The sequence below is a fragment of the Rahnella sp. ChDrAdgB13 genome (assembly GCF_017655185.1).
In the GTDB taxonomy this organism is placed as follows: Bacteria; Pseudomonadota; Gammaproteobacteria; order Enterobacterales; family Enterobacteriaceae; genus Rahnella; species Rahnella contaminans.
The window spans coordinates 1-95907 of sequence record NZ_JAEMGT010000018.1; the positions used below are offsets into that span (position 1 = coordinate 1).

The following is a 95907-nucleotide window of genomic DNA, read 5'->3' on the forward strand; positions in this document are numbered from 1 at the left end:
CGCTACAGGATCGGGAATGTGGTGATCTGATCCTGATTACGGCCAAAAGTTCGATTTATTCAACAAAGCCGCTTCAAGCTGGATGGTTGTTACCTGAAGAATAGATAGTTCGTTCTGTTCTTCCGGAGTTAAGCCGCCATTAACACGTGCCTTTTCTAATAACTCGTTTGCACGTTTGGCATATTCAGCCTGTATAAGGCCAACTTCGTTAGCCTTATCTACACAGTTCTTGGAGCCTTTACATTCAACAACACTTTCATGTTGTTCGGCATTAATTTTCTTGTACTTATCAATAACGCCGTTTTCACAAGCAGAACTACCCTGGCACTGCGCCATCTCCTGAGAACGTGACTTGTTTTCAGCAACACTCAGCGCATTATTCTCAACGTCACTTCTGACTTTCTCTTATTCGAACCGGGCGAACGTGAGCCTGAAGATGATATGAAGTTACGTTTTGAAGCGCTGGCGGCGATGTCTGTCGAAGACCAGGAAGTGGCTAAAGCGGTACTTGATGCGATGATTGTAAAAAGCCAGGTCACACAGACCGTGGCGCGCGTCAGCAAAGCGACGGCTAAAGGAAAGAACTAATGTAATTAGCGCGGTCAGTCAGTGTTACGAGCACTGACTGACCGCTCATCACCACCAACTATCGAGGAGTTGATCATGACTGAACGCGATTCTACGTCAGAACCCGCCACACCCCAAGCCCGTCAGAGTATTGTGGGTTATCGCCCTAACCACGGGCAACCCGATCCGTATCCGCAGATCACCCTCAAGGGCCGCTGGCTCGGGCAACTCGGTTTTACTACGGGGCAGAAGCTGGAGGTGATCACACAGCCGGGACAGCTGATCATCCGGCTGGCGACTGAAGCGTAATTAGCTGACGTATAACGTAAAATCCCGCCAACAAGGGCGGGATTTTAATGACTAATAGAAGTCTGGGTCTATTCGACCTTCCGCTTTCAGGATCTCAAGAAAGCGTTTGTAGGATACCTCATCCAATCCAAGTAAATCATCCAGCAGTTTCTCTTTGATCAGGGCCCAATGGTAAATTCCACATGCATTATTATGAAAATAAACCGCCTCAAAATTTAAGTCAGAATCAATTACAGTAACTTCTGACGCTTTATACGCTGCAAGCCCGCCATAGTTTCTTGGGAATCCCAAAAACACAGTTTCATTTCCAAACCAATAAATTGAGAATATATCGATTATCTCACCGTCTTTTTCTTGTAATTTCATTTAACTTTATCCTTTATTGAATCGATCACTTTAGACGGATCTGCCTGTATTCTTTGCGGTGTTGTAATTTTCATATCATAGGCTTGCCCAGTATTAGAGTTGTACTGGTAATGTATTGTTATTGTTGAGCCATCCGCGAGTTTTTGCTTTGCTTCCATCTTTTGGAATCCTGCTGACTGAGGGAAACGAGGATCATTATTCATTCCCTCCAATTTAACACCACCTGTAGGATTAGCCTTAACCCCATTCCACAAGACTTTCTCATTCAGATCTCTCGGGAACGGATTCTGTATCCCCTTAGCCGTCGTGATGTATTCTGCATTATTGATTAACTGCTGCTGCTCTTTTGTCAATGAAGACAAACCAGATGTTGAGTTGCTACTGAGCGGTTTATCGACTGTCAACGCTATGATAACTGAGGCAAGGATCCCTTTATTGAGATTGTTTTCATGCAGTTGCGTGTTATTCGCTATAGGTTCCAGTTCTGAGATGGAATAAGCTGCCAGTTCCTGACACTGCGCGGTACATTCTGGTGAAGCAGCAAGAGCTTTTAAATCTGCCAGTGCACCTTTCTGATCTGCTATTGATATTCCAGTAGATAACGCCTGTTTCTGATTCTCTGCATCCCGTTTTTTCAGGTCTGCCAGGACTTGTTCCTTCTCAGCATCAGTCTTCGCAGCGGCATAATTCTCAGTGAAGGTTTTGATGTCCTTATCACTCAGATAATTATTCTCAACCTCATTCTTCCCAGCCTTCGCCCCATCAATCGCCGAGCTAACATCTCCGCCAACAACGCCGCCTACGATCCCTGAAGCTAAGGTGGCCAGAGCCACAACACCTTGTTTTTCCTCATCTGTCAGGTCTTTGATGTCTTTGCCCGGATAGAGCTGGTCGGCGATGTATTTCGCGCCTGCGGCGGAAAGCCCCGCGCCCGCAGCCCCGGCTGCCGCATTTCCGCCCTGCATTTCGGCGACGATGGCGCCGGCGAGGGCGTGGCTGATGATGCGTTCGGCACCTTCGGCGGTGTTATTTTTGATGAACTCGGCCATGTACGGCGCGGCGGCTCCGGCGACGGCGGAACTCCAGTCGCCGCCCGTCAGGCCCTGTATGGCGGCAGTGATGGCCTGAATCGCCTGCTGTTTGTAGCTGCCGGTGCCGTATTCGTTCATCGCCGCTTTGTAGGCGTCGGTATTTTCCAGCGTTTCGTTGTAGGCGTCCCACTCGCTTTGCTCTGCGCCTTTGGTCGGCGTCGGCGGCAATTTGCCTTCTTTTGCCAGCTGCTCCTTGGCGGCTTCCTGCGCGGCGATTTTGCCTTCGGTGCGTACGATGTCCGCGACCTGCGAGCCGATCTGCGCGATGGCGCGGTTTTCGTCGATGTGCTGCTGTTCTTTTGCGGCGTCGAAAATCGGGGCGAGGGTGCTGTGCGCGTTGTCGGTGTCGCGGCTTAAGTTGGCGATATCCTGTTTTTGTGCGTTCGGGTCGCGGATAACAATCGTGCCACCGGCGATGGCGGAGCCGGTAGTGCTGGAGGCTGAACCGTCGCCGTTGAGCCCGGCGAGCATGGCGTTGGCCATGTTGCCCATGAACTGCGACGTTGAGTTGCCGCTTGAACTCATGCTGATACTGCTGCTGTCGACGCTGTAGCTCGCTTCGTTGTGGATGTCGTTCCAGCCGAGCGTGCCGGTGTCGAGGCGGTTTTTGTCGGCGCTGGCACCGGAGGCAATGACGCCGCCGTTGAGCTGGGTGTGATTGCCAGCGGTGATGTCGAACCCGCCGTTGCCCGCGAACATACCGCTCTGGTCGGTGACGCTGGCGTAGTCCGAGTTCATTTTGTCCTGCGACAGGCTGATGTAGCCGCTGCCGCCGCCGCCGCCCCAGGTAAAGCTGCCGCCCGCGGCGGCGCTTTGCTGCTTCGAATCGTAGTGGTCGGTATCCTGCAAACTCTCAATGATCAGGTTGTGGCCGATGTCGGCGGTGATTTGTTCACCGGACACCTGCGCGCCTTTAATGTTCAGGTCGTTACCGGCGCTGATGTTGAGGTTCCCGCCTGCGCCCACTTCTGAGTTAGTCCAGGTGGTGCCGTCACCGTGGTTTTTGCCAGCGGCGGCGTTGACGTCGGCGAAGACGCTGATCCCCGCCTTGTCATTACTGACGCCAAAACTGATGCCGATATCGCCACCGGCGCTGGAGTTTTTACCGGTGGTTTTTTGGGTGTTATCCGCAGCCAGCAGGTTGATGTCGTCGGTGGCGAACAGGTTCAGGTCACCGTCGGCTTTGACTTTGCTGCCAATGACGTTGAGATCGCCGTCCCGCGCTTCAATCGTGGCGTTGCCGCCTGCCATCACCGTGGAACCGGTGGCGGCATGCTGATCGGTGATCTGCTCGGAGCGGCTTTCCTGATGGCTGATGGACGCGGCAATGCCGATAAAGCTGTTATTGCCGCCGTTGTTGCCGTCGAGCTGCGTACCCTGATACGCCTGATAACCATTCAGCGCGGCTTTGATGCCGTCGAGTGCTGCCATGCGTCCGCTGTCGTCGTCACTGGCGCTTTGGGCGGCGGTGTAGCCGCTGTTTACGGCGCCACCGGCGCTACCGGCGAGGGTAATGTTCAGACCGGTAGTTTTTTGCTCGAAGGTTTCTTTGCGGTGAAGCGCGTCCTGACCGGGGTCGATCTGCACGTTTTTGCCGCTGATCAGCATGTCTTCGCTGGCGATAATGTCTGAACCGCTGACGTGGAGATTGTTGCCCGCCATCACCGTGACGTCGCCGCCAAGGCTGCCGACGGAGCTGGCGCTCTGGCTTTGCGTGGTGCCGTCTTCGTTGACGCGGTGGCTGGTTTCAGTGGTGCCGATGGTGAATCCCAGCCCGCCGCCGCTGAACAGGCCGCTCTTTTTCTTCTCGTCGAGACGATAGGACGACTGCTCTTCGGTGGACGCCAGAATGTTAATGTTGTTACCCGCCAGCAGGCTGACGTTGTGATCACCGATAATGCTTGAGCCGTTGACGTTGAGGTCATGGCCTGCGGTCATCGAAACGTTGTCGCCGCCAAGTTCCGAGCCTTTCTCGTGAGTGGCGTAATCCTCGCGCACCGTATGAGTGGTGGTTTTGGAGAACATTCCGCCCGAGGTTTTGGTCTGTTCGAAGAAGGAATAATCGCTTTCGGTGACGCTGTTCAGGGTGATGTCGCGCCCGGCGGTGACCGCCAGATTGCCCGTGGCATCGACCTGTGCGCCGTTAAAGGTCGCGTCCTGGCCCGCCTGAATATGGGTGTTTCCACCGCTTACCAGTTCGGTGCTTTGCTGGCGAATCGTCTCTTCGACCTGCTGCTTTTTGTTGCCGTGCGATTCGCTATAGCTGCTGATTTCTTCTGCGTTGAGATTGATATCGCGACCGGCGGCCAGCGTGGCGTCTTCCCCGGCTTTCATGCTGGCTGCCTGAGAATTGAGGTCACGCCCCGCGACCAACGCTAAATCGCCGCCCGCAGTAATCGTGGTGTTATCCACCAGATCGAGACGCTGTTCTGTCTTGTTGGTTTTGCTGTGTGCGTTCTGTTCCTGCGTTTGCAGGTTAATGTCGTTCCCGGCTTTGAGCGCCGCATCGCCTTCTGCGGTGACCTGGCTGGCACTGATATTCAGGTCATGACCGGCCTGCATCGCGAGATCGCCGCGGGAAGAAATCTGGCTGGCCTGCGTGTCGCTGCTTTCGGTCAGCGTATTTTTACCGCGTGAACTGTGCTGTTCGAGGTCACGGGTCTCAAGCGCGGCGATATTGATATCGCCCAGCGCCTGCAGGGTGAGATCGCCGCCTGAAGTGAGGTTTGCCCCGGTGATGTCGATGTTTTTACCGGCGTACATCGTCAGCGAGTCGCCTGCGGATATTGATGCAATATCGCCGATGTCGGTGTGCGAGAAGGCAAGGCTGTCGCGACCGGATTTTCCGCTAATGCTCCACTGGTTGGTCAGCGTCTGGTTAATGATGCTGCCGTCGTAGCTGATAAGTTGTACGCCCTGACCGCTGAGACTTGAGCCGATGTTGCTGATATCGCCCGTCGCAAACAGGCTGAGATCGCCACCGGCTTTCATCAGGCCCGCGTCGAGGTTATCGATCGTGCTCTGGCTGGAGACGTAAAGGCCGCTGTTGGCCTGCAGGGTTGAACCGCTGTTGGTGATGCTGCCACCGGCCAGCCCGACGTTGTTCCCGGCGATGACGCTGCCGCTGGCTGGCGCGACATCTTTCGGGGAAAGATACAGTCTTGGCACCAGCACGTTCTGGCCGTTTACGACGGCGTTTTCCCACCACAGGATACTTTTATCCAGCGAGGCGATTTGGTCGCGGGTCAGTGCGACGCCAAATGCCAGCCCGAGGGATTGCTGTGCGCTGGCGGCGTTGTCCATCAGGTATTGCATCTGCGCCAGATCGGATCCGAAACCGCTGATATAGCGGCTGCCGGTGGCGTTGATTAATGCGTTGCTGACGTAACGGGTATCAAAAGCCGCATCGCCCAGGAAACGATAATCGTAGTCCGGGTGAAGATTGAGGCGGTCGAGGAAATACGCCGAGCCGATAAAGCTGTTTTCATCGGTGTACTGGCGTCCCGTCTCGCGTGGGACAACCGGCGCCGTCATGCCCTGCATGGCATAGATTTCGTTGAACAGGTTGTTATCGAGTTGCCCGAGTCCGTCCAGTTTCGGGTTGGTGACGATCAGATACGGGCTTTTCGGATCGGCATTAATGACGAAATAACCGTTGCTGCTGGTGGGCAGCGGGTAATCACCGGTGTTGAGCGCTGTGCCGCCGCCCAGTGCCTGAATCGTATCTGCAACGTGGTCGCGCCACTGCGGAGAATTGATATCCGTGCCGGAGGTCTGCGGTAAATCCTGCATTTTTTCACCGGCAAATTCCGTCGGTGCGCTGAGGGTGCTGAGCGCCGGAGCCACCAGATGATGGCTGATGCTGCCCGCGCTGGCGGTGGTGGTGGTATTGCTGATATCGCTGAAGAAATTAGCAATCAGATTGCCACCGGCCTGAATAACGGCGCGGTAGGAATATCCGCCGTTGCTCGTTTCATAAACCGGTGCGCCCGAAAGCTCGAAACGCAGCGTGCCGGAAGAGGCGAACTGATTACCGTATTCCGAGGCTGAAATTCCCTCACGGCAGCCTGAAGCTTTCGTGCACGTATAGGAATAAGTCTGGTACTTCGAAACTGTGCCGGTCTCGAGAGAGTTGTTGTTCAGCTGGCCGCCGCTCAGCGACATGTTTCCGCCCGCAAGAATATCGCTGGCGTTGTTATCCAGCACGCTGGCCTGAACTGTGAGATCCCTGCCTGCCGCAATTCTGCCCGCGCTGCCATCAGCGTGAGCCGTGACCGATTCGTCACTGACTAATACTTTCTGGTTGGCCAGAGACGGGCTGACCACAACGTAATAATAGGTGGTGCAGTGGTCGTTCACGCCGCCGCCGCACAGGGTGCCCTTATCAAAACTCAGGGAATCCGGGTCGAGATCCCGCCATAACACATCGATATAAGCCTGATCGCCGGAAACATAGTCGTGGGTTTCTTTGGAGAAACTCAGCCCGTCCCGCTCATTAAGCAGATGCCCGGTGTAAATACTGATATCACCGTGAGTGGTCTCGATATTGCCTGAACGGTTTACGACTTCGGTATTCGCGCTGCCGCGGGCATCTTTCATCATCCACAGGCTGTTGCCCGCCAGAATGTCGCCTTTCAGGTTGCGGATGGCGTCCGCGAGTAGCGTCATGTCGCTGGCGGAATAGAGCAGGGCAGTGTTGGTCAGTGTGCTGGCGGCGCTGAGCAGCAGGTCGCCGGTGGTGCCGATAAAGCCGTTGTTGGCGATAGCGCCGCGGCTTGTCAGGCTGACGTCGCCGCCCGATTGCAGGCTGCCGTTATTGGCCTGAGTGATGCTGCCCGCATTCACGGTGAACGCGCCGTTGCCGCCGGTCAGGATGCCCTGATTGCTGAACATCCCGCTACTGCTCAGGGCAACACTTTGCCCCTGCAATGTACCGTTTTGCGTGAAATCGCCTTCCGTGCTGACGGAAAGATTATTTCCCGCCGCCAGCGTGCCGTTCTGAGCCAGCGCATCCAGCAAGGTGAGGGTGATGTTGCCCAGCGCGACAATCTGACCGGACTGGGTCAGGGCGCGGCTGTTAAGCGTGATATCACCGGCGCTGAACAGTTTGGCTGCGGCGCTGTTGCTGAGATTTTGCGACTGAATATTCAGGCTTTGTTTGGCGAAGAGTGTTCCGTGATTATCTATAACTGACTGATTCAGCGATAAATTTTCGGCCTGAACGAAGCCGGTGTTCGTCAGGTCCCCGCCGGTGAAGAGTGATTTTCCCTGAGCAATCAGGGTGCCGCTGTTGGTCAGTGTGTCCGCGACATTGATGTTCTGGCTGTCGCTTTGCAGCCATCCGCTGTTGCGAAATTGCGGGGCGCTGAGGGTGAGTACTCCGCCGGACAGCAGGCGTCCGAGGTTATTCCCGCTTTCGGACAGGTTGAACGTAGCGTCCGTTGTGCCTTGAGCGATACCGGCGTTCGTGAAGCTGGCTGCGCTCAGGTTCAGTGAGCCGTCACTGAGCATCAGGCCGCTGGCGCGGTTATGCGCCTGACCGGAAAGCACCAGACTGGCGGTTTCGCGGGCCTGAAGCGTGCCGTCGTTGGTGAGCGTACTCGCATGCAGCGCCAGCGTGCGGGTCTGCAATTGCCCGGCGTTATCCACGGTTGCGGCATCAATGCGGGTCAGCCCGTTGCTTTGCAGTTTGCCGGACGCCTGTTGCGTCAGGTTACTTTGCAGGGTGGCGGTCAGGCTGTCGACGCCGGTGATTTCACCGCTGTTCGTTAATGTTCCGGCGGTAAGCGTCAGGTTTCTGGCGATCCATTGCCCCTGATTACCCGCCGATAACGCCTGAATAGCCGCCGCGCCGTTCGCGATCAGTTTGCCGCTTGTGGTGTTGATGAAGGTATTGGCGAGGCTGAACGTCAGCGCATCGGCGCTTTGTACGGTGCCGGTATTAGTGAAGTCCTGCGCATTGAGCAGAACGTTTACTCCCTGCCAGACGCCGTCGTTACTGACGTTTCTGGCTGTCACGGACAGCGAGCCCTGCGACAATACCGAGCCTTGCGCGGTGTTGTTCAGATCCTGTAACAGGTTCATGGCCAGGGTTTTCAGCCCGATCAGCGTGCCACTATTGGTCACCGCGTCGCTGCGGATATCCAGCGCGCTGGCCTGTACGCTGCCCTGATTGCTGAACGCGTTGCTGTTCAGGGTGACGCTGTCGCCCTGAACAATACCATCATTGCTGAGCTGGCTGGTGTTTAGCGCCAGCGACTGGCCGCTGAGCAGTCGTCCGCTGTTCCGGTTACTGAGCGTCGTGGCGCTGATCGTCAGACCGCCGGTTCCCTGAATTGTGCCGGTATTTTCGAGGCGCTCCGTGCTCAGAATAAAATCATCCGCCAGCACCAGACCGGCGTTGGTGAACTGCGGCAGCGTCAGTTTCAGCAGGCCGCCGCTGACAATCTGCCCGTGGCTTAGGTTACTGATCGCGCCGGTATCAAATTGCAGCGCGCGGTTGCCCTGCAATATGCCGTTATTGATGAGGTTTTTCGCCGTCAGATGGATGTCATCGGCCACCACGTTGCCGTCGTTGCTGATCTGTTGCGCGTTCAGGGTGACGCTGTGTCCGGCGGTTTGACCGCTGTGCGTTAATGTTGCGGCGTGAACCGTAATATCGCCTTTGGCGGCCTCCGTGCCCTGTAAATCCGCCGATTGGGTTGCGGTCAGAGACAAGTCTTTTTGTGCCTGCAACTGCGCGGTTTTGCCGGTGATAACGCGGTTGCCAGCGCTGAGCGTCAGTGAGCCCAGTGCAGCGAGTTGTCCGTCGATTTGCGCGTCAGTCAGGGTCAGGGCGATGTCGCCGTCACTGGTGAGTAAGCTGCCGTTAGCGCTGGTAAAACGGTCGCCATTGAGTGAAACGTGCTGGCCGCCTTTTGCCATTCCCGCGAGTGCGAGCGAACCGGTGTTGAGAATAAGATTACGGCCTGCAAGAAGTTGCCCGGTGTTTGCCACCGTCAGCGCGTTGCCGGAAAACGTCAGATCCTGCTGTGCGCTGAGAATTCCGCCGAGCTGCACATCCCTCGCATTGAGCGCCAGAGAGCCGCCCGCCAGCGTATGTCCGCCATTATTGAAGGTGTCGAGATTCAGGGCCAGATCGCTTTGCGACTGCACACTTCCCAGGTTGTTAAACGCCGTTCCGCTCAGGGTTACGCTGCGGTTGGCGGCGATTTTGCCCTGATTCGTCAGCGTCGGGCTGCTGATGCGGACATCCTGCCCGGCGGTGAGCTGACCTTTCCAGTCGGTGTTTTTGCTCTGCGCCAGTTCGACGTCGCGCTGTGCATCAATTTTCGTTGCGGCATCGGTGGTCAGTTCGCTGCTGGCAAGGCGCACGTTCTGGCCCGCCGTCATCTGCACGCCGTTCGCCACTAACTTGCCGCCGCTGGTTAGGGTGAGATTTTCGTTGCCGGCAATCGTGGCGTTTTGCAGCTGAACGTCGCCTCGTCCGGTGAGCGCCACCGACTGTGCCTTATGGCTGCCGCTGAGCTGGATTTCCTGTGCGGTGGCAGTGAGATTGCCCGCCGCGGCGCTGTTGCTGAGCGTCAGTTTTCCGCTGGCATCCAGCAGCATATCGCCTTCGCGGGCGTTGATATTATTGAGGTTGACGCCCACGCCCGTTTCGCTGGAAACCAGCCGGATGCGGTTGGCGTACATTCCGCCGAGCGCGCCGGTATCGATGGCGACATGCGGGGCATTGCCCTGACCGGCAACTGGCGTGACGTTGCCGCGCGCATCGACGCGGTTGGCCCCGGCGATCACGGTCAGATCTTGGGCGCTGAGTTTGGCGTTAATTTCCGTGGCGCGGGAAATCAGCGAGAAATAGCCAGTCTGGCTGGCGTCGAGCCCTTTGCCTTCGACGGTGATTGCGCCCTGCGTGACGTCAATGGACTGAAGGTTGCCGTCGGCACCCATAACCGGTTTGCCGGTGGTCAGCGTGGCATTGGGCGTATTAATAAATCCGCAGCCGTTACAGGTGATCCCGTACGGGTTGGCGACCATCACGCTGGCGTTTTTGCCCGCGACTTCCATGTAGCCGTTGAGCTGCGAGCGGTTCGCCGAGGTGACTTCGTTGATGATGGCTTTGGCTTCGTTACCGGCTTTCAGGTTGGGATTGTTCTGAATCAAACCGCCGAGCTGGCTTTGGGTCAGGCGGTCCGTGCTGTTATTGAGAATTAACCCTTCGCTGCCCACGTTGAAATTCTGGTACTGGTTATGCGAAACGCCCGCCTGATTAGGCGTGGCGATGTTAACAACCGGCACGCTGTTGGCGGCCTGATCGACCTGCGTCGCCCCGGTTGCCGCCTGTACACCAGCGGCCAGCGCGGGCATTACCGGCTGGAAAACAAGCAGCGAACTGAGCGCATAAGTGGTCAGGCGACGCCACGCAGAAACGGGCGGTAACGTAGAGTTTTTCACGGTCGATATCCTTATCGGAGTTACAGCACGAAGTTCAGGCGGTAATAAACGGCAACGCGGTCAGGGGCTAAATCACCCGGATAACGCAGGGGCCAGCCGACGGTAAACTGGCTGGAAAAATAACGTGCGCTGCTGTTCAGCCCGACCGCACCACCCCACAGCGTGCCCGCTGCATTGATGTCGTGGTTATCGTGATGCAGGTAGCCGCCGTCAATGGCGGCCACGGCGGTGATTTGCCCGAACAGCGGCGCGGTGAACAGCGCGGTATTGAGTTCATTGCGCCAGTAACCGCCGTTATCGCCAGACAGGTATTGTTCTTTGAAGCCGCGCACCGAGCTTTCGCCGCCGAGGGTCAGCCGTTCGCTGCCGTACAGACGGTCGCCGGTCCACTGCCCGTAGGCGCTGGAAAGAAAGGTGATTTTCTGACTGACCGGCCGGTAGAAACTGCCGGAAACCGACCATTTGGAGAATTCTGCTTTGGGCGCATCCGCGGGTTTATGCTGATCGTCTTCCGCCCCTAACCACGGCACGCCGCGCGAGAAGGTCGGGTTGAGCGTCGACAGGCCGCCGAAAACTTTCTGGCTGTGATTAATCCCGACATTCACGTTGCTGAGTTTGCGGCTGCTGCTGGCAAGCGGTGCATCGTTAAGATAATTGCGCGCCATGTTGTTGCTGATGCCCAGCAAAACGCCGGTTTTGATATCGCTGTTACGAAACAGGACGCGGGAAAGATTCACCCGGTGCGTTTGCGAATCGCCGGAAGAGCGCCAGCCAAAGCCACGCGAACTGACCGTGCTGAGATAATCGCTGTAGCTGTAACTGTAATTGAGCAGCCAGTAGCCGTAAGGAACGCTCATTCCCGCCTGTACGCTGCGGGCATCGTGAGAGCTGGAAAAATCACTGCTGCGCGCACCGCTAACAAACCATTGATCCGCCAGACCTAACACATTGCTGGCCGTCAGCGAGCCGTTCATCTGGCCAGTTCCGGTACTTTTCTGGCCGCTGTTATCAAACCCTGCCCCGGCAGTGACTGGGAACTCCGGCGTTGCCGTCAGATTCACCACGGAAAAGCCCGGCTGCTCCGCCGGTAAGATTTCAATCTGCACCGGATTTTGCCGCAGCCGGTTGATTTGCTCCATTCCCTGTTCAATGTCGCGCAGATTAAGAATTTTGCCTTTCAGACTGGGAAATGCCATTGCCAGCATACGGTCATTGCGATGATCTAACTGAATATCCTGAAGCTTTCCTTCCATTACCCGGATATTTAACTGCCCCTGCGAGAGATCTTGCTCCGGCAGGTAGGCGCGGCTGGTGATATAACCCTTCCTGATATACTCATCAGATATTTCCTGCACCAGTTGGGTAATATTCTTAATGCCTAAACACTTTCCAATAAACGGCGCGGTCAGTGCCTCTTTTTCACGTGCAGGCAAATGTTCCGCCCCGGAAACGGTGATAGTAGAAACGGTAAAACAGTGAGCGTCGTTCAGTTCTGCGGGTTTCTGTACGGGCGCGGAGAGCGGCTGGCCCTGTTCGAGATCTTCACGTTGCAGCTGTTCCTGCTGGAGCCGCCCGCGTTGTTGCTGCTCAATCGAATCTCTGTCCGCCGGGCTGAGCGGAGCGGCATGCACAGAAAATCCGGCAAAAACTATTGCCAGAAATGAGAACTTAACATTCACTGTAAATATCCTTATTTACGAATTTATTATTTTAAATTATGAAATGAGATAACCAAACGGCTTTATATCAGGAAGTGATTAATTGTTCAAAGTTGTTTCTGAAAAAAACGCCTAAAAAAGTTTCTGACTGGAAAAGTCTTATTTACGATTCGGATTTTATTTAATGAGCGATATATTAATATTGATAAGTCAATTAAATAAGTTATCAGCATGAGATATTCCGAAATAAGGTGACGACTTTTCCGCACCGGCAGAACCGGCCTCTTTTGCTTTCAATCCTTTCCAAATCAACGCAAAATCTGTCTTCTTGAGCGGTGACAATAAGGGATGCGGGCGTGAATTCAGGTTTGATGGTGTTACACGGAAATCACTCAGAGGCGCTGAGGGATATTCTGGTGTCGTGGATGGCGGCGCATCCGCTGTCTCCGCTGGAAAACGAAGTGATTCTGGTGCAAAGCAACGGGATTAATCAGTGGCTGAAACTGGCGCTGGCGCGCGATGTGTCCGAAGGCGGCTGCGGGATCGCGGCTGCGCTGGATATCAAATTACCGGCGCGCTTTTTCTGGCAGGTTTACCGCGCGGTGCTGGGCAAAGATCAGGTGCCGGATTCGTCGCCGTTTGACCGCCCGCTGCTGACCTGGCGGCTGATCCGTCTGTTGCCGGAATTACTGCCTGAACCGGTTTTTGCTCCGCTGGCGCGTTTCTTAAAAGACGACGGTGATATGCGTAAGCTGCATCAGCTGGCGCAGCGTCTGGCGGATTTGTTCGATCAGTATCAGGTTTATCGCGCCGACTGGCTGGAAGACTGGGGCAACGGGCTGGACGTGCTGCGCACCAGCCGCAAAGGCAGTGAGCCGTTGCCGGAAAACCTGCTGTGGCAGCCGCAATTGTGGCGCGCTTTGCTGGCCGATGTGCCTGAAAGCGAACGGGGGACCAGCCGCGCCGCGCTGCATCAGCGTTTTCTGCAACATGCCCAAACCATTCCTGAAGACGAGCGTCCGGCCGGTCTGCCTGCGCGTCTGATTGTCTTCGGGATCTCTTCGCTGCCGCAGCAATCATTAGAAGTTCTGGCCGTGCTGGGCCGCTGGACGCACATCTTTATGTGTGTGCATAACCCGTGCGAACACGACTGGAGCGATATTATTGCCGATAAAGATCTGCTGCGCGCGGAACGTGCGCGTCAGCGACGTAAACCGGGCATGCCGCAGGTGATTGCCGAAGGCGATTTACACCAGCATGCACATCCGCTGCTGGCGGCGTGGGGCAAGCAGGGGCGCGATTACATCGGCCTGCTCAATGAATATGACAACCACGAATCCTACGCGTCCACGCTCGCGCCGGTGATCCCGCGCATTGACCTGTTCACCTCCAACGGCGAAGACACTTTATTGCATCAGTTGCAGGAAGATATTCTGCAACTGCGGCCGCTGGCGGAAACGCAGAAAAAATGGCCGGAGATTGATACGCTGAAAGACGAATCCCTGCGTTTTTCGATTACGCACAGTGCCCAGCGAGAAGTGGAAGTGTTGCACGACCGCCTGCTGGCCGCGCTGGCCGCCGATCCGACCCTGAAAGCGCGCGATATCATCGTGATGGTGCCGGACATTAATGGCTATGCGCCGCACATTCAGGCGGTGTTTGGCCTGATGGAACGCAGCGATCCGCGCTATATCCCGTTCACCGTGGCCGATCAGGGGCCGCGTCAGAATAACCCGCTGCTCGGTGCGCTCGAAAGCCTGCTGACGTTGCCGCAGTCGCGTTTTGCCGTCAGCGATTTACTGGATTTACTCGATGTGCCGTCGGTGCGTCAGCGATTTGGCATCGGCGAAGAACAGTTGCCGCTGCTCCACCGCTGGATAAGCGCCGCCAACGTACGCTGGGGGCTGCATGCGGAACAGCGTCAGAGTCTGGAACTGCCGCTATCGCCGGAGCAAAACAGCTGGTTCTTCGGTCTGCAACGAATGCTGCTCGGTTACGCCGTCGGCAGCGGTGACGCCTGGCAGGGCATTGAACCGCTGGACGAAATCGGCGGGCTGGAAGCGGCGCTGATTGGTCCGCTCTCGCATCTTTTAAATTGCCTGGATGAAACCTGGCGTCAGCTGTCTGAACCTGCGCCGCCGCAGGTGTGGGGCGAACGTTTGCAGGCGTTGCTGAGCGGTTATTTTGCCGAAGATGACGGCGACGACGGCTTTATTTTAGTGCGTCTGCATACCGAGCTGGAAACCTGGCTTCAGGCCTGTGAAAGCGTCAATCTTCAGGCCGAATTGCCGCTGTCTGTCGTGCGCGAACACTGGCTGGCGCAGTTCGACCAGTCCGGCCTGACGCAGCCATTCTTTGGCGGTGCCGTTACGTTTGCCACACTGATGCCGATGCGCGCTATTCCGTTCCGCCATGTCTACCTGCTGGGGATGAACGACGGTGATTACCCGCGCAACCGCGTGCCGATGGATTTTGACCTGATGGGGCGTGATTACCGGCCGGGAGACCGTTCGCGCCGTGAGGATGACCGTTATCTGTTCCTCGAAGCATTGCTGTCGGCGCGCGAACGCCTGCATATCAGCTGGGTCGGGCGCAGCATTCACGATAATACGGAACGTCCGCCGTCGGTGCTGGTGGCGCAACTGCGCGACCATCTGGCCGCGGGCTGGAAAGCACAGAACGACAGTGATCTGATTCATGCGCTCACCGCCGAACATCGCCTGCAACCCTTTAACCGCGATTACTTCAGCAAGGGCAGTGAGCTTTTCAGCTACGCCCACGAATGGCGCGCCGGAATGGACGCGGGTATCAGCGCAGATGCGCCGCAGCCATTGCCGCCGGTCGGGCAAGAAGGGGCGCTTACGCTGCGTCAGCTGGCGGATTTTCTGTCCGATCCGGTGCGCAGTTTCTTCCGCCAGCGGCTGAATATTTACTTCGAACTGGAAGATGCGGGAAGTGAAGATCAGGAGCCGTTTGATATCAATGCGCTGGAAAACTGGCGTTTGCAGGACGAACTAATCCGCGCGCAGAAATGGGCGCTGGAGGCCGGAGAGTCGCGTCAGGATATTTTGCGTCAGCAGCTTGAACGCATCGAACGGCGCGGTGAACTGGCACCGGGCGAATTCGCCGCCGTGCTGAGTGAAGATCTCGCCGAGCCGATGGAGACGCTGTTCGCCAGTTATCAGAGCGTGCTTGATGAATGGCCGCAGACGCTGGCGAATGAAGCGCTGAGCGCTGAAACCGCAGGCGTGATTGTCTCGGACTGGCTCGGGGATTTACGTGCGAACGCCAGCGGGGATCGCGCCCGCGTGGTGCTGGAAAGCATTGGCATCATCAAAGACCGCAATTACCGCCTTGACCGTTTGCTTCCTTATTGGGTCGCGCATCTGGCCGCACACCTCGGCGGACAGCCGATGCACAGCATTATTATCAGTAAAAACGGGACGGCAGAATTACCGCCGCTGGAGATTGCCGACGCGCAGGCGCTCTGGGAGCAACTGATCGAAACCTGGCAACAGGGACAATTAAGGCCGTTGCCGCTGGCGGTCAAAACGGCCTTTGTCTGGCTGAAAAAAGACGGCACCGCGCAAAGCCTGCCGGACAGCGATGCCGGGCTTGCGGCCCGCGACGCCTATGAAAATCACGATCCCGCCAATATGAAATTTGGTGAACGCGACAGCAATCCGTATCTGGCACGCGCGTGGCCGGATTTCGCCACGCTGTGGTCCGGCGGCGAATTCGCCGAACTCGCGGATAAACTGCTGGCACCGCTGAAAAATCATCTTTCCCGCAGCAGCAAAAAAGGAGCGAAAGAATGAAGGAACGCATTTTTCCCTCTGCGCTGAATGTACTGAATTTCCCGCTGACAGGCAGCCGCCTGATTGAGGCCAGCGCAGGGACGGGTAAGACCTTCACCATCGCCGCACTGTATGTGCGGCTGGTGCTTGGTCACGGTGGCGGGAACGCGTTCGGCCGCCCGCTGACACCGCCAGAAATTTTGGTGGTGACGTTTACTGATGCCGCGACCAAAGAGCTGCGCGACAGGATCCGCGAACGCTTGTCCAGAGCGGCGGCGTGCTTTCTGGAGGATCCGGACCAACCGTCGGCAGGCGACGAATTTTTGCTGAATCTGCGTGCGGAATATCCGCCGGAAGAGTGGGCGGGATGCGCGCGTAAGCTGCAACTGGCGGCGGAATGGATGGATGAATCAGCGGTCTCCACCATTCACGGCTGGTGTAACCGCATGCTCGGTGAACATGCTTTTGACAGCGACAGCCTGTTTACCCAGACGCTGGAAACTGACCAGACCGAACTGCTGATGAACGTGGTGCGCGATTACTGGCGCAGCTTCTATTTTTCCCTATCGGAACCTGACATCAGGACGCTGCGCGCGTGGTGGCGTTCGCCGGAAGACCTGCACAAGAATGTCTCTCCGCTGCTGGAATACGCTGAGATGCTGGGTACCGACGAAACCCCTGCTGTCATTTTTGAGACAGTGAAGCAGCAAAAAGCCGCAGAGCTGAGCGAGCTGAAAGCGGGCTGGGTGCAATGGATAAAGGAGTTGAAAATCCTCTTAGATGATGCGTCTGCTAAAAAATTGTTAAATGGGACCAAACTCCGGCCTGCCTATTATGATCCATGGTTCGACAAGCTCCATAGTTGGGCTACTTCAGATGAAATTAAACCTGAGTTAAATAGAGGCTGGGAGCGGTTAACTAATGCGGGTCTTAAAGATGCGTGGAAGGGCGAACCGCCTGCGCATCCGGCGCTGACGGCAATGGAAACGCTGAAAGCGCGTCTGGAAACGTTGCCCGATGCCCGCAGCGGCCTGCTGCAACATGCCTGCCGCTGGATTGAAAACCGTTTTGACGTCGAACAGAAAAAACGGGCGCAGATGGGCTTCAACGATTTGCTGACCCGCCTTGACGCCGCGCTGCGCAGCGATAACGGCGAACGGCTGGCGGAGATTATCCGCACGCAATTCCCGGTGGCGATGATCGACGAATTTCAGGATACCGATCCGCTGCAATACCGGATTTTCGACACCGTTTACCGTGTGGCCGAAAACGCGCCGGAGCAGGGGCTGATCCTGATCGGCGACCCGAAACAGGCGATTTATGCCTTCCGCGGTGCCGACATTTATACTTATCTGCGCGCCCGTCGTGACACCGGTGGACGTCACTACACGCTGGCGACTAACTTCCGTTCTACCCGTGCGATGGTGGCATCAGTTAACAGCGTATTTTCGCTGGCCGAAGACCGTACTGCCGGAGAAGGTGCATTCCTGTTCCGCCGTGGCGATGAAAATCAGGTGCCGTTCCTGCCGGTGGACGCTCAGGGACGCAAAGAAACCTGGGAGATTGACGGAAAAGAAGCCGCGGCCATGGCGTTGTGGTATCCGGAAAATCAGACCGACGCGCTGCCGAAAACGCAATACGCCCAGCTGATGGCCGAAGGCTGCGCGACGGAAATTGTCCGTTTGCTGCGCCTCGGGCAGCAGGGCGTGGCCGGTTTCAGCCAGCCGGAAAAACCGTTTAAACCGGTCGAGCCGGGAGACATTGCCGTGCTGGTGAATACCGGGCGGGAAGCGACGGCGATCCGCACGGCACTGTCCAAACGCGGCGTGCGCAGTGTGTACCTTTCTGACAAAGAATCCATTTTTCAAAGTGCGCAGGCGGGCGAATTGCAGTTCTGGCTGGCGGCCTGCGCCGCACCGGAAAACGATCGTCTTCTGCGCGCCGCGCTGGGCACGCCTTCGCTGCATTTGAGCTGGGAAGCGCTGGATCGCCTGAATCAGGATGAAAACGAGTGGGAACGCTACGTTCAGCAGTTCCAGCAACTGCGTCTGTGCTGGCGCAAACAGGGCATTTTGCCAATGCTGCGGCGTCTGATGTGGGAGTTTGACGTACCGCGTCATCTGCTCGCGCACGGCGACGAAAGGGCGCTGACCGATTTGCTGCACCTTTCCGAATTGCTGCAACAGGCCAGCGTGCAGCTTGATGGCGAACATGCACTGATCCGCTGGCTGGCGGAGCAGTGTCAGGATGAAAATCAGGGCGGCGATGCGCGCAAGCTGCGTCTGGAAAGTGACGCAGCGCTGGTGAAAGTGGTTACCGTACATAAATCCAAAGGGCTGGAATATCCGCTGGTGTTCCTGCCGTTTGCCTGCGCATTCCGTGCGGTGAAAAAACAGGATTCGCCGCTGAAATGGCATACGCCGGAAGGTGAACTTGAAATTGCGCTGAGCGCCACGGAAGAGCTGCGCGAGCTGGCAGACCGCGAACGTCTGGGCGAGGATCTGCGTAAATTCTACGTGGCGCTGACCCGCTCGCGTTTCGCGCTGTGGCTCGGCATGGCGCCGCTGAAAGAGTTTGAGAAAAGCGCGCCGGGTTACCTTTTTCACGGCGGCGAACCGGTTGAGGCTGAAGAGTTGCCCGCCTGTTTGCAGGCGCTGGAAACGGAAAATATTCAGGCGTGGCCGCTGCCGGTGCCGGTCGGCGTGGTGTACCGCAGCGAGCAGGCGTTGCCGGAGCTCGGGCCGCGTCCGCCGTTGCGCACGCACAAAGGCCCGCGCTGGTGGGTATCGAGTTTTTCTGGCCTGCAAATCGCGCCGGCCGGTACTTATATTGTGCCGGAAGCGCTGAACCGTGAACCGCCGGTTGAAATCGAAAGTGCCGCGCAGGACAGCTTTTTAGAAGATAAAAAGTCAGAGAACAAAGAGCCTGCCGACGGGCTTTTGCAGCCGATGACCGGTGAGAATTTATATGCTTTCCCGCGCGGGCCTGCGCCGGGTAATTTCCTGCACGGTTTGCTGGAATGGGCGGGCGATGAAGGTTTTGCCGCACTGGCGGAAAACCCGGAGCGAATCGCCGATCAGGTGGCGCGGCGCTGTAATACGCGTGGCTGGGAGCAGTGGATTGTTCCGCTGACCGGCTGGCTGACCGCGTTGCTGACACAGCCGCTGGCGTTGCCGGGCGGAGAGAGTTTCACGCTGGCCGCACTGCCGCCATATCAGGTGGAAATGGAGTTCTGGTTCTCGCTATCGCAGGTGTCCACGCGGCGTCTTGATACTGTCGTTCAGCACTTCACACTTGAGGGCGCAGAGCGCGCACCGCTGCTGGCGGAAGAGCTTAACGGCATGCTGAAAGGTTTTATCGATCTGGTATTTGAGCACAACGGGCGTTATTACGTGCTGGATTACAAATCCAACTGGCTTGGCGATGATGCCACCGGTTATGACCAGACGGCCATGACGCAGTCGATGCGGGATCACCGTTACGATTTGCAGTTCACGCTCTATTTGTTTGCGCTGCATCGTTTGCTGAAATCCCGTTTGCCGGATTACGACTACGATCGCCATATCGGCGGTGCGGTGTATTTATTCCTGCGCGGCAGCCACGCGCCGGGCAACGGGGTCTGCGTCCAGCGGCCGGATAAAGCATTAATGGAAGAACTCGACGTTCTTTTCAGCCGCACTGAGGAACGCGCATGAAAATCAACAGCCGTGAAGATATTTTAAAACTGCTGGCCAGCTGGGTTGAGTGCGGCTGGCTGCGTGAACTGGATCGCGCGCTGGTGACGTTTCTGGCAAAGGAAGTGCCGGATGCACACCCGCTTTTATTACTGGCGACGGCGCTGACCAGCTACCAGCTGGGGCGCGGCCATGTGTGTCTGGATTTACAGGCCACGCTGGCGGACAGCGCGTTTTCGCTCTCGCTTCCGCCCGATGGCGATCACTCCGATGGCGCGATTTCCCGTCCGTCGGCGGTGCTTGACGATCTGAGCCTGGAAGAGTGGATGGCGGCGCTGGTGAACCCGCAACTGGTGGGCAGCGGCGATGGCAATTCGCCGCTGGTGCTCGCCGGACATCGCCTGTATCTGCGGCGTTACTGGCAGTACGAGCAGAATGTGCGCGAGGCCGTTGAACAACGCCTGAGCTGCACACAGCTGAATGCGCTGCCTACTGAATCGCTGCGCATGTCACTCGATGCCCTGTTCCCGCAGGCCGGAAATGCAGGGCAGGTGAACTGGCAGAAACTGGCATGCGGGCTGGCGGCGGGGAGTGCGTTCAGCATTATTACCGGCGGCCCCGGCACCGGGAAAACCACCACGGTTGTGCGTCTGCTGGCGTTATTGCAGGCGCTGGCGCTGGAAGAGAACGGCCAGCCGCTGCGTATCCGGCTGGCTGCGCCGACCGGTAAAGCGGCGGCACGTCTGAACGAATCGGTGGCCGGCGCGGTTTCCCGGTTAGATCTGCACGCGCTGAACAACGGCGATGCGGTGCGCGACAGCATTAATACCGACGTGGTGACGCTTCACCGTCTGCTCGGCAGCAGACCGGATACCCGGCATTTCCGGCATCATGCGGGTAATCCGCTGATGCTCGACGTGCTGGTGGTGGACGAAGCGTCGATGGTCGATCTGGAAATGATGGCAGCACTGCTGGCCGCACTGCCGCAGAATGCGCGCCTGATCCTGCTCGGCGATAAAGATCAGCTGGCCTCGGTGGAAGCCGGTGCGCTGCTCAGCGAGTTATGTCAGCGCGCCGGCAGCGGGCACTATCTGCCACAAACTCGTGACTGGCTGCAAAGCGTGACGGGGGAAAAAATCCCGGATGCGCTGGTCGATCCGGCGGGAACGGCGATGGATCAGGCCGTGGTGATGCTGCGCCACAGCTACCGTTTTGATGCGCAAAGCGGCATCGGACAGCTGGCGGAAGCGGTCAACGACGGCGATGTCAAAGCGCTGAAACGGGTCTGGAAACAGGGCTATGCCGATCTTGCTCAGCTTACGCTTAACGCGGATGACGATACCGAACTGCGTGACTGGGTCATTAACGGCGCGGCGGGGAGGTTTCCGGCTGCACAAAGTCGCAAAGGCGTCGAGCCGCCAGTCGGTTATCGCCATTATCTGAACGTGATGACAGATGAACGTCCGGCCGATGATGCGCCGCCGGAAGCGTTCAGCGCCTGGGCGGCGAAAGTGCTGCTGGCGTACAGTCAGTTTCAGCTGTTGTGCGCTTTGCGTGGCGGACGCTGGGGCGTGGAAGGGCTGAACCTGCGGATCGCGGAAATTCTGTATAAAGACGGGCTGCTGAAAGCATCGGTCGGTTGGTTCCCGGGGCGTCCGGTGCTGGTGACGCGCAACGATTACAGCCAGCGGCTGATGAACGGCGATATCGGTATCACGCTGGAAATTCCTCACCGGCTGGTGGATGGTTCCGTGGTGCCGGTGCTGCGCGTGGCATTTTTGACCGGCGACGGCACTCAGGATATCCGCTGGGTGATGCCGGGGCGGTTGCAGGCAGTCGAAACGGTGTTTGCCATGACAGTGCATAAATCGCAGGGTTCTGAATTTACCCATACGGCGCTGCTGCTGCCGGACAATCTCAGCCCGATCCTGACACGCGAGCTGATTTACACCGGTATTACCCGTGCGCGTCATTGGTTCAGTCTGGGATGTGTGGGGGGAATTAACGCGGTGCTGCCGGAAGCCGTTCAGCGCAGGGTGCTGCGCGCCAGCGGGCTGATTAATTAAAACTCGTATTCGTGCATTTTTGCCGGTTTACGCAGCGGGCGGGCTTTCGGGCCCGCGACTTTCGTGGCTTTATGCGGATCGCCCGCAACAAACTCCAGCGTCGGCGAGTAGTAAAAAGGCAGCCAGCCGCCGTAGCCATTCTCCCACTCCCAGCGAACCGGGCAGGGCCACAGAATGTCTTCGAACATAATGTAATAGGTCCATCGCCCGTGCGGACGACGCGGTTTGCGGTTATTCATAAGCAGACGGTCAGGCTCTTAAACATCACGGGGTATATTTTCGCCTGCACGGCATCAGGTTTCAAGCCCGCTGGCCGATTTGTTGATTATTTAATCAGCAAGACGTGACCAACAGACGTTCAGTACCGCAGCGGTTAGCCTGAATCAGGGCAAGATATTTGGGCAGGAAGGGCGGAGTGAAAACTGAAATACGGAATAAAGTCAGGGGCGGCGCATTTCTTCCAGAAAGATGAAGAACTGGCTGATCCGCAGGCTGATACTGCCGATATCAAACAAAACCATTCCCCAGACGATCATGATCAGGACTAACAGAACTTCTGCCAGACGGAACATGCCGCGTTACCTCCTTGTATTCACACGGGAAATAACTTAACTCAAATTGATAGTGTGGACAACCCGTCCGGGGAGATTATCCCCAGATCATGGCGGCCCAGCGGAGGAGCATCAGCGCACCACAGATGCAAAGAAGCACCACCACCATTTTCCAGTGTTTGGCCATCATCCGTTTTGTCACCATTTTTCCTCCCTGTTTTGGGGGGCATTTAGCCCGCCATATGCTGATCGACATAGTGAACAACATGTTCTTTGAGTTCTGGCACCGTCTGATCGGCGAGCCATTCGAAGGCCATCAGCAGCAGGGCTGCTGTGGCCAGAACGGTTAAGAACAAACCCGCTTTTTTACGCGCTTCCATGGATCTCATTATTTCTAATTTGCCTGTTTTTTACTCTACCAGAACAGGCCGGGATCCGGGAAGAATTCAGGCGTCTGGTTCGGGAAAGGTTTAAGAAATTATACCTTTTGTGCCTTTCCGAAACTTTGATCCTGCGCCTGATGCGCGTGAGAATGCCGCGGGCCGGGCCTGAAGCCCTGTTTTCTGGCACACCAGGCAATCAGTAAACCGGCGACCAGCAGAATCTGCATTACCCACGGGAAGACACCAATCCCGGCGGTTTCCAGCAGTATTCCGCCGGACAAACTGCCGCCCGCAATGGCCAGATTCCAGGCCACCACGACCATCGATTGCGCCATGTCTGCGTGTTCACCTGTGGCATCGGCAATCGCTGTTTGCAGTAACGTCGCCGCGCCGCCGAACGTCAGCCCCCACACCGCAACACACAGCGTCACGATGAGCGCGGAGTGGCTGCTGAGCGCCAGCACCAGTGAGATCACCGCAAACAGCGCCAGGCTGGTGAGCAATGTCTGGCGCAGACGTTTATCCACCAGCATGCCGGTCAGCCCGATTCCCGCCAGTGCGCCAATGCCAAACACCAGCAGGATTTGATCCGCATGACCGGCCAGACCGGAGAGCCGAAGGAACGGCACGATGTAGGTATAAAGCAGGTTGTGGGTCAGCATCCACAGCAGGATCACCGCCAGAATGCTGCGCACGCCCGGCATCTGAATGACCTGTCGCAGCGACTGTCGCTCTCCGGCTTCCTGACCGGGATAATCCGGCACCTTGCGCAGCACCCAGACCACCAGCAGTAACGTCATCGCAGACATCACTCCGAAGGCCATCCGCCAGCCGAGCAGCGTACCCATCCAGGTTCCCAGCGGCACGCCAACCGACAGTGCCACCGGCGTGCCCACCATGGCGACTGACAGCGCGCGCCCCTGCTGATGTGCGGGTACCATGCGACGCGCGTAGCTGGCCAGTAATCCCCACGCCAGTCCGGCGGCGGCACCGGCCATCCAGCGGGCAAACAGCGTCAGGGCAAAATTCGTTGAGAACGTGGTCAGCGTGTTGAAAATCAGGAAACCGGCGATGGCCGTCAGCAGCGCCGTGCGGCGGTTCCAGCCCCGCGTCAGGGCAACCAGCGGCAGCACGGCCATCAGGGAACCGGCGGCATACGCGGTAATCATCTGACCTGCCATGGCCTGCGACACGTCAAGGCCATCGGCAATTTGCGGCAGTAATCCTGCGGGCAGCGTTTCCGTCATGATGGCAATAAAACCGGTCAGCGCCATCGCCAGCAAGGCGGAGAGCGGAAGCGGCGTCTTTTTCGGTGTCTGATTCATGACTTCACTCCATATACCGCATCGCGTAATTCATTTACAAAAGCACCCGACATCCCTTCGTACAATGTGTTGGTGAAGGCGACAACGCTCAGCCCGGCGGCGCGATCGACAAACCAGGAATGACCGTAAGCGCCGCCCCAGCGCCAGGTGCCGGAGGATTCCGGCGACGCAGCTGCCTGCGGATCGCGCAGGACGGAAAAGCCCAGTCCGAAACCGGTGCCCGGCATGTCCGGCAGTTCAAGGCCGCCGGTCTGGTCGCGACCCATTTCATCCACCTGCACCGGTGTCAGTAACGGGTATCCACCCTGACGAAGCATTTCCAGCATTTTCATCACGTCGTGCGCGCCGCTGATCATTCCGGCTCCGGCAGACGGGAAAGCCTTTGCATCCAGCGCCCTGAGAGGCGAATACGCGATGCCCACGGTGTCTTCGAAGGCGGCGACCTTTTCGCCTTCCTGCAAGCGGTGAGGCACGGGGGAATCGCTGACATACGGCGTCGCCAGTCGCGCCGGATTGGCGGTATAAAACGCGGTGTCGTTCATGTCCAGCGGGCCGGTCAGCAGGTTTTTCACCACGTCGCCGAGCGGTTGCTGACAAACCTGTTCAAGCATTGCACCAAGCACGTCTACAGCAAGGGAATATCCCCATGAGGTGCCCGGCGCATACAGTAAAGGGACAGCGGCCAGACGACGCAGGTTTTCCTCCAGCGAAATCCCGCTGTTATCCATGCCGTCAGAAACACCGGCAAGTGCATACGGACCCTGCTCATCAGGCTCGAAAAAGCGGTAACTCAGGCCGGCTGTATGGCTTAATAAATTTCGCACGGTGATCTGCGCGGGCTGGCCACCGGCAAGGGAAGGGGAAAATTCCGGCAGCCATGTCTGAATATTGTCATCGAGCGCCAGTTTACCTTGTGAAACTAAGATCATCGCGACGGTTGATACGATGGGTTTGCTGACTGACGCCAGACGGAACAGCGTATTTTCTGTCATTGGCCGCCCGGCCTCGCGGTCAGCCAGCCCGGCGGCGTGGTGATAAATCAGCTCGCCTTGTTTAGCGACCAGCACAACGGCACCCACAAGGCGTTGTGAGGCGATCGCCGTTTCAATGACGAGGTCGAGGCGGGATTTCAGCGTGGAGGAATTCATGGTGTTATCTCAGTTTCTGAATGTGTTAAATCACGATAGAGAACTCCTCAGTACGGAAAAAGTAGGGTAGATTTCCAGAATATACGGACACAAATGTCCGCAATGAGAGGTGGCAGTGGAAAGTCTGAGCAGCCTGAATGTGTTTGTACACGTCGCGGAAACCCGCAGTTTTGTTGCGGCCGGTCGCCTGCTGGGCGTTTCCGCCTCGGCGGTGGGCAAAACTATTGCGCGCATGGAAGCCAAGCTGAATGTTCGCTTGTTTCACCGCAACACCCGCAGCGTGACGCTGACGGCAGAGGGCGCGCTGTTTCTCGAGCGCAGCCGCCGGATTGTTGCTGAACTGGAAGCGGCGGAAAGCGAGTTGTTGCAGCTTTCCGAATCCCCGCGTGGTCGTTTGCGGCTGAGCCTGCCGCAGGTCAGCACGCTGCTGTTGCCAGTGCTGGGCGAATTTATGCGGCGTTACCCGGATATCGAACTGGATCTTGATTTCACCGATCGCATTGTGGGTGTGGTGGACGAAGGGTTTGACGCCGTGGTGCGCACCGGTCAGATGGCGGATTCGCGCCTGTCAATGCGTAAACTGGGGACGTTTCGCCATTTACTGGTGGGTTCACCGGCGTATTTCAAAGAGTATGGCGTTCCGGTTTCGCCGCCCGATTTGCTGAACCACCGGTGCCTGCATTTTCGTTTCCCAAACAGCGGAAAGCTGGAAACCTGGCCGCTTTCCGGATATCAGGATCTGGCTCTTCCGGTTTCGATGGTTTGTAATAATATCGAGACGCGCCAGTGTTTTGCGTTGCAGGGCCTGGGCATTACGTGTCTGCCGGATTTCAGTATCCGCAAAGAGCTGGCAAAGGGGCAACTGGTCACCGTGCTCAATGAGTATGTCAGCCGCAGCGCCGACTTTTTCATTCTCTGGCCGTCGGGTAGGTATATGACGCCGAAACTGCGGGTGCTGATCGACTTTCTCAGCGAGCGGGTTTTCCCTGAAATCCCGGAACTGGCTTTACTCTGTCCTAATTAACCGTGTCTGTAATGTAGGGAGTTTTTTGATGAACAACGCTGTTGTAATTGAACGTTTTTCTGCCGCTGACCAGCGCGGCGTGGTAGAGGTGATTTTGCCTATTCAGAATCAGGAGTTTGGTATACCGATCACTGAACACCAGCAGCCAGATCTGAGCGATATTCCGCAGTTTTATCAGCAAGGTTCCGGCGATTTTTGGGTGGCCAAAAGTTGCGGAAAAGTGGTGGGTACGCTGGGGCTGAAGGATATCGGTAATGCGCAGGCGGCGTTGCGCAAAATGTTTGTCAGTGCGCCCTACCGTGGTCGGGAATTTGGGGTGGCTGCATTGCTGCTGAATACGTTGTTGCAACACGCGCAGTCTGAAAACGTCAGGGACATTTTTCTGGGTACAACCGACAAGTTTCTGGCGGCGCATCGCTTTTACGAAAAAAACGGATTTGAGGAAGTGACAGTACCTGAACTGCCGCAAGCTTTCCCACGGATGGCTGTAGACAGCAAGTTCTATAAGCTAACTTTCTGATTGTAAAAGTTGTCACTAAGCTGTCGTGTAGATGTCAGGTTGCTGACGTGTTGATTGCCGGTCACGTATTGCATGCTGTTTCTGTGTTCAACATTCACGTAAAGGTAAGAATATGAATCAGAGCAAAATCAGACAACTCAGGATCTCCCGCGCGTGGTCGCAGGAACAGCTGGCAGAACTTTCTTCACTCAGCGTGCGCACCGTTCAGCGTATCGAAAACGGCGAACAGGCGAGCCTTGAAACGCTCGGTGCGATTGCGGCAGCGTTTGATATCAAGGTTTCAGAACTGACAGAAAACGATCCGCAATTTGGGGCGACGCCCGAACAGGCGCTGGACGGTCAAATCGAAAAAGCCAGAAAGCAGGTTGAGGAAGAAAGCGGGTTTTACCGTTCGGTGGTCTTCTGGGCGGTGATCAATATCGGTTTGTTTGCGATTAACCATTACACCTCGCCTGATACCCTCTGGTTCGTCTGGCCGCTGTGTATCTGGGGCGGCATTTTGGTGATCCGCGGACTGGGGATTTTTGTGTTCCGCGGCTCCGTCGAACGCTGGCAAAAAGCGCGTTTACAGAAACTGATCCGCAAGCCGTGATGTGCGGGCGTCATAATTAGGACAGAGTGCTGCCTGCAAATTCAAAGAAGACCGCCCTGACTGAGACATATCAAATTTCCGGCTGAACATGCTGCTATCCTCTGTAGTATTCATGGTTATCAGCTCAACGGACAGAGAATGGATCAGCCCCGGCGGTTTGCATTTACTCTTAAAAGACTGATATTGCTTCTGGCTCTGGTGAGTACGCTCATCATTTTGCTCAGCAGCTATCTGGCTATTTTTCAGGTCGAGAGAAAACTTCTTATCGATTCCTCGCTGCGCGCCAGTCAGTCCTACGCGGCGCGACTGTCCCTGACGGCCGATCTTTTCTTCAATGCGGCGCAAAAACAGCTGGCCTTCAGCGCCGGTTTGCTGGGCGAAGAGTTCGATAATCTTTATGCCGTCGCCGAAGAAGCGGACCGTTTGCAGATCCAGAGCAAGCGCTACAGTTCTGTTCTGGTGGTGGACAAATCCGGCGTGGTTCGCGCGGCGTCGAGAAACTCCGCCAATATGACCGGTCTCAGGCTGGTGTCAGACGCCAACACGCAGGCGCTGACCACGCAAAATCCGGTGATCAGTTCCCCTTTCCGCACCGCACAAAATAATCACATTATTGCCATGTCAGTACCCATCCGTAATACGCGGGGAAAGTATCTCGGCTATCTGGTGGCGGAAATTACCCTGCAACAGGGCGGCATTATTGATTCGCTGATCAACGCCCGCAATTACCGCAAGGACGCGTATATCTACGTGATCGACAACGAAGGCGACGTGTTGTACCGCGCCGCTGACGGCTGGACGGAAAGTACGCCTCAGGGAAACGTGAACAAAGCGCTGCTCGAAGGCCGCGATCAGGGTTTCCTGCACATGAAAAATTTGCAGGGCGAAGATTCTCTGGCCGGGTTCTCCACGATGGAAATCTCAGGCTGGACGGTGCTGGTGCTGCATCCGGCGCGGGCTGACGTCGTGCTGCTGTATCAGGTGATGTTGCAGGTTCTGATTTATACGCTGCCATTTGTCATTCTGGTGTTTATCGTGATCTGGCTGCTGGCGCGCTACATTTCCCGCCCGCTGCGCCAGCTCGCGTCGAAAGCCGACACCATGGATTCACAAGATGTGTCGGCAGAAATTCAGCAGATTAACGCCTGGTATTATGAAGCGTCGAAGCTGAAAAGCGTGATGTTGCAGGGCATCCGCCTGTTACATCAGCGCATTGAGAAGCTCAGTACGCAGGCGCATACCGACCCGATGACCGGCCTGCTGAACCGGCGCGGGTTGTATGAACAGGTGGATAAGTTGCTCGGCGAGGAGTCGCAGATCGGGGTGATCACCCTCGATATCGATCACTTTAAGGTGATCAACGATACGTTCGGGCATGACGTGGGAGACGCAGTGATTACGCAGCTTTCGCGTCTTATTTTGGGAAACTCGCGCGATGACGATTTGCTGTGTCGCATGGGCGGGGAAGAGTTTCTATTGCTGCTGCCGGGCACCTCACTGACGCGGGCGGTTCAGCTGGCGGAACGGTTGCGACGTCAGGTCGCCGGGCAGAATTTTGAAGGTGCAGGAAACGTGACGATTTCGCTGGGCGTAACCCATTTTAATCCCGCAAAAGTGAACATCGACAGCGCGCTGAAATCGGCAGACAAGGCTTTGTATCAGGCGAAAAATGACGGGCGGAACCGCGTGGTGAGCCGTTAATGCGTTGAAGGGAGTTATCGTAAGGTTACTGTAAAAAGGCCCGGTTTTTGACCTGGCCTTTTGTATTGCGTATCGCTTAGCGGCTGCCGGGCAGCAACGATTCTGCACATTTGAAGACATCTTCACGGAATTTCCGCGAGGCGTCGTCCAGATCGGCCTGATTGGCGACGTCGGCACGGTTAGCTTCCAGCGCCTGATTGACGGCCACGGTAAAGGCATTTTCCTGACTGGCGTTCAGCACGTTGCCCACGCTGCCAAACAGCAGGCGCATGGCGGAAATCTGCACCAGCAGTTCACGGTTTACGCGTTCAAGCTGGTCTACACGTTTCGTCAGGGTTTCGTCGTTCATGGGTGTCTCCTTATTTAATTGCCGCACACCATAGCAAAAGCACCGGCATGAAAAAACCACCTTGCGGCGGCGATGGGGACGTCTTCCGGTTTAACGCACCATTTGCTGCATCTGGCGGCTCAGTTGCATCAGCTGCGCATTCAGCGGCACCAGTTGCTGCTGGATGGCGTTGTATTTATCCAGCTGCTTCTGGTTGGCAAATTGCAGGCGATTGCCGGTAATGGTGACATTTTTCCCCTGGCTTTTGATGAAGTCGGCTTTTGCCACAATCAGGTTGAGCACCTGGGGCAGCAAATCAAAGACTTGTTCGGTGACGGCCGCCGGTTTGCTTATCGTTTTCTCATAGGCCAGGTCGTACACTTTTTTCAGGTCATTCGGCTGCCTGAGCGCCGCGTGCTGCGTGTCGGCCTGCGTTTTGAGCAGCACGATTTTCTCTTTCCAGTTCGCGCTGCTGTCGGCCATTTTTTTCAGGTCGTCGCGTTGATCAAGCAGGTTATTCACACTGTTAACGCCGTTCATTCCGGCAAAAACCGGCACCAGCGAGGAATCCAGCTCGATATTCATCTGATGATGGAAGCCGGTAATGATCGCGTAATCTTTGCTGTAATCGCCAAACTCTTTGGTTTGTGCCTGCGTCAGTTGAGGGACGGCTAAAACCGGCTTGTCCAGAATGCGGGACTGGAGAAAATCCATGAAGGCTTTGCGCTGGGCCGGTTCTTTGTCGCCGCATCCGCTGACCACAAAAATCATCAGCAGCAGCATAAAAGGCATCAAAAATGCGCGGCTAAAGTGTGAGTTCTGCATAAATTCCTTGCTCCGTAAGCTCCGTTATCTGGATCCTAACCTTACTGAGAAAGGCTATTTTTTGCTAGATAGTTGCCGATATCTTCGTTAACGTCTTCGGCAAAGCCATTGATTCAGGGAATGTTTAACGTTGAACGTAAAGCGATTTTCAATTAACCGATCTGCCGTGATGCTGGCTGTGATGATCCTCGCCGGATGTACAACGGGAAAGAAAACCGAAGCGCCTGTGCAGAATCCGCGTGACGTCAAAGCCGATATCGTGCGGCTGATGCCGTCTTCCGCACCGGACAGAAAAGGCTGGGCGACGGACATTACCGCCGCTTTCACCGCGCAGGGTATTCCGGCGACGACGGAAAATATCTGTTCGGTGCTGGCGGTGGCGCAGCAGGAATCGAATTTCAATGCTGATGCGCCGGTACCGGGGCTGGGAAAAATCGCGTGGAAAGAAATCGATCGTCGCGCGGATGCGGTTCATGTGCCGAATTTCCTGGTTCACACCGCGCTGCTGATTAAATCTCCGAACGGAAAGTCCTACAGCGAGCGGCTGGATAACGTAAAAACCGAGAAGCAGCTCAGCGCCATTTTTGATGACTTTATAAACATGGTGCCGATGGGGCAGAAGTTGTTCGGGAATCTGAATCCGGTGCATACCGGCGGGCCGATGCAGGTCAGCATCGCGTTTGCCGAAGAACATGCCAAAGGCTACCCGTACAAAATTGACGGCACAATCCGCAATGAAGTGTTCAGCCGTCGCGGCGGCGTCTATTTCGGCGTGAAGCATCTGCTGGGGTATCCGGCCAGTTATTCCCAGCCGCTGTACCGTTTTGCTGATTTTAATGCCGGGTGGTACGCCAGCCGGAACGCGGCTTTCCAGAGCGCGGTGAGCAAGGTGACGGGAATTCCGCTGGCGCTGGACGGTGATCTGATTAACTACGGCACCGATAAACCGGGCGGCACGGAGCTGGCGGTGAGAACGCTGTCGAAGCGGCTGGACATCAGTCATTCAGCCATACGTAAAGCGCTGGAGAAGGGCGAGCAGCCGGAGTTTGAGGAAACCAACTTGTACAAACAGGTTTATGCGCTGGCGGATAAAACCACCGGTAAGCGTCAACCCCGCGAGTTGTTGCCGGGGATTACGCTCGAAAGCCCGAAAATCACCCGCAAGCTGACCACCGCGTGGTTCGCAAAGCGGGTAGACGGACGCCGCGCGGATTGTATGAAACGCGCATCTGCCGGGTAATCCACTGGGGGAATATTCCTAAAGCCCGCTGATTTTCAGCAGGCTTTAGGTTTTATCATCAGCCTGTAGCCACCGTCAGCGGCGGGTTGCGCGTTATTTCCCAACGAATATAAATTGCGTCAATATAATAGCGATGAAATAAAAGCTTGCTTAATAAATCCCCCTGTGTGTAAATAGCGTCAACGGTTTGTAGTTAAGACCTATTTATGTAAGACATTTTAGTAAAGTAGTTCCTGGTTCAAGTGATATAGCAAATCCTTTCTCCGACGAATTTCCTTCTCTGATGCATCCATAAGTATTTCAAATAAAAACAGACCCCTATTGCCCTATGGCATCATAAAATAAAAACGAAGAAGGTATTTCCTATGTCTACTAAAATGACTGGTTTAGTAAAATGGTTCGACGCTGGTAAAGGTTTCGGTTTCATCAGCCCTGCAGACGGCAGCAAAGACGTGTTTGTTCACTTCTCTGCAATTCAGAGCAATGATTTCAAAACCCTGGACGAAGGTCAGAACGTTGAGTTCACCATCGAACAAGGCCAGAAAGGCCCATCAGCCGGTAACGTTGTCGTTCTGTAATGTCGCCAGATATTGAAAGTAATCACTCTGCAATAGCGAAGATGGGGCAAACCCGGAGCAGCCAGAATAATTAATTCAGTATCGACATGAATAATGACAAAAATAAGCCCTGGCCAACGCCGGGGTTTATTATTTGAAAGCTTCCAGAATTATTTCGGGAGCCACAACAGAAAAGCCGGTTAGCATATTTTATTCATTTAGCCGTTTTTTCTGTTGTGACAAGGCCGTGCTCAGGCCGCGTAATGTTGGAGTGTACGATGAACGCTTACGCCATAATGTGACAGCCGGGAAAGCACCGGCAAATTCCCTTCATCCTTTGGGCTGGCTCTGCGTTGGCTGCCTTCACTCACCCCAGTCACATACTTATTGTATGCTCCCGGGGATTCGCTCCGTTGCCGCCTTGCTCCCACCCAAATGATTTCGGGAATTGGCTACGGTGTCTGTGTTTCAAAATCTAAAAATTTCCTGAAAAAAAGCCAAAAAAAAGCCCGCACACGGCGGGCAAAATAACAGGGTTCTACAGGGGTATTACACAGGGACTTAACACAGGAACATCACACAACATTTGATGGATTTAAGATAACAAACGCTGTGTATGGTTTTGTCATTGTCCGGTAATGTTACTCCAGTAGATGTAAGCCTTATTTGTCTGCGTAATGACCAATGATCTGATCTATTTTGGCGTCAGCCATCGCAATTCCCTTCTGTATCAAAGACTCAGAGCCGATACTCGCCAGCACAATAACCGCAGCAACAATCATTAATCCTTTCCAGGTCATGATTTTCCCTTCCGTTTGTCACAGTGAATGGCAGCATTATGCGGCGATACGCAAAGTATCGCCACCGGGCAGGGCAAAACAATGAAAAGGCGTTAAGCGCCTAAGTGGCCGACGGTGAAGTAAGTGACCAGGCCGACGATGACCAGCAGCGCAATCGCCGCAGCGGTGTAGAGGATGATGCGTTTGGGGCTGTAAAATGCCATAAAAATATCCTTATTTATCCGTGGTGTTCAACGTTGCTGGATTAGAAAAGTTCCATCATCAGTGCCATCACGTAGCCGATTCCTACAGAACCGCCCGCCATGATTAACCAAAATGCTGTTGCCTTCATTTCACACTCCTTGTGCGTGTTGCGGGACAAATCGCCCGAATGATCGATTTCAGGACGTGATTATAACAAACATATAATCCGTATGGATAATTATCCGTTCTAATTTTAGACACTTTACCGGAGTAAGGGTGGCTTTTGTGATCTTATTTCAGATAGTCGCTGCGGGAAGTCAGTTTGCTGTGTGCGCTGGAGTCCAGTGTGGTGGACGGGCGGGAACCGCTTTCGCTGGCTTTGCGGCTAAGTTCAGAAGCCACTTCCTGTGCGCTGGAAGGGTAAGCCACGGCGAAACTGTTCATGGCGGTCATCGCCAGCATAAGACTGAAAAGAGCGAGGGTGGTGCGTTTCATTAACGGGTGTCCGGTCTGTTCACATTTGTTCATAGGATTTTCGTGAATCAGCAACCGGCTTTATATGCTTCACTCATAAGAAACGGGAGCAAATTATGCTCCCGTTCATCATTTATGATGCGTACAGCTGCTGCTTTACACGTGCTGGAGCGTATTATGACCGGCTTCTGATTTATTCGGTAAGCGAATCGTGGCAGAAAGAACCAGTGATACGATCAATAGTGCGGTGATGATGCTAAACGTTACTGCGAAGCCGCCGAACAAAGACGCCACCAGAGAAGCGAAGATGCTGCCGATACCGAAGCCGAGGTAAAGCAGACCGTAGTTTTTGGTCATGTTGTTCAGGCCGAAGAAATCGCTGACCAGTGAAGGATACACGGTGATGGTACCGCCGAAGCTGAAGGCCACACAGGCAACGGAGATGAAGAACATCGTTTCGTTCATGTGGGTGAACAACATCATGCTCATACCGGCCAGGGAAACGATCTGTGCGATGGAGATAACGCGGATACGCTGCATTTTGTCAGACAGAACGCCCAGAACCAGACGGCCGCTCAGGTTAGCAATCGCTATCACGGTCACGGCGTTCGCGGCGGTCAGTGCGTCCAGTTTAACCAAACTCTGGCCGATATCTTTTGCCACACCAATCACGTACAAACCGCTCATGCAGGCTGTCAGGAACATCAGCGCCAGCATCCAGTATTGCGGAGCGCGCACCGCTTCAGCCAGCGTGAAATCACGGCTGTCATTGCTGCTATCGTTCAGGCTGTTTTCTTCGCGGGTCACATCGGCGGTTTGCTGTTTCGGCGCATCTTTCATCATCATCGCACCGACAATCACCATCACCATCGCCACGCCACCCCAAATCATGAAGGTGTTTTGCAGGCCTTCGGTTGCCAGTAAATGCCCGCAAACGAATTTGAATAACAGGCTGCCTAAACCGTAAGCACCGATTGAACAGGCTGAAATCAGGCCTTTACGTTCAGGGAACCATTTTACGCAGTTGGTCAGTGTCAGCAGGTAACCGGCGCCATCCGCCAGGCCGACCAGCACACCGGCGCTGATGTACAACATGATCACGTTGTCAGAATGCGCGGTCAGGAAGAACCCGGCGGCCATCAGTATACCGGCGGCGATAGTCACGGTACGTACACCGAAACGTTCCTGAAGTTTACCGGCGACGGAAGAGGCGAGAGCCAGACACAAGCTCAGGATCCCGAAAGTCAGTGCCACACGGCTGATAGGTTCGCCCAGCTTCTCGGACAACTGGCCGTTGAACAGGCTCCAGGTGTAAACGGAACCCAGAGCAAGCTGAGTAAGAATGGTACCGACCAGTGTCAGCCAGCGGGTACGGTTGGTGTTCTGCATGTCAGATTTGTCACTCATAGCGGGTTCTCCCGAGCGAAGTAGATTCAATTAACTGTCGCTATGATAGTCCTCGTGAATAAACGCAGTTCATTTGCGGCGTGAGATGCATGAGTTGTGGAATGAAATGCATCTCACGAGGCATGAGTCGCCATTTTGGCGTCAAAAACACCCTGAAATTGGACTTAAAACGTGGCTGCAGCCCTTGCGGGGCGCGGGTTTTAGTTGATCTGGATCACTAATCCTTCAATTAACCTTTTCGTGCATTCTCACAAGTTTTGTTACAAACCTTTCGTTGTATCATTTGGTACATAACGTTGTGCTCACGGTCATTTGGTCGTACCCTTCCGGCACTTCCTCTTTTTACTTTCAGTGCTAATTAAATGACTTCTTCAGCGGAACGGGCGCGCGCGTCACATTTTCAACGTGCCCGTATTCTGACGCCATCGCGGATTTTTATTCTCAGCCTGCTGCTGTTACTGGGCGGAATCATGTATTCACTGACGATTGGCCGATATCCGATTTCATTTGCTGAGCTGATTGGTTTTTTCCATGCAGATGCGTCAGCACCGCGATATGGGCTGTTGCACAACATCATTATCGATTCACGCCTGCCGCGCATTCTGGCCGCGGTGCTGGTCGGTGCCGGTTTGTCCGTTTCCGGCGCGGCTTATCAGGCCGTATTCCGCAATCCTCTGGTGTCGCCCGGTTTACTCGGCGTGCTGAGCGGCTGCGCGTTTGGTGCATCGCTCAGCATTGTGTCCGGGCTGAACGGTTTGTGGATCCCCGCGCTGGCTTGTTTGGCCGGTTTACTGGCGGTCGTACTCGGCGTGGCGATTGCCAGCCTGTTTGCTTCACCGTCCATTCTTATGCTGATTCTGGGCGGCATTATCAGTAGTGCGCTGTTCACCGGATTGCTGTCGATCGTCAAATATGTCGCCGATCCGCAGGATCAGTTGCCAACCATTATTTACTGGATGTTGGGCAGTCTGAGTGCGGTAGACAATCATGCGTTGTGGGTGACAGCCCCGGTGCTGGTTATCGCGATTGCGCTGCTGGCGGGGCTCGGACGGGTGCTGGACGTCATGACGCTCAGCGAAGATGAAGCTTACAGCCTCGGTATTCCGGTTCGTTTTTATCGCTACGGCATTATCGTGCTGGCGACGCTGATATCTGCCCTGACTGTCAGCATTGCGGGCATGGTCGGCTGGGTCGGATTGCTGATCCCGCATCTGGCACGGCTGCTGGTAGGTGCGAGTAATGTCTGGCTGTTGCCGGTTTCAGTGTGTCTCGGCGGCTGTTTTTTGCTGTTGTGTGACGGGCTCGCACGCACGCTGGCTCCGGGGGAAATTCCGCTGGGGATCATTACCGAATTACTCGGCGCACTGGCGTTTATTGCTTTGCTGAAATACGTCCGCGGGGGCTGGCTATGATTATCTCCGCCCGCGACCTCTGCTATTCACTGCCTCAGCGCCCGCTGCTCAGCGATATCTCGTTTGATCTTTATGCCGGGGAATGCGTGGCGCTGCTCGGTGCTAACGGTGCCGGGAAAAGCACGCTGCTGAAGCTGCTTTTGCGGCTTTTGTCACCGGAAAGCGGCAGTCTCCGGCTGGCGGGAAAACCGCTGGAGACCATGAAACGCCGCGAAATCGCCCGGCATATCGCTTATGTGCCGCAACATCATCAGCCGCATTTTCCGTTTACCGCCTGGCAGGTCGTGATGCAGGGCCGGTTGCCGGTGAACGGCCTGGCTCGCAGCCCTTCGCCACGGGACATTTCCCGCGTTGAAAATGCGTTTGAAGAGAACGGTATTGCGCATCTGGCTTCGCGGATTTACACCCATCTTTCCGGCGGTGAGCGCCAGCGCGTGCTGATCACCCGCGCATTAGTGCAGGACACGCCGGTGATTTTGCTCGATGAACCGGTGAATGGCCTCGATTATGGCCACCAGCTGCATCTGCTTTCGCAACTTAAGACCCTCGCCTCGCAGGGCTACACGTTGCTGATGATTACCCATCAACCTGAACACGCACTGATGGCCGCCAGCCGGGCATTAGTGCTGCATGAAGGTCGGCTGATAGCCGACGGTGTGCCATCCGATGTCGTGGATAGCGCGCTGATTTCCCGCATTTATCAGGCACAGGTACAACAAATCGACCTGAACAGCGGACATCGTTTTTTTATTCCTTAAGGGATTGATTACAAATGCAAAGAAAAATAAAAGCGCCGTTAGTGGCTGGCGCCTGTGGTCTTCTATTGTCTGCAGGTACTGCGCTGGCAACAGTAACGACCGACACGATGACTGTGAATGGCAATGTGAAAAATGGGGAAACGGCGTCGGGTGACCCTTCGGCCTCAGATTCACAAACCGCGACCGTCGGCGTTCTGGGCAAACGTGATGTGCTGAATACGCCGTACTCCGTGCATTCTGTGCCGGAAAGTATCATTACCCGCCAGCAGGTAAAAAGCGTCAAAGACGTTTATAAATATCTGCCGTCCGTGCAGGGTGACGGCGCCCGCCCGCAGACGCGCGGGATCCAGGGCAGTGTGGTGCAAAACTCTATGATCGACGGCCTGAACGTCGTCTCCACCACAGATTATCCGGCCGAGCAGTTCCAGCAGATTGAAGTGCTGAACGGGCTGGCGGGATCGCTTTACGGCCCGGCAAACCCGGCAGGGATGTTTAACTTCGTTTCCAAACGCCCGGGATATACCACCAAAAACAGCATTACGCTGGGAATGGGCACCGGGATTTCCGGTCTGGGTGCGCTGGATTTAAGCGGTCCGCTTGATGATGGCGAACGTGTTCGTTACCGGCTGAATCTGCTTAACGATCAGGGCGGCAGCTATACCTCCGGCAGCCGCAAGAAACGTCAGCTCGCCAGCCTGGCGCTGGATTTTCAGCTGACGGATCAAACCGTGCTGGAAACCAATTTCAGCTATTACCGTTATGAGGAAAAAGGCTTGCCGGGCACGTTTGCGCTGGCAAGTGGCGTAGCCTTCCCGAAAGCCATGAACCCGACGCAGCGTAACCTGGGGCAAACGTATGCCGGGAATGACAACCACACCAGCACTTACAGCGCTCATCTTAAACATGATTTTGATGGCAACTGGCAGTCTGATATTGGTTTCCTGCATCAGGTGGCTGACCGTCAGTCCACGGCGGTGACCAATACGCTGGTCAACAATAAAGGGGATTACAAAACTACGGTATCCAGCGCCACGGCGACCCGTTTTGTGATCAACAGTTATATGGCGACGTTGAACGGTTCACTGAATACCGGCTGGCTACAGCATGATTTATCTTTCGGTATGCGCGGTTTTGTGTGGAAAAACTATAACCCGATCAACGGTGGTACGGCGACGCTGGGCAGCGGAAACATTAATAATCTGCAAAGTTTCCCTGAACCCGCATATCCGGACTTCTCTAACCGTTATCAGTCTGCAACCAGCACTCAGCAGGCGTTTTCCGTCGGTGATACGCTGACCTTCTCGCCAAAATGGAGCCTGCTGGTGTCGGGCAGCGAAAGTTTCCTCACCTCTGCCAACTACGCCAAAACCCGTCAGCGCACCAGCGATTCGAACGACAGCGGTTTCAGCGGTTCAGCCAGCCTGATGTATAAGCCGGTTGAAAACCTGACGCTCTATACAACCTATGCCGACAGCCTGCAACAGGGCGATACAGCTCCGGCTGGTTCGACCAACGCCGGGCAAATCACCGCGCCTTACCGCAGCAAACAGATTGAAGTCGGCAGCAAACTGCGCGTCGGCAAGACCAATCTGTCGGCGGCGCTGTTCCAGATTGATCGCCCGTTTGCGTACACGCTGGAAGACGGCGAATTCGCCAACGACGGCAATCAGCGTAACCGCGGCCTTGAGCTGATGGCCGACGGCAACGTCAGCCGCGACGTGCATATTTACGGCGGCGTGACGATCCTCGATCCGAAACTGCGCGATACGGCGTCCTCTTCCAGCGATAACAAACAGATCGTCGGGTTATCCCGCGTGACCGCAAACCTGCTGACCGTCTGGAGTGTGCCAGCCGTCGAAGGTCTGGATCTGGATACCAACGTGCATTACGTCGGCAAACGTCCGACAGACAATGCCAACGACAACTGGGTCGGCAGTTACGCCGTCTTTGACGCCGGCAGCAGCTACCGCACGCGTCTGTTCAATACCAACACCACGTTCCGGTTTGACCTGACCAACCTGACTAACCGCCATTACTGGACCAACATCGTGCCGGGCGGCCTGAACGGTTACAGCGGCGCGGGCAATGCGTCCGCACAACTGGGTGCACCGCGTATGGCGCAGGTTTCCATGCAGCTCGAGTTCTGAGGATAAAATGAAATTACCGACACGTTTGATTCTGGCGGGCGCGCTGAGCCTGCTAAGCCTGAGCGGCTACAGCGCCACCCGCGAAGTGACTGATGATGCGGGCCATCAGGTTATTCTGCCCGCGAAAACTGACCGGATCGCCGACGCCTGGTACGCACATCATTCTTTGCTGATGACGCTGGGCGCGGGCGGCAAGATTGTGGCGACGGTCAATCATCCGGAAAGTCAGCCGTGGATGTTCCGCGTTCAGCCTTCGCTGAATCAGGCGTTGTCGGTAAAAGGCACCACGTTTAATGCCGAAAGTTTGCTGGCGGAAAAAGTGGATGTGGTGTTTGTCAGCGCGGGCAACCGGGATGCGGTGGCCTTGCGGCAGGCGGGTTTACCCGTTATCGAAATGAAATTTACCGATTTTGATTCAATGAAACATTCCCTGCGTACAACCGCGCAGGTGCTGGGAACGCCTCAGGCGGCGCAGCGTGCCGGAGATTACATTCATTATCTTGACGACAATCTTCAGGCCATCAGCGCAAAAACGGCAAGTCTGACCCAACAGCAACGCCCGCGAGTGCTGCACATTCAGTCACTTAATCCGCTGAAAGTCGATGGCAGCGATACGCTGATTGACCAGTGGATCCGCGTCGCCGGTGGCCGGAATGCCGCCGAAGGGCTGAAGGGCAACATGCAGCCGGTTTCTGCCGAGCAACTGCTGGCGTGGCAACCGGATGTGATCATTCTGGCGGCCAGCGCCGGGGATATCTCAACCTCCGCTTATGCCAGCCAGTTTGCATTGCTGGACGCAGTGAAAGCGGGGCGTGTGTGGCGAAATCCGGCAGGTGTTTTCCCGTGGGATCGCTACGGTACCGAAACGGCATTACAGATCCAGTGGGTTGCACAAAAACTGCATCCGCAGCTTTTCCCGACGCTGGATATTGTGAAAGCGACGCAGGATTTCTACCGCCGGTTCTTCGATTATCCGCTGACGCCAGGGGAAGCGGAGGAGATTATCGCAGGAGAGTTTTGAGGGCGAAATCAGGCGAGGATATATATTTTTCCTAATGTCATTTTTTCAAGGTTTTCGCCACTGATGCGGGGATACACTTCCGGCGTGCATGAGGACGTATGCATATGGCTGTTGACGAATGTCAACGGGTGATTATACTACAGCCACAGGAGGCCAATGAAGGCGCATCCTAATAAGCATATTCACGCAGCCGTTGAATATGCCATTTCTAAAGGCTGGCATTTTGTCGCTGGCGGCAGCAGTTCACACTGTTTCGGACGGGTTCGTTGCGGTATTCCTGCACATCGCGAACATATGATGAGCATCTGGTCTACCCCGCGAAATCCGGAAAACCATGCCGTGCAAATTATCAGAAGGGTTGATCATTGTTCTCCTGATAAGACATAACACTCAGGCGGGAAACCGCCTTTTTAGCAATTATCCGGACAACGAGGTTTTGTGGCACCTTTTAACTTCACGCTGACGCTTTCAGGCGTTACATCTGATACAGAAAAACTGGAAGATGCGCTCTTTGAGAGCGGCTGCGATGACGCGCTGATTTCTTTCTATGGAACGTCGGTCTATCTGGAATTTGACCGGGAAAGCACTTCATTCGCGAAAGCGCTGCTGACGGCGATCCGGGATATTGAATCTGCGGGCCTGAATGCACGTGTCGAGTCGGTCGATTCGGCGCTGGTCGGGCTCAGCGATATTGCGGAGCTGACCGGGCGGACCCGCCAGTCGGTGGCATTATTGAAAGACGGATCTCGCGGATCCCGTAATTTCCCTAACCCTGTTCAGCGGCTCAAAGGAAACTCACCGCTCTGGCGCTGGAAGAGTGTGGTGGATTGGCTGGTCGCAGAGGGAAGATTACCCGCCGGAGATCATCGTGTGGAAGGTTCCCGCATCCTGGAAAATATCAATCTGGCGCTACAGTTACGTTCTTCTTCTGAGCCCAAACAGGTTAAGCAATTTGCACACCTGCTTGAGCATCAGAATGAAATGACTGATTTGTAATACGTACTTATAAAACTTCTGCATTCAGCGCCGCATTGATTGCCGCCGCGACGCCGGTGGGATTTTCCCACATCATCGAATGACCTGCCTGCGGTACCACGGTGGTATGCACACCATGCTGAGGCAAAATCGCGACATCAGGTTCTGGCAGTGAAAACTCGCCAAACAAAACGGTGGCCGGCATTTCCAGGTTGTAGAGCTGTTCGCGCCACGACGTCGGTTCGCCATTGACCAGCCCGACGGCTTGGCGGTGAATGGCCAGCGGAGACGCCACGCTCATCGATCCCGCCCAGACGGGATCATTGCTGCGCACGGCGACATTAATCAGATGCGCGTGGCCTTTAGCCAGATAGTCTTCTTCTGAATATTCCGCGACTGCGCGGCTGAATATTCCGCCGCCTGCATCGAGATTGGGTTCAGCAACAATCAGGCGCTGAATCAGGTCAGGCCGCTGCGCCGCTACCATGATGGCAATACTGCCGCCCATGCTGTGGCCGATTAAATTGACCTGCGGTACGCCGAGGCTTTCCAGTAATGCGATGACGCACAGCGTATGATCCTGCAGGCTGTAGCTGAAATCCTGCGGTTTATCACTGAAACCGGAACCGGCTAAATCCAGCAGGAACGAACGGCGCGGGCGCAGTGATGCATCGGTCGCGACGCGTGGGAAATCGCAGGATGCCGCGCATCCCAGACCGTGGATAAAGACCAGCGGGACGCCCAGACCTGACAACTCATGGAAACGTAAGACCATTTCCGTTCCGGGTACTTTGAAAGATTTCATCTCAATCCTTTGTTAACTGCTCAAGTGCAATCTGCGGATTATAGGCAGGATTTTTCTGAGCAGCAGTACAAAAAACAAGTAAACGAACAGAGCCATCCGTTTTACTTCGAAGTGTTCACGCATTCATTTATCAGATTTCTGTTTCAGTTAAATTTTGGAATATTCCCGACCGCCTCCGGCGGGGTAATCAGTAGCGATAATCGTCAGCGGATCCTCTGCATGTAGCTTCATATTTGTCTAAAAAAACGCCGTTCATACCGCGTACAGTCCCGAATTTGGCTTAAAGTATTTAGCCCGTGAAAATATCTTTTGCGGGCTCTTTTCATCGGGCAGCCAAGTGATAGCATGGAACTCTTGCTCACTTTATGGATTTATCTGATGGTCAGGTTAGGCGGTTGTGTGGCGGTTGTCTTGGCGCTGGCGTCGTTTTCAGCATCGGCTGTCACGCAGTATCAATGTGTTTTAACGCATCATACGCAGTCGGATGACGGCAATGATGTTTCTGAAGTTGTGAATAAAGATGCGCGTGTTTATGACGCCGGAAATACGTTCAGTTTTTCCCCGGACGGCAGCAAAATGGTGACCAGTCCTGAACTGACGGACATTATCGGTAAAGACAATCAGCCGATGAAAGCCGGTGCGCAGGATAATCTGATGTATATCCATGTAAAAGACAGCTTCGTGGTTGCGACGCAAACCGAAGGTTATGTTTATGGCGACTGCAAGGTCAACACGGCGAAGTGATGCGCGGCATATTTCGCCGGAATAACCTGTCGTTAATAAATAGAAACACTCCTGCCACTTCATTAGCACACTTCTTATAGTCGCCCGTTTCCCGACGGGCTATCCTTGCGCACTTTTCCAGCCCCGAATTTTTCTTTTTTTCGCCCGCTTTAAGAAGCAGACAATAAAGGTATTTGCCCGCTTATGGCCTTACTTAACGACGAAATCCGCGACCATACCGCAGAGTCCGTCCTTTTCGTTCGTCGCGCCGTGATCGCGTTTCTGGTTGTGGCCTTAATGTCTGCCGCTCTGGTCTTCAATCTGTATCATTTGCAGGTCGGAATGCATGATTTTTACCAGACCCGCTCGAATCAGAATGACATCAAAATGCTGCCGATTGCCCCGAGCCGCGGGTTGATCATGGACCGCAATGGCGTGGTGCTGGCGCAAAATATTACGCTTTACCAGATTCAGGTGATCCCCGGAAAAGTGCCGGATCTTAAAGCAACCCTGAATGCACTCAAACCCATTGTCGATCTGACGCAGGACGATCTGGACAGCTTCCATGACGCGATGATTCATGGCCGTCACTTCGCGCAAATACCGTTAAAACTGGCGCTGACCGACGTCGAAGTCGCCCGTTTTTCTGTGAACCAGTTTGATTTCCCCGGTGTTTCAATCAGTACTTATCAGCAGCGTCGTTATCCGTACGGTGCGGAGCTGGCGCATGTCGTCGGTTATGTGTCGAAAATCAACGATAAAGACGCGAAACGCCTCGATGAAGAAGGAATTGCGGAGAACTACGCGGCTGACCACGATATTGGTAAGCAGGGCGTTGAAAAGTATTACGAGAATATTCTGCATGGCCGCACGGGTTATCAGGAAGTGGAAGTGGATAACCACGGGCACGTCGTGCGCCTTCTCAAAGAAGTGCCACCGCAGGCCGGGCAAAATATCTACCTGACGCTGGATCTCGGTCTACAGCAGTACATCGAGAAAGTCCTGAAAGGGCAACGCGCCGCCGTGGTGGTGATGGATCCGCGGGATGGTGGCATCAAAGCAATGGTCTCGAGCCCGAGTTATGATCCGAATCCGTTTGTGAACGGAATTTCCAGTAAAGAATACAGCGCGTTGCTGAAAAACCCGGATCTGCCACTGATTAACCGCGTGACACAGGGACTGTATCCTCCGGCCTCGACGGTTAAACCGTTCATGGCAACGTCTGCCTTATTTGAAGGGGTGATTACACCGCAAACCACTTTCTTCGGCGCACCGACCTGGACGCTGCCGGGCACCGAGCGTCATTACCGCGACTGGCTGAAAACCGGCCACGGCCTGCTGAATGTCACCAAAGCCATCGAAGAATCCGCCGATACGTTCTTCTATCAGGTGGCGTATGAAATGGGCATCGACCGCATTCATACCTGGCTGAGCAAGTTCGGTTACGGGCAGTCCACCGGTATCGATCTCGACGAGCAATATAATGGTGTTCTGCCAAGCCGCGAATGGAAGATGAAGGTTCATAAAAAAGGCTGGTATCAGGGGGATACCGTTTCGGTGGGCATCGGCCAGGGTTATTGGGTTGCGACGCCAATCCAGATGGTGCGTGCGCTCAGCGCGCTGGTGAATAACGGCAAACTTGAAACACCGCATCTGCTCTATTCTTCAAAAAGCGGCAAAGTGATCACACCCTATAAAATGCCGCCGACGCAGCAAATTGCCGATGGCAAATCGCCAATCTGGGGAATAGTGAAAAACGGTATGTTCGGAATGGCGAATTTCCCGAACGGTACCGGTTATAAACTCTTCCACACCGCGCCTTATCAGATCGCCGCGAAATCAGGGACGTCTCAGGTATTCAGCCTGCGCGAGAATCAGGTCTATAACGCCAAAATGACGCCTGTCCGCCTGCGTGACCATATTTTCTATACGGCATTTGCGCCCTATAAACATCCGACAGTGGTGATGGCGCTTATTATGGAGAACGGTGGGGGCGATGGCGTGGTCGCCGGGCCGACGGCGCGCGCCATTCTTGACCATATCTTCCTGCCGCCGCAGGCCACGATGTGTGACCCGGCGAAAGCAGACAATCCGGCAGACTGCGAACAACCGGTACCAACCCCGAATTCACTGGGGTTCAGCGAGCACTGACAGGCTCTTAATCAATCACTGATAACGTGATGTCATTAAATGGCGACAGATGCAGTTTGTTGTGTCGTCATTTGGCGACATTTAAGTAAATGATTAAAAACAACTTTATATTTAAGTAAAAAACATGTTGGGAAATGACGACAGCAAGCGTGATTTTTATGCAAAGATCGCAGCCATTTTTTGAATGAGATATTCACTGATAAATAAAAGTTGTTAATTATCAGTTGCATGTAATTTAAATATTATAACTGGCACGCTTCGTGCTATATTCTGGCAGTTGCTCATTCACCTGATTATGACTTGCTCACGCGAAAGCGTTGATATGCTCATAATGCCCGAATGACGCCAAAGAAACGGTGCCTATCGTTCACCCGACCGATAATCGTTGCGTAAGCACGTTATCAAGCATCGAACGACACGTTGAGTGAGGCACCACCTCTTCCGGTTTGCTGGATATCCATCAGGATATCCAGCAATACCACTCCTTCGGATGCTTCCTGTTTCTTTCAAATCCTCTTTCACAATCTCTGTGACACACTGGCTGTTCAAACCGTTGTCAGTTAGCATGCTTTATCTGTGGAAAATGAGATGAATGCGTTGAAAAGAGGACGTTTATTCCCCGGTTCTTTACGTCAGCTGGTATTGATGGCGTTCCTGTTAGTTCTGTTGCCGTTACTGGTGCTGGCCTGGCAGGCTTATGACAGCCTCGACCAGCTCAGCCGTCAGGCGGCGCATATTAACCGCACGACATTAAGCGATGCGCGCCGCAGCGAATCCATGTCCAGCATCGCGCTGGAAATGGAACGCAGCTACCGCCAGTATTGCGTTCTCGACGATCCGACGCTTTCCCGCCTTTATCAGAATCAGCATAAACAATATTCGCAGCTGCTGGATGCGCACGCCTCTGTTCTGCCGGATTTACGTTACTACCAGACGCTGCGCACATTGCTGACGCAGATGACCGAACCCATCTGCCACAATAATGCGCCGGATAATGACTCTTCCGCGCGGCTGGAAAATTTTTCGCGCACGAATGCCGAAATGGTTCAGGCGACCCGTGAAGTGGTCTTTTCCCGCGGCCAGCAACTTCAGCGTGCGATTGCCGAACGCGGCCAGTTCTTTGGCTGGCAGGCGCTGGTGCTGTTTCTGCTCAGCGGGGCGCTGGTGGTGCTGTTTACCCGTATGATTATCGGGCCGGTGAAAGGCGTGGAGAGAATGATCAACCGGCTGGGCGAAGGGCGTAATTTGGGGGATGTCACGCGGTTTAAAGGTCCGCGCGAAATCCGTTCTCTGGTGCAGCGTATCGTCTGGCTGAGTGAACGTCTGGCGTGGCTGGAATCACAGCGACACGAATTTTTACGTCACATTTCCCATGAGCTCAAAACGCCGCTCGCCAGCATGCGCGAAGGCACGGAGCTACTGGCCGATGAAGTCGCTGGACCGTTGACGCCGGATCAAAAAGACGTGGTGGCGATACTCAACAGCAGCAGCCGTCACCTGCAAACGCTGATCGAACAATTGCTCGATTACAACCGCAAACTGGCAGATGCGCCCGCGCTGAGCGTGGCTGTCGATCTGAAAACCTTAGTGAATGACGTCGTGATAGCGAACAGTCTGCCCGCGCGCGCCAAAAAGATCCGCAGCGAAGTCGTTATCGAAGCGTCACAATGTCTGGCGGAACCTACACTGCTTAAGCGCGTGCTGGATAATCTCTATTCCAATGCGGTGCACTACGGGGCTGAATCCGGTACTATTTGGGTCCGCAGCCGGGAAGAAGCAGGGCGGGTGGTTATTGAGGTGGCAAACACCGGAACCCCGATCCCCGAAGCCGAGCGCGTGATGATTTTTGAACCTTTTTACCAGGGTAGCCAGCAACGAAAAGGGGCTGTAAAAGGCAGCGGTCTGGGATTGAGCATTGCTCAGGACTGCATTCGCCGCATGCATGGAGAGCTGCAACTGGTTGCCGTTGAAGGTGCGGACGTTTGTTTTCGCATTGAATTGCCCCTGACGGCTGAGAAAAATTGATAATGATCCTATTTGCAGGCTGGTGCGGCCAATGAACGCATTAACCTTTATGTCGAAATTCGTTTCCCGTCTGGTGCGCGCCGTCGCTCGCCGCCGGGTTCTCCTTCTGAGTGCGCCACTGGCGCTGGCGGGCTGTGTGCAACATTCCGCCGATAACCGTTATTACCAGCAAGTTTCCGACCAGATTGTCCCTGACAGCAAAGTGATCGACTTCCGCATCGCACCCTGCGAAACCCTCTGGGCGCTTGATGACAGCGAAGCGATGACCAACTCACTGTACTGGCTGCGGGCGATGGATTGCGCCGATCGTATGAGCGATGCACAGGCGCGTTTCCAGGCACAGCAGATTTCGGCGACCAACTGGCAGCAGGCTTTCAAACAAAGTATTCTGCTGTCAGGTGCTGAACCGGATCAACAACAGCGCCGCGCATTGCTGGCTAAAGTGAGCGAATTCCGTGGTCAGATGCCGGGATCCATTCGTCCTCTGGTGCAGTTGTGGCGTGAGCGTCAGAATCTGCAAGTTGTGCTCGGTGATGAAAAAGCCCGCAACGCACGCCAGCAGACTGTCAATGAAGACAAACTTCAGCTGATGACTGCCGAACAACTGGTGCTGGAAAATAATTTAGCCGATACCCGCCGCAAGCTGGAAAACCTGACCGATATCGAGCGTCAGCTTTCCTCGCGTAAGCAGATCCAGGGCGATCTGCCGGACAACGACGCGACCTCGTCGTCAAAACCGGCCACCGGATCCACGGTGAAACCGGCAGAAACCTACGTGCCGCCTCCAAAGGAATCGAACGCAAAATGACGATACGTAAAGCAGCCAGCCTGTTGCTGGTGGACGACGATCCCAGCCTGTTAAAGCTGCTGGGCATGCGTCTGACCAGTGAAGGTTTTCGTGTCACCACCGCTGAAAGCGGTGCTGAAGCGTTGCGCGTATTGCACCGTGAACGAATCGATCTGGTGCTGAGCGATTTACGCATGGATGAAATGGATGGCATGGCGTTGTTCGCTGAAATCCAGAAATTCCAGCCGGGAATGCCGGTCATTATTCTGACGGCGCACGGCTCGATTCCCGACGCGGTTGCCGCCACACAGCAGGGCGTTTTCGGGTTTCTCACCAAACCGGTCGACCGCGATGCGCTGTATAGAGCCATTGATGAAGCACTGGCACAGTCCAGCCCGTCGGTGGATGAAAGCTGGCGCGAGTCGATTGTGACCCGCAGCCCGTTGATGTTGCGTTTGCTGGAGCAGGCCAATATGGTCGCGCAGTCTGACGTCAGCGTGCTGATCAACGGCCAGAGTGGAACGGGTAAAGAAGTGCTGGCACAGGCGATCCACGGCGCCAGCCCGCGCGGAAAGAACGCATTTATCGCCATCAACTGCGGCGCGCTGCCGGAACAGTTGCTGGAATCTGAATTATTCGGCCACGCCAAAGGCGCTTTTACCGGTGCGGTCAGCAGCCGTGAAGGGCTGTTCCAGGCAGCCAACGGCGGTACGTTGTTCCTCGATGAAATCGGCGATATGCCGCTGTCATTGCAGGTCAAACTGCTGCGCGTTTTGCAGGAGCGTAAAGTCCGCCCGCTGGGCAGCAATCAGGATATCGACGTCGATGTGCGGATTATTTCTGCCACGCACCGCGATTTGCCTAAAGCGATGGAAAAAGGCGAGTTCCGCGAAGATCTGTTTTATCGTCTGAACGTCGTGAGCCTGAAATTGCCAACGCTGAGCGAAAGGGCGGAAGACATTCCGCTACTGGCAAATTACCTGCTTCGCGTGGCGGCGCAGCGGCACAAGCCGTTCGTCCGCAGTTTTTCCACCGATGCGCTGAAACGGCTGATGGCGGCGAGCTGGCCTGGCAATGTGCGTCAGTTGGTGAACGTGATTGAGCAATGTGTTGCGCTGACTTCTGCGCCGGTCATCAGCGAAGCGCTGGTTCAGCAGGCGCTGGAAGGCGAGAACACTGCGCTGCCGACGTTTGCCGATGCGCGTAATCAGTTCGAACTGAATTATCTGCGTAAGTTGCTGCAAATTACCAAAGGCAATGTGACGCAGGCCGCCCGTATTGCCGGGCGTAACCGCACCGAATTTTACAAGTTGCTTTCCCGCCACGAGCTGGAAGCCACGGATTTTAAAGAGTAACGGGAATTTACTTTCAGCGGCATCGGGTACATTCCTGCCGCTGAACTATGATACCTTTAGCGCCTTCGCATGCTACGGCATCCGAAACCAGACTGTGAACCATGCTGCCGCTCAGGAAGGCGGGGAGCAAACGAATGATTATAAGGGTCCGCCATGAAAAAGATTGATGCGATTATCAAGCCGTTCAAACTCGACGACGTCCGCGAAGCACTGGCTGAAGTTGGGATCACCGGGATGACCGTGACCGAAGTGAAGGGTTTTGGTCGTCAGAAAGGTCATACCGAACTGTACCGTGGTGCGGAATACATGGTCGATTTCCTGCCAAAAGTAAAAATCGAGATTGTGGTAGCAGATGACATCGTGGATACCTGTGTTGAAACTATCATGACTACCGCGCAGACCGGCAAAATCGGCGATGGCAAAATCTTCGTGTTCGACGTGGCGCGCGTAGTGCGAATCCGCACCGGCGAGCAGGACGAAGAAGCTATCTGATTTCATTCCGCGTCTGAAACAGAAAAGGCTGACATTGCGTCAGCCTTTTTGCTTTTCAGCGCGGGTATTCTCAAAGTCAGATGACTTTATGCGGGCCGAAACATTCGTAGTGAATGTTGGCTTCGGCAATGCCCAGTGCCAGCAGTTGTTTTGCGGCAAACTGCATGAAGCCCACCGGACCGCACAGGTAGAAGTGCATCGCCGGATCACTGATTTTATCGCTGACTTTGCTCAGATCCATTAGTCCCTGATATTGAAAATCTTCGCCTGGCAAGTCATTCGTCCGGGGCTGGTTATACCAGACATGGCTTTCCAGTTGCGGCAGATGAGTCTGCGCGCTTTTCACTTCACCGGCAAATGCATGAACCGCGCCATTTTCGGCGGCGTGAAGCCACTGAACAGGCGCTTTATGGCCACGCTGCGCCAGCGTGTTGAGCATGCCTAACATCGGTGTCTGACCGACACCGGCGGAAATCAGCGCGACCGGTGTGGCCTCGCCGACATCCATAAAGAAATCGCCGTGCGGTGCGGCAACATGAATGATGTCGCCCGGCTGCGCAAAGTGATGCAGGAAGTTGGACACCGCGCCCTGACCTTCACGTTTTACCGCGATGCGGTACGTTTTGCCGTTCGGTGCCTGCGTCAGGGAATACTGACGGATTTCCTGATTTTCCAGGGAAGCATCGCGGATATACACCGCCAGATATTGTCCCGGCTGGAAATCCACTACCGGCAATCCGTCTACAGGTTCCAGCAGGAAAGAGGTAATCAGTTCGCTTTGCGGCTGTTTTTCCACAATGCGGAATTCACGGGTGCCGCTCCAGCCACCGGTTTTTTCGGCGCTTTCTTTATAGATTTCTGCTTCACGATTGATAAATACGCCCGCCAGAACGCCGTAGGCTTTGCCCCACGCATCCAGCACTTCCTGGCCCGGACTGAACATTTCATCCAGAGTCGCCACCAGATGACCGCCGACAATATCGTATTGCTCAGGCCGGATCATGAAACTGGTATGTTTTTGCGCGATACGTTCAACCGCCGGTAACAGTGCAGCCAGATTTTCAATATTGGTGGCATAGGCGCAGATGGCATCAAACAGCGCCTGACGCTGATCGCCGTTGCGCTGGTTGCTCATATTGAAGATGTCTTTAAGCTCGGGATTGTGTTCGAACATGCGGTCATAGAAGTGTGCGGTCAGTTTCGGGCCGGTTGCCGCAAGCAAAGGAAGGGTGGATTTAACGGTAGCGATAGTGGCTGAATCAAGCATAGTGAACTCCGTGTCTTTTTAAATTTCATTAAACATGTATTTTAAATGCATCTTATATAAATCCACAATTTCTGTAAACACCCCCTAAAGGGGTAAGGGCTTTTTAAGGTGACGTGTGCGGTGAGGGCTGAGTCACAAAGCTGAAATTTGAGCATGTTCAGTTGAAAATTTATCCCTTGATTATGGGTTGAGGTTCGCAGATCAAAGCCTTGCTGTATCTGGAGCCAATCGTTTGCTTAAAAACCTGAAACTGACCCTATCCGAAGGCGGCCTAAACATTTACACTGTTGCGCAGAACCCGGAAGGGGCGTTTATTTTTAGTTTGTTGAGTCAGGAGATGCGGATGTTAAAGCGTGAAATGAACATTGCCGATTATGATGCTGAGCTGTGGGCAGCAATGGAAAAAGAAGTTGTTCGCCAGGAAGAACATATCGAGCTGATTGCGTCAGAAAACTATACCAGCCCGCGCGTTATGCAGGCTCAGGGTTCGCAGCTGACCAACAAATATGCCGAAGGCTACCCGGGCAAACGTTATTACGGTGGTTGTGAGTACGTCGACATCGTTGAACAACTGGCTATCGACCGCGCAAAAGAATTGTTCGGTGCAGATTTCGCTAACGTTCAGCCACACTCCGGCTCACAGGCGAACTTCGCGGTTTACACCGCATTGCTGCAACCGGGCGACACCATTCTGGGGATGAACCTCGGCCATGGCGGTCACCTGACACACGGTTCACCGGTCAACCTGTCCGGTAAACTGTATAACGTAGTGCCTTACGGCATCGACGAAAGCGGCGACATCGACTATGACGACGTTAAGCGTCAGGCCGAAACACACAAACCAAAAATGATCATCGGCGGCTTCTCAGCCTTCTCCGGTATCGTTGACTGGGCAAAAATGCGCGAAATCGCAGACAGCGTTGGCGCGTACTTCTTCGTCGATATGGCACACGTTGCCGGTCTGATTGCCGCGGGCGTTTACCCGAACCCGGTTCCCCACGCGCACATCGTGACCACCACTACGCACAAAACGCTGGCTGGCCCGCGCGGCGGTCTGATTCTGGCGAAAGGCGGTGACGAAGAGTTCTACAAAAAACTGAACTCCGCCGTCTTCCCTGGCGGCCAGGGCGGCCCGCTGATGCACGTGATTGCCGGTAAAGCGGTAGCACTGAAAGAAGCGATGGAACCTGAGTTCAAAACTTACCAGCAGCAAGTGGCTAAAAACGCCCAGGCAATGGTGGCTGTGGTTCTGGATCGTGGCTACAAAGTGGTTTCCGGCGGCACGCACAACCACCTGTTCCTGATGGATCTGGTTGATAAAAACCTGACCGGTAAAGAAGCCGATGCTGCACTGGGTCGCGCTAATATCACCGTCAACAAAAACAGCGTGCCTAACGATCCGAAGAGCCCGTTCGTGACTTCAGGCGTGCGAATCGGTACTCCGGCTATCACCCGTCGTGGCTTTAAAGAAGCTGAAGCGCGTGAACTGGCTGGCTGGATCTGCGACGTGCTGGACAACGTGAACGATGAAGCCACTATCGAACGCGTTAAACAGAAAGTTCTCGACATCTGTGCACGCTTCCCGGTTTACGCGTAATATTTGCGAAGCCGTAAAGCTGCTAAAACCCGCTCCGGCGGGTTTTTTTATGGGCATGTATCAGAATTTGTGAGCTGGCAGACATTACTGGAGTAAGAAAGCGTCTGCGGATTGCTAGCGATTGTGAGCTTTGTCAAAGTATTGGCCTCACACCGGAGGATTTATGGAATTGCGTTCCACGCGCTGGCTTGCACTCAGTTATTTCACCTATTTTTTCAGTTACGGTATTTTTCTTCCCTTCTGGGGCTTGTGGCTTAAAGGCGAGGGCATTTCCTCCGAAAGCATCGGCCTGTTGCTTGGCGCTGGTTTAGTCGCCCGTTTTCTCGGCACGTTAATCATTTCGCCTTCCATCAAAGACCCTTCGCATCTCATCACCGGTTTGCGGATCCTGGCGTTGCTCACGCTGGCGTTTGCGGTCGGCTTTTGGTTCGGCAACGGCTGGGCATGGCTGATGATCAACATCGCCGGTTTCAGCCTGTTCTTCGGGCCGCTGGTGCCGCTGACCGATGCGCTGGCGGGCACGCTGCAACGCCAGATCAATATGGATTACGGCAAAGTGCGCGTCTGGGGCTCGATTGCGTTTGTGATTGGCTCGGCGGTCACCGGCAAACTGGTTGAGGTCTACGGGCATAACGCAATCCTCTATACGCTGACGGCTGGCGTGGCGGCAATGCTACTGGGGATGTTGCTGCGCCCGAGTGTGAAACCGGTCGGTGAACCACGAACCAGCGGCGCACCGGCCATTTCATGGAAAGCATTGCTCGGCGAAAAACCGGTCTGGCGGTTCCTGTTATGCGTGACGTTATTGCATGGCGCACATGCCGCTTACTATGGTTTCAGTGCGATTTACTGGCAGGATGTCGGCTATTCCTCTACCACCATCGGCTATTTGTGGTCGCTGGGCGTAGTGGCAGAAGTGCTGGTGTTTACCTTCAGCAAACAACTGTTCAGCCGCTGGTCGGCGCGGGATCTGTTGTTACTTTCCGCCATCTGCGGCGTGGTGCGCTGGGGAATGATGGGCGCGTTCACCGGGCTGCTGTGGCTGATTATGATTCAGATTTTGCATTGCGGTACCTTCACTGTCTGCCATCTGGCGGGAATGCGGTTTATCGCGGCGCGTCCGCGTGATCAGGTGATCCGTCTGCAATCGGTGTATTCCGCGCTGGCGATGGGCGGCGGCGTGGCGGTGATGACGATGGTTTCCGGCTTCCTGTTCGAGCATCTTCACGCCGGATTATTCTGGGTGATGGCGCTGCTGGCGGTACCGGCGATTTTCCTGCGTCCGCAGGTCACGCCGTCCGCACCGGAGGCGTCAGCCAGCTAGGGCGCTTCGAGCAGCGAGCGGATACGTTTTCGCTGCTCTTTCGCCAGCGGCAGTTGAGTGTGGATGACTAAAGGATCGGCGTCGGTGCTGCGGATGGCATAAGGTGTGACAATCATCGCCACGCCGCCCGGCGCGCCGAACTGATAAAAATCTGCCAGCGTCTGATACTTGATATTGAGCGGCAGCAGCGTGGCTTCGCGCAGTTGCTGCTCGACTGCTTCTTCCAGCTGCGGATTGTTATGCGTCAGCAGCAAAATCTGTTTTTCCTGCAAGGCATTTCCCTGCATCAGCCAGGCGCCAAACGTAATCGCCACCAGCCCGATTTCATCTTCTGAAAGACTGATCAGGTATTCGTGTTCAAACCCTTTCAGCGCTTCGCGCGTGGTGCGTACCAGACGCGGATACATCCTGTTCACTTCTTCCTGCATCAGATTATCGATACCAATACCGAAATGGCAGCGCTCAATGGCCGGACCGAGATGCGCAAAAAGCTGGCCGACCAGCCCTTCGTAGCTGCTGAATTTCATGCCGGCGATTTCCTGAAAGCGCGCCACCATATTTTCAATTTCCAGCAGCAGACGCTGATCTTCCGTCGAACCGGAACTCTGGTAACTGTGGTTTTTTAACATGCGCAGCATCAGGGTAAAAAATTCGCACTCGCAGTCATCCAGCAAACCGTTACTGAGGCTTTGCAGCTGAACATAAATTTCACGCGCTGCCGCGTATTCCGGTTTTTCCCGCAGCCAGCGGCGCTGTTGTTCCGTGAAATTTAAGCCGGTGGGGCGGTCGTTTTGCCATAAACAATACTGGAGGCAAATCTGCATCAGCTGGCGATCGTGCACGCTGAGCGGTTTGGGCAACAGCGCGCCGCAATCTTCCAGGATCATGCCCAGAATGTCGGTGCGCAGCGCGGCCTTCGGGCAGGTCTGGCCCTCAAACGCGATGTGCAGCCAGGGAATAAAGTGGCGGGAGACGAAATCCGGTGAAATACGTAAGGTGCGGCGTAAGCCCTGAAATAAACACAGACGCTGGGCGAGACTGTCACCCTGAATGCGGCACTGTTTTTCACTGTACTGCAACACATCCAGGTGATGGATGCGCTGAATTTCACAGGTCACTTCCGCCAGATCTTCCCAGGTTGTGGCCAATCCGACGCCGTTAATTTCACTGATGATCTCCAGCTGAACCGCCGTCAGCGGCGCGTACAGCATCAGCAACACGTGGCAGCGGCGTTGCGTAGCGGAAAGCGCAGGGGAGGGCTGTTTTTCTGGATTCATATCACCTGCCAAAAAGGTATCGCCTGAAATTATTAGTCAAGCATAGCAAAGCGGATGCCCGCAATAAGGCCGCGGGATTGGGTTTTACTCCGGCTTACAACTCAGATCACAGATATTTTTGACGACTGCTTAATTGCACAGCAAAATAGTGTTACTAAGTAACAATATCATGGCACTTTATAGGGATGTGACTTTGAATCCGAACAGGAACCGGCCCCTTTTTCGTAATGCAAAACGTCATGCAAAATGGCTGGGATTAGCGCTTTTTTGCCTGCCTGCCAGCGTCATGGCGCACCCGCACAGCTTTATTGATATGCAGACGACGCTGGTGGCCAATGAAACCTCGCTGACCGGGTTGAAAATGGTATGGACGATGGACGAAATCACCTCGGCAGATTTGCTCTACGACGCGCAGAACGCCAAACCCGGTTCCGATATCTGGAAGAAACTGGCGGCTGAAGTGATGGCAAGGGTGCTCAGCCAGCACTACTTCACGGATTTTTATCGTGAAGGAAAACCAGTGAAATACCTCGATTTACCGAGCGAGTATCAGCTGTCGCGTAAAGGCGATCAGGCGGTGCTGGAATTTGTGTTGCCGCTGGCAAAGCCGCAAGTGCTGCAAGGCAAACCGATGGAATTCTCCACCTTTGATCCTTCGTATTTTGTGGATATGACGTATAAAGACAACACCGCGCTGCATCTGCCGCCTGAGCTGGAAAAACGCTGCACGCTGGCGTTGTTTACGCCAAAACCCAATGCCTCGCTGCAAAACTATGCGCTGTCTCTGGATAAGGCTGATGCGCCGCCGGAAGATATGGATCTTGGTCAGCAATTTGCCCAGAAGGTCACACTCGAATGTCATTAATTTCAACGCCATCGAAAACTTTTTCCTGGCGGGATTTATGGCCGCTGGCGGTATTTCTGATCCTGCTGACGGGCGGGGTGTTTGCTCTGTTTCATTACTGGCCGCGAATTCTGCTCAGCAGCATTATCTGGCAACGCGAACTGCATCAGGAACTGGCAGGTTTGCTACGGCAGGTGAAAGAAAACCCCATGCAGTCGGGCATAACGCTCGCGGGTTTCAGTCTGATTTATGGCGTGATCCACGCCATCGGGCCGGGGCACGGAAAAATCGTTATCACGACCTATCTGGCGACGCATCCGTCACGCCTGAAAAACAGCCTGAAACTGACGTTTGCCTCGGCGATTGTTCAGGGACTGGTGGCGATTTTGCTGGTCAGCGTGGTGCTTGGCGTTTTACAGCTTTCTTCCCGTCAGCTGCATCAGAGCAGTTTCTGGATGGAGCGGGGCAGTTTCATTCTGGTGATTCTTCTCGGATTATTGCTGTGCTGGCGGGCGCTTAAAAGGGTCTGGCAGACGATAAAAAATTTGCAGCCAGCACCGGCAATGCGCATCCACAGCCTTTCTCCGCTGGACACTCAGCCGCACGTTCATGACGAGCACTGTGGCTGCGGGCATCAGCATGTCCCGAGCGATCAGCAGCTTCAGGCGGGCGGCGATTTACGTACGCAAATCGCGATTGTGCTGGCGATGGGGCTGCGTCCGTGCTCCGGCGCGATCATGGTTCTGCTGTTCTCCAAAGTGATCGGCGTTTACAGCTGGGGCGTGATTTCTGCCATCACGATGGCTATCGGCACGTCGCTGACCGTGTCGCTCATCGGCGTACTGGTATTTTACAGCCGTTCGCTGGCGGTGACGCTGAGCGCAACGCGCACCCCTGCGGCCTGGCAGCGGATCACCTGGTCGCTGCTGGCGCTCACCGGCGGGATTGTGTTGCTGGTGGCAGGGATTTTACTCTTCAGCACCGGCGGCGGAGACGTTTCGCCGATCACCGGCGGTCCCTTCAGGGGATAACTTTCGCCGCAGAAATTCCAGGCATAAAAAAACGGACGCCCGTTGGACGTCCGTTTTTTTTGGATCTTACGATCCGAAACCGGCGAAATTAACGCTTCAGCGCTTCGCTCAGTTCATCACGCATGGTCATCAGAATACCTTTAACGACGCGTGGGTTACCGGCAACGATGTTACCGGAAGAGAAATGGTTATGGCCGCCAACGAAGTCAGTCACAACGCCGCCTGATTCACGAACCAGCAGCTCGCCACCGGCGAAATCCCATGGTTTCAGGGCGATTTCGAAGAAGCCGTCAACGCGGCCAGCAGCTACGTAAGCCAGATCCAGTGCAGCAGAACCGGTGCGACGGAAATCAGCACATTCGGTGAACAGTTTGCCCACAACGTTCATGTAGCTTTTTGCGTGTTGTTTGGCTTTGAACGGGAAACCGGTCGCCAGAATGGTGCCGTCGAGATCTTTCGCGTTAGTGCCGCGCAGACGGTAACCGTTCAGCTGTGCGCCCTGACCGCGGGTCGCGGTGAACAGTTCGTTACGCATTGGATCGTAAACTACCGCGACTTCAGTGCGGCCTTTGATGCGCACGGCGATAGAAACAGCGAAATGTGGGAAGCGTTTAACGAAGTTGGTGGTGCCATCCAGCGGGTCGATAATCCATTGTACGTCTTTGTCTTCGCCTTCCAGTTCGCCACACTCTTCACTGATGATGGTGTGTTTTGGATAGGATTTGCGAATGACATCGATAATCATGTGCTCTGCATCGCGGTCTACATTGGTAACAAAATCGTTGGTACCTTTTTGGGTAGATTCTACAGAGTCTGGCGTTTCGTAATGTTTGGCAATCAGGTTACCGGCCTTGCGCGCAGCGCGCACGGCGATGGTGAGCATCGGATGCATGGATATCTTCCAACTAGGATGTTAAAGAACGGGAATACGGGAAACGGCGCGCAGTATAGCAGGGGTTCTGAAAATTAACTACCGTTGTGTTAGGCTGTTGTGATTTTCCGTCTGGTAAGAGTTCCTATGCTGCCCAATATCCGCATTGTATTAGTAGAAACGTCCCACACTGGCAATATGGGCTCTACTGCCCGCGCCATGAAAACCATGGGTTTATCAAGTCTTTACCTGGTGAATCCGCTGGTAAAACCTGACTCTCAGGCTATCTCTTTGTCTGCCGGTGCCAGCGATGTGATCGGCAACGCCACCATCGTTGATACCCTGGACGAAGCTCTTTCCGGTTGTAGTCTGGTTATCGGTACCAGTGCGCGTTCCCGCACACTGCCGTGGCCGATGCTTGAGCCGCGTGAATGCGGTGAGCACAGTGCCAAAGCGGCACAAACCGCGCCGGTTGCGCTGGTCTTCGGGCGCGAACGCGTCGGGCTGACTAATGAAGAGCTGCAAAAATGTAACTACCACGTCTGTATTCCGGCGAATCCTGAATACAGCTCGCTGAATCTGGCGATGGCCGTGCAGATTATTGCGTATGAAGTGCGCGTGGCTCATCTGGCGTTACTCGAAGCCGCAAAACCGCAGGTGGAATACGAAGAATCGCCGTATCCGCTGGTCGATGACCTCGAGCGTTTTTATCAGCATCTGGAACAGACACTTCTGGAAACCGGCTTTATTCGCCAGGCCCATCCGGGGCAGGTGATGAGCAAATTACGCCGTTTATTCACCCGTGCGCGACCTGAATCTCAGGAGTTAAACATCCTGCGCGGCATTCTGACGTCGATTGAAAAGACTCATAACAACAAAGAATAAGCCTGTTTTTGGGGGTATTAAGGCGATTTTTTGTTATGTGAATCATTGTGTTGCGGTGCCATTACTTTTGGAGGAAAAAACGCCTGTTTTTCCTCAGTGTAATACTTGAGTAAATTACTCGGTTAAATAGTTGACTGATTTACTCGGGAATGTCAGACTCATTTGCATCAACCGCATTCGTGCGTTTTTAAAAGTCATTTAAAACAGGTAACCATGCTATGAGACTGACATCCAAAGGCCGTTATGCCGTGACCGCTATGCTCGACGTTGCACTGCATTCACAGGAAGGACCAGTACCCCTGGCTGATATTTCTGAGCGTCAGGGTATTTCTCTTTCTTATCTGGAGCAGTTGTTCTCGCGTTTACGTAAAAATGGTTTGGTTGCCAGTGTTCGTGGTCCGGGCGGTGGTTATCTGCTGGGTAAAGATTCCGGTGATATCGCCGTTGGCGCAGTGATTACTGCCGTTGACGAATCTGTCGATGCGACCCGTTGCCAGGGTAAAGAAGGATGCCAGAACGGCGAACGTTGCCTGACGCACACATTGTGGCGTGATCTGAGCGAGCGCATCAGCGGTTTCCTCAACAACATCACACTGGCAGAGCTGGTCAACAACCAGGAAATCCTGGAAGTGGCCGACCGTCAGAATGGTGAAATCCGTCGTCAGCCGAATGGCCGTCAGATGGAGACGATCAACGTAAATCTCAGAGCGTAATCTCTTCATTTACATTTGATCGATAGTTATAAAAGCCCGTGGGAATTCACATTTCCGCGGGCTTTTGCATTTTCAGACGCCAATACTTACCGTTTAGTGCCCGCAAAACGTCATTTCCCTTTTAAGAATTCGTGAAGCCGTTTTAAACTGGGTGTCGTTTTTTTAATTCTTTCGTTCGCAACAGAACGCGCAGTCCGGAGCTTGCCTGCCATGAAATTACCTATTTATCTCGATTACTCTGCCACTACGCCGGTTGATCCGCGCGTCGCTGAGAAAATGATGCAGTGTCTGACACTGGACGGTACTTTCGGTAATCCGGCTTCCCGTTCTCACCGTTTTGGCTGGCAGGCAGAAGAGGCGGTGGATGTGGCGCGCAACCAGATTGCCGAGCTGATCAATGCCGATCCTCGTGAAATCGTATTCACTTCTGGTGCGACAGAATCCGATAATCTGGCGATCAAAGGTGCCGCGCACGCGCAACGCGAAAAAGGCAAACACATTATTACCAGCCAGACTGAGCATAAAGCGGTGCTTGATACCTGCTATCAGCTGGAAACTGAAGGTTTTGACGTTACGTATCTGGCACCCCAGGCTGACGGTTTTATCACGCCGGTGGCGATCGAAGCCGCGATGCGTCCGGATACGATCCTGGTATCTATCATGCAGGTGAATAACGAAATCGGCGTGGTGCAGGATATCGCGACCATTGGCGAACTGTGCCGCAGCCGTGGCGTGTTGTTCCACGTGGATGTGACCCAGAGTGTGGGGAAAATTGATATCGATCTCAGCGAGTTGCCGGTCGATTTGATGTCGTTTTCCGCGCACAAGATTTATGGCCCGAAAGGTATCGGCGCGTTGTATGTGCGTCGCAAACCGAAAGTCCGTATCGAAGCACAAATCCACGGCGGCGGTCATGAGCGCGGTATGCGTTCAGGTACATTGCCGGTACATCAGATTGTCGGAATGGGCGAAGCGTATCGTATCGCAAAAGAAGAAATGGCCGCTGAAGTGGTGCGTCTGACCGCACTGCGCGATCGCCTGTGGAAAGGTATTCAGCAGCTTGATCAGGTGTTTCTCAATGGCGCACCGGGACATGCTGCGCCAAATATTCTCAACGTCAGTTTTGCCGATGTTGAAGGTGAATCCCTGATTATGGCGCTTAAGGATCTGGCGGTGTCGTCTGGCTCAGCCTGTACGTCCGCCAGCCTTGAACCCTCTTACGTGCTGCGCGCGCTGGGACTAAGCGAAGAGCTGGCACACGGCTCAATCCGTTTTTCTCTCGGGCGCTGGACGACGGAAGAAGAAATTGATTATGCGGTTGCGCTGGTGGTGAAATCAGTCCGCCGCCTGCGTGAATTGCCCCCTGTTTATACGAAATGAAGTGCCACCCCTGAAAGGGTGATTTGCCTGTCATTGATAAAGAATATTCATTGAAGATAAAAACAATCAGGAGTCCTGTTATGAGTTCCGAAGTAACGACCAATGAAGCGATGTCCGTTTTCCTTTCGTCTGAGCCCGCTGATGCACGCTGGGGCGAAAAGGCAATCCTGAGCACGGATTCCGCCGGTATGACCATTCATCTGAAAGACGGTGACGCGCTGACCGCAATTTCACGTGCTGCACGCCGCATCGACGGTCAGGGCGTGAAAAACGTCAGACTGGCGGGTGAGGGCTGGGATCTGGAAAACAGCTGGGCATTCTGGCAGGGCTTTCGTGGTCCGAAAGGCACCCGCAATGTTGAATGGGCCGAATTGTCTGAAGATGACGCGAACACGCTGAAACAACGCCTCAAAATCATCGACTGGGTACGTAATACGATTAATACCCCGGCGGAAGATTTATCTCCTGAACAACTGGCCACCCGCGCCGTAGATTTAATGTGTGAGTTTGGCAACGAGAAAGTCAGCTACCGCATCACCAAAGGCGACGATCTGCGCCAGCAAAGCTATATGGGTATCCACACTGTGGGCCGTGGCTCTGACCGTCCGCCGGTCCTGCTGGCACTGGATTACAACCCGAGCGGTGACGCGGATGCCCCGGTGTATGCCTGTCTGGTCGGCAAAGGGATTACCTTCGACACAGGTGGTTACAGCCTGAAACCGAGCGCTTCCATGGATTCCATGAAAGCCGATATGGGCGGCGCAGCCACCCTGACTGGCGCACTGGCACTGGCGGCGGCAAATGGCCTGAACAAACGTGTAAAACTGTATCTGTGCTGTGCGGATAATATGGTCAGCGGTAACGCACTGAAACTCGGCGATATTATCCGTTACCGTAATGGCAAAACTGTTGAAGTCATGAACACCGATGCCGAAGGCCGTCTGGTGCTGGCCGATGGCCTGATCGACGCGTCTGCGCAAAACCCGGAACTGATTATCGATGCGGCAACGCTGACCGGCGCGGCTAAAACGGCGCTGGGTAACGATTACCATGCGCTGTTCAGCTTTGACGATGCACTGGCAGGCGAACTGCTGGAAAGCGCGAAAGCTGAACACGAACCGTTCTGGCGTCTGCCGCTGGAAGAGTTCCACCGTTCACATCTGCCGTCTAACTTTGCCGAGCTGAACAACATTGCCGGCCCTGCGCACACTGCGGGCGCGAGCACGGCGGCAGCCTTCCTGTCTCATTTCGTGACTGAATATAAGAAAGGCTGGCTGCACATCGACTGTTCCGCCACTTACCGTAAAAGCGCGGCGGATCAGTGGTCTGCCGGTGCAACCGGTCTGGGCGTGCGTACCGTTGCTAACTTATTGTTAGCCAAAGCGAAGTAAGTTTCAGAAAGTAATGAATGCATGATGCACAACGGGGCGCTTAACGGCGCCCCGTTTTATACGATTAGCGGAGTTAAGAATCATGAGTGTCCCACACGATCATCTTCCTGCTGGCGCAGCGGCGACTGACGGTGAAAACGAGCTGGAGCGCCTGCTTCGTCTGTCGGTGACCGCACCGGCCTGGCGTCCGGCGTTTTACCAAACCTTGCTGGAATCTACCGTTTTTGTGCTGGGCGATGCAGGGCAGGATGAGGCTGAAAAGCAGGGCAGTGTGGCGATCACCGCTGGCAGTGAACTGAATATTTTGCACTGGGAGAAGCAGGACGGCAGTTCGATCATTCCTTTCTTCTCGTCAGTTGATGTGCTTGAAAAAGCCAGCTCGGGCGAAAGCCCCGACGAGCAGGCGTTTGTTGCGTTGCCTGCCCGTGTGTTATTTGAAATGACGCAGGGCGATGAGCTATTTCTGAATCCTAAATCCGAATACGGAAAGGAATTCACGCCAAACGAAGTCACGCTGCTGCTGAGCAACGGCGGATTGCATGCGCCGTCAGAGCTGGTGCTGGACAAAGAGAGTCAGTTACTGATTGGTCAGCCGGAAGAATATCCTTCAGCAATGATTGATGCGCTAACGACGCTGTTTACCCAGAAAAAACCGGTGCGCCGGGCATTTATGGCGCTGATCCACGATAAAGCGGTGGACGACCAGCCGAACCTGCTGATTGGTTTGGAAGCGGATGGTGACGAGCAGGAAATCGATGCGCTGATCCGTGAGGCGGGCAATGTGGCGAGTGAAACCTCTCCCGACGATCGTCCGGTGGATTTCTGCATAGTTTCTGAAAAGGAACGCGGTATCAGCCATTATCTGATCAGCCACACCCAGCCTTTTTATCAGCGCAAGTGGGGAAGCTGGTTACGGAACATTATTCCGTCGTCGGGCCAGGCATAAATTTGCGGATAAAGCAGGGCAGAGCATCGTTTTGCCCCCGTTTTGTTTAAGGGAAATGGGCGGTTTGGGTGCGATAGTGAATCAATGACACATTTTTTTAATTAAATGTTGTGATTCGGGTAGGCAATCTTAACTTCGCTCCCTATAATCACCGCCATTTTACGGCAGGTATAACATTAAATTAACCGGCCCTACCTATAAAAGTCAGACAGAGGTTTTTTCATGACTATCGAACGTACTTTCTCCATCATCAAGCCAAACTCCGTAGCCAACAACGACATCGGGGCTATCTACGCACGTTTCGAACGCGCGGGTTTCACCATCATCGCGTCTAAAATGCTGAAGCTGACTAAAGAACAAGCTGAAGGCTTCTACGCAGAACACAAAGGGCGTCCTTTCTTCGACGGTCTGGTTGAGTTCATGACCTCTGGCCCGATCATGGTTCAGGTTCTGGAAGGCGAAAACGCTGTTCAGCGTAACCGTGACATCATGGGCGCAACGAACCCGGATAACGCTCTGGCAGGTACCCTGCGTGCAGACTTCGCTGACAGCTTCACAGCTAATGCGGTTCACGGTTCTGACGCTGTAGAATCTGCACAACGCGAAATCGCTTACTTCTTCACCGAAAGCGAAATCTGCCCGCGTTAAGATTTTTGGGCAAGCTTCGCTGGAAGATGTGCCGCAAATTCGCAAGAATTTTGTAACAGTCACTTTCCAAATATGGCAACTGTGCCCTAAAATTTGTACAATGTTGCGCCCCGAATGAGCCAGCCTCGTCGGGGCGCAATTTATTTGCAGGCCGCCAGTTTCCGAAAAAGTGCCGGCTCTGCACTTCCAATACGCCATAACGTGTAACAACGAGGCCATTTTTCATCATGTTAGAATCAAACACGCCCGAGCATATCTTGTCTGAGAACACTCCCTTATCCGCAGAAGCCGTGAACACTGTTGTGCCGCCTGCTGCCGCAAAAATTAACCTTCTTGATCTCAACCGCAAACAAATGCGCGAGTTCTTCCTCAACATGGGCGAGAAACCGTTCCGTGCTGATCAGGTCATGAAGTGGATGTACCATTATTGCAGCGATGATTTCGAGCAAATGACCGATATCAATAAGCCACTGCGTGAAAAACTGGCCCGCGTTGCAGAAATTCGTGCGCCTGAAGTGGCGTCCGAACAACGCTCAACCGATGGCACCATTAAATGGGCTATTCAGGTAGGCGGACAGTTGGTCGAAACCGTGTATATCCCGGACGGCGACCGTGCGACGCTTTGCGTTTCTTCTCAGGTAGGTTGTGCGCTGGAATGTACTTTCTGCTCAACCGCCCAGCAGGGCTTTAACCGTAACCTGCGCGTGTCCGAGATTATCGGCCAGGTATGGCGTGCGGCAAAAATTATCGGTGCCGCAAAAGTGGCCGGTACGCGACCTATCACCAACGTGGTGATGATGGGCATGGGCGAACCTTTGCTGAACCTGAACAACGTTGTTCCGGCAATGGAAATCATGCTCGACGATTTCGGGTTTGGTCTGTCAAAACGTCGCGTTACGCTCTCCACCTCAGGTGTTGTGCCTGCGCTGGATAAACTCGGCGATATGATTGACGTGGCTCTGGCCATTTCTCTGCACGCGCCAAATGACGCCATCCGCGACGAAATCGTCCCGATTAACCGCAAATACAATATCGATACTTTCCTTGCCGCCGTTGAGCGTTATATCGGTAAATCCAACGCCAATCAGGGCCGCGTGACCATCGAATACGTCATGCTCGACCATATCAACGATGGCACTGAACATGCGCATGAGCTGGCAGAACGCCTGAAAAATACGCCTTGCAAGATTAACCTGATCCCATGGAACCCCTTCCCGGGCGCACCGTATGGGCGCAGCTCCAACAGCCGTATTGACCGTTTCTCGAAAGTGCTGATGGATTACGGTTTCACGGTGATAGTACGTAAAACCCGTGGCGACGACATTGATGCCGCATGTGGGCAGCTGGCGGGTGACGTAATCGACCGTACTAAACGTACGTTGAAGAAAAAAATGGCAGGCGAGCAGCAGATTTCCGTAAAAGCCGTGTAGTCGCCATAAGCCGTAAGGTGTACGAGGGGGCACTGTGCAGTGCGGGTACGCCCCCGTTTTGTTGTCGATGGCAAGATAAAGGGAATTAAGCATGACAATGAATGGCAGTGTGAAGTTGCTGATTGTAGCGGGAATTTCTGTTGCGCTGCTGGCGGGGTGTTCCGGTACGCCGAAAGAAACGCAACAGGCCACGGGCGCAGCGCAAACGCGTCTGGAGCTGGGGATGGAATATCTTTCTCAGGGCAATATGGACGCGGCGAAGCAAAATTTACAGAAAGCCGTGGATGGCGCGCCGGATGATTATCGCACTCAGCTCGGAATGGCGCTTTACGAGCAAAAAAACGGCGATCAGAATGCTGCGCAAAGCCGCTACCAGCAAGCGCTGAAGCTGGCACCGCAAAACGGCACTGTGATGAATAATTACGGTGCGTTTTTGTGTAGTTTAGGGCAGTATGTACCCGCACAACAGCAGTTTAGCGCCGCAGCTAATGCACCTGATTACGGTCAGGTAGCTGACAGCCTGGAAAATGCAGGCTACTGTTTTCTGAAGGCCAATCAGAATGAGGAAGCGCGAGTGTTACTAAGCCGGGCATTAAAAGTTGATCCCGATAAAGGCGCACCCTTGCTGACTGAGGCAACCAAAGAATTTGGGGAAGGGAACCGCGCTCAGGCGAAACTATTACTGGATGTATATCAACATGTTCTGCCAGCCACTGCTGAAAGTATCATGTTACAAATTCGATTCGCTGCGTTAGCGGGCAATCCGGATAGCGTTCAACGCTACGGTAAGCAGCTTGCGCGTAGTTATCCACAATCTAAACAGTACCAGCAGTTCTTAGCTAATGAATACTGAAGCCTCCCAAGAAAATAATGCAAAACTGACCACAGGCGAACGTCTGCGTCAGGCTCGTGAACAGTTAGGTCTCAGTCATCAGGCCGTTGCAGAACGCCTGTGTCTGAAAGTCTCAACTATTCGCCAAATCGAAGAAGAAACGACGCCGGCCGATCTTGCGCCGACTTTCCTGCGTGGTTATCTGCGCTCTTACGCCAAGCTGGTGCACGTTCCTGAAGAGGAACTGTTAGGTCTGATTGGTAAACAAGCTCCCATTAAAGTGCCGAAAGTTGCTTCAATGCAGGGTTTTTCCCTGGGTAAGTCTCGCAAAAAACGCGATGGCTGGCTGATGGGCTTTACCTGGCTTGTAGTGTTTGTGGTGATCGGCCTGACCGGTGCGTGGTGGTGGCAAAATCATCAGGCGCAGCAGCAAGAAATCGCCACCATGGCTGACCAATCTTCTGCGCAACTGAATCAGGATAATGGTCAGGGTCAAGCGGTTCCTCTGGGTGATAACGCGAACTCTGCGCCGACCACAGAAGATACGTCTTCTGCGCAGGCGACCGAGCCGCAGCCACAAAACAGTATTCCGCTGAATACCACACCGGCTCCTGCTACTACAGCAGGTACTACACCGGCTGTAACGGGTTCACAGGAACCGGCAGCGGTTTCTACCAGCCAGCCAGCAACAACGGCTGAGAATGGTCTGCCTACGGGTGACGCACAAACTGCTGCGGCAGCAGGTGCAGATCCACAAGCGGTTGCTTTGACTTTTAAGGCTGACTGCTGGTTACAAATCGATGACGCATCAGGTAAAACCCTGTTCAGCGGCATTAAAAAAGGCGGCGAGTCACTCAGCGTTAAGGGCACTGCGCCGTATAAGCTGAAAATCGGTGCTCCGGGTGCGGTGGATATCCAATTCCAGGGCAAACCGGTTGATTTAAGTCGTTTTGTAAAATCAAGCCGTGTTGCACGCCTGACCTTAGCTGCCGAGTAATCGGCAGTTTGTCAGACGCTTGTAACGATGGAGAGTGAAGTAATGCATAACCAAGCACCCATTACCCGTCGCAAATCAACCCGGATTTATGTCGGCAAGGTGCCTGTAGGTGACGGCGCGCCGATTGCAGTGCAATCGATGACCAACACCCGCACCACAGACGTAGCGGCGACAGTCGCACAAATCAAATCACTGGAACGCGTGGGTGTCGATATTGTCCGCGTTTCTGTGCCTACAATGGATGCCGCTGAGGCGTTCAAACTTATCAAGCAGCAGGTTAATGTCCCGCTGGTCGCTGATATCCATTTTGATTACCGCATCGCGCTGCAAGTAGCAGAATACGGCGTGGATTGCCTGCGTATTAACCCGGGCAATATCGGTAACGAATCCCGCATCCGCTCCGTAGTGGATTGCGCCCGCGACAAAAATATTCCTATCCGTATCGGTGTGAACGGCGGCTCTCTGGAAAAAGATATCCAGGAAAAGTACGGCGAACCTACGCCGCAAGCGCTGCTGGAATCTGCGATGCGTCACGTCGATATTCTCGATCGCCTCAACTTTGATCAGTTTAAAGTCAGCGTGAAAGCGTCCGACGTTTTTCTGGCCGTTGAGTCTTATCGCCTGCTGGCCAAACAAATTGTTCAGCCATTGCACCTTGGCATTACGGAGGCGGGCGGTCTACGCGCCGGTTCCGTCAAGTCGGCTATCGGGCTGGGTTTACTGCTGTCAGAAGGTATCGGCGACACGCTGCGTATCTCACTGGCGGCCGATCCTGTCGAAGAAGTGAAAGTCGGTTTTGATATCCTGAAATCATTGCGTATCCGTTCCCGTGGGATCAACTTCATTGCCTGCCCGACCTGTTCACGTCAGGAATTTGATGTCATCGGTACGGTGAATGCGCTGGAGCAGCGTCTGGAAGATCTCATTACGCCAATGGATGTTTCGATCATCGGTTGCGTGGTGAATGGCCCGGGAGAAGCGCTGGTCTCCACAATCGGTGTTACGGGCGGTCATAATAAAAGCGGTTTCTACGAAGATGGTGTTCGTCAGAGAGAGCGTTTTGACAACACAGATATGATCGACCAGTTAGAAGCAAAAATTCGCGCCAAAGCGGCGATTATGGATGAGAGTAAACGTATCGTTATCAATCATCTTGAAAAGTAACATCGGTTGCGGGCGTCTGCGGACGCCTGCATTATATTGAACCCGGTAGGGGATAGTGTCTGCGCGTTGAACCGTAGGGCACAAAACCCCTATAATCGGGTTCATTTTTTATAAAACGATAGAGAACTGACGTGGCAAAGAATATCCAGGCCATTCGCGGCATGAACGACTATCTGCCTGAAGACACGGCATTATGGCAGCGTATCGAAGGTACGTTAAAACAAGTGCTCGGCGGTTACGGCTACAGTGAGATCCGTATGCCGATTGTAGAGCAGACCCCATTGTTTAAGCGCGCTATCGGTGAAGTGACCGATGTCGTGGAAAAAGAAATGTACACCTTTGAAGACCGCAACGGTGAAAGCCTGACGCTGCGTCCTGAAGGTACGGCTGGCTGCGTCCGTGCCGGCATCGAACATGGTCTGCTGTACAATCAGGAACAACGTCTGTGGTACATCGGCCCGATGTTCCGCTACGAGCGCCCGCAAAAAGGCCGCTATCGTCAGTTTAATCAGCTGGGTGTTGAAGTCTTTGGCCTGCAAGGCCCGGATGTTGATGCCGAACTGATCCTCCTGAGTGCCCGCTGGTGGCGTGCGCTGGGTATCGCTGAACACGTTACGCTTGAGCTGAACTCTATCGGCTCTCTGGAAGCCCGCGCCAATTATCGTGATGCGCTGGTGGCTTTCCTTGAGCAGCATAAAGACAAGCTGGATGAAGACTGTAAACGCCGCATGTACAGCAATCCACTGCGCGTTCTGGACTCTAAAAATCCGGATATTCAGGCGTTATTAAATGATGCGCCGAAGCTCGGTGATTATCTTGATGATGAATCAAGAGAACACTTTGCAGGTCTGTGTGAACTTTTAGAGCAGTCTGGTATCCCATATACGGTTAATCAGCGACTTGTGCGCGGTCTGGATTATTACAACCGCACCGTGTTCGAGTGGGTAACCAGCAGCCTGGGGGCGCAGGGCACCGTGTGTGCTGGTGGCCGTTATGACGGGCTGGTAGAACAATTGGGTGGTCGTGCAACACCTGCCGTCGGTTTTGCTATGGGACTGGAGCGCCTGGTCTTACTGGTTCAGGCTGTAAATCCAGATTTCAAAGCATCTGCGACGGTAGATGCTTATGTAATTTCTTCTGGTGCGGGTACGCAAAGTGCGGCGATGCAACTGGCTGAAACGCTGCGTGATGCACTGCCTGAACTGAAAGTGATGACTAACTACGGTGGCGGTAACTTCAAAAAGCAATTTGCCCGTGCTGATAAATGGGGTGCTCGCGTTGCCCTGGTACTGGGTGAAGATGAAGTCGCAAACCTGCAGGTTGTTGTAAAAGATCTGCAAAGTGGAACGCAAGAAACGCTGGCGCAAAGCGAACTCGCCGCGCGCCTGGCTTCGATGTTGGGTTAAGGAGAAGGACACTGTGGAAGTCTATACCACTGAGAATGAACAGGTTGATGCTGTACGTCGCTTCTTTGCCGAGAACGGTAAAGCGCTGGCCATCGGCGTGGTTCTGGGGATTGCAGCCCTGAGTGGCTGGCGTTTCTGGCAGAGCCATCAGGACTCAGCCTTGACGGAAGCCTCTGCCTCTTTCCAGAAAGCTAATCAGTCGCTGACCGCGAATAGCGCTCAGGGTGTTGCTGACCTCGAAAAATTTGCGCAGAGCAATGACAACAATTACGGGGTGTTTGCTGCCCTGCAACTGGCCGATCATTTCGTGGAAGCGAAAGATTTCGCGAATGCTGAAAAGCAGCTGGCGCAGGCACAAGGCTTTGCAAAAGAAGATAATTTACATTCGCTGGTGAATTTACGTCTGGCTCGTGTCCAGATGCAGCAAGGCAAATTTGATGATGCACTCAAAACGTTAGACGGCGTGAAGGGTGAAGGCTGGGTGGCAATGCAGCAAGGCATCCGCGGTGATGTTCTGCTGGCAAAAGGCGATGCAAAAGGCGCTCGCGAAGCCTACAGCAAAGGAATTGATTCTAAACCCTCTCAAACGCTGCAAACCATGCTGCGTATGAAATTGAACAACTTAGCCAGCTAAGGGGAACCCCGATGCAATTGCGTAAAACACTCTTGGTAGGATGGGTTTCTGTTGCCCTGCTGAGTGGCTGTTCATTGTTTAACAGCGAAGAAGACGTTGTGAAAATGTCTCCGCTGCCAAAAGTTGAAAACCAGTTCACTCCGACGAAAGTCTGGAGCAAGTCTGTCGGCAATGGCGTAGGCGAATACTATTCCAACCTGCATCCTGCCTGGCAGGACAGCACCATCTATGCCGCCGACCGCTTTGGTGTGGTGAAAGCGCTGGATGCGGACAGCGGGAAGGAAAAATGGAGTGTTAACCTGTCTGAAAAAACCGGTTTCTTCTCCAGCAATATCTCGGCTCAGCTTTCCGGTGGCCTGACAGTTTCCGGTGATCATGTTTACGTCGGCAGTGAAAAAGCTGTGGTTTACGCATTGAACACGGCAGATGGTACCGTGGCATGGCAGACTAAAGTGGCGGGTGAAGCGTTATCCCGCCCGGTAGTCAGCGATGGTCTGGTTCTGGTTCACACTGGCAACGGTATGTTGCAGGGTCTGAGTGAGTCCGATGGTACAATCCAGTGGACCGCTAACCTTGATATGCCAACGCTCTCTCTGCGTGGTGAATCTGCGCCTGCGGTTGCGTTTGGTGCGGCTATCGTCGGCGGTGATAACGGTCGCGTAAGCGCCGTGCTGATGAAAGAAGGCCAGTTGATCTGGCAGCAACGTATTTCTCAGACTACCGGTACGACTGAAATCGATCGTCTTAGCGATGTGGATACTACGCCGGTTATCGTCGATGGTGTTGTGTATACGCTGGCTTATAACGGCAATCTGGTGGCGATGGATCTGCGTTCTGGTCAGATTGCGTGGAAACGTGATGTGGGTTCCGTGAATGACATCATCGTTGATGCTGGCCGTATTTATCTGGTCGATCAGGATGACCGCGTTATGGCCCTCGACACCCAGGGCGGCGTGAGTCTGTGGCGTCAAAGTGAATTGCTGCACCGTAACCTGACGGCACCTGTGCTGTATAATGGTTACCTTGTGGTCGGTGATTCCGAAGGTTATCTGCACTGGATCAACACCACGGATGGCCGTTTTGTTGCTCAGCAGAAAGTTGACAGCGATGGCTTCCTGAGTGCGCCGATTGTGGCAAGCGACAAGCTGGTTGTGCAGGCGAAAGGCGGCGAAGTTTACTCCTTTACACGCTGATATCGCGACCCGCGTCTGGCTTTGAGATCGCTTGATCCCGGCCTTTAAAACGGCTCCTGAATTGCTCAGGGGCCGTTTCGTATTCTGAAAACAGCGTAATGACTCATTGAGAATTACAGCGTAAGAAATTGAATTATAGTGGTTTGTCTGAATTTACAGGCGTGCCGTCTATTTGCGTTTAGCTCTATATATAAAAACTGAGGCTTCAAAATGATACCTGTCGTTGCGCTTGTTGGGCGCCCGAATGTGGGTAAATCCACTTTATTTAACCGTTTAACCAAGACGCGTGATGCGCTGGTTGCGGATTTCCCGGGGCTTACGCGTGACCGCAAGTATGGTCGTGCAGAAATTGAGGGTAATGAATTCATCATCGTTGATACCGGCGGTATCGACGGTACCGAAGATGGCGTTGAAACCCGTATGGCCGGGCAGTCACTGCTGGCAATCGAAGAAGCCGACATCGTCTTGTTCATGGTGGATGCGCGCGCGGGCCTGATGCCTGCCGATCAGGGCATTGCCCAGCATCTGCGCAGCCGTGAAAAAGCGACGTTCCTGGTCGCCAACAAAACTGACGGTTTAGACCCTGATAGCGCCACCGGCGATTTCTATTCCCTCGGTCTGGGCGAAGTATACGCGATTGCCGCTTCCCACGGCCGTGGTGTAGCACAACTGATTGAACACGTTCTGGTGCCGTTTGTTGGTGAAAAACCTGTAGAAGTTGAGCTGAGTGAAGAAGAAGCCAACGCCGCTTACTGGGCTGAACAGGAAGCAACCGGTGATGAAATCCCGGAAGACGAAGAAGATAATTTCGACCCGACAACATTGCCTATCAAACTGGCTATCGTCGGGCGTCCGAACGTAGGTAAGTCCACACTGACTAACCGCATTCTGGGTGAAGAGCGTGTCGTGGTTTACGACATGCCGGGCACCACGCGCGACAGTATTTATATTCCGATGGTGCGCGACGAACGCGAATACGTTCTTATCGACACCGCCGGTGTGCGCAAACGCGGTAAAGTTACTGAAACGGTTGAGAAATTCTCCGTTATCAAAACACTGAAGGCGATTGAAGACGCGAACGTCGTGATGCTGGTTATTGATGCCCGTGACGGTATCTCAGATCAGGATTTGTCACTGCTGGGCTTCATCCTCAACAGCGGGCGTTCACTGCTGATTGTGGTGAACAAGTGGGATGGAATGAGCGAAGAAGCGCGTGCTCAGGTGAAAGACCAGTTAGATCTGCGCCTCGGTTTCGTTGACTTCGCGCGTATCCACTTCATCTCAGCCCTGCACGGCAGCGGCGTGGGTAACCTGTTCGAATCCGTGATTGAAGCGTACACCTGCGCAACTACGCGTGTGAGCACTTCCTTACTGACACGTATCATGCAAATGGCGGCAGACGATCACCAGCCACCGCTGGTCAATGGCCGTCGCGTTAAGCTGAAATATGCGCACGCGGGGGGGTATAACCCGCCAATCGTGGTAATTCACGGTAACCAGGTGAAAGATCTGGCTGATTCCTACAAACGCTACCTGATGAACTACTTCCGTCGCTCACTGAAAGTGATGGGTACGCCAATACGTATTCAGTTCAAAGAGGGTGAGAACCCGTTTGAAGGCAAGCGTAATACCCTGACGCCTAACCAGATGCGTAAGCGTAAGCGTCTGATGTCTCACCTGAAAAAAAGCAAATAATGATTTACGGGGTGCATGAAAATGCGCCCCATTTTTTTTATCTCTTTTTACCCTGCAAGGAGCTGGCTGGATGTTCTGGCAGACCTGGAGTTTTGCGTTTGGCGTTACTGTTCCGAATTTACTGATCTTACTGCTGGGCGTGATGCTGCGCCGCACAGGCCTGATGGACGACAATTTCAACGAGAAAGCCAGCCGGTTAGTGTTTAACATTGCGCTGCCTTGCCTGCTCTTTTTCAGCGTTGCGCAGGGGCACGACTCCTCCGGCTCAAACCTGCCGCTGGCGCTTTACGGCGGGATCGCCACCGTCGTTTCATTTTTACTGCTGGAGCTGGTCGCCCTTAAGCTGGTGAAAGATCCCCGCGAACGCGGCATCTTTGTGCAGGGAGGATTCCGCGCCAATACCGGTATCGCCGGTCTTGCGTACGCCTCGCTGGCATTTGGTAATGAAGGCATTGCCTTAGGATCGATGTATCTGGCGGTGACGGTGATTCTGTTCAACGTGCTGTCCGTTATTACGCTGACCCGCAGCCTGAAAGGCGGGCAGGGGAAACGGATTGGGATGAAGCCGATTTTGCACGGAATAGTAACTAACCCGCTGATTATTGGTCTGGTTCTTGGCCTGGCATTTCAGTACAGCCATTTACCGATGCCGGCGACGATTGCCAGCACAGGTGATTTTATTTCCGGCATGGCGCTGCCGCTGGCGATGCTGTGCGCCGGTGCAAGTCTGGACTGGCGCGCGATGTTCCGCAGTTCTAACGTGGCGGCCTGGTCTTCGGCGTCGCGTGTTATTTTTGTCCCTGCGCTGATGACGTTCGGCGCATGGCTGTTCGGTTTTCGTGGTGCCGCGCTGGGTGTGATTTTTCTCTTTTCATGCACACCGACGGCGGCTGGTAGCTATGTGATGACGCGCGCGATGGGCGGTAACGCCACGCTGGCGGCCAATATTATCGCCGTCACAACGCTGGGATCATTTTTCACGACGGCGCTGGGGCTGTATTTACTGCGCACACTTGGCGTCATTTAGAGGAGATATACGATGGATGCGCTCTGTCCGGTCTGCGGTCAGCCGATGAGCTGGGTAAGTGGTCACTTTCACTGTGACACCTGCCAGACAAGTTACACACAAACGGCGTTATGCCCGGATTGTCAGCAACCGTTGCAGGAACTGAAAGCCTGCGGCGCAGTCGATTACTTCTGCCAAAACGGGCATGGGATGATTTCTAAAAAACGGGTGATTTTTACCTGTTCACTTTATTCAGAAGAGTGATCGTCGGGCTGAGCCTGTTTCCATAAATCGACCAGTTCTTCAGGTGTCTCAGTTTCGGGAATAATGACCACCAGACTGGCGGAGTGCTCTGCTGACGTGTAATAAATTTCGAGACGGAAATAACGCTGGTCACCCCGACCAGCGTTTTCTTTTTCCTGAGCATAAGGCAGGGCTTTATTGATGAGCTGGCAAATTTCCCGCCGTTTGTCATCACTCATGCCTGAAAGCTCAACCCGTCGCGGTCCGCTGAGTTTGGGGATAAACGCGACCCCGCCCTCACGGTAGATTTCAATTACCGTATTACTTTCCAGCGAATCTAAAGGTTTCATTTACATCACTCCAACCTGCTCCCAGGCTTCACGAACCGCTTGCGCAACCGAATCGTCAAAGCGTTTGCCCGCATTTTTGACCGTCAGCTGTGCGAAGGCGACAAAGTCAGCATCTTTCGCCAGAGATTTATCGCAGACCGTGTCGTACCAGACATACCCCGCGCGCTCCCAGGCATTGCCTCCCAGTTTAGTGGCTGCCAGATAAAATGCGCGGTTAGGGATCCCTGAATTGATATGTACGCCGCCATTATCGTCGCGGGTATTCACATACCCTTTCATGTCGGCTGGCTGCGGGTCTTTACCGAGCAGCGGGTCATCGTAGGCCGTTCCCGGGTGTGACATTGAACGTAAGCCGGTGCCGTGAATGCCTTTTGCCAGCAGGCCTTCGCCGATAATCCAGTCGGCTTTATCTGCCGTCTGCTTCAGATGAAACTGCTTCACCAGCGAACCGAACACATCCGACAGGGATTCATTCAGCGCACCCGATTGCCCGTTATAATCCAGACCCGCCTCGCTTTCGGTCACGCCGTGGGAAAGTTCGTGACCCACAACGTCAATCGCAATGGTGAACCTGTTAAAAATCTCACCGTCGCCGTCGCCAAACACCATCTGCTGACCGTTCCAGAAAGCGTTCTGATAGCCCTTGTCGTAGTGAACGGTGCCCAGCAACGCCAGCCCTTTATTGTCCAGGGAATTACGCTGATACGCCTGCCAGAAGAAATCATAGGTTACACCGAGATAATCATAGGCTTCATCAACAGCCACATCGCCGTTACTGGCCTCACCTTCTTTACGTACCGATTCACCCGGCAGTTTTGTGGTGTTCTTAGCGTCATAAATATCACGCTCAACCTGACCCGCTTTGGCGGTCACAATCTTTTGGGGTTTAGCATAAGGCTGCGCCATTAACGTATTGACGTGGACGAGCGTTTGTTTCGCGCACCGGCGCTGAGGTTCTGAGCCGTGCTCGATAATACGGTTAAGCATGTACGGAGGGATAACGCTGTTGTAACGCTTCGCTGAACTGTGATTCATCGTGAATCTCCTTATCAAGTGCCACCCGTGGGTGAAAGAAAGGCGTTCTGACTGCCTGATACTGAAAGGAGGCTAATGATTAGCCGTCTCCTGTCAGTATAGGACTGCGCTGCGTGATGTCCGTGAAAGATGAGATTTATCTGTCCGGCAGAGGGTCATACAAAAGATGCGGGCGTGGAGTCACGGCACGGCCGGTGGCTTTGCGCACCGAATTGCGCACCACCAGTTTTCCCTGCAAAAGCTGAGTGGTGTGAGGCGCATCCGGACGCAACATTCTGCGTTGCAGCAGGGCGATGGCTTCCGCGCCCAGTTCGTCACGCGGAACGTGAACGGCGGTCAGCGGGACATCGTGAATTTCGGCCAGATTAAATCCGTCGGTGCTGATGACGCTGATATCGCCGGGCACTGATAACCCTCTTTTCGCCAGCGCGGCTACCACGCCTGACGCCATAAAGTCGCCACCGGCCAAAATGGCGGTTGGCAACGGCTGTTCCGGTGGCAGTGAATCGAAGTATTCCAGCAGCGCCTGTTCACTTTCCTGTGCGCCAAATCCTGACGTATTCAGCAAATGCTGGCTGTCGCTGAACGTCTGATGATGGCGGGCGAACGCCTGTTTAATGCCGGTCAGGCGCAGCTCCATGGTATGACGGCGCAGACATTGCACTGTCACGATATGGGTATGACCCTGCGCGAACAGATAGTCGCAGGCGAAATCGCCCATCGTCTGGTGATCGGGGCTGACGCTGTCGTGACGCATATGCCGGTCATGGCAATTGACCAGCACACAGGGTTTTGCCATTTCTGCCGCCAGCTGATGAATATGCGGGTCGTCGATGCCGACCAGTAAAACGGCTTCAGTCAGCGGATCGGTCATTTTGGCGATGAAAAGTGCGGCGTCGGCGTTTTCTTCTTCCATTGCACAATAGCGGACACGTACTTCGTGACTGGCCGTAGACGCCAGAATGCCCTGGATCACTTTGTAGTAAAAAATATCACTGCGTACATCAAAGGCGCGGGCCGGGGCGAAAATGATGAGATTGTTGAGCATCAGCCTGCCGGTGGACAGTTCGTCAAAAACGCCCTGCGATTTGGCACATTTAAGCACAAGGTCACGGGCTTTGGTGCTGGTGTTATTTTTTCCTGCCAGAACACGCGAAACCGTGCTAATCGACAGCCCCGTCTGGTCGGCAATTTGCTGGATATTTAACTTTCCTTTCAAACTGTGATCTCCTTCAAAATCGATCCTGCAAAATTTTTCACCCAGGAAGATGGCTACCCCATAAGCTTTTGCCAGCTCCCGTTTCGCCACGAAGTTATAGCGTGAAAGCTTTTGCAAAAAATCACGTTTCGCTCACAAATCCGTCTGCCTACTCTGCGGAAGTACCTCAAATAACACATCATCTGCGGCAACGGCCGACGGATGGGAGAACAGGCATGACAATTCAAATCAACACCGAGACGGCCGCCGTGACAGGGCGTCGAAAAATAAAAGCGTTACGCTGGTGGATGCTGGCGCTGTTCCTCCTCGGCGTGACGGTTAACTACGTCACCCGAAATTCCCTGGGTTTACTGGCTGCTGAACTTAAAACCAGCCTGAACATGACGACCGAACAATATTCCTACATCGTGGCGGCGTTTCAGGCGGCCTATACGATATTCCAGCCGTTGTGCGGCTGGCTGATTGACGTCATCGGGCTGAAACTCGGCTTTCTGATTTGTGCGTCAATCTGGGCCGTAGTCTGTATGTTGCACGCGGGGGCGGGCAGCTGGATCCAGCTTGCTGTTTTGCGTTTCTTCATGGGGAGCGCCGAAGCGGCGGCCACACCAGCCAATGCGAAAGCGATTTCTGACTGGTTCCCGCGTAAGGAACGTCCAGTTGCGGCGGGCTGGGCGGGAGTCGGTTTCTCCATCGGGGCGATGCTGGCACCGCCAATTATTCTGGTGGCGCACATATCATTTGGCTGGCGTGGCGCCTTCTTGTTTTGCGGCGTGCTGTCGATGCTGTGGGTTCTGCTGTGGTGGAAATTCTACCATTCTCCGGAGACGCATCCGAACCTGAGTAAGGACGAACTGGCACTGATCCGTCAGGATAACGAACCCCAGCAGGAACGCCTGCCTTTCATTAAATCCCTGAAAATTGTTTGTAAGAACAAGAAATTCTACGGTATCGCCATCCCGGCATTTCTGGCCGAACCGGCGTGGGCCGTCTTCAGTTTCTGGGTTCCGCTGTATCTGGCCAACGAACGCGGCATGGATTTAAAACACATCGTGATGTTTGCCTGGCTGCCGTTCCTGGCCGCCGATCTGGGCAGTATTGCCAGCGGTTATCTCACCACGCTGTACCGCAAAGTGTTTGGTTGCACCCGCATTAACTCGATTGTCGCAAGCTCTGTCACCGGTGCATTCATGATGCTTTCTCTGGCGCTGGTCGCAGTCACACAAAGTCCGTACGCCGCGATTGCGCTGATCTCCATCGGTGGTTTTGGTCATCAGGTCATTTCCTGCATGCTCAGTGCGGTTGTCGTTGAAACATTTGATAAAAGCCAGGTTGCGACCGTCAACGGAATGCGCGGTTCTTCCGCATGGATCGCCAGCTTCCTGTTCTCACTGCTGATTGGCGCAGTGGCTGATTCGATAGGTTTTAATCCGCTGTTTATCGCTATGGGATTCTTTGATTTGATTGGCGCAGTCTTCCTGATTGCCCTGATCGCAGAACGCCGCAATCCGGCAAAAAGGGAGAGTGTATGAAAACGTTAAAACACTGGGAGCTTGCCGGGCAGGATAACGCAGGCGTCGATCTGCGGGTCGAAGGTAAGCATCTGTTTTGTCTGCGGGTGCTTGAAGAGGGGCTGATTCGCGTCTTTATTCAGCGCAACGGCGAACTGGCGCTGGACAGAACCTGGAGCATCGCGCCACAAAACGATGTGCCGTGGGAAGGGCGTGACCGCCTGAGCAACGAAGGTTTTTCGCAGCCGGGCTACCAGCTGTCGCAAGATGAAAACTCGCTGACTTTAGCCACTGAGGCGCTGCGCGTCACGGTTCATCAGCCGCTGTGGCTGGAGTGGGAATACAAAAATGACACTGGCGCGTGGCTGCCGCTGGTGAAAGACCGTAAAACCGGCGCATATATGCTCGGTGTTAAAAACGAAGCGTCGGCGCATTATCAGCTACGCGAGGCGCAGGATGGCGTTTACGGGCTGGGCGAAAAAGCCGGTGATCTCAACCGCAGCGGCCGCCGTTTTGAAATGCGCAATCTGGATGCGATGGGCTACAACGCCGCCAGCACTGATCCGCTGTACAAACATATTCCATTCACGATGACCCGCCGGAATGACGTCAGTTTTGGTCTGTTCTACGACAATCTCAGCAATGTCTGGCTGGATCTGGGAAATGAGCTGGATAACTACCATTTGCCATATCGCCGTTTCAGCGCGGAAGCGGGCGATCTTGATTACTACCTGTTTATCGGGCCGACGTCACTGGACGTCACCAAGAAACTGGTGAAGCTGACCGGTAAAACCACGTTTGGCCCGAAATGGAGCCTCGGTTACAGCGGCTCGACGATGTATTACACCGACGCACCGGATGCCCAGCAACAGCTGATGAAATTCATCACGCTGTGCCAGCAGCATGAAATACCGTGCGATTCCTTCCAGCTTTCATCGGGTTACACGTCGATTGGCAACAAACGTTACGTGTTCAACTGGAACTACGACAAAGTGCCTGAGCCGGAAGTGATGTCGAAAGCGTTTCTCGACGCGGGTATTCGTCTGGCCGCCAACATCAAACCTTGCTTATTGCAGGATCACCCGCAGTACGGGCAGGTGGCGGAGCAGGGCTTGTTCATTCGCGATAGCGAAAGCAACGTGCCTGAGCGCTCGGTTTTCTGGGATGACGAAGGATCGCATCTCGATTTTACACATCCGTCCGCCGTACGCTGGTGGCAAAAAGGCGTGACGCAGCAGTTACTGGAAAAAGGCATCGGCTCGACCTGGAACGACAACAACGAATACGAAGTCTGGGACAGCGACGCGCGCTGCCACGGTTTCGGCAAATCGATCGCCATCAAACACATCCGCCCGGTTATGCCGTTGCTGATGATGCGTGCGTCATTTGAAGCGCAGCAAAACTTTGCTCCGGAAACCCGTCCGTACCTTATTTCGCGTTCCGGCTGTGCGGGCATGCAGCGTTATGTGCAGACGTGGAGCGGCGATAACCGCACTAACTGGCAGACGCTGCGTTACAACACACGGATGGGCATCGGGATGAGTTTGTCCGGTTTGTACAATGTCGGGCACGACGTCGGCGGGTTCTCCGGCGATAAACCGGAAGCCGAGCTGTTTGTCCGCTGGGTACAAAACGGCGTGATGCATCCGCGCTTCACTATTCACTCATGGAATGACGATAACACCGTGAATGAGCCGTGGATGTATCCGCAGGTGACGCCACTGATCCGCGATGCAATCCGCCTGCGTTACCGTCTGTTGCCGTATTTCTACACGTTGCTGTGGCAGGCGCATGCGGAAGACGAACCGATGCTGCGTCCGACGTTCCTCGATCACGAGCATGATAAAAATACATTCGCTGAAACCGATGATTTCCTGATGGGGCGCGACTTGCTGGTTGCCAGCGTTGTCGAAGAAGGCCAGCGCGAACGCCGCGTTTATTTGCCGGATAACGGTATCGGCTGGTGTGATTTCTATACTGGCGAATGGTTTGCCGGTGGTCAGACAATCACGCGCGCTGCGCCGCTGGATCGCCTGCCATTGCTGGTGCGCGCCGGTGCTGCGCTGCCGCAATCTTCCCGTCTGGCGCACGTTGACGCCAGCCGTGATATGTTGCGTGAATTGCATGTTTATCCGGCCGCAGGCCAGGCGAAATCGAGCGGTTTGTTGTTTGAGGATGATGGCGAAAGCCATCGCTGGGAGCAAAATCATGCGCTGTGGGTGAACTGGGAAATTACCAGTAACGCGCAACGTATTGATCTCACGCTGACTCAGCGTGGTGATTTCAAACCCGCCTGGAAAACCCTGAGTATCGTGCTGCCGGAAAGCGAAGTGCGTGAGCTTTGGGTAAATGGCGTGAAGACAAATAGCTATAATCTGTAAGCTTTTCAAACGCCTCCCCCTGCGTTAAGGGGGGAGGTTTCAAATCTGATACTTATTTAACCGCACGTTTCCGCGCTTTCTTCTCCAGCACAATCGATTTCACTTCACTTTCAATCCAGCCATCGGCCAGACGTGTTTTCAGCGTATCGCCCGGAGCGGTCTGCGTAGTTTTCTTCAAAAGCGCACCCTGTGGCGTAGTGGTTACGCTATAGCCGCGGGCAAGGGTCGCCAGCGGACTGACGCTTTCAAGTTGCGTGCAGGCGGTGCCAAAACGCTGACGACTTTCCGCCAGCTGCGATGACATCGCCTGTTGCAGCCGGTATTGCAGCTGCTGAACCCGTTGCTGGGCGCGGTGAATTCGGGGCTGGGGTTGTTGCTGATTCAGACGCTGTTGCAGCCTGTCAGTACGGCGCAGCATCTGGCGCAGCTGGTTTTGCATCGCTTCATCCAGACGGCGGCGCAGTTTGAACAGCGCGGTTTGCTGTCGCGCGAGACGTAAATGCGGATGCTGTTGTTGGAGGCGGTGATTCAGGCGCGAAAAACGCTGCGCCAGTTGTGCGAGATAATAATCCATCGCCATTTCAAGACGCTGCTGCTGTGACTGAATCTGGCGCAGCAACTCCAGCTGATTGCGGCTGATCAACTCTGCGGCTGCCGACGGCGTCGGGGCGCGTAAATCTGCCACAAAATCGGCAATTGTTACGTCAGTTTCATGGCCGACGGCGCTGACGATGGGAATGTGGCTGGCGAAAATCGCCCGCGCCACGCGCTCATCGTTAAAGCTCCACAAATCTTCCAGCGAACCGCCACCACGCCCGACAATCAGTACATCGACTTCTTCGCGGTCATTGGCGAGCGCAATGGCGCGGACAATTTGCCCCGGCGCATCTGCACCCTGAACGGAGGTCGGATAGATAATGACGGGCAGGGAAGGATCACGGCGTTTGAGCACGTTCAGCACATCGTGCAGCGCGGCACCGCTGGCCGAAGTAATGACCCCGACACATTTCGCAGGCGAGGGCAGCGGCTGTTTGAACTGCGCATCGAACAACCCTTCGGCGGCCAGCTGCTGCTTCAGTAAATCGAATTTCTGCTGCAATAAACCGTCACCGGCTTCCTGCATACTCTCGGCAATCAGCTGATAATCGCCGCGTGGTTCATACAACGTAATGGTCGCGCGGACCAGAACCTGCTGACCGTTTTGCGGACGAAACGTGGTGCGTCGATTGGAATTGCGGAACATCGCGCATTTGACCTGAGCACGGTCATCTTTGAGCGTAAAATACCAGTGGCCGGAGGATGGCTGAGAGAAGTTTGAAATCTCACCGGAGAGCCAGACCTGACCCATTTCGTTTTCCAGCAACTGTCGGACCGTCTGATTCAGGCGGCTTACGGTAAAAATAGGAGGCGAAGAAGGTAGTGGCATGTGATCCAGATCAAATTCAAAAACAGAGACTTAATCGACTGATACTACATACCCTAAAAAGGTAATCAAGAAGTTTTTCCAAATAGTGCTGGTCGGGATGCGCACTCACCTGTATAATCCCGCTGCAATATTTTATCTTTTCCGCATCCACCTTGGTGAGATATTGCCCATGCTACGTATCGCAAAAGAAGCACTAACGTTCGACGACGTTCTCCTTGTTCCAGCTCACTCCACAGTTCTGCCCAATACTGCCGACCTCGGTACTCAACTGACCGCTAAAATCCGTCTGAATATCCCTATGCTGTCCGCAGCAATGGATACCGTGACTGAAGCGAATCTGGCGATTGCTCTGGCGCAGGAAGGCGGCCTTGGTTTCATTCACAAGAACATGTCTATTGAGCGTCAGGCGGAAGAAGTCCGTCGCGTGAAGAAGCATGAAAGCGGCGTTGTTGCTGACCCTAAAACGGTGACTCCGGCGACCACTTTACGTCAGGTTAAAGAACTCACTGAAATTAACGGTTTTGCCGGTTACCCGGTTGTGACCGAAGAAAACGAACTGGTCGGTATTATTACCGGTCGTGACGTGCGCTTCGTGACCGATCTGGAACAGCCTGTGACCGCGGTAATGACGCCGAAAGAACGTCTGGTTACCGTGAAAGAAGGCGAAGCCCGTGAAGTCGTCCTGCAAAAAATGCACGAAAAACGCGTAGAGAAAGCGCTGGTTGTTGACGCGCAATTCCATCTGCTCGGTATGATCACCGTAAAAGACTTCCAGAAAGCCGAACGTAAACCAAACGCCTGTAAAGATGAGCAGGGCAGCCTGCGCGTCGGTGCTGCGGTTGGCGCAGGCGCTGGCAACGAAGAGCGTATCGATGCGCTGGTTGCGGCCGGTGTTGACGTTCTGCTGATCGACTCCTCACACGGCCATTCTGAAGGCGTTCTGGAACGTATCCGCGCCACCCGTGCCAAATACCCGGATCTGCAAATCATCGGCGGTAACGTCGCGACGGGCGCAGGTGCTCTGGCACTGGCTAAAGCTGGCGTGAGCGCGGTTAAAGTCGGTATCGGCCCTGGTTCAATCTGTACCACCCGAATCGTCACCGGCGTCGGTGTTCCGCAAATCACTGCCGTTTCTGACGCGGTTGAAGCGCTTGAAGGCACCGGTATTCCGGTTATCGCTGATGGCGGTATCCGCTTCTCCGGCGATATCGCAAAAGCTATCGCTGCCGGCGCAAGCTGCGTGATGGTCGGCGGTATGCTGGCTGGTACCGAAGAATCTCCTGGCGAAATCGAACTGTATCAGGGGCGTTCATACAAATCTTACCGCGGTATGGGATCCCTGGGCGCGATGTCCAAAGGCTCTTCTGACCGTTACTTCCAGACTGATAACGCCGCAGACAAACTGGTTCCGGAAGGTATCGAAGGTCGCGTCGCGTATAAAGGCCGTCTGAAAGAAATCATCCATCAGCAAATGGGCGGTCTGCGCTCCTGTATGGGGCTGACCGGTTGTGCTACCATCGACGACCTGCGCACCAAGGCTGAATTTGTTCGTATCAGCGGTGCAGGGATCCAGGAAAGCCACGTGCACGACGTGACGATTACCAAAGAGTCACCGAACTACCGCATGGGTTCTTAATCCCATAGTCGCTGCTGCGCGTCGGCGAGCCGGCGTTGGAAGCTGGCTCAAAATGCTCATTTACGTCATGTAAACTGCGCTTTTTCGCCAGCTTCCGCCTTGCCTCACCTTAGCTCGCGAGCGCCTGGATCGAGTCACTACAAATTTATACCCAGCCCGATATTTCCGGGCTGATTAATATTCCGTTTTAACGCTTTTATTGCTTTCTGGAAAACGCCCCCTCATGAGCGAAAATATTCACAAGCACCGTATCCTGATCCTCGATTTCGGCTCCCAGTACACCCAACTTGTTGCGCGCCGCGTGCGTGAACTGGGTGTCTATTGCGAACTCTGGGCCTGGGACGTAACCGAAGCCCAAATCCGCGAATTCAACCCGAACGGGATCATCCTGTCCGGCGGCCCGGAAAGTACCACCGAGCATGACAGCCCGCGCGCCCCTGATTACGTCTTTGAAGCCGGCGTACCGGTTCTGGGCGTCTGCTACGGCATGCAAACCATGGCAATGCAGTTAGGCGGCCATGTTGAAGGTTCAAACGAGCGCGAATTTGGTTATGCGCAGGTTGAAGTTCAGACTGAAAGCGCGCTGATCCGCGACATTCAGGATGCCCTGAGCGAAAACAATAAACCGCTGCTCGACGTCTGGATGAGCCATGGCGATAAAGTCACCGCAATCCCGTCTGATTTCGTGACCGTTGCCAGCACCGAGACGTGCCCGTTTGCCATTATGGCCAACGAAGAAAAACGCTTCTACGGTGTGCAGTTCCACCCGGAAGTGACGCACACCCGTCAGGGCCTGCGACTGCTCGAGCGCTTCGTGATGGATATCTGCGAGTGTGAAGCTCTGTGGACGCCAGCGAAAATTATCGAAGACGCCGTTGAACGTCTGCGCGTGCAGATTGGCGACGACCACGTGATCCTCGGCCTGTCCGGCGGCGTTGACTCCTCCGTCACCGCGATGTTGCTGCACCGCGCCATTGGCGACCGTCTGACCTGCGTGTTCGTGGATAACGGCCTGCTGCGTCTTAACGAAGCGGATCAGGTGCTGGAAATGTTCGGTGACCGTTTCGGTCTGAACATCGTTCACGTTGCTGCGGAAGACCGTTTCCTCTCTGCGCTGGCCGGTGTTGATGAACCTGAAGCCAAACGTAAAATTATCGGTCGCGTGTTCGTTGAAGTCTTCGACGAAGAAGCCTGTAAGCAGGATGAAGTGAAATGGCTGGCGCAGGGCACCATCTACCCTGACGTTATTGAATCTGCCGCTTCTGCCACCGGTAAAGCACACGTCATCAAATCGCACCACAACGTGGGCGGTCTGCCGAAAGAAATGAAACTGGGTCTGGTTGAGCCGTTGAAAGAGCTGTTCAAAGACGAAGTGCGTAAAATCGGTCTGGAACTCGGCCTGCCGTACGACATGCTTTACCGTCACCCGTTCCCGGGCCCGGGCTTAGGTGTTCGCGTACTGGGCGAAGTGAAGAAAGAGTACTGTGACCTGTTGCGTCGCGCCGATGCTATCTTCATCGAAGAACTGCACAAAGCCGACCTGTACAACAAAGTCAGCCAGGCGTTTACCGTCTTCCTGCCAGTCCGTTCCGTTGGCGTGATGGGCGATGGCCGTAAATACGACTGGGTGGTTTCCCTGCGCGCAGTAGAAACCATCGACTTCATGACCGCGCACTGGGCGCATCTGCCGTACGATTTCCTCGGCCGCTGCTCTAACCGCATCATCAACGAAGTTAACGGCATTTCCCGCGTGGTTTATGACATCTCCGGTAAACCACCGGCGACGATTGAGTGGGAATAAGTTTTAGAGAAATCTAAAATTTAGCGCAACAAAAACGCCAGCAGGATCGCAAGATCGGCTGGCGTTTTTTAATGTCTGAAATTCTCAGAATGTTATTTCAAATGCGCCGCAAACCCGCTTTTCTCCGGCGTGATTTCAGCTTTAAGCGTCAGTGAAGGAATATCATAGTCGCCGCCATTTTGCTGACGGAAGGCGATTGGTGTTGTGGTTTCCAGCGTATCCAGCCGGGTCGCCAGTTCATCGCAAAGCTGATGAAAGCGTGCTTCATCCGTGCGGCCGGTGCGGTAGAACACCAGCGGCGGGAGCACGGTAAAGCCCGGATAATGCAGGATCCCATGATGGATGGGGAACAGTAAATCGTCTATGGAACCGTTGATACCTCGTGCACTGTAATGTGGTTCCCAGCCGCCGGTAGTGACCATCAGCATGGCGCGTTTACCGGCCATTTTACCTTCTCCGTAACGGTCCCCCCAGTGTGTGTCGGAATGCTCACCGACGCCGTAAGCAAATCCATAGGCATAAACGCGTTCCACCCACCCTTTCATAATCGCCGGCATTGAGAACCACCACAGCGGAAACTGAAAAATCACCGAATCCGCCCACATTAACTTTTCCTGCTCGGCGGCGATGTCCGGACTTTGCGTCCCGTTTTTGAATGCCCGCTGTGAATCCTGCGAAGGATTGAAAGGCGTGTCCGTCGAAGGCGATGTGTTGTCAGCGGCGTCCAGCGGAGCTTTCCATTGCATGGCGTACAGGTCAGAAATCTGCACGCTATGACCGGCGGCCTCCAGGTGTTTTACTGCGAAATCTTTCAGCGAACCGTTTAGAGATTTTGGTTCCGGATGGGCGTAGACGATTAAAATATTCATGGCGAACTCTCCGTTAAGTGATGAAAGCAGAGTAGGCCGCCGTCAGGTATAGTTAAAATGAATTTAAAATATACCAGGTATAGTTATGAATAATTTCGGACGTCTCGATCTCAACTTGTTGCTCACGCTGGATGTCCTGCTGGCGGAGCACAATGTCACGCGGGCGGCGCAGCGGCTGAACCTTTCGCAACCTTCAATCAGTGTTCAGCTGGCTAAATTACGTGAGTTTTTTGACGATCCGTTACTGCTGCCGGGCCCGCGCGGCATGCATCCGACAGCGCGGGCTGATGAGTTACGGGAACCTCTGCAACAGGCGCTGGCTGCTCTGGCGTCTGCGGTTTCTGCCGGTGACGTTTTCGATCCGTCGAAGGCAGAGAATACCTGGAATCTGGGCGCGGCGGATTATGGCGAATCCACCGTTGTATTGCCTGTGCTCCAGGCATTCCGCGCTGTAGCGCCCGGAACAAAACTGGCGATTTTTGAGACATCACCGGTGCGGATTATGCGGAAAATGCAGCGAGGAGAACTGGATCTGGCATTTCATACGGGGGAAGCGGTGCTCAAGGATTTACACAGCACGTTATTGTTTTCCGAACGTTATGTGCTGGTCGGCAGGAAAGGACATCCGCAGCTCGCGAAGCCCGTCACTATGCCGGTATTTTGCTCGCTTGAACATGTGATCGTTTCGCCTGATGGTGGTGGATTTCAGGGCATAACCGACAGCTCGCTGGCAGAAACCGGATTATCGCGGCGCGTGGTGCTCTCCGTGCCGCATTTCCTGTTTGTCATTCAGGTTCTGCTGACCACCGATTTAGTCTCCATGCTTCCCGAGCGTCTGGTGCGTGGCAACCCCGCGTTGCACCTTACCGAACCGCCCGTGAAAGTTCCCGGTTTTGAGATGCACATGTACTGGCACGAACGCTCGCACCGCGACCCGGCGCATATCTGGTTACGGGAATTCATGAGCAGTGCGGTGTGAAGAAAGCGGCATAAAGAAAATAAAAAAGGCAGCCTTCTGGCTGCCAGGAAAAAGATGTTCAACGCACAGCTTTAGTCGTGAACCGCCTGAATCAACGTGTCGTTAATCCATTGATTGACACTTTTACCTGATACCTCTGCGGCGACATTGATTGCTGCATGGACTTCCGGCTGTATACGCAGGCTTATTTTCCCGCTGGCCGGACGCTGAGGTTCGCGACCTTGCTCTGAACAATAGCTCAGGTAATCCTCCACGGCGTCTTCGAAAGCAAGCCTAAGGTCCGTGACATTATCAGCGTGAAAACCGATGACATCCTGAATTCCGGCTATACGACCGACGAGACATTTGTCTTCATCGCTGTATTCAATTTTTGCAGCATACCCCTGATAGGTCATAGTACTCATGGTTTTACTCCTATAGCCTCAAGGAATGTTTTGGCATCACGTACCTGATAAATTTTTGCTTCTTTCTCCGGGTGCGGTCGATGAAAAGAGGCAACAACATTATTGATTTCAAAACGAACCCGCGACCCTTTTCCTTCACTAACTTTGGCACCTAAGGCGATAAACAAAACTTCCATTTTTCTCCATTCCACCGCTGAAGATGTAGGCAAGGAAAAAATGAGATGTAACGTTTTCAGGTGTCCGCTATTAAGCATGTTCATGATTAGTCGATCCTTCGATAATGGCTGAGTCGCCAGAACATGAAAATGATATCATTATTTGATATCAAAAAGTATTCTTATCAATAAAAAAGGCAGCCCCCTGGCTGCCTCTCAAAAATGCTGACTAACGCGCCTGACTTAGTTTGACTGGAACAATTTGGTGTCGGTCGCCAGGCCATCGACGACAACTTTCAGATCATTGGCGGTCACTTTCTGGGTGTCGTTGGAGACTTGTTTACCAAACCCTTTACGGACAACTTTCATGACCGGTTTACCGGTGCTCGCGTCGATCAGCTCGCCTTCAAAGAATACTTCGGTATCGCGGGTACGGTGTCCGCTGGCGGTTTCAGCCCCGGCAATCACCAGTGCCACCGGGATCACTTCATAGAATTGCAGGCCTTCCGCTGATGTATTCACACCGGTAATCGCACCTTTGAAAATCAAAGTGCGCGGACCTGCATGATCGGTCAGTTGCAGGCGTTCTCCCATGGCCGGTTTCAGGCGGCTGTTGGCGTAATCCAGCACACCCTGCAGCGTTTCTTTACTGATTTGTGGAGTCGGTTGTGGTTCCGGATAGAATTTGATCGGCTCATACATCAGGTAAGAATAATTTGACGCTTTAAAGGAAGGATCAATCCAGCGCAGCACAGGTGTGCCTGATGCAGTTTTGGTTTCTTTAAGGTTGGAGTAATCGCCGAGGAAGCCAGAGAATTTTTCGCTCTGGGTTACATGGCTGGTACAGCCTGCAAGGAACAGGGCGCCGGTCACCAGTGCGGCCTGCATCAGTTTTATTTTTTTCATTCGTACCCTCGGAAATTTTAAGGAAGACAGAGTATGTATAGCACCGCTGTGGAATTTAACCTCTTAACTACAAAGAAAAATTGATGTTAGTCAGGATCGCGAAAAAATGGCCATGCGCACAAATGATTAATGATCTAATTATTTGCAAGGTGAATGAAATAGATAATACTCACCTTTCGGACTTTCGCCGGTAGAGATAATGATCCAGCCTTTTGACAGATAAAAACCAACTGAATTTTTACTCTTTACCAGACATTTCAGAGAGCCTCTGCGGGTAAAGGTGGTCTCGGCGGCGTGCAACAAAGCCGAGCCTGCACCGGTCCCCTGAAACTGCGGATCGATAAACAGGTTATGCAGGAAATTCTCCTGTGTAAAAACAGAGGCAAATCCCAGCAGATGCCCGTCCCGTTCAGCGACCAGAATCTTTTCGCCGATCACCGCACGGTCAAAATCTTCCAGCTGAAAATCGTCTTCCAGCCATGTCCAGGTCTGTTTGCGTGAAGCCAGATACAAGGTGCGTAAAAACGGACGATCAGCTTCTTCATAAGGCCGGATGTTAAGTGGGGATGTCAAAGAGTGAATTCCTTTGAAAATATGAGGGCAGAGAACGTTCACTTCACTGAGCCATACTGCCAGCGACTTTGCGGGAGTTCAATTGGGTTTGTGGTACACGTGTGATTTAATCAACAAAAAATTGATATTTCAACATTCGGTTGATATCGTGTTTGCATCTAATGCAATCGCGGACTACAACACCCATGCCCAAAATTCCACCAGACGCCACAGCCGAAAGAGCACTCGTTCTGAAAACGCTCTTCGCCTCCGTGGAGGCTCTTGAGGTGGCCATCGGCAACAATACTGAAATCGTAGTTCATGACCTGACAAATCCGTCGTCTTCCGTGTTGAAAATTGCCAATGGTCACGTTTCTGGCCGGGCGGTAGGGGATTCCATGTTCAGCGGCCCGGACGGTGATTTAGGATTCGCCGGTCTTCTCAACGCCCGGAATACGGCTTCTCCATCCTCAGAACCGCTGGTTATTGCGGATTACACAACAGTGACCGCGAAAGGAACAAAACTGAAAAGCGCCACGACGGTTTATCGCGACGCGGAGGGCGTCGCATTTGCCAGCCTGTGTATCAACGTTGATCTCAGTGAAGTTGAAATTGCTCATGCGGCGCTCGGGCGCCTGCTCAGACAGTATTCTTCAGAAAATACGCCGCAAAATTCCCAAACCGATCTCGAGTCCATGATGGAAGAAATCATTGATTCTTCCCTGTCTCAGTCGGGGCGAGCGGGTAAACCGATGAATAAAAAAGAGAAACTCGAAGCCGTCAGAGTTATGCAGGATCGCGGGATGTTTATCGTCAAAGGCGGCGTTGAAAAGGCGGCCAGCAAACTGGGCGTTACCCGCTACACCATCTACAACTATCTGGATGAAATTAAGAAATCCGGTGGCGATGAATAGTGGTCACTAACAGTGAGGAGTCTGAAATGGAAATATCAATTTATCAGGTCGATGCGTTTGCATCGCAAAGTTTTAGTGGAAATCCGGCGGCCGTTTGCCCGTTGCCTCACTGGCTGGATGACAGCGTTTTAAGCAATATTGCCCGTGAAAATAATCTTTCCGAAACGGCTTTCTTCGTCAAAAACGGTGACCATTATGAGCTGCGCTGGTTCACGCCGGGCACCGAAGTGGATTTATGCGGTCATGCCACGCTGGCGGCGGCGTGGGTGATAAGCCAGGCGCTGGGCGATAAATCCGCATCGCTGCGGTTTTCTACCCGCAGCGGAGATTTATGGGTGACCTGCCAGGATGAGGTTTTCCACATGGATTTCCCGGTGAAATCTCCGGCGTCTTTCACGCTGCCAGACGGACTCACTCAGGCACTAGGGCTGACAGCACCGATCACCGCGGTGCTTAAAACCGATGATATTATCATTGTGATTGAAGATGCTGCCGCACTGGAAGCTCTCGCGCCGGATTTCGCAGCGCTCAATGCTTTTGATACCCGTGGCGTGGTGGTCACCGCTGCGGGCGATAATTTTGATTTTGTCTCCCGCTGGTTCGGGCCTCGCGTGGCGGTGAATGAAGATCCGGTTACCGGTTCAGCCCACACCTCGCTGGCACCGTATTGGTCGAAACGTCTGAATAAAACGCAGATGAACGCCCGGCAGGGCGGTGCGCGTAAAGGCGAACTGCAATGTGAAATGAGCGGAAATGATCGGGTGATTATCAGCGGCAAAGCGGCGCTGTATATGCGAGGTACAATTTATCTTAATTAAAATCTATCGCTTAAGTCCTCTCAATTAATTTATTTCCAATAGCTAAGTTGTTTATATGACAGAGAAAAACAAATCGGTGGATCCCCGTGATTCACGAATAGTTTATATCACGCTGGCGGCCGTCTTAATTTTCTACGGCATGTTGCTGATATCAAGCTTCTGATTTTATGTCTGAATCGAGGAATTCATTATGCTCACAGGGACCTTACCTTTTCCCAAAGTCCGTAAAAGCGGCAATCTTTATTTTGTTTCCGGCGAAGTACCGATTACCGCGGAAGGCACAACGCCCGCCGGAATTGAAGCGCAGACCCATTTGGTATTTTCGAAAATAGCCGGATCGCTTAAAGAATATAACCTGACACTCGATGATGCTGTTTCCGTGAATGTTTACCTGACCGATAAGAAGGATTTCAAAGCCTTTAACGAGGCGTATGTAAAACATTTCAACGCGCCATATCCTGCCCGGACAACAGTTTGCGTGGAACTTCTGGTCGATGTTTTACTGGAAATTAATCTTATTGCGTCGGCGGCGAAATAACACGCTGTACGAAAAATCCTGATTGACCTTCTCAGGCTCGCCACCAATAATGCTTCCTTGACTCGGGGTGCCGCTCTTGCAAAAGAACGGCTGAGATTTTACCCGTATTACCTGATCTGGATTATGCCAGCGTAGGGAAGTCAGGTATCTCTCCCGATACCGCCTTCTTTAGCGCCGGTGGGGAGAACTATGAATACCCGACCTTCCGTGTTTCCCGGCGCAACATCCGCCGCTTCTTTACGACAACTTCGTGCCTCCGCGCCGCTGGTTCACTGCCTGACCAATGACGTGGTGCAATCCTTTACGGCCAATGTTCTTCTGGCGCTCGGTGCCTCACCGGCAATGGTGACTGACCCGGCCGAAGCCGCGCAGTTCAGCGCGGTGGCCGATACCTTACTGGTTAATGTCGGCACGCTGACCCGTCCTCATGCTGAGGCGATGCTGGCAGCGATTCACGCAGCAAATCAGGCCGGAAAACCCTGGGTGCTGGATCCGGTTGCCGTCGGCGGCCTGAGCTGGCGCACGGAGTTTTGCCTTGAACTCATCAAACTTACACCCGCCGCCATCCGCGGAAACGCCTCTGAAATCCGTGCGCTTAGCGGCCTGAGTGCGTCCGGGCGTGGCGTAGACAGCGGCGATGATTCGCTGTCTGCCTTACCGGCTGCACAGCAACTGGCGCTGGAAACCGGCGGGGTGGTGGCTGTCACCGGTGAAACTGATTACGTCACCGACGGCGAACGCAGCTGGTCAGTTCCCGGCGGACATCCGATGATGACCCGCATCGTCGGCACCGGTTGTTCGTTATCAGCGGTTGTTGCGGCGTTTGCCGCATTGCCTGGCAAACGTCTGGATAACGTTGCCGCGGCATGTCGCGTCATGTCTTGTGCAGGTGAGCGTGCCTGCGCAGTGGTGAAAGGGCCGGGCAGCTTCACACCAGAGTTTCTCGATAACCTGTATTTGATGCGCGAAGAGTGGCTGAACGGGGAAAAAATCGGATGAAAAGAATCAATGCCCTGACCATAGCAGGTACTGACCCGAGCGGCGGCGCGGGGATCCAGGCAGATCTCAAAACCTTCTCGGCGCTCGGCGCGTATGGCACGAGCGTTATCACGGCGCTGGTGGCGCAAAATACCCGTGGCGTGCAGTCTGTTTACAACATTGAGCCGGATTTCGTGGCCGCGCAGCTCGATTCAGTACTCAGCGACGTGCGAATCGACAGCACTAAAATCGGCATGCTGGCGAACAGCCAGATTGTTGAAGCGGTCGCTGAAAGGCTTAAGTATTATCAGCCGCCTTTTGTGGTGCTTGATACCGTCATGCTGGCAAAAAGTGGCGATCCGCTGCTGTTGCCGGAGGCCGTTGACGCCGTGCGCCGTTTGCTGATTCCGCAGGTTTCAATTATTACCCCCAATCTGCCGGAAGCCGCTGCGTTACTGGAATGCCCGGTGGCGCTGACTGAAGCAGAAATGCGTGAACAGGGCGAAGCGTTACTGGCGATGGGATGTGAAGCGGTGCTGATGAAAGGCGGTCATCTGAGTGATGAAGAAAGCCCGGACTGGTTGTTTATGACCGGTTCACGCGAGCGGTTTACCGCACCGCGCGTGAATACCCGGCACACGCACGGAACGGGGTGTACATTATCGGCCGCGCTGGCGGCACTGCGACCGCGGCATAACAACTGGGCCGATACCGTACGCGAAGCAAAAGAATATCTCCAGCAGGCACTGATGCAGGCCGACTCACTGGAAGTCGGCCACGGCATCGGGCCTGTGCATCATTTCCACCGCTGGTGGTAAAACCGCTCAGGCGCGGCGCTGGGTTTCGCTCAGCGCCTCTTCTGCCTGGTGATACATCGTCAGCGCCTGTTGCAGATGCACGGCGTCAAACGGGTTTAGCGGGTAGAATTTCGCTTCTTTGCGCGGTCGCAGCATTATACGGATCTTCGTGGCCGAAACACGCTCAAACCGGTAGCTGGCAATATCCTGATTTTCCTCATCTTTCCACGACAGCAACAGCGCCGCGTGCTCACCGGTACGACGCCCGATAAACTGTTCGTGCAGCCACAATCCTTCGCATTCACCGTCTTTTTGCAGCTTCTTGCCGCTGAACCACGCGGATTCTGCCTGCATCAGCAGCGACTGTGGCGTGATTTCTTCACGCAGCTTGCGCCACAGTGGCTGGTTATTCTCCATCTGCCAGCAAGCCATGCCGAGATAATCATTCAGCTCACGCCAGTCGCTTTCCAGCTGCTCTTTCAGCTCAGGTTCCTGAATATGCATAAACTGTTGCAGACCGGTAGCCTGTTCACCCAGCTTGTTGTAAGCAATTACGGTCATGGTACGTGGCTTGCGGCGAAACGTAATCCATAGCAGAAATTTGGGAATGCGGAAGGTAATGGCCTGAATGGTCAGTTTATAGCGGTTGCCGCGTGACATGACAATTCCGTTAGACGTCCCGCGTTTGTCCTGATAATTCCTCACCAGTACCACACTGTTCTGACCCATCCAGCCTGTGACGTAGTGCTCTTTTTCGCTTTCAGCCACGTCCAGATCGCGCACGACCTGGCTGATTTTCTCGACATCGAGCTGCGATAAGGACAGCGACTGATCTGCGCTGTAGTAGCTTTTTTTCAGGGGGGATGCAGAAGGCATAAAAGTATCCACGATATTAATGTGGTTTACAGCTTACACCAAGTTGTCATACAAATTTTGGGGCTACGCCGCAAAACGGGCATCTTTTTCGGATTACGTTAACCATGATGACGAAATTTTCCGAGGCGTCTCGTATTACACCGTCTGAATACAAGGAAAAGTTTATGGATAAGCCCGTTCAGTGAACACCACGCGAGCTAGATCTGGTGGATATGCGCGTTGGCTATTTGAGATATTGTGAAGAGAACTACAGCAGTCTGGATGACGATAAACTTGGCGCATTTGGTCCGCCGGAAGCCTTCTACCATCCGCAGAAGGACTGGACCAAACTTCCCTGAAACGCGTTGTACCCCGCCCGTTGGCATTGCGCTAAAACGCGGGGAAAACTGTTTTGCCAGATCTATTCCGCATCAAACCAGTCGCTGTTTTGCTCAGCAATGGGCGTGATGGTGGAAATCATCTCCTGCAAATGAATGCGGATGGCTTTTTCGGCCGCGTCCGGATCGTGCGCTTTCAGTCCGTCAAAAATGGCGTAGTGCTGCGCGATGAGATTTTCCGGCGGCGACACTTTACTGAGCGTCAGAAACCGTACGCGATCCATCGTGGCTTTAATGTGCTCGACGGTTTCCCACGCCAGGCGGCAGTCAATAATCTGCGCGATGGTGCGGTGAAATTCATCGTCGAGTAACAGGAATTCCTGTGTTTGCTGGCTTTTTGCCGCCAGCGTCTGCCGTTCAAGATTGTGCTCCAGCAGCGCGAGATCTTTATCCGTCGCGACCATGGCGGCGCGGCGGACGACGGCGGTTTCAACGGCTTCACGAATAAAACGGCCGTCGGCCACCCGTTTGGAAGAAATTTTCATCACGTAAGTGCCGCGCTGTGGCAGAACTTGTACCAGCCCGGCTTCAGCCAGTTTAATAAAGGCTTCGCGAACCGGCTGGCGGGAAACATTAAAACGCGTGGAAATTTCTTTCTCCGACAGGAACGCCCCCGGTGCGATGGCACAGGTGACAATGTCCTGACGCAAGGTGCGGTAAATCTGCTGATTTACCGGCACATTACTGAGAAATTCAAAGGAGTCTGTCATGGGCAAAATTTGTCTTCAGAATCAGGAGAAGATAATACTAACATGAGTTTTCTCAGGATTTTGAGATTGTTAGCGCAAGGTTTTATCAAATTATTGGGAATTAATATGCTCGCGGCAATAGAGTTTTTTATAGGCCGCTGGGGCTTTGTTGAATAAATCGGATTTAGATAAAAGCTCCCCTCGTCGCCGACTTCCTCAGGTAATCCGTAC

85 protein-coding genes and 1 riboswitch are annotated in these 95907 nt (G+C 54.1%); of the genes, 54 read left to right on the forward strand and 31 right to left on the reverse strand.

Annotated elements, in window-relative coordinates:
• Positions 1-36 precede the first annotated feature (36 nt).
• Positions 37-336 (reverse strand): hypothetical protein, encoded by a 300-nt coding sequence (locus J8X26_RS06500; protein ID WP_208950473.1) that lies wholly within the window; start codon positions 334-336, stop codon positions 37-39.
• A 105-nt stretch (positions 337-441) separates the two neighbouring features.
• On the opposite strand from J8X26_RS06500, the gene J8X26_RS06505 reads away from it, so the two are divergent.
• Entirely contained in the window at positions 442-588 is a 147-nt protein-coding gene (locus J8X26_RS06505; protein WP_208950474.1) for a hypothetical protein, read from the forward strand.
• A 75-nt stretch (positions 589-663) separates the two neighbouring features.
• Positions 664-876, forward strand: a complete 213-nt coding sequence (locus J8X26_RS06510; RefSeq protein ID WP_208950475.1) for a SymE family type I addiction module toxin — start codon at positions 664-666, stop codon at positions 874-876.
• Positions 877-927: 51 nt separating this feature from the next.
• On the opposite strand, the gene J8X26_RS06515 is transcribed toward J8X26_RS06510, so the two are convergent.
• Genes J8X26_RS06515 through J8X26_RS06525 form a run of 3 tightly spaced genes read right to left on the reverse strand, consistent with a single transcriptional unit; the run spans position 928 to position 12469 of the window.
• Positions 928-1242, reverse strand: a complete 315-nt coding sequence (locus J8X26_RS06515; RefSeq protein ID WP_208950476.1) for a hypothetical protein — start codon at positions 1240-1242, stop codon at positions 928-930.
• On the reverse strand, positions 1239-10790 hold the full coding sequence (locus J8X26_RS06520) for a hemagglutinin repeat-containing protein (RefSeq protein WP_208950477.1): 9552 nt from the start codon (positions 10788-10790) through the stop codon (positions 1239-1241). The genes J8X26_RS06515 and J8X26_RS06520 overlap by 4 nt, the downstream gene beginning before the upstream one ends.
• A 20-nt stretch (positions 10791-10810) precedes the next feature.
• Positions 10811-12469 carry a ShlB/FhaC/HecB family hemolysin secretion/activation protein gene (locus tag J8X26_RS06525; protein WP_208950478.1) on the reverse strand — a complete coding sequence of 553 codons (1659 nt, stop codon included), beginning with the start codon at positions 12467-12469 and terminating at the stop codon, positions 10811-10813.
• Between the two features lie 350 nt (positions 12470-12819).
• Between J8X26_RS06525 and recC the strand changes: the two genes are divergently transcribed.
• The 3 genes from recC to recD are packed head-to-tail and all read left to right on the forward strand — an operon-like array spanning position 12820 to position 21985.
• Positions 12820-16266: an exodeoxyribonuclease V subunit gamma gene (gene recC, locus J8X26_RS06530; RefSeq protein ID WP_208950510.1), complete on the forward strand. Its 3447-nt coding sequence runs from the start codon at positions 12820-12822 to the stop codon at positions 16264-16266.
• Positions 16263-19940 (forward strand): exodeoxyribonuclease V subunit beta, encoded by a 3678-nt coding sequence (gene recB, locus J8X26_RS06535; protein WP_208950479.1) that lies wholly within the window; start codon positions 16263-16265, stop codon positions 19938-19940. The genes recC and recB overlap by 4 nt, the downstream gene beginning before the upstream one ends.
• Entirely contained in the window at positions 19937-21985 is a 2049-nt protein-coding gene (gene recD / locus J8X26_RS06540; protein ID WP_208950480.1) for an exodeoxyribonuclease V subunit alpha, read from the forward strand. The genes recB and recD overlap by 4 nt, the downstream gene beginning before the upstream one ends.
• Here recD and J8X26_RS06545 read toward each other — a convergent pair.
• From J8X26_RS06545 to J8X26_RS06565, 6 genes are all read right to left on the reverse strand, one after another.
• Positions 21982-22224: a hypothetical protein gene (locus J8X26_RS06545; RefSeq protein WP_193333085.1), complete on the reverse strand. Its 243-nt coding sequence runs from the start codon at positions 22222-22224 to the stop codon at positions 21982-21984. The two genes, recD and J8X26_RS06545, sit on opposite strands and share 4 nt — an antisense overlap.
• Positions 22225-22425: 201 nt before the next feature.
• Entirely contained in the window at positions 22426-22557 is a 132-nt protein-coding gene (locus tag J8X26_RS27875; RefSeq protein WP_280118823.1) for a hypothetical protein, read from the reverse strand.
• 76 nt (positions 22558-22633) lie between these two features.
• The gene (gene yniD / locus J8X26_RS06550) at positions 22634-22741 is read right to left on the reverse strand and encodes a small membrane protein YniD (RefSeq protein ID WP_095923072.1); all 108 of its coding nucleotides are present in this window, start codon (positions 22739-22741) and stop codon (positions 22634-22636) included.
• Positions 22742-22766: 25 nt separating this feature from the next.
• Positions 22767-22916 (reverse strand): hypothetical protein, encoded by a 150-nt coding sequence (locus J8X26_RS06555; protein WP_165056865.1) that lies wholly within the window; start codon positions 22914-22916, stop codon positions 22767-22769.
• 98 nt (positions 22917-23014) lie between these two features.
• Positions 23015-24244 (reverse strand): MFS transporter, encoded by a 1230-nt coding sequence (locus tag J8X26_RS06560; protein ID WP_208950481.1) that lies wholly within the window; start codon positions 24242-24244, stop codon positions 23015-23017.
• Positions 24241-25392 carry a serine hydrolase gene (locus J8X26_RS06565; RefSeq protein ID WP_152324602.1) on the reverse strand — a complete coding sequence of 384 codons (1152 nt, stop codon included), beginning with the start codon at positions 25390-25392 and terminating at the stop codon, positions 24241-24243. Before J8X26_RS06565 ends, J8X26_RS06560 begins: the two co-directional genes overlap by 4 nt.
• 115 nt (positions 25393-25507) lie before the next feature.
• Here J8X26_RS06565 and J8X26_RS06570 point away from each other — a divergent pair, with 115 nt between their 5' ends.
• From J8X26_RS06570 to J8X26_RS06585, 4 genes are all read left to right on the forward strand, one after another.
• Positions 25508-26416 (forward strand): LysR family transcriptional regulator, encoded by a 909-nt coding sequence (locus tag J8X26_RS06570; RefSeq protein ID WP_208950482.1) that lies wholly within the window; start codon positions 25508-25510, stop codon positions 26414-26416.
• A 28-nt stretch (positions 26417-26444) separates the two neighbouring features.
• Positions 26445-26936: a GNAT family N-acetyltransferase gene (locus tag J8X26_RS06575; protein ID WP_165058528.1), complete on the forward strand. Its 492-nt coding sequence runs from the start codon at positions 26445-26447 to the stop codon at positions 26934-26936.
• 112 nt (positions 26937-27048) lie between these two features.
• Positions 27049-27528 (forward strand): 2TM domain-containing protein, encoded by a 480-nt coding sequence (locus tag J8X26_RS06580; protein ID WP_208950483.1) that lies wholly within the window; start codon positions 27049-27051, stop codon positions 27526-27528.
• A 138-nt stretch (positions 27529-27666) separates the two neighbouring features.
• Positions 27667-29229 (forward strand): sensor domain-containing diguanylate cyclase, encoded by a 1563-nt coding sequence (locus tag J8X26_RS06585; protein ID WP_208950484.1) that lies wholly within the window; start codon positions 27667-27669, stop codon positions 29227-29229.
• 76 nt (positions 29230-29305) lie between these two features.
• On the opposite strand, the gene J8X26_RS06590 is transcribed toward J8X26_RS06585, so the two are convergent.
• The gene (locus tag J8X26_RS06590; protein ID WP_165058524.1) at positions 29306-29578 is read right to left on the reverse strand and encodes a hypothetical protein; all 273 of its coding nucleotides are present in this window, start codon (positions 29576-29578) and stop codon (positions 29306-29308) included.
• Positions 29579-29668: 90 nt separating this feature from the next.
• On the reverse strand, positions 29669-30382 hold the full coding sequence (locus J8X26_RS06595) for a DUF3053 domain-containing protein (RefSeq protein ID WP_208950485.1): 714 nt from the start codon (positions 30380-30382) through the stop codon (positions 29669-29671).
• A 169-nt stretch (positions 30383-30551) separates the two neighbouring features.
• Here J8X26_RS06595 and J8X26_RS06600 point away from each other — a divergent pair, with 169 nt between their 5' ends.
• Both J8X26_RS06600 and cspA read left to right on the forward strand, forming a co-directional pair.
• Positions 30552-31622, forward strand: coding sequence for a DUF1615 domain-containing protein (locus J8X26_RS06600; RefSeq protein ID WP_152324732.1), 1071 nt, complete (start codon positions 30552-30554; stop codon positions 31620-31622).
• A 365-nt stretch (positions 31623-31987) separates the two neighbouring features.
• Positions 31988-32200 carry an RNA chaperone/antiterminator CspA gene (gene cspA, locus J8X26_RS06605; protein ID WP_101076387.1) on the forward strand — a complete coding sequence of 71 codons (213 nt, stop codon included), beginning with the start codon at positions 31988-31990 and terminating at the stop codon, positions 32198-32200.
• 641 nt (positions 32201-32841) lie between these two features.
• On the opposite strand, the gene J8X26_RS06610 is transcribed toward cspA, so the two are convergent.
• From J8X26_RS06610 to J8X26_RS06620, 3 genes are all read right to left on the reverse strand, one after another.
• Positions 32842-32979 (reverse strand): hypothetical protein, encoded by a 138-nt coding sequence (locus tag J8X26_RS06610; protein WP_165058520.1) that lies wholly within the window; start codon positions 32977-32979, stop codon positions 32842-32844.
• A 474-nt stretch (positions 32980-33453) separates the two neighbouring features.
• Positions 33454-33657, reverse strand: coding sequence for a hypothetical protein (locus tag J8X26_RS06615; protein WP_152324596.1), 204 nt, complete (start codon positions 33655-33657; stop codon positions 33454-33456).
• Positions 33658-33792: 135 nt separating this feature from the next.
• Positions 33793-35043 (reverse strand): OFA family MFS transporter, encoded by a 1251-nt coding sequence (locus J8X26_RS06620; RefSeq protein WP_165058518.1) that lies wholly within the window; start codon positions 35041-35043, stop codon positions 33793-33795.
• Positions 35044-35405: 362 nt separating this feature from the next.
• Here J8X26_RS06620 and J8X26_RS06625 point away from each other — a divergent pair, with 362 nt between their 5' ends.
• From J8X26_RS06625 to J8X26_RS06645, 6 genes are all read left to right on the forward strand, one after another.
• A complete protein-coding gene (locus J8X26_RS06625) occupies positions 35406-36455 on the forward strand; it encodes an iron ABC transporter permease (RefSeq protein WP_152324594.1) in 1050 nt (349 codons plus the stop codon).
• A complete protein-coding gene (locus tag J8X26_RS06630; RefSeq protein ID WP_165058516.1) occupies positions 36452-37213 on the forward strand; it encodes an ABC transporter ATP-binding protein in 762 nt (253 codons plus the stop codon). The genes J8X26_RS06625 and J8X26_RS06630 overlap by 4 nt, the downstream gene beginning before the upstream one ends.
• 14 nt (positions 37214-37227) lie before the next feature.
• Positions 37228-39360, forward strand: a complete 2133-nt coding sequence (locus J8X26_RS06635; RefSeq protein WP_374101271.1) for a TonB-dependent receptor — start codon at positions 37228-37230, stop codon at positions 39358-39360.
• A 7-nt stretch (positions 39361-39367) separates the two neighbouring features.
• Entirely contained in the window at positions 39368-40381 is a 1014-nt protein-coding gene (locus J8X26_RS06640; RefSeq protein ID WP_208950486.1) for an ABC transporter substrate-binding protein, read from the forward strand.
• 156 nt (positions 40382-40537) lie between these two features.
• The gene (locus J8X26_RS27625) at positions 40538-40768 is read left to right on the forward strand and encodes a hypothetical protein (RefSeq protein ID WP_152324591.1); all 231 of its coding nucleotides are present in this window, start codon (positions 40538-40540) and stop codon (positions 40766-40768) included.
• A gap of 51 nt (positions 40769-40819) precedes the next feature.
• Complete coding sequence (locus tag J8X26_RS06645) at positions 40820-41377, forward strand: DNA-binding protein (RefSeq protein ID WP_208950487.1); 558 nt, start codon at positions 40820-40822, stop codon at positions 41375-41377.
• A 7-nt stretch (positions 41378-41384) separates the two neighbouring features.
• Here the strand turns inward: J8X26_RS06645 and J8X26_RS06650 are convergent, their stop codons facing one another.
• Complete coding sequence (locus J8X26_RS06650; protein WP_152324589.1) at positions 41385-42161, reverse strand: alpha/beta fold hydrolase; 777 nt, start codon at positions 42159-42161, stop codon at positions 41385-41387.
• A 345-nt stretch (positions 42162-42506) separates the two neighbouring features.
• On the opposite strand from J8X26_RS06650, the gene J8X26_RS06655 reads away from it, so the two are divergent.
• From J8X26_RS06655 to glnB, 6 genes are all read left to right on the forward strand, one after another.
• Positions 42507-42905 carry a hypothetical protein gene (locus tag J8X26_RS06655; protein ID WP_229893528.1) on the forward strand — a complete coding sequence of 133 codons (399 nt, stop codon included), beginning with the start codon at positions 42507-42509 and terminating at the stop codon, positions 42903-42905.
• 183 nt (positions 42906-43088) lie between these two features.
• Positions 43089-45035, forward strand: a complete 1947-nt coding sequence (gene mrdA / locus J8X26_RS06660; protein ID WP_152324588.1) for a penicillin-binding protein 2 — start codon at positions 43089-43091, stop codon at positions 45033-45035.
• A 588-nt stretch (positions 45036-45623) separates the two neighbouring features.
• A complete protein-coding gene (locus J8X26_RS06665; protein WP_208950488.1) occupies positions 45624-47060 on the forward strand; it encodes a HAMP domain-containing sensor histidine kinase in 1437 nt (478 codons plus the stop codon).
• 31 nt (positions 47061-47091) lie between these two features.
• On the forward strand, positions 47092-47868 hold the full coding sequence (gene qseG, locus J8X26_RS06670) for a two-component system QseEF-associated lipoprotein QseG (protein ID WP_235937325.1): 777 nt from the start codon (positions 47092-47094) through the stop codon (positions 47866-47868).
• Positions 47865-49202, forward strand: coding sequence for a two-component system response regulator GlrR (glrR, locus tag J8X26_RS06675; protein WP_208950489.1), 1338 nt, complete (start codon positions 47865-47867; stop codon positions 49200-49202). The genes qseG and glrR overlap by 4 nt, the downstream gene beginning before the upstream one ends.
• Before the next feature lie 153 nt (positions 49203-49355).
• Complete coding sequence (gene glnB, locus J8X26_RS06680) at positions 49356-49694, forward strand: nitrogen regulatory protein P-II (RefSeq protein ID WP_013574351.1); 339 nt, start codon at positions 49356-49358, stop codon at positions 49692-49694.
• Positions 49695-49770: 76 nt separating this feature from the next.
• On the opposite strand, the gene hmpA is transcribed toward glnB, so the two are convergent.
• Positions 49771-50961, reverse strand: coding sequence for an NO-inducible flavohemoprotein (gene hmpA / locus J8X26_RS06685; RefSeq protein WP_208950490.1), 1191 nt, complete (start codon positions 50959-50961; stop codon positions 49771-49773).
• A gap of 343 nt (positions 50962-51304) precedes the next feature.
• Between hmpA and glyA the strand changes: the two genes are divergently transcribed.
• A complete protein-coding gene (gene glyA / locus J8X26_RS06690; protein WP_152324584.1) occupies positions 51305-52558 on the forward strand; it encodes a serine hydroxymethyltransferase in 1254 nt (417 codons plus the stop codon).
• A gap of 163 nt (positions 52559-52721) precedes the next feature.
• Positions 52722-53882 carry a 3-phenylpropionate MFS transporter gene (locus J8X26_RS06695; protein ID WP_208950491.1) on the forward strand — a complete coding sequence of 387 codons (1161 nt, stop codon included), beginning with the start codon at positions 52722-52724 and terminating at the stop codon, positions 53880-53882.
• Here J8X26_RS06695 and csiE read toward each other — a convergent pair.
• A complete protein-coding gene (gene csiE / locus J8X26_RS06700) occupies positions 53879-55159 on the reverse strand; it encodes a stationary phase inducible protein CsiE (protein ID WP_208950492.1) in 1281 nt (426 codons plus the stop codon). The genes J8X26_RS06695 and csiE overlap by 4 nt on opposite strands.
• Positions 55160-55445: 286 nt before the next feature.
• On the opposite strand from csiE, the gene J8X26_RS06705 reads away from it, so the two are divergent.
• Positions 55446-56024 carry a DUF1007 family protein gene (locus J8X26_RS06705; RefSeq protein WP_235937357.1) on the forward strand — a complete coding sequence of 193 codons (579 nt, stop codon included), beginning with the start codon at positions 55446-55448 and terminating at the stop codon, positions 56022-56024.
• A complete protein-coding gene (locus J8X26_RS06710) occupies positions 56015-57034 on the forward strand; it encodes a nickel/cobalt transporter (RefSeq protein WP_208950493.1) in 1020 nt (339 codons plus the stop codon). Before J8X26_RS06705 ends, J8X26_RS06710 begins: the two co-directional genes overlap by 10 nt.
• Positions 57035-57122: 88 nt before the next feature.
• Here J8X26_RS06710 and suhB read toward each other — a convergent pair whose 3' ends face one another.
• The gene (gene suhB / locus J8X26_RS06715; protein ID WP_104921062.1) at positions 57123-57926 is read right to left on the reverse strand and encodes an inositol-1-monophosphatase; all 804 of its coding nucleotides are present in this window, start codon (positions 57924-57926) and stop codon (positions 57123-57125) included.
• 126 nt (positions 57927-58052) lie between these two features.
• Between suhB and trmJ the strand changes: the two genes are divergently transcribed.
• The 16 genes from trmJ to J8X26_RS06795 all read left to right on the forward strand — a co-directional run bounded on the left by trmJ (position 58053) and on the right by J8X26_RS06795 (position 74489).
• Positions 58053-58790: a tRNA (cytosine(32)/uridine(32)-2'-O)-methyltransferase TrmJ gene (gene trmJ, locus J8X26_RS06720; protein ID WP_152324579.1), complete on the forward strand. Its 738-nt coding sequence runs from the start codon at positions 58053-58055 to the stop codon at positions 58788-58790.
• Positions 58791-59008: 218 nt separating this feature from the next.
• Positions 59009-59503 (forward strand): Fe-S cluster assembly transcriptional regulator IscR, encoded by a 495-nt coding sequence (gene iscR, locus J8X26_RS06725; protein WP_101076364.1) that lies wholly within the window; start codon positions 59009-59011, stop codon positions 59501-59503.
• Positions 59504-59713: 210 nt separating this feature from the next.
• Positions 59714-60883 carry an IscS subfamily cysteine desulfurase gene (locus tag J8X26_RS06730; RefSeq protein ID WP_208950494.1) on the forward strand — a complete coding sequence of 390 codons (1170 nt, stop codon included), beginning with the start codon at positions 59714-59716 and terminating at the stop codon, positions 60881-60883.
• A gap of 80 nt (positions 60884-60963) precedes the next feature.
• Positions 60964-62274 (forward strand): aminopeptidase PepB, encoded by a 1311-nt coding sequence (gene pepB / locus J8X26_RS06735; RefSeq protein ID WP_208950495.1) that lies wholly within the window; start codon positions 60964-60966, stop codon positions 62272-62274.
• A gap of 82 nt (positions 62275-62356) precedes the next feature.
• Complete coding sequence (gene sseB / locus J8X26_RS06740; RefSeq protein ID WP_208950496.1) at positions 62357-63220, forward strand: enhanced serine sensitivity protein SseB; 864 nt, start codon at positions 62357-62359, stop codon at positions 63218-63220.
• A gap of 222 nt (positions 63221-63442) precedes the next feature.
• Positions 63443-63868, forward strand: coding sequence for a nucleoside-diphosphate kinase (ndk, locus tag J8X26_RS06745; RefSeq protein ID WP_013574367.1), 426 nt, complete (start codon positions 63443-63445; stop codon positions 63866-63868).
• A 227-nt stretch (positions 63869-64095) separates the two neighbouring features.
• A complete protein-coding gene (locus tag J8X26_RS06750) occupies positions 64096-65298 on the forward strand; it encodes a bifunctional tRNA (adenosine(37)-C2)-methyltransferase TrmG/ribosomal RNA large subunit methyltransferase RlmN (protein WP_208950497.1) in 1203 nt (400 codons plus the stop codon).
• A 91-nt stretch (positions 65299-65389) separates the two neighbouring features.
• The gene (gene pilW, locus J8X26_RS06755) at positions 65390-66151 is read left to right on the forward strand and encodes a type IV pilus biogenesis/stability protein PilW (RefSeq protein WP_165058497.1); all 762 of its coding nucleotides are present in this window, start codon (positions 65390-65392) and stop codon (positions 66149-66151) included.
• Positions 66141-67127 carry a cytoskeleton protein RodZ gene (gene rodZ, locus J8X26_RS06760; RefSeq protein ID WP_152324574.1) on the forward strand — a complete coding sequence of 329 codons (987 nt, stop codon included), beginning with the start codon at positions 66141-66143 and terminating at the stop codon, positions 67125-67127. The genes pilW and rodZ overlap by 11 nt, the downstream gene beginning before the upstream one ends.
• A gap of 42 nt (positions 67128-67169) precedes the next feature.
• Entirely contained in the window at positions 67170-68291 is a 1122-nt protein-coding gene (gene ispG / locus J8X26_RS06765; RefSeq protein ID WP_104921069.1) for a flavodoxin-dependent (E)-4-hydroxy-3-methylbut-2-enyl-diphosphate synthase, read from the forward strand.
• A gap of 131 nt (positions 68292-68422) precedes the next feature.
• Positions 68423-69697 carry a histidine--tRNA ligase gene (hisS, locus tag J8X26_RS06770; protein WP_208950498.1) on the forward strand — a complete coding sequence of 425 codons (1275 nt, stop codon included), beginning with the start codon at positions 68423-68425 and terminating at the stop codon, positions 69695-69697.
• 13 nt (positions 69698-69710) lie between these two features.
• Positions 69711-70331, forward strand: a complete 621-nt coding sequence (locus J8X26_RS06775) for a YfgM family protein (protein ID WP_152324571.1) — start codon at positions 69711-69713, stop codon at positions 70329-70331.
• An 11-nt stretch (positions 70332-70342) separates the two neighbouring features.
• Entirely contained in the window at positions 70343-71524 is a 1182-nt protein-coding gene (gene bamB / locus J8X26_RS06780) for an outer membrane protein assembly factor BamB (protein ID WP_152324570.1), read from the forward strand.
• Positions 71525-71734: 210 nt separating this feature from the next.
• Entirely contained in the window at positions 71735-73219 is a 1485-nt protein-coding gene (gene der, locus J8X26_RS06785) for a ribosome biogenesis GTPase Der (RefSeq protein WP_152324569.1), read from the forward strand.
• Positions 73220-73289: 70 nt separating this feature from the next.
• A complete protein-coding gene (locus J8X26_RS06790; RefSeq protein ID WP_208950499.1) occupies positions 73290-74246 on the forward strand; it encodes an AEC family transporter in 957 nt (318 codons plus the stop codon).
• 12 nt (positions 74247-74258) lie between these two features.
• The gene (locus tag J8X26_RS06795; RefSeq protein WP_208950500.1) at positions 74259-74489 is read left to right on the forward strand and encodes a zinc ribbon domain-containing protein; all 231 of its coding nucleotides are present in this window, start codon (positions 74259-74261) and stop codon (positions 74487-74489) included.
• On the opposite strand, the gene J8X26_RS06800 is transcribed toward J8X26_RS06795, so the two are convergent.
• From J8X26_RS06800 to J8X26_RS06810, 3 genes are all read right to left on the reverse strand, one after another.
• The gene (locus J8X26_RS06800) at positions 74474-74818 is read right to left on the reverse strand and encodes a protealysin inhibitor emfourin (protein WP_165058490.1); all 345 of its coding nucleotides are present in this window, start codon (positions 74816-74818) and stop codon (positions 74474-74476) included. The genes J8X26_RS06795 and J8X26_RS06800 overlap by 16 nt on opposite strands.
• Positions 74819-75853: a M4 family metallopeptidase gene (locus tag J8X26_RS06805; RefSeq protein ID WP_165058488.1), complete on the reverse strand. Its 1035-nt coding sequence runs from the start codon at positions 75851-75853 to the stop codon at positions 74819-74821.
• A gap of 136 nt (positions 75854-75989) precedes the next feature.
• Positions 75990-77072, reverse strand: a complete 1083-nt coding sequence (locus tag J8X26_RS06810) for a LacI family DNA-binding transcriptional regulator (RefSeq protein WP_152324564.1) — start codon at positions 77070-77072, stop codon at positions 75990-75992.
• Between the two features lie 215 nt (positions 77073-77287).
• Between J8X26_RS06810 and J8X26_RS06815 the strand changes: the two genes are divergently transcribed.
• Complete coding sequence (locus J8X26_RS06815; RefSeq protein ID WP_152324563.1) at positions 77288-78601, forward strand: MFS transporter; 1314 nt, start codon at positions 77288-77290, stop codon at positions 78599-78601.
• Positions 78598-80961 (forward strand): TIM-barrel domain-containing protein, encoded by a 2364-nt coding sequence (locus J8X26_RS06820; RefSeq protein WP_208950501.1) that lies wholly within the window; start codon positions 78598-78600, stop codon positions 80959-80961. Before J8X26_RS06815 ends, J8X26_RS06820 begins: the two co-directional genes overlap by 4 nt.
• Before the next feature lie 52 nt (positions 80962-81013).
• Here J8X26_RS06820 and xseA read toward each other — a convergent pair whose 3' ends face one another.
• Positions 81014-82387: an exodeoxyribonuclease VII large subunit gene (gene xseA, locus J8X26_RS06825; protein WP_208950502.1), complete on the reverse strand. Its 1374-nt coding sequence runs from the start codon at positions 82385-82387 to the stop codon at positions 81014-81016.
• 169 nt (positions 82388-82556) lie between these two features.
• Here xseA and guaB point away from each other — a divergent pair, with 169 nt between their 5' ends.
• Positions 82557-84023 (forward strand): IMP dehydrogenase, encoded by a 1467-nt coding sequence (guaB, locus tag J8X26_RS06830; RefSeq protein WP_152324560.1) that lies wholly within the window; start codon positions 82557-82559, stop codon positions 84021-84023.
• Between the two features lie 223 nt (positions 84024-84246).
• Complete coding sequence (guaA, locus tag J8X26_RS06835; RefSeq protein ID WP_152324559.1) at positions 84247-85824, forward strand: glutamine-hydrolyzing GMP synthase; 1578 nt, start codon at positions 84247-84249, stop codon at positions 85822-85824.
• A 92-nt stretch (positions 85825-85916) separates the two neighbouring features.
• On the opposite strand, the gene J8X26_RS06840 is transcribed toward guaA, so the two are convergent.
• Positions 85917-86693 (reverse strand): NAD(P)H-dependent oxidoreductase, encoded by a 777-nt coding sequence (locus tag J8X26_RS06840; protein ID WP_165058481.1) that lies wholly within the window; start codon positions 86691-86693, stop codon positions 85917-85919.
• 85 nt (positions 86694-86778) lie between these two features.
• Between J8X26_RS06840 and J8X26_RS06845 the strand changes: the two genes are divergently transcribed.
• Positions 86779-87672 (forward strand): LysR family transcriptional regulator, encoded by an 894-nt coding sequence (locus J8X26_RS06845; RefSeq protein WP_208950503.1) that lies wholly within the window; start codon positions 86779-86781, stop codon positions 87670-87672.
• A gap of 71 nt (positions 87673-87743) precedes the next feature.
• On the opposite strand, the gene J8X26_RS06850 is transcribed toward J8X26_RS06845, so the two are convergent.
• The 4 genes from J8X26_RS06850 to J8X26_RS06865 form a co-directional block, all read right to left on the reverse strand.
• On the reverse strand, positions 87744-88076 hold the full coding sequence (locus J8X26_RS06850; protein ID WP_165058477.1) for a type II toxin-antitoxin system HicB family antitoxin: 333 nt from the start codon (positions 88074-88076) through the stop codon (positions 87744-87746).
• Complete coding sequence (locus tag J8X26_RS06855; protein WP_152324555.1) at positions 88073-88336, reverse strand: type II toxin-antitoxin system HicA family toxin; 264 nt, start codon at positions 88334-88336, stop codon at positions 88073-88075. Before J8X26_RS06855 ends, J8X26_RS06850 begins: the two co-directional genes overlap by 4 nt.
• A gap of 138 nt (positions 88337-88474) precedes the next feature.
• Entirely contained in the window at positions 88475-89137 is a 663-nt protein-coding gene (locus J8X26_RS06860; RefSeq protein ID WP_165058475.1) for a DUF3313 domain-containing protein, read from the reverse strand.
• Positions 89138-89275: 138 nt separating this feature from the next.
• On the reverse strand, positions 89276-89710 hold the full coding sequence (locus tag J8X26_RS06865) for a GNAT family N-acetyltransferase (protein WP_152324553.1): 435 nt from the start codon (positions 89708-89710) through the stop codon (positions 89276-89278).
• A 185-nt stretch (positions 89711-89895) separates the two neighbouring features.
• Between J8X26_RS06865 and J8X26_RS06870 the strand changes: the two genes are divergently transcribed.
• The 5 genes from J8X26_RS06870 to thiD all read left to right on the forward strand — a co-directional run bounded on the left by J8X26_RS06870 (position 89896) and on the right by thiD (position 93755).
• Positions 89896-90603 carry a transcriptional regulator gene (locus J8X26_RS06870; protein ID WP_244370392.1) on the forward strand — a complete coding sequence of 236 codons (708 nt, stop codon included), beginning with the start codon at positions 89896-89898 and terminating at the stop codon, positions 90601-90603.
• Positions 90604-90629: 26 nt separating this feature from the next.
• The gene (locus J8X26_RS06875) at positions 90630-91421 is read left to right on the forward strand and encodes a PhzF family phenazine biosynthesis protein (RefSeq protein ID WP_208950505.1); all 792 of its coding nucleotides are present in this window, start codon (positions 90630-90632) and stop codon (positions 91419-91421) included.
• 190 nt (positions 91422-91611) lie between these two features.
• Positions 91612-91959 (forward strand): RidA family protein, encoded by a 348-nt coding sequence (locus J8X26_RS06880; protein ID WP_208950506.1) that lies wholly within the window; start codon positions 91612-91614, stop codon positions 91957-91959.
• Between the two features lie 53 nt (positions 91960-92012).
• Positions 92013-92114: riboswitch (TPP riboswitch) on the forward strand.
• Between the two features lie 34 nt (positions 92115-92148).
• Positions 92149-92958, forward strand: a complete 810-nt coding sequence (thiM, locus tag J8X26_RS06885; RefSeq protein ID WP_208950507.1) for a hydroxyethylthiazole kinase — start codon at positions 92149-92151, stop codon at positions 92956-92958.
• Positions 92955-93755: a bifunctional hydroxymethylpyrimidine kinase/phosphomethylpyrimidine kinase gene (thiD, locus tag J8X26_RS06890; RefSeq protein ID WP_208950508.1), complete on the forward strand. Its 801-nt coding sequence runs from the start codon at positions 92955-92957 to the stop codon at positions 93753-93755. The genes thiM and thiD overlap by 4 nt, the downstream gene beginning before the upstream one ends.
• Positions 93756-93761: 6 nt before the next feature.
• Here thiD and J8X26_RS06895 read toward each other — a convergent pair whose 3' ends face one another.
• Positions 93762-94610 carry a hypothetical protein gene (locus J8X26_RS06895; RefSeq protein ID WP_165058463.1) on the reverse strand — a complete coding sequence of 283 codons (849 nt, stop codon included), beginning with the start codon at positions 94608-94610 and terminating at the stop codon, positions 93762-93764.
• A 212-nt stretch (positions 94611-94822) separates the two neighbouring features.
• On the opposite strand from J8X26_RS06895, the gene J8X26_RS27880 reads away from it, so the two are divergent.
• Entirely contained in the window at positions 94823-94948 is a 126-nt protein-coding gene (locus J8X26_RS27880; protein WP_268959564.1) for a hypothetical protein, read from the forward strand.
• A 62-nt stretch (positions 94949-95010) separates the two neighbouring features.
• Here the strand turns inward: J8X26_RS27880 and J8X26_RS06900 are convergent, their stop codons facing one another.
• Positions 95011-95697 carry a GntR family transcriptional regulator gene (locus tag J8X26_RS06900; RefSeq protein ID WP_013574394.1) on the reverse strand — a complete coding sequence of 229 codons (687 nt, stop codon included), beginning with the start codon at positions 95695-95697 and terminating at the stop codon, positions 95011-95013.
• A partial coding sequence (locus J8X26_RS06905) for a hypothetical protein (protein ID WP_208950509.1) occupies positions 95694-95907 on the reverse strand: 214 nt, incomplete at its 5' end. The genes J8X26_RS06900 and J8X26_RS06905, both read right to left, overlap by 4 nt.

Coding starts and splice junctions, on each gene's coding strand:
- J8X26_RS06500 (WP_208950473.1), bottom strand. CDS start 336: ATGGCGCAGTGCCAGGGTAGTTCTGCTTGTGAAAACGGCGTTATTGAT.
- J8X26_RS06505 (WP_208950474.1), top strand. CDS start 442: ATGAAGTTACGTTTTGAAGCGCTGGCGGCGATGTCTGTCGAAGACCAG.
- J8X26_RS06510 (WP_208950475.1), top strand. CDS start 664: ATGACTGAACGCGATTCTACGTCAGAACCCGCCACACCCCAAGCCCGT.
- J8X26_RS06515 (WP_208950476.1), bottom strand. CDS start 1,242: ATGAAATTACAAGAAAAAGACGGTGAGATAATCGATATATTCTCAATT.
- recC (WP_208950510.1), top strand. CDS start 12,820: ATGGTGTTACACGGAAATCACTCAGAGGCGCTGAGGGATATTCTGGTG.
- recB (WP_208950479.1), top strand. CDS start 16,263: ATGAAGGAACGCATTTTTCCCTCTGCGCTGAATGTACTGAATTTCCCG.
- recD (WP_208950480.1), top strand. CDS start 19,937: ATGAAAATCAACAGCCGTGAAGATATTTTAAAACTGCTGGCCAGCTGG.
- J8X26_RS06545 (WP_193333085.1), bottom strand. CDS start 22,224: ATGAATAACCGCAAACCGCGTCGTCCGCACGGGCGATGGACCTATTAC.
- J8X26_RS27875 (WP_280118823.1), bottom strand. CDS start 22,557: ATGTTCCGTCTGGCAGAAGTTCTGTTAGTCCTGATCATGATCGTCTGG.
- yniD (WP_095923072.1), bottom strand. CDS start 22,741: ATGGTGACAAAACGGATGATGGCCAAACACTGGAAAATGGTGGTGGTG.
- J8X26_RS06555 (WP_165056865.1), bottom strand. CDS start 22,916: ATGGAAGCGCGTAAAAAAGCGGGTTTGTTCTTAACCGTTCTGGCCACA.
- J8X26_RS06560 (WP_208950481.1), bottom strand. CDS start 24,244: ATGAATCAGACACCGAAAAAGACGCCGCTTCCGCTCTCCGCCTTGCTG.
- J8X26_RS06565 (WP_152324602.1), bottom strand. CDS start 25,392: ATGAATTCCTCCACGCTGAAATCCCGCCTCGACCTCGTCATTGAAACG.
- J8X26_RS06575 (WP_165058528.1), top strand. CDS start 26,445: ATGAACAACGCTGTTGTAATTGAACGTTTTTCTGCCGCTGACCAGCGC.
- J8X26_RS06580 (WP_208950483.1), top strand. CDS start 27,049: ATGAATCAGAGCAAAATCAGACAACTCAGGATCTCCCGCGCGTGGTCG.
- J8X26_RS06585 (WP_208950484.1), top strand. CDS start 27,667: ATGGATCAGCCCCGGCGGTTTGCATTTACTCTTAAAAGACTGATATTG.
- J8X26_RS06590 (WP_165058524.1), bottom strand. CDS start 29,578: ATGAACGACGAAACCCTGACGAAACGTGTAGACCAGCTTGAACGCGTA.
- J8X26_RS06595 (WP_208950485.1), bottom strand. CDS start 30,382: ATGCAGAACTCACACTTTAGCCGCGCATTTTTGATGCCTTTTATGCTG.
- J8X26_RS06600 (WP_152324732.1), top strand. CDS start 30,552: ATGCTGGCTGTGATGATCCTCGCCGGATGTACAACGGGAAAGAAAACC.
- cspA (WP_101076387.1), top strand. CDS start 31,988: ATGTCTACTAAAATGACTGGTTTAGTAAAATGGTTCGACGCTGGTAAA.
- J8X26_RS06610 (WP_165058520.1), bottom strand. CDS start 32,979: ATGACCTGGAAAGGATTAATGATTGTTGCTGCGGTTATTGTGCTGGCG.
- J8X26_RS06615 (WP_152324596.1), bottom strand. CDS start 33,657: ATGAAACGCACCACCCTCGCTCTTTTCAGTCTTATGCTGGCGATGACC.
- J8X26_RS06620 (WP_165058518.1), bottom strand. CDS start 35,043: ATGAGTGACAAATCTGACATGCAGAACACCAACCGTACCCGCTGGCTG.
- J8X26_RS06625 (WP_152324594.1), top strand. CDS start 35,406: ATGACTTCTTCAGCGGAACGGGCGCGCGCGTCACATTTTCAACGTGCC.
- J8X26_RS06630 (WP_165058516.1), top strand. CDS start 36,452: ATGATTATCTCCGCCCGCGACCTCTGCTATTCACTGCCTCAGCGCCCG.
- J8X26_RS06635 (WP_374101271.1), top strand. CDS start 37,228: ATGCAAAGAAAAATAAAAGCGCCGTTAGTGGCTGGCGCCTGTGGTCTT.
- J8X26_RS06640 (WP_208950486.1), top strand. CDS start 39,368: ATGAAATTACCGACACGTTTGATTCTGGCGGGCGCGCTGAGCCTGCTA.
- J8X26_RS27625 (WP_152324591.1), top strand. CDS start 40,538: ATGAAGGCGCATCCTAATAAGCATATTCACGCAGCCGTTGAATATGCC.
- J8X26_RS06650 (WP_152324589.1), bottom strand. CDS start 42,161: ATGAAATCTTTCAAAGTACCCGGAACGGAAATGGTCTTACGTTTCCAT.
- J8X26_RS06655 (WP_229893528.1), top strand. CDS start 42,507: ATGGAACTCTTGCTCACTTTATGGATTTATCTGATGGTCAGGTTAGGC.
- mrdA (WP_152324588.1), top strand. CDS start 43,089: ATGGCCTTACTTAACGACGAAATCCGCGACCATACCGCAGAGTCCGTC.
- J8X26_RS06665 (WP_208950488.1), top strand. CDS start 45,624: ATGAATGCGTTGAAAAGAGGACGTTTATTCCCCGGTTCTTTACGTCAG.
- qseG (WP_235937325.1), top strand. CDS start 47,092: ATGAACGCATTAACCTTTATGTCGAAATTCGTTTCCCGTCTGGTGCGC.
- glrR (WP_208950489.1), top strand. CDS start 47,865: ATGACGATACGTAAAGCAGCCAGCCTGTTGCTGGTGGACGACGATCCC.
- glnB (WP_013574351.1), top strand. CDS start 49,356: ATGAAAAAGATTGATGCGATTATCAAGCCGTTCAAACTCGACGACGTC.
- hmpA (WP_208950490.1), bottom strand. CDS start 50,961: ATGCTTGATTCAGCCACTATCGCTACCGTTAAATCCACCCTTCCTTTG.
- glyA (WP_152324584.1), top strand. CDS start 51,305: ATGTTAAAGCGTGAAATGAACATTGCCGATTATGATGCTGAGCTGTGG.
- J8X26_RS06695 (WP_208950491.1), top strand. CDS start 52,722: ATGGAATTGCGTTCCACGCGCTGGCTTGCACTCAGTTATTTCACCTAT.
- csiE (WP_208950492.1), bottom strand. CDS start 55,159: ATGAATCCAGAAAAACAGCCCTCCCCTGCGCTTTCCGCTACGCAACGC.
- J8X26_RS06705 (WP_235937357.1), top strand. CDS start 55,446: ATGGCGCACCCGCACAGCTTTATTGATATGCAGACGACGCTGGTGGCC.
- J8X26_RS06710 (WP_208950493.1), top strand. CDS start 56,015: ATGTCATTAATTTCAACGCCATCGAAAACTTTTTCCTGGCGGGATTTA.
- suhB (WP_104921062.1), bottom strand. CDS start 57,926: ATGCATCCGATGCTCACCATCGCCGTGCGCGCTGCGCGCAAGGCCGGT.
- trmJ (WP_152324579.1), top strand. CDS start 58,053: ATGCTGCCCAATATCCGCATTGTATTAGTAGAAACGTCCCACACTGGC.
- iscR (WP_101076364.1), top strand. CDS start 59,009: ATGAGACTGACATCCAAAGGCCGTTATGCCGTGACCGCTATGCTCGAC.
- J8X26_RS06730 (WP_208950494.1), top strand. CDS start 59,714: ATGAAATTACCTATTTATCTCGATTACTCTGCCACTACGCCGGTTGAT.
- pepB (WP_208950495.1), top strand. CDS start 60,964: ATGAGTTCCGAAGTAACGACCAATGAAGCGATGTCCGTTTTCCTTTCG.
- sseB (WP_208950496.1), top strand. CDS start 62,357: ATGAGTGTCCCACACGATCATCTTCCTGCTGGCGCAGCGGCGACTGAC.
- ndk (WP_013574367.1), top strand. CDS start 63,443: ATGACTATCGAACGTACTTTCTCCATCATCAAGCCAAACTCCGTAGCC.
- J8X26_RS06750 (WP_208950497.1), top strand. CDS start 64,096: ATGTTAGAATCAAACACGCCCGAGCATATCTTGTCTGAGAACACTCCC.
- pilW (WP_165058497.1), top strand. CDS start 65,390: ATGACAATGAATGGCAGTGTGAAGTTGCTGATTGTAGCGGGAATTTCT.
- rodZ (WP_152324574.1), top strand. CDS start 66,141: ATGAATACTGAAGCCTCCCAAGAAAATAATGCAAAACTGACCACAGGC.
- ispG (WP_104921069.1), top strand. CDS start 67,170: ATGCATAACCAAGCACCCATTACCCGTCGCAAATCAACCCGGATTTAT.
- bamB (WP_152324570.1), top strand. CDS start 70,343: ATGCAATTGCGTAAAACACTCTTGGTAGGATGGGTTTCTGTTGCCCTG.
- der (WP_152324569.1), top strand. CDS start 71,735: ATGATACCTGTCGTTGCGCTTGTTGGGCGCCCGAATGTGGGTAAATCC.
- J8X26_RS06790 (WP_208950499.1), top strand. CDS start 73,290: ATGTTCTGGCAGACCTGGAGTTTTGCGTTTGGCGTTACTGTTCCGAAT.
- J8X26_RS06795 (WP_208950500.1), top strand. CDS start 74,259: ATGGATGCGCTCTGTCCGGTCTGCGGTCAGCCGATGAGCTGGGTAAGT.
- J8X26_RS06800 (WP_165058490.1), bottom strand. CDS start 74,818: ATGAAACCTTTAGATTCGCTGGAAAGTAATACGGTAATTGAAATCTAC.
- J8X26_RS06805 (WP_165058488.1), bottom strand. CDS start 75,853: ATGAATCACAGTTCAGCGAAGCGTTACAACAGCGTTATCCCTCCGTAC.
- J8X26_RS06815 (WP_152324563.1), top strand. CDS start 77,288: ATGACAATTCAAATCAACACCGAGACGGCCGCCGTGACAGGGCGTCGA.
- J8X26_RS06820 (WP_208950501.1), top strand. CDS start 78,598: ATGAAAACGTTAAAACACTGGGAGCTTGCCGGGCAGGATAACGCAGGC.
- xseA (WP_208950502.1), bottom strand. CDS start 82,387: ATGCCACTACCTTCTTCGCCTCCTATTTTTACCGTAAGCCGCCTGAAT.
- guaB (WP_152324560.1), top strand. CDS start 82,557: ATGCTACGTATCGCAAAAGAAGCACTAACGTTCGACGACGTTCTCCTT.
- guaA (WP_152324559.1), top strand. CDS start 84,247: ATGAGCGAAAATATTCACAAGCACCGTATCCTGATCCTCGATTTCGGC.
- J8X26_RS06840 (WP_165058481.1), bottom strand. CDS start 86,693: ATGAATATTTTAATCGTCTACGCCCATCCGGAACCAAAATCTCTAAAC.
- J8X26_RS06845 (WP_208950503.1), top strand. CDS start 86,779: ATGAATAATTTCGGACGTCTCGATCTCAACTTGTTGCTCACGCTGGAT.
- J8X26_RS06850 (WP_165058477.1), bottom strand. CDS start 88,076: ATGAGTACTATGACCTATCAGGGGTATGCTGCAAAAATTGAATACAGC.
- J8X26_RS06855 (WP_152324555.1), bottom strand. CDS start 88,336: ATGAACATGCTTAATAGCGGACACCTGAAAACGTTACATCTCATTTTT.
- J8X26_RS06860 (WP_165058475.1), bottom strand. CDS start 89,137: ATGAAAAAAATAAAACTGATGCAGGCCGCACTGGTGACCGGCGCCCTG.
- J8X26_RS06870 (WP_244370392.1), top strand. CDS start 89,896: ATGCCCAAAATTCCACCAGACGCCACAGCCGAAAGAGCACTCGTTCTG.
- J8X26_RS06875 (WP_208950505.1), top strand. CDS start 90,630: ATGGAAATATCAATTTATCAGGTCGATGCGTTTGCATCGCAAAGTTTT.
- J8X26_RS06880 (WP_208950506.1), top strand. CDS start 91,612: ATGCTCACAGGGACCTTACCTTTTCCCAAAGTCCGTAAAAGCGGCAAT.
- thiM (WP_208950507.1), top strand. CDS start 92,149: ATGAATACCCGACCTTCCGTGTTTCCCGGCGCAACATCCGCCGCTTCT.
- thiD (WP_208950508.1), top strand. CDS start 92,955: ATGAAAAGAATCAATGCCCTGACCATAGCAGGTACTGACCCGAGCGGC.
- J8X26_RS06895 (WP_165058463.1), bottom strand. CDS start 94,610: ATGCCTTCTGCATCCCCCCTGAAAAAAAGCTACTACAGCGCAGATCAG.
- J8X26_RS27880 (WP_268959564.1), top strand. CDS start 94,823: ATGCGCGTTGGCTATTTGAGATATTGTGAAGAGAACTACAGCAGTCTG.
- J8X26_RS06900 (WP_013574394.1), bottom strand. CDS start 95,697: ATGACAGACTCCTTTGAATTTCTCAGTAATGTGCCGGTAAATCAGCAG.